Source organism: Sphingomonas sp. UYP23 (genome assembly GCF_054059235.1).
Window position 1 is genome coordinate 2,324,270 of sequence record NZ_JBSSBX010000001.1, and the last position, 111,450, is coordinate 2,435,719.

Genomic DNA, 111,450 nt, shown 5'->3' on the forward strand with positions numbered 1-111,450 from the left:
GTCTTGTCGCCGAAGGTGGCGACGATGCCGGGCGATGGTCCGTTGACCATGTTGTAGGTGCCCTTCACGGATTTGCCGCAAGCGGCGAGCGCAAAGGCTCCTGCGAGAACCAGCCATGCTCGTTTCATGCTCATCTCCCTAGCAGGCTCGCGTCGGCGAGCTGCGAGGCATCCTGCTACGCGGGGAGGGGATGCGGCAAGGCTGAACATGGGAAGAGGCCCGGAGCTGTAGCTCCGGGCCGTTCTTACCTCGGTCGTCAGAAGGGGACGTCGTCGTCATCCAGACCACCGTGATCCTGCGTGTTGCCCTGCTGCTGGCGACCCCGGCTGAGGAAGGTCACTTCGTCGGCGATGATCTCGACGCCGTAGCGCTCGATGTTCTCGTTGTCCGTGTAGCGGGTGTAGTGGATGCGGCCCCGGACCATGACCTTCTGGCCTTTCTCGACATACTGCGCGACGGTCTTGCCGACGCCGTTGAAGCAGGTGATGCGGTGCCATTCGGTGTCCTCGACCCGGCGACCATTGGCGTCCTTGAGGATCTTGCCTTCGCTGTCGCGCTTGGGGCGCGAGGTGGCGAGGCTGAACTGGGTAATCTTGGTGCCGCCCTGGGTGGTGCGGACTTCGGGGGTGGCGCCGACGTTACCGGCGAGGATGACGAGGTTCTGCATTTCGAGGTTCCTTTTTTGCTCGCCGGGGGTTCGTCCCCTCGACTGAACACCAAAAAAGACGGCCAGGACGCCCTCTCCACCGGAGCGCTCAGACGCGGAGGGGAACCCCGATCAGAGGGGTGGTGCGGGCAGCCGCGCAGCGGCAACTCGGCCCGAAGGATCGCGGGTTGGGGAGGGTGGACGGCCGGATTAGGTCGTTCAGGAAAGAGAGGGGATGCACCCCCACTGGCGGGCAAGGGACAGAGAACCGTGTGCAGAACCAGCTTATCACATCGATCTGCCGGCAATTTCGCTGCCTCGATCCGGTCACCACAGGTGGCACGACACCCTACCTGCCTTCGCCACGCGCCGATCGCTACGCGGGCAACCTCACCGGAATGACGGTCGCGGCGTGGACCTTGGCACTGCCCTCCTGCCCCAGGCGCGCGCGCTGTGCCCTCGTCGACATCGCCTGATCGTTGGTCCCGCGCGTTCCACCCTGCTGGACGGCTGAGACCCGAGCGTCGCTGTCGTGATGCCGATCAAGGCTTTCAACCGGGGTGCTGGCGGGGCCCGCGCGGACCATCGTAGCAGCGTGAGGATCATGCCCCTCAACCGAGGTAGACGGTCGTGGCAGGCTCCAGGCCTCGCCCCACGGAACCGGCGCGCGGGAAGAGGAATCGTATGCTAAGCCATTGGCGGACAGGAACGGCAATAAGTGGTGGTGAAGCGTCAGGCAGTTTAGGGGGGCGGCCATGGGCAAAGCGGACATTCCGCAACGGCCTTATGCATCAGCTAAGTCTCTGATATGGGAGAGCAGTTCGAGGACATCGAGCACAAGCAGTTCGGCGCGGACGGGTTCGACGCGGCGTTGCGGCGCATGGCGTCGATCGAGCAGGCGCTTGGATTGGGCGACCTTACCCACGTTACCGCGCCGCCACCCCCGGCGTGATCGCGATGCTCTGGCGCATAACCGAAAGTCGGGGGAACCCTTGAACTATTCTGGGCGGCGACCAGTTGGGCTACTTTCCGAACTGTTTAACGTGGTCGGCGATAACGCCCGGCAAGGCGCCGTCGCCGCCTCCGCCCCGATCACCCGATGCGTCCGCGACCACGTAGATGACGGCGACCCTCATGTTATTGTCGCGATGATGTGCGCCGCGCTTGAGTCGTGCTCCTCGACGCAGACCTCCTAAATCTGTCCACCAAGTGTCACGCGACGTCTCACAGTCCCACCGTCGCCACGTCGGCAACAATAGCTTGCCAGGATGGCTCTGCGCCAACCGGCACCGCAGCGATAATCGGCTCATTTGCGAGAGGCGCGCCGAGAGGTCGATTCCCTGACGATGCCAGTTTGGGCGCGCTTGCCTCCTCGGCTTGGTCAACGACCATCGCGGTGCATTTGCCGGAAGCGTAGGCATCGTGCATTTCGTCGGGTTCCTGAAAACCTAGGCGCTCAATTGGCACCGCGTCGCGCAAAGCCCATGCGTCAAGCGCATCTTCAGCCGCTGACCCGACCATAAAGCACACGAGGTGCCCAGCCAATTCTTTGGCGCGCTGGCGCGCCGAGATGGCCGGAACTAACAGGATTTGCTTAGCATAGGCCATGACCGGCCCTGCTAGCATAGCACCTTGCAACGGTGCGGCGGCGACTTCGGCGGCAGACAGGAACGCGATTGAATCGTCCTTGGCTTCGGCAAGCCCCGCGTCATATCCGTGAAACGCGATGTGTGCAGTCGGGCCGAACGCTGCTTTCGCCGCGGCCGCGCAGATATCGACCGCGCGGCCGCGCCACACCCCGTCCACGCCACGCAGCGCGACGGCAGGTCGCTCGACGGCGCCACAACGGACGGTGACTGGCGCGACATGGGCCAGAGCGACCGCGACAAGCAACGCGCTCACGGGGCGGGACTGTTATACTGCGGCAAGGTCGCAGGCAGCGTGTTGAAGCCGACCGGTATCGTGTTAATTATGCCTTGCCGCACGTCTTCCGGGACGACGCCGATGCGACGACAGCCCTGCCCACCATAATGGGGTAGCGCACCGAGCACCGCGTCCTCGATCATCGCATAGGAGCCGGGCAGAGCCGATGCGGTGCCGCGCAGCCGCGCCGGGTCGAATGCCGACGCGAGGCTGTCTGTAATTGCCGAATTGGTATCGCGCGGACCGAGAAAGCGTTGATGGAAATCGACCGGGGCAAAACGGTTGAACGCGGCGCTGTCGCCCGCTGCAAGCGCCGCTTTTTCGTCGGGCAGCCCCGACAAGGTCGGCAAGCCGAAAATCTGTTCGATAGTTTCGATGACGGCGTTGTGGTCCCCTTCTGCATGGGAGACGGTATGCACGCGGGCATAAGGAGAGATGACCAACAGCGGCACGCGGATACCACGCGAGAGTGGCAGACCATCGGGCCCGTAAGAAAGGATCCGTGGCGCGACGTGATCATAGAAGCCATCCGATTCATCATACGTGATGATAATCGCGCTCTGCGCCCACAGTTTTGGATTGGAGGCGATTGCGTTGATGACGCGCGCGTTCATCGCCTCGGTAATCTGATGGTCGGAATAGCTCGGATGATCGTCATCACCGTCCTTGGCATGGCGGATCGCGGCGATGTCTGCATCGCTCAGCGGCGCCGGGTAAGCCGCGTTCTGGATCGGTACGGTTAGGTGCTGGAGGTTGCCAAAACCGCCGCGAATATAGATGATCCCGCCCCCTTTCGGGAGTTTCCCGGCCGCAACATCGGCGAAGAAGTCGCCTTCGCCACGCAGTTTTGGTTGGGTGCGGTCATTGTCGGCAAGATAGCCAAAATATTGCGGCCCTTGATGGTGCGCGACGAAATTGACGTGGCTGGCGATCCCGTCAACATCGGTCGGCTCCAAATCGTAGCCGTTCTGATACCAGCGCCAGTCGACCGGCTTACCGCCCGCCGCGGCGATGGCGGGAATGTCGCCTTGAATATCGAACTGGTTAGTAACGGGATGATGGTCGCCAGACAGTGTCTCGCGGATGGCGCTACCCATCGCAATCAGCGGAACCGTAGCGAAGGTCAGATTGCTGGACACGTTATAGGGAGCGTCTTTGTCGCGTGCGCCGTAGCCTTCCTTAGGTGAGGTCGGCTGGCGTGCGTGTCCCGTATCGTCAAACTGCGACCCCCAATAAGGATTTGGGTCGGCCAGCAAAGGCATACCCTGTGTCGTCCCTATACCCGCATAGGCATTCCCGTTGACGGTCCCAGCCATCGCGCCCGTTGTGCCGTCGGTGCCGTGCTTGACCCACTGCGTCTCGCCGCCTTGCCCCGCGATCATCGCAATGGCGTTGGGGGTCGAGGGCGTGTCCTCGGTCGCGAAGATGTTGTCGAACAAGGTGAAGCGATTGGCGTAGCGCCAGAAAAACGGAATTGTGTCGCAATCGACATAGGACATAACAAGATTGGCGAACTGCCGACCGCGCGCGGCTTGCGCTGCTGTCTTCAACGGCCCGGACTTGCCGCTGAACTCGGTCTGCGCAAATCCGTCCATCTGCGGCACGCCGTCTACGACATGCAGCTTGCGGGCAAGCGCAGTGTGGCTGTGATCGACGCTATCCATCACCGTTGCGTTTTGCGCTGGGCCAAGGCGAAACGGGCTTACGGCGTGCGTTTGGCCGGTCGAGGCATCAAGATACCGCTGTATGAACCCCGGCGTCGCGCGCGGCGTGCGCGGTTTCGCACCAGTCGAATATAGCCCGTTCGCGCCCGGGAAGGTGCCGAATTCATGATCGAACGATTCGTTCTCGTTGAAAATGACGAAGACATATTTGATCCGCTTGCGGAGCAAAGCTGTCATTTCGGCATGGTTGAGCTGGGGACGTTTGGCCGGGTCGACGAAATACCGGTCTACGACCCGATCTTTTGATCTGGGTTGCGCGGTTACGCGCGCGACATGCTGCGCCTCGCTCCCCTGTGCGGGAACGAGTGCGACCACGAGGGACATGAGCGATCTGACAAACCCCAGCATAGCTTGGCTCCTTCATCCCATCCTGTGGCGGCCCTTCAAGTCGAAACCATGACATTCGCTGCGCGATTTTGATACGATAGCCTTGTAGCTTTCGGCGAAAACCTCGATATGAGATACCATCTCATGACGGCTCGCTCTCTCATTCCTGTAACGCTGCTCACCGGGTTTCTCGGCGCCGGCAAGACGACTCTTATCGCGCGACTGCTATGCGATCCGCGCTTTTCCGATACCGCCGTCGTCATCAATGAATTCGGTACCGTCGGGATCGACCATCTGTTAGTCCAACATTTGCGTGACGATGCAGTAATTGAAATGACCTCGGGCTGTCTGTGCTGCACGGTCCGTGGTGATATCCGCCAAGCGCTTCTCATGCTTTATCACCGCGCCGAGATCGGCGAGCTGCCGCTTTTTTCACGACTGGTGATCGAGACGACTGGGCTCGCCGATCCCGCGCCAGTCATGCACACTTTGCTCAGCGATGCGCGGCTCGAGACGCGCTACCGGCTGGCGCAAGTGGTGACGGTAGTCGATGCCGCGCACGGTTTTGAAACGCTCGACGCGCACCGCGAAGCGGTGAAGCAAATCGCTGTCGCCGATCGGTTGCTCGTTACCAAGACCGATACGCCAGACGGTAAGGCGGCCTTGCCGAGGTTACGCGAGCGACTCGAGAGCATCGCGCCAGGCGCGCCAATCGTCGAAAGCCAAGATGCGGATTTCGACCTGCGCGCAGTCCTGCAAGACAGCGGCGGTTACGACCCTGATGCCAAGCCGAGCGAAGTGTTGGAGTGGCTGAACGCAGTAGCGCATGAGCAAATTTATGTGGGTCAAGCGCACAATACCGCCGGTCACGGACATGACATCGATCGCCATTCTGAGGCGATCCGCTCCTTTTGTCTGACGCTGGATGAACCAATCAGCCAACTCGCGCTGTCCTATGCGCTGGAGCTTCTTGCGTCGAATCAGGGGCCGGACATTCTTCGCGTCAAGGGGCTAGTCGCAATCGAGGATTATCCGTTGCGGCCAGTGATAATCCACATGGTTCAGCACATGATTCATACGCCGAGCAGGCTTGAGGCCTGGCCGAGCGCAGACCGCCGCACCCGGATCGTCTTTATCACCCGCAACATCGATCCAGCGCAAGTTGCCCACTTCTTTGCGCGCTGGATCCACACCTATCCCGCCAAACCCGAACTCGTGGAGTAATCTATGCCTGTCACCGATCGCATTCCCGTCACCGTCCTCACCGGGTATTTGGGCGCCGGCAAGACCACCTTGCTCAACCGCATCCTCACCGAAAATCACGGCAAACGCTACGCCGTGATCGTCAATGAATTCGGCGAGATCGGCATCGACAACGATCTGATCGTTGATGCCGACGAGGAAGTGTTCGAGATGAACAACGGGTGCATTTGCTGCACTGTGCGTGGCGACCTTATTCGCATCATAGAGGGATTGATGAAGCGCAAAGGCGCGTTCGATGCGATCATCATCGAGACGACGGGTCTGGCCGATCCCGCGCCGGTCGCGCAGACATTTTTCGTCGATGACGATGTCAGCGCCCGTTCGCGGCTCGATGCGATCGTCACGCTGGTCGATGCCAAGCATATCCTCGCGCGGCTGGAGGACAGCCACGAAGCGGCGGAGCAGATCGCGTTTGCTGACGTGATTCTGCTCAACAAGGTCGATCTCGTAACGCCACAGGAACTGGAGCAGGTCTGCCAGCGCATTCGCTCGATCAATAATCAGGCAAAATTCTTTGAGACGACCAACGCCGACGTGCCGCTCGACGCGGTCCTTGGGCTCGGTGCGTTCGATCTCGATCGTATTCTCGAAATCGAACCAGGCTTCCTAGGAGAGGACGATCACGAGCATGACCAGTCGATCGTCAGTGTCTCGGTCAGCTCTGCGGCGGCGCTTGACCCAGAGGTTTTCATGGCTTGGCTGCGTAAGGTTACCGCAACGCAAGGCCAGGATATTCTTCGTCTGAAAGGCATCATCGCATTTCCCGATGAACCCAAGCGCTACGTCGTTCAGGGCGTCCATATGCTGCTCGAAGGCGATACACAGCGCGAATGGGCGGCCAAGGAGGCGCGAACCAGTCGCCTCGTCTTTATCGGTCGCAATCTCGATGAGGCTGCACTTGCACGCGATTTCGCCGCTTGCGCCGCATGATCGCGACAAAGGATATATTGATCGACCATCGCGGGCGGCGGTGGTCGCTCGATGCGCCGGTTACAGCGGTCAGCTGGATCGAAAATACGGCGATGTTCGCGCTGGGCGACGGATCGGTCCGTATCGTGTTTGCCGATGGCACGGCGAAAACCACGGACGCAGGGTGTGGATCGATCTTGTGTGCAGCGCTTCATCCTGACGGGCGATCGCTGCTTGTTGGTGGAGACACCGGAGCAATTTCAACCGTTTCGGCTAACGGAGATGTGGCTCTATTCGCGCAGCTCGGCACAAAATGGGTCGATCACCTTATTGCAAACCCAGCCTCGGGTATCGTCGCTGCGAGCGTTGGACGCGAGGCAATCGTGTGGTCGCGCGGTGTTTCCACGCCATCGCACCGCTACGAATTTGTTTCTACCGTCGGGGGGCTGGCACTCGATGCAAAGGGCAAGCGACTAGCGGTCGCGCATTATGGCGGTGCGTCGCTGTTTTATCCGGCCAGCACCGGTGGCAGCCGTGTGTTCTTGCCGTGGGACGGATCACATATCGCCTGCACGATTCACCCGGAGGCGCAGTATGTCGTTACGGGCACGCAAGAAACTGGGCTGCACGGCTGGAAACTACCTCTGGCCAGCGACATGCATATGAATGGCTATCGCGGGAAGACGCGTTCCTTTTCGTGGAGCAAGCGCGCAAAATGGCTGGCGACCAGCGGTGATGCGCAAGTCGTGATCTGGCCGTTTGAGGGCAAGACCGGCCCGATGGGCAAGACTCCGCTCCTGGTCGGCGACCGCGGTAAGATGGTTACGCAAGTTGCCTATCATCCCAACGACGACATGCTCGCGGTCGGTTATGCTGACGGCGCAGTTTTGCTGGTGCGAACAGCGGACGATAAACAGATGATGGTTGATGACGACGACGGGGAGGTAATCACGTCGCTCGCCTGGAATGCGTCTGCCACGCTGCTCGCATATGGCGGCGAGAGTGGGCGTGCTGGCATTCTGGATCTGACGGTGCGGGCATGACGATTATGACGGGCTCAGCGCTGGGCTTGATCTTCATCCTAGGGATGCGGCACGGCCTCGATCCCGATCATGTCGCGGTGATCGACAATATGACGTTTCGCGCAGTCGATGAACGGCCGACGCTGTCGCCATGGATCGGCGGTTTGTTTGCCATCGGGCATAGCCTGTCGGTGGCGGCGGTCGCGCTGACGGTGTCACTGGTATCGGGGCTTTTCGCTTGGCCGGACTGGCTCACTTTCGTGGTCGATTGGCTGGTCATCGCGCTGCTCGTGCTCGTCGGCACGCTCAATCTGCGTGCGCTGTTGGGGAGCGAAACGTACACGCCCGTCGGCTGGCGGCAGCGGCTGGTGCCGTTGCGTCTGCTTCACACATCGCACCCGCTGGCGACTGTCGCGGTCGGCGCGATCTTTGGGTTGGTCTTTGATACCGCGACGCAGGCCGCTGCTTGGGGTGCCGCTGCTGGCGCGGGGAGCGGGGGCGCGCTGATCGTCGCGCTTACCTTTGCCAGTGGCATGATCCTGACCGATACCGCAGATAGCCAGATCGTAGCATATCTGTTGCGGGCGGGCGGAGATGTCAGCCGTGTGCGGCGCTATCGCCGCGGTGTCGGCTGGGCGATCGTCGCTTTATCATTCGGCATGGCCCTCTATGCGCTCATCGCGATGTTCGCGCCGGATTACGCATTATCGGATGCAAGCTTCAGCGGTCTTGGCATCGCGATGGCAATCGTTGTTATCGGACTATTGCTGAGGGCCCGACGCCGAGTGTTCAAGCGATATGTAGCTCCGGTTTTCCGTGGGGGACCGTAATCGTCGCTGTCGTCCGAATTGGCGCATTGGGCGTCGTTACAGAGTCAAGCACGCGGACTCGGGTGGTCCAGGTCTCCGGAGAAATGTCGCAAGTCAAATAGCCTCGACGGTCGTTCGAATATTTCAGAAACGGATTTTCGTGTAAGATCTGTTCCGCGCCGCGCCGTGTGTCCGCACCATCGCCCCCCGATGAAATCGACGTGCCGACAAACTCGATCGCAACGGCTTCACCGGTGCCACCTTGCGTGCGAAGCTCGCCGGCAAAATTCTGATGCTCGTCACCGGTAAGTACAACCGCATTCCCAAGGCCGCGCATTTGGCCAAGGAAGCGTTCGCGCGGCAGATTATAGCCGCCCCAGCTATCCATGTTTCGGACAGGAGCCGGTTCATTACTGATGCGGCGATCTAGCGGCATTACCATCACTTGCTGCGCAATGCCGTTCCAGCGTGCGCGCCGCCCTTTCAGGCTTCCGCTAAGCCATGCCTCTTGTTCGGTGCCCAAAACTTGGGCCTTTGGATCGTCCCAGCCCTTGCAATAGGATTTAAATTCGTCGTTGCATGGCTGATCGCTACGAAACTGGCGGGTGTCTAGCAAATGCAGGTCGAGCAAGGTGCCGATTTGCGCGCGGCGATAGATCGGCATTCCGCCCGCTTGCGGGAATGACGAGCGCCGGAACGGCATATGTTCATAATAGGCTTGAAAAGCCGCTGCGCGACGCAACGCAAAGATTTCTGGCGGCGTACCATTCTGGTCGATCTCGCCAACCCAATTATTTTCAACCTCATGGTCGTCGAAGGTTGCAAACCACGCGGCGGCGGCGTGGGCGGCCTGTAGATCAGGATCGAGTTTGTATTGCGCATAGCGGCGCCGGTAATCGGTCAGATCGTAAAGCAATTGCCCTTCATGCGCGCGGACGAATTGGCGTGCGCGGCCAGTAGTACTCATCGGATCCGGGGTAGTGCGGCCTTCATAAATGTAGTCGCCATAGTGAAAGACGAAGGCGAGGTCTTCGTCAGCGAGATGACGATAAGCAGTGAACAACCCGTCCTCATAATTCTGGCAGCCTACGATGCCAAAGCGCAGGGCTGCGAGCGCCGCGCCGGCCAGCGGCAACGTGCGGGCGCGGCCCGCGGCCGAACGCTCGCGCCCGACGCTGAAGCGATACCAATAGGGTCGACCGGGCAGCAATCCCGCCACCTCGACATGGACTGAATGCGCAAGTTCGGGCCGCGCGAGCGTGCTACCTTTAGCGACGATCGTGCCAAAGCGGTCGTCCGACGATACCTGCCAATCGACCGACATTGGCTGCATCGGCATGCCACCATGTTCGGCCAGCGGATCAGGCGCGAGGCGCGTCCAGATCACGAACCCATCCGCTGTCGGCTCCCCCGCTGCAATGCCAAGTCGGAACGGATAAGCGGCGAACAATTGTTGTGCGCGCAGGATCGCGGGTGCGGCCAGCAGGGTCGCGCTGGCTGCGACACCGTGCAGCGCAGTGCGGCGAGTGATCATCACCAGATTTTCGCCCCGTCAATGCGGAAGAACAGGCCCTGTTCGCTACGCGAGACAAAGTGAAGTTTGCCTTCGACCGTAATCGGTGCCTGAGTCGTCTTTATAAACTTTTGACTGAACACTTCGATCGCTTCGGTGGGTTCGTTCGGCGGACAAAATGGGCAACCGGCGCTCCGCCGCGTCAGCACGAAATGCATCGAGGCGGAGGAGGCTTGGACAGGCAGAATGTAGCCGGTGATCGCAATGCGTTGTCCTTCCATCTTGAGCAGAATCGGACTGAAGGAGGCACTGTAAATGCCGGCCGCCCGGTCAGCGGTGATCCTGGCATCGTGAAAGATCAGCCATTGCAGGTCATCTTCATGTTTCAGCGTGCCGTTCCCGTTTGGCCCCCATTTCGGATTCGCAGCTGACCCGAACAATGTTTGCGCGGCGCTCTGTCCTGATGCCGGTTCCGCCATCGCTGTAAGGAGCAGCGCGAGGATCCCAAGGTGCTTCATCTCGATCGCTCCACCAACGACTTGCCATAAACCGCAAAGCGCTCGACCATCGGTTGCTACCAACGCCCGTCCATGCCAATGATATAGTGTATCCTGTGGAGTTTCGGAATGAAAGCTTTTGTCGCCTCACTGTCCGCATTAGCGATACTTGCGACGCCCGCCTGGTCACAGGACGCTGCCAAGCCGGAGCCGAGCGGAGCCAAACCCGGTTCGGCAGATGAAAAATATCAGGAGCGCGTGGCTAAGGACGTTGCCGAAGAATGGGCGACCACACCTGTCAAGGAAACCGAGACCACCACTGTGCATAGCATGAGCGCGAACGGACAAACGCTCCATTACCACGCAACAGCCGGCACCGTCACGATCCGCAGCGACGATGCCAAGCCCGTCGCAAGCGTATTCTATGTCGCTTATACGCTCGACGGTGTGAACGGGGGCACGCGACCCGTCACGTTCTTCTACAATGGCGGCCCTGGATCGTCGTCGGTGTGGCTGCACATGGGCTCGTTTGCTCCAATGCGCGTAAAGACCGCCAATCCCGAATATATCCGGCCTGCCCCATATGGCTTCGGGCCGAACCCAGACACCCTGCTCGACAAGACCGACATGGTCTTCATCGACATGGTCGGTGCCGGCTATTCGCGGCCGATCGGCGACGCCAAGGGCAAGGATTTTTGGGGTGTCGATCAGGATGCCGATGCCTTTGCCAAGGCAATCATGCGCTGGACAACCAAAAACAGTCGCTGGACCAGTCCTAAATTCCTGTTCGGCGAAAGCTATGGCACAACACGCTCAGCGGCCCTCGCCTATCAATTACAGGACCGCGGCATGGCGCTCAACGGTGTGATTTTGCTGTCGTCGATCCTCAATTACGGGATCGAGCAGGCCGGATACGACCAGAGCTATGTCAGCTATCTGCCCAGCTATGCCGCGACTGCCGCCTATCACCACCGTCTGGCGACGCAGCCGACCGACCTTGTCACATTCCTTGCCGAGGTGCGCGCGTTTGCGGCTGGACCGTACAGCCAAGCCTTGACCAAGGGGCAGAACATCACGCCAGAGGAGACCGACGCGATTGCCGCGAAGATGGCATCCTACACCGGCTTGTCGGCGGAGTTCATCAAGCGCGCGAACTTGCGGGTCGATCTCAACCGCTTCCAAAAAGAGTTATTGCGCGACCAGCGCAAGACGATTGGACGGTTCGACAGCCGTTATACCGGCGTCGATACCGATGCAGCGGGCGAAAGCCCTGAATCTGATGCGTCGGACACCGCGATCTCGGGTGCGTTCATCTCGACATTCAGTGACTATGTCACGCGTGACCTCAAATACACCACCGACATGCCGTACCGCATCGCGGCCTACGGCCTGAAAGACTTTGACTGGGACTGGAAGCATAAGTCACCTACCGGCAACTATCCGCAGAATAATCCCGATGTCGCAGTCGATCTCGCGGCGGCGGTGCGGACCAATCCCTATTTGAAGGTGCTGTCGCTAAACGGCTATTACGACATGGCGACGCCGTTTTTTGCGACAGAATACGACATTGCGCACATGATGCTTGACGCACCGCTGAAGGGGAATGTGCAGTTCCGGTATTACCCGTCTGGACACATGATCTACCTCAACCCCGAGGCACTGCATCAATTGCACACTGATCTGGCGAGCTTCTACGACACCACGGTCGCGGCGGCAGCGAACAATCAACCGACCGGGCGGCGCTGACCTAAACACGCTAGTGCCCAGCCGTCAGCGCGCATTTCGCTGGCGACGGCATAGACGCGGTTAGGCCCGTCGGCCCGTCCATACAGTGCTCGATACATTCGTAGCGCCCGCTACAAACGGGCTAACGCAACAGAGTCGATCTATCTGTCTTGGCGCTACCCAAGCGGATCAATCACCAAGAGTAGCCGGACTTGGTCAGTATCGGCGATCGGCGGCGAGCGATGCAAAATGGGGGCGTCGGGAGCCCAGTGGCGGCCTTTAAAGACACCGACATGACCGGTGACGATTTGATGGATCCGACCAAGCTGGTTGCCCTGTCGAATTGTCCATTCGGTTCCTGGTCCGACATAGGTTGTAATCAAACGAGCTGACACATCGTCGGCATGAAATTTCCAACACGCATTGCCGGGTATCGGCTCAAGCCGGATCGCGACCCCTTCGGCGCTCATCAATTTGGCGAAGCGTGACGCCAAATTGGCGATATCCTTCGTCAGCGGTGCATGCCAGTCACGCGACTCGGTTCCGTTCAATACCGATCCGACATCCGCGGCTACGTCGCCCACTGCGGTTTTTAAGCGGATCGACACAAAGTCGGACAAGTCCGCTTTGGGAATGATGACGGGCACGGGCCGCCACCATATCGTGAGCGCGAAGTTCCGCTTGAGAATCGCCGCAAGCTGCGTCGGATCGCAGCTGCTCAAAGCCACGCCGGTGGTATCATTCTTGCGTAATTCGAATGTGTCGCTCATCCGATCCGCCAAATGTCAAACAAGCTTCGGTCAGCAACACGCAGGAATCTGCGGCCATTTGCCGTAGTCATCTACTATCCCCTTGCGAATCGTGATATGTTGTATCATAGCACTAGATGAGAGGTGTTTGGCAAGATGTTTGACAAGATCCGTAACAAGGGAGGCTCGGCCTCAGTCGACTGGGTCGAGCGCGCAGCGGTCGGTGCCTCATTCGTCTGCTTGATTCATTGTCTCGCTTTGCCGTTTCTCTTGGCCGCTCTCCCAACACTCGCGAGCGCTTTTCCAGTCCCAGAAACATTTCATATCTGGGTAATTGCCTTTGCCGTGCCGACGTCGATGATCGCTTTGTGGTCCGGCAGATCGCGCCACGGTTCGACCAGTCCGCTTGTCGCTGGTATCCTCGGTCTGATCCTGATCGCATTTGGCGCGCTGGTGTGGGGCGGAACGGCGTGGGAAACCCCCATTACAGTATTAGGAAGTCTGGCGCTCGCCGGTGCCCATCTTGGGAATTGGCGATTGCGCCATGCACATGCGCATGCCGCGCACTAATATGGATCGCCGTCCGAATGGCTGGCTAAAATCGACAGTGGCGGCAATACTGAACTCGGCTGATAGACCGTTGGGCGGTAGCGACATTATGCTGCGGCTGGACCCAAAAAATGGTGTGATACACAGCAGTGCAGTCTTCCGTGCGTTAGATCACTTGCTCGCCGCAGGAACGATTCGGCGCATCGAAAGTGTAAATGGCTATGTTTGGCGGCGGCATGCAGCGACAATCGACTTGATTTGTGACCGCTGCGGCGGATTGCGTGAACTCCCCGGCGAAGAGATGAGCACTGCGCTGGAGCGGCTTGCCCGCTCGCAACGGTTTTTTCCGCGGCGTTTCATCGTGGAAGTACAAGGGAGATGTCAGACCTGCGTAGTATCTGCTCAGGTCTAATGCGTAACCGCCTAGTTTCGATCAACAGGCTGACGGGAGTGTTTCCAGTCTCTGCCACACTGCACGCGCTGCTGCGACTATAGGCGTGACGCGTGGCAGCGCTTAGTTCGGTTGGCCAAGCCTTTCCGGGCGCTCCTTGGGATTGGCGATCCGCGCCAAAGCGTAATTGCCGTTGGCATTAGCGTAACCATCACCCGACTGTGGCGCCAGTTATCTTGAAAAATAGTCCGTTGTCGCCGTTATTCTCCAGCGCGAACGTGCCGGTGACTTTGACCAGTTTCGCCGAGAACGCGATCGGCCGCGCGGTGTTCACCTCAACCACCTCATTCGGTTCGCCAGGCGGGCAAAATGCGCAGACTGGCGTGTATTTCGACAGCAGGAAATGCGTGCCGCGAGTAGCCGCGTCGAGGGGCATAATGAACCCCGGGATTGTTAGAGTCTTGCCGACAAGTGCCTTGACTGCTGGCGGGTGCGCTGCGGTAAAAATGCCGCGCACATCGTCGGCCCTGATTTTGGTAGTCCGCAAGGTCGCCCAGATCGGTGCTTTACCCTGCGGCAGTTTGGATTGCGCCGCGCGCTCGCCATCGCCTTGAATCTGTCCAGCCACGGGCACCGCCGTCGCCAGCGCAGCCCAACCTAGAATAATCAGCAACTTGCGCATTATCCCACCCTCGCTTTGTCCATGCGGAAGAAAAGCCCTTGCCCGCTGCGGGCGACCAGATGCAGCGTTCCCTCCACCGTCACCGGTGCCTGTGTGTACTGTACGGGGGTGGTCGAGAAGACTTCAATCGCCTCGGTCGGCTCGTTTGGCGGGCAGAACGGACACCCGGCGCTACGCCGCGTCAGCACAAAATGCGCGGCTTTGGTCGTGGACTCGATTGGCAGCATATATCCGGTAATCGACCATTGGACGCCGTCCTCCTTCTTCAACGACGCTGAAAATGTCGCGGTGTATTCTCCCTTGGCCTCGTTCGCTGCGATCTTGGCGTCGTGGAACATGACCCAACGAAGATCGTCCTCATGCTCCAGTGTACCATCCCCATTCGGCCCCCAATTGGGCGGTCCACCGGAAAAGAATTGTGCCTGGCTTGCCGTAACGGGAAGCGCCAGTAGCGCCAACACGAGCAGGATCTTCTTCATATCAACCTCGCAAGACCTGCGCCGGGCGCAGGTGATAGGCGGCGACTGCCGGTACGATAGCGGCGAATAGCGCAAGCAGGATCGCGGCGACTACGATCAACAGATCGGCCTCGCCAAGCGGCGGCAAGGCCAGCGCTGGACCGCCGCCGCGTGCGACGGCTTGCGCCGCGACGGTTGCAGCAATTCGGCCGAGCGCCAGACCTGTCACGCCGCCGACGAGCCCAAGCAGCATTGCCTCAAGCAGCACGAGCCGAAGCAGCAGGCCCGGCCCGCTACCCAAAGCCCGCAGCAGGGCAAGTTCACGCTGGCGCTCTTGGACCGCGCTCAGCAACGCGACGAAGAAGCCTAGTGCGGACAGCCCCAACAAGCCGATGCCAAACCCGCGCAGCACGTCGGTGCCCGTCCCAAGCAGCGTATTCAGGCGGTTGAGCTCGACTGCGGGGATTGCGGTCTGTGTGTTGGGATCGTGCTTCAACAGGCGTGGAATCATCAACGCGCCCATTACCGAGCGGTAGCGGATCAAGATTGCAGTGACTTCCTGGCCAACGGCGGGATAGCTGTCCGGTCCCTCATTGCCGCTCTGCTCGCTCGCTACGGCCGCTGCATGTTCGGCATTCTCATGCTCATGTACTTTCCAGACGCTCGCGGTATCGGTTAGCGCAACCCGGTCGATCACGGCACCGGTCGGCCTCAGAATGCCGACGACACGGTAAGGGTTGTCGACATGTTTTTCGCCGCCGCGGGCGAGGCCGTGTTCGCCAACGAACATATCGCCGACTTTAAGACGCTCTTCGGTCGCGACTTCGGAGCCCAAAACCGCCTGCAGGGGATGGGTCCACCATTTCCCTTGCGCCAGCGTCGCACCGTACAGCGTGCCATATTCAGGACTCGTTCCGACAATCCGATAGCCGCCGACATTGTCTCCGAGCGAAACTGGCACCGCATCCTTCACCAGCATGTTGCGCTTGAGCCGCGCTAGCGTGGCAATCGGGATGTTACCGGTCGGCTGATCGATCTGGAACACCGACGACAGAATAATCTGCAAGGGGCTACCTTTGCCGCTAACGACCAAGTCAATCCCGGCGAGGTCTCGATCGAAGCGGTCGGCGATCCCGCGGTCGATCGCGAGTAACGCGACCACGACCGCGACCCCCAACGCGAGCGAAAGGACATGAAACGCCCATCCGAGCGGCTTGCGCCGGATCGATGCCCAAATCAGCGGCATCAGCATCAGGCGGCCTCCGCCAGTGCCAGATGCGGGATACGAGCTCGAACGCGTGCATCATGCGTCGCGATGACCAACGCGGCACCGCTCGCGTGCGTCGCCTCGAACAACAGCGTAAGCACGGCATCGCACGCTTCATCATCGAGGCTTGCAGTCGGCTCGTCGGCAAGAATCAGTTGCGGTTCCATCAGCATTGCGCGCGCGATCGCCGCGCGTTGTGCTTCACCGCGGCTGAGCGTTTCAGCGCGGGCATCGATCCGCGCGCCCAATCCGAGCCGTTCGAGCAAGCCCCGCGCCTTGGCCCGGTCACGCCGCACTCCTGCGGCAAACGGTGCGAGCAGCAAATTGTCGAGCGCGCTTAACCCCGGTATGAGATGCAAATCTTGAAAGATCAGCCCGATGTGCTGGCCGCGATGCTTATCGCGCGCTCGATCTGACAACACGCCAACATCGGTGCCCTCGACCCGGATCGTTCCTGCCAGCCGGTCGGCGAGGCCCGCCATCGCCAGGAGCAAGGTCGTCTTGCCCGCTCCTGAAGCACCGCCGAGCACGGCGGCCGAGCCTTGCGCGACCGAAAGCTGTCCAAGCCGCGCAATCGCGGTGTCGCCATAGCCCGCTACGAGATCGCTTATTTGGAGCATCGCGCGGCCCACTGCTTGAGCTGATCGGTGCCCAGCAAGCCCAGCTTGCGCCCGCAGACGTTTCCATCGCGGTCGAGTGCGACGGCGACCGGAAGCGCGCTGCCGGGGCCGCCCCACTGGTCAAGCACGGCTCGCGGGGCACGATCGTCAGCAAAGGCGGCGGCCGCCGACATATGCCGCTCGGCCAAAATGCGCCGGGCGGTCGCGGGCGGATCGATCGCGAAGGTGACGATCGGTAGCGGCGCGGCGGACGCAGCAAGGCTCGGCAATCGCTCGATTTCCGCCCGGCACGAAACACACCAGCTTGCCCATAGAACGACAACGGCCGGGTGAGGTATTGTCGCGAGGGTTGAATCAAGCGACTGTGGTGCGGCTATTGGTACAGAGGCACCGATTGACGCTAACCCAGCTAACATTATTGTCTTAATCACATCCGCCGCCCTCGCTTCTACGTTATGTGATACCATCTCTTTGCAAAGATGAAATCGGAATCGTGGCAACTGACCGCGATTGCAGGGCTGCTCGCCCTGGATCGCGCCTCACCGCAGCAGCTAGCAGCCGATCACAGTGATACCGCATATCTTGGAGACAGAAATGAGCCGAATGATGTCGTTACTGGCAAGTAGTGCGCTGATGGCTACCTCGGCGAGCGGCCAGACTTATCAACCCCGCGAAACCTTCGCGCCGTTCGATATGGGCCAGCCAGTCAACGTTTATCGCGGCGCGAACGGTGCACCTGGCCCCGCTTATTGGCAGAATCAGGCCAACTATGTGCTTCATGCCAAGCTCGATATTGCAACAAAATCGATCACCGGCACCGCTACCATAACATATACCAACAATAGCCCGGACACATTGGAGGTGCTGTGGCTGCAACTCGATCAGAATCTTTACAAGCCGGCCTCGCGCGGTCGCGCGGCTGGTGGCGGTAGTCGCCCGGTGGGTACGACCGATGGCATGACGCTGGATGCGGTCAACGTGGGTGCGGTCGGCAAACAGGTGGCGGTCGCACCGCTGATTTCCGACACGCGCGCCCAAATCCGGCTTCCGACGCCTCTTGCTCCACACGCCAGAACTGTCATCACGATCAGCTACCACTACATGATCCCTGGTGCTTTTGGCGGGCGGACCTCCTGGGGCAAGTCGCGCGACGCAGAGGTCTATGACATTGCGCAATGGTATCCGCGTATGGCGGTCTATGACGATGTTCGTGGATGGGACACCGCGCCCTACCTCGCGCAGGAATTCTACCTCGAATACGGCAATTTCGATTACTGGCTCACGCTGCCGTCCGACATGATTGTTGCGGGATCGGGTGAGCTTATGAACCCTGCCGACGTGCTGACGAAGACGCAGATCTCGCGGCTAGCCAAAGCGCGCGCGAGCGATGCGACGGTGATGATCCGCGATCCATCTGAAGTCCTTAATCGGGCCACTCGCCCAAAAGCGGGCGGCAATTTGACGTGGCATTTCCGCATGGAAAATAGTCGTGACGTTGCCTTCACCGCTTCCAGTGGCTTTGCGTGGGACGCGGCGCGGATCAATTTGCCCGGCGGCAAGACCGCGCTCGCCCAGTCGGTCTATCCGGCCGAAAGCCAGGGCGCCGCAAAGTGGGGCCGTTCGACCGAGTATCTCAAGGATGCCGTCGAACGCTTTTCGGCGAAATGGTATCCCTATCCCTGGCCTAACGCGATCAACGTCGCCGGACCGACCAGCGGCATGGAATATCCCGGGATTGTGTTCGACGGCCCCGACGACGCAGGCAAGACCCTGTTCTGGATTACCGCGCACGAGATCGGCCATAGCTGGTTCCCGATGATCGTAGGAATGGACGAGCGACGCGACGCTTGGATGGATGAAGGCTTCAACACTTTTATCGACACTTATGAATCCGACGAATTCAACCGCGGCGAATACGGCCCTAAACGCGATGCCGAATATGCGGAGGGCGGCGGCAATCCGACCGACGAAATCCTATCTGTGCTCGCCGACAAGGCTGCGCCGCCGATTTTGTCGCGCGCCGATACGGTGATCGAGAAATACCGACACCCTGTTACCTACTTCAAATCTGCGCTTGGGCTGACTTTGCTGCGCGAGCAAATCCTCCGGCCAGAGCGTTTCGACCCTGCCTTTCGCCGCTTCATCGCAGCCTGGGCGTTTAAACACCCAAAACCCGCCGATTTTTTTCGCGCAATGGAAAGCGATGCGGGCGAAGATCTGTCATGGTGGTGGCGCGGCTGGTACGCTAACAATTGGCAGACGGACTTCGCCGTGACGGGCGTGAATTATGCGGAGGGCGATCCGGCCAATGGCGCGCAGGTCAAGCTCGAGGCGCGCGACAAGCTGATCATGCCGGTAACGCTGCGGGTAACCTATACCGACGGAAAGTCAGTCGATCTACGCCTACCCGCTGAAACTTGGATTCGCCAGGCGACGACGCTGGTATCCGTTCCCGGCACGCTGAAAATCAAAAAAATTGAACTCGATCCGGATCACAAAGTGCCGGATCGCGACCGCAGCAACAATGTGTGGTCGAGCGGCTATGTCGTACGCGCGGCCACGTCCGGGGTGCTTGGCACCCCGGACGCTCCTAAGCCCCCGCTCAGAACGTCTTCCTGATTCCGCCGAAGAAACCGCGCCGCGCGCCGTATTGCGGCGCACCAACGCCAACCCCGGAACCGTTGCGGATCTGGTAGATTTTGTCGCCGACATTTACGATGTCGAACCGGATCGACAGCCCCTTCATCACGCCCGGTCCGTCGAAATTCTGCGCAATGCCGAAATTCGCCGTGACATACGATGGTAGCTTGCCGCCATTGGGCACAATACCCGCAGGATCGTCTGCGCGTAGGCCATCACCGTAGATGAAGTCTGCGGTCGGGACGAGCTTTCCAATCCCATCATGAATGGTAATGCTACCGCCGCCCGATGCTGTCCAGAATTGCGAGTGATCGGTGTAGATATAGTGTCCGCTGATGTAATCAATTTCATCTTGACCGAAGAAATATTGAGCGGAATTAATATTGCGCCCTTTTTCCTGTCCACGCGATACGTTGCCATAGATCGCGAAAGGCCCCTTCGTGTAATTCGTGCGCAGCTCGACGCCCCAAGCATAGCCCTTGGCGTAGTTGAACGGCGATAGCACCAGTGAAGACCCAAACTGGCCTTCATCGAGCAAGTTCTTCTTGATCTTGTAATAAGCATCGACCCCGATCGTCAGCCCCGGCAGCACTACCTGTTGTACACCGCCGTCGAAATAATGCTCCCGCTCGGCCCGAACAGGATCGCCAAACTTAATCTCGGATTCCTTCGTCGTGCCATTGAACCGCACGACAGTAGCGGTCGCGACCAATTCTTGCGGCGGAGGTGTGAAATTGCGCGCATAGCCAAGGTGGAAGGTCGTGCCCGCGCCGGGTTTCCACACCAGATTGGCGCGGGGGCTGATCTGCTGCTCGCTGGTATAAGCGCGTACTGCATCAAACCGGGCGCCGGCGTTGAACGTGAGGGTCGGGGTAAGCGTCCACTCGTCCTGAAGATACACGCCGTAGAGCTGACCGGTCTTCTTGTTGCTATCCGTCAGGCTGCTTGTTTGATCAGTCGTCTGGCCGCCGTCGGCATCGGTCGGAAAGAACCGCGATGTGACGGAGGATTGCGTCCGCTCGTTTTGAAAAAACACGCCGAAACGCAGCGTGTGGGCGCTAGCAACTTTGTAGCTGCCATCTGCCTGTACGCCAAGCACAAGGCTCGACAGCAACGACCGGTCATTGAAACCGTTAAAAATGATGTCGCCGCCCTGCGGATCGGGTCGGTAACGCGTTTCGGAATAGCGGAAGAACGGCGCGATTTGAAAGTTTAGGTCGCCGCCGGCATATTGATAGGCTGCAACACCGTAATGCGTATTCTCGATCTGATTCTGGTCGAGCGTCGCCGAATCGAACGTCGACCGGCCGTTAAGGGTAAAATTCGTCGTGGGATCACCTTGCCCCGGATTGTTCGGAATCTGGAATTTGCCAAGCGCCGTACCGCCGAACACAGTAATGCGGCTGGTATCGGACAGAATGTCCGACACATAGCCGAACGCACGGTATTGCCGCGTGCGATCATGGATCGCGTTTAGCGAAGCGGTCGTATTCTCGACACCAAGATCGTTTTGTAGATAACTTCCTGAGAAGAAGTAGTTAATGTTACCAGTGTTGCCATGCACTGTCGCACTCGGCTGGAGCGTGTTGCGGCTGCCGCCGTAAAAGCCGACATCACCCCCATTGTCGAATGCGCCGGTCCGCGTCGTCAGGCTAACCACGCCCGACGTGCGATAACCATATTGCGCAGGAAGCGTACCTGTGATCAGCGAGATATTGTCTGCGACGCGGGGATCGAACGTCTGGCCGAAGCCAGAAATGCTTTCCGGCACGATTACGCCGTTTAGGCGATATTGCAGATTGGCGTGCTCATTTCGCACGTGAATTGCGCCGTAGCTGTCGAGCGTAACGCCCGGCGCTTGCAACAAAACCTGCGTCAGATTGCGATCTGCGCCGCCGGGCTGGTTATCGAGCGCGGTTCGTGTGAAGATATATTCCCCTGCGCCGAGCGACGGCAGGATCGCATCGCGCGCCTGGTCGAGCTTTTTGGCAGTAACCACGATGTCCTGTTGGTCAGGACCGGCGTCCGCCGGCGCGACATCTGTCACTGCCGCTGCATCGGCCACTGGCTTTGCATCTTTGGCAAGCGCCGGACCGGCGATTGCGACGGCGAGCAAACTCACACCAACAATTATCTTCTTCATTGCGCGCTCCTTGAACCGTCCGCGCCGCCTATCTTTAATGATGTATCATATCAACGCCAATCGCTCGCCCAAGCCCCCTTTCGACGTAAACATGACGCATTGGCAGAGCTAGTGTTGCACTTTTGTCGCGTAGCCAATGCGGTGATAAGGAGCGAATGTGGTGCGAAAATGGCCGATCTCTCCAAGGATCGCTGCTAAAGCTAGTTCGCTTGAATAGGGTGCCCCCCTATGCCAAAAGGGTGTCATGCATACGACGAAAGAGCGCGACAAACTTCTTGCCCGTGTACGAAGGTTGCGCGGCCAAATCGAGGCGATCGAACGATCGATTGAGAGCGAGGCATCTTGCGGTGTTGTCCTGCATCAGATCGCCGGCGCACGCGGGGCAATGGCGGGTTTGATGGCGGCAGTCGTCGAAGACCATATTACCGGGCATCTCGTCGACAGCGCAAAATTCCCTGACGCGCTTGACCGCGCAGCCGTCGACGATCTGCTGGACGTCGTGCGAGCCTATCTCAAGTGACGATAGCGCCACCCATCCCGTACGCCACATCAGCGCTGCGGCACGACCATGTCTATCTTGGCGCAGGGCATGCGCAAAACGAACACCGCACTTGGATCGTCATCGGCCTATGTGGCGTGATGATGCTGATCGAAATCGTAGGGGGGCTATTTTACGGATCGATCGCGCTCATCGCCGACGGGTTGCATATGTCGACTCACGCCGGTGCTTTGCTTCTGGCGGCTCTCGCCTATCGCTGGGGCCGACGCCACGCGGAAGATCCGCGCTTCAGTTTCGGGACAGGCAAATTTGGGGATCTGGCCGGGTTCACTAGCGCAATCGTTCTCGCCATGATTGCGCTACTGATCGGCTATGAGGCAGTAACGCGCTTCCTCGATCCGGTGCCAATCCGGTTTGGCGAGGCCATTCCGATCGCGCTACTCGGGCTTGGCGTCAATATCGCCAGCGTGTGGTTGTTGGGAGCCGAGCACGATCACCATCACGGGCACAGCCATCACGGGCACAGCCATCACGCCTCAGCGCATGCGCACGACGATATCCAGCACCTTGCGACATGGCGGGGCGCAATGACGCTAGAGATTTTTGAAGACGCAGTGCCGCCCCGATTTCGTCTGGCATCAGTCGGCGACGGTGTCTTGTCCGCCAACGACACGACAATCCTTACCGTTCGCCCTGACGGGTCACGACAGACCTTTGCAATGCGCGCTCGCGGAGGCTTTCTCGAAAGTGACCAAGAAGTCGCCGAACCTCACGCTTTTGCTGCCCAAGTCCGCATGGGCGGGGAGGTGCATCATCTCACTTTCGAGGAACATATCCACGAGGACAGCGGGCATCACCGCGACAACAACATGCGTGCCGCGGTGGTCCACGTTCTGGCAGATGCGGCCGTGTCTGTGCTGGTCATTGCCGGACTGCTAGCGGCGCGCTGGTTCGGCTGGCTGTGGATGGATCCCCTCGCGGGCATCGTCGGTGCTCTCGTCATCGCGAGTTGGTCTTACGGCTTAGTGCGCGACACGGGAGCGATCTTGCTTGATATGACGACTAACGTCACGCTCGCCGAACAGCTTCGGTCTGAGGTAGAAAAGGAAGGCGACAGCGTGGCGGATCTTCATCTCTGGCGGCTCGGGCCGGGGCATTTGGGCGCGATCGTTTCCATTGACGCGTACAGTGACCGCGATACCGCTTATTACCGCAAAAGGTTTGCCAGTCTGTCATCGATCTCGCACCTCACGGTCGAGGTGATTCCACATCAGGAGGCGGGGCACGTAAAGGCGGCCACGCTTTGAGCACGCCCAATCGGGCGTCCAGATAGCTCGTTACCAGTAGCGATGCCAAGGGCGGTGTCGTTTCGCGGGCAGCTGCCTTAGCTAGCTGCTGGCTTAGGTAAGCCGCGAACGTTTCTTTCTTTCTGCGTTCGGAAAAACTAACGGCACCAGATGAACCTATCCGGATCCATCCTCGAAAATGTTGCGAACGCGGTCTCAAGCGCCCGGCGTTTGCGTGGCCATCCTGTTTATAAGGAGACGCTAACCTATTGGACAGAACTGCTCCACGAGGCACGGCGTGTTCGTAAGGATTTAGAGGGCGCACAATTGCGAGCGCTTGAGGCAGAGATTATGAAATTGGAGGGTGAGTTGGCCAACCGGCCCGCGTAACAGATCTGATTTTTCACCGGATGAGTCACGGATAAGGCCACGGCAGGACCACCGTAAAGACCGAACTGTTTTGCTCGAACTGCCAGCAAATTTCGAGTCTGAACAGGCTGCTAAGTGGAGTTGATCAACCAGACCTCATGACCCATCGCCCGCAGCTCGTGCCCAAGGATGCGCACCGCCGCACGCCTCCAGCGCAACCAGGCAGCGCGGGTGAGCCGCAAAGAAGTCGAGTAGTTTGCCGCGCCTAAGCTTGCGGCTGAACACCGCCCGTCCGGTGCTGTCCGCACCGTGCGCGTGAAAAACTTGCTTGGCGATATCCAACCCAATCGTGGTAACCTGTAACACGGACGCCTCCTACAGTGGTGTTAAACACCTCCACTAATGCACATCGATGCAGTCGGGGGGCGTCCACCCCATCACCTCTGGAGAGGTGGTTCTAGGAATCTGAACAGCGGGGATAAGTGGATTGCCGATCTGAGAGCGGCCATGCTGGCCGCGAAGAGGAGGCAAGATGAGCAAGCGACCCCGCCGGAACCACAGCCCGGCATTCAAGGCCAAGGTGGCGCTGGCTGCCGTGGGAGGCGAGAAGACGCTGGCCGAACTGGCGCAGGAGTATGAGGTGCACCCGAACCTCATTAATCAGTGGCGGTCCAAGCTGCTGGAGGGGGCGTCAGACGTGTTCGGAGCGGTGCCGGCAGCGAGCGAACCAGCGGTCGATATAACGGTGCTGCACGCAAAGATTGGCGAGCTGACGCTGGCGAACGATTTTTTGGCCGGTGCGCTCGGGAAGGCCGGTCTGTTGCCGAGCGCAAAGCGATGATCGACCGTGACCATGAGCTGCCGCTGGCCCGTCAAGCGCAGCAGCTCAAGATCAGCCGCGGCAGCATCTACTATCTCCCGCGGCCTGTCTCGCCGGCCGACCTGTTGATCATGCGGCGGATCGATGAGCTTCATCTGCTCTATCCGTTCGCCGGCAGCCGGATGCTGCGCGATCTGCTCCGGCAGGAAGGCGTGGTCATCGGGCGACGGCATGTCGCGACGCTGATGAAGCGAATGGGGCTCGAGGCGATCTACCGCCGTCCGAACACGTCGAAACCGGCGACGGGGCACAAGATCTATCCGTACCTGCTGCGCAAGCTGGCAGTGATCCGGCCGAACCAGGTCTGGGCGACGGATATCACGTACATCCCAATGGCTCGCGGTTTCGTCTATCTGGTGGCTATCGTCGATTGGTTCACCCGACGGGTGCTGGCCTGGCGAGTGTCGATTTCGATGGATGTCGCGTTCTGCGTCGCTGCGTTGGAGGAAGCGCTCGCACGGTACGGCAAGCCTTCCATTTTCAATAGCGACCAAGGCTCGCAATTCACCAGTGTGGCCTTCACCGCCGTCCTGCACCGCGAAGAGATAGCAATAAGCATGGATGGCAAAGGGTGCTGGCGGGACAACGTGTTTGTTGAGCGCCTGTGGCGCTCGGTGAAATACGAAGAGGTGTACCTCAATGCCTACGCCTCGGTTCCCGAAGCCCGCGCCGGCATCGGTCGATATCTCGCATTTTATAACGGCGTCCGGCCACATTCAGCCCTTGGCGCCAGAACACCGGACCAGGTATACTTCGACCAGCCGCTTCTCGCAGCGGCATGATCAACCCGCGGTAGTCCACTTATCCAGACCGCGAGCCTGTTCAGACAAGCGGAGCCACCTCTCATGTGCTGCATCTCTCTGGCGGAAGGCTGTCGGGCGTCAGGTGTCGGGCGAAGACGTGACCACGCTTGCTGCTACGGTTGAAGTGGGGCTCAACCCAAATGTCGCGATGTCGTCGAGAATTGCCTGCCCCGTTGCACATAGGCGGACCATCGCCGCTGGGGTGATCCGTGGGCGCTCCATCGGCGCCGATCGCATCGACCATGATGCGGAGCTGGTCGACCAGATCCTCGCTCCGGCTCGCGGCATAGCCCGCGCACGCCGCCACTTGCACGAACGGGCCCGGGACGGGCAGGACGAAAGGCTCGCCGCCATCCGGGACAAAGCGCCAAGGATCGACGTCCGCACCTTCGGCGACAAGCGCTGACATACGTGGGATGCTCCGTGTCCAGGCTCTTCCACCCGTCGGTCGTGCGCAAAGCATCGATCGCGGAACAGCAGGCGAAGCCGCGCGCCATCGAGATGTAGGTATGTCGGTTGCTCAGACCTGGTTGGGTCGCGTCACCGCCATCTTCTCCATTCCACTTGGCAGGCACTTCCGATTTTTCGAGCCACCTCTTACGACCTGGTTCGCTCAGCGCGCTTCCAGCACCGCCCTAATTTTCGCCGCGAGCGCCTCAAGGCTGAATGGCTTTCCGATCAAATCGACGCCCTCGTCCAACTTACCGTTATGGACGACCGCATTCCGGGTATAGCCGGTGGTGAACAAGATCTTGAGGTCGGGCCGCAGCCCCCTCGCGGCTTCAGCGAGCTTGGCTCCGTTCATTCCGGGCATGACAACATCGGTGAACATCAGCACAATTTCGGGGTGTTCCCCAAGCAGTTGCAGAGCTTTCGCACCCCCATCCGATTCCAGGACGTGGTACCCGAGTTCGGTAAGGGCATCGACGCTGAACTGGCGCACGCTAGACTCGTCTTCCACCACAAGAATGACCTCGCGATCCTCGCCACGCGCTAACTCGACACTTTGCTCTTCTGCGGTGTCCCTGGGCGTTTCTCCGCGAAGGCGCGGCAGGTAGATCTTGATGGTGGTGCCGAGGCCCTCCTCAGTATAAATTTTCACATGGCCGCCAGACTGTTTTACGAACCCGTAAACCTGACTGAGCCCCAGCCCCGTGCCTTTGCCAACCGGCTTCGTCGTGAAGAACGGATCAAAGGCCTTTTCCACGACGGCCGCCGGCATTCCGGTTCCCGTATCTGTGACCGCGATCAGGACGTACTGACCGGCAGTCACCCCAAGATTAGCGGCGGCGTATCGCTCATCAAGATGCGCATTCTGCGTCTCAATTGTGAGATGACCCCCGTCCGGCATTGCGTCGCGGGCATTGACCGCCAGATTAAGTATGATGTTCTCGAGCTGGTTGGGATCGGCATGCGTTCTCCACAGGCCTCCGGCAAGGACGGTCTCGAGCTGGACCTCGGCACCAAGCGAATGGCGGAGTAGATCCGACATTCCGGACACAAGCGTGTTAGCTTCGATCGCCTCTGGCTGTAGAGGTTGCTGGCGCGAGAAGGCCAGAAGGCGCTGCGTAAGTAGCGCAGCGCGCCGTGATGCGTCCGTCGCCGCGTCAATATAACGTTGTGCCCGGGCATCCCCGCCTGACAAGCGTCGACCCAGCAGTTCGAGCGATCCCAGCACAACGGCGAGCATATTGTTGAAGTCATGCGCAATGCCGCCCGTCAATTGGCCAACGGCCTCCATCTTCTGGCTCTGACGAAGCGCTTCCTGGGCCTTAGCGAGTTCGGCAGCCGCTTCCTTTTCGACCGTGACGTCTCGTCCCGTTGCGTAGATTAACCCTTCGGCAGGGGTGGCAACCCAGGAAAACCATCGATAGCCACCATCCTTGTGACGATAGCGGTTCTCGAAACGCTGCAGCGGCTTCTGCGCAGCGCGGCGAAGGGCGTCACCTGTATCGGCTCCATCATCAGGGACGAGGAAGTCGAACAGCGGCCGACCGATCCATTCCTCTGGCAGCCACCCCAGCGTCGCCGTCACTGATGGACTGACGTCGCGGAAGCTGCCCAGCGGATCGACAATGACAATCAGATCTTGTGAGTTACGCCAAACCCTGTCGCGATCCGCGGTGCGTTGTGCGACTTCTTGCTCAAGCGTAGCATTCAGATTGGCAAGTGCGGCCGCTGCGCACTTCTGATCGTCAATGTCGGTATTCGTGCCGATCCACCGCGTGGTCGATCCGTCCTCCGCACGGATCGGGACTGCGCGCGCGAGGTGCCAACGATACGTACCGTCAGCACGGCGAAGGCGAAACTCGGTTTCGTAGCGCTCTCCCGATGCTAACGCCGCGCCCCAGCGTTCCGTCGCGAGCCGCGCGTCTTCGGGGTGTACCATCGCGGCCCAAGCATTCCCGACGAGTTCGCCTGCGACATAGCCCCCATAGTCGTACACGCGCTCATTAAACCAATCGAGCAATCCATCGGGTTGGGATGCCCACACTTGGTGGGGCATAGCCTGCGCAAACGTGCGAAACTCAGCCTCGCTGGCGATCAACTTTGCGCGGGCGCGAAGTCGCTCGGTGATGTCGATAAAGGTACAGATCGCGCCGCGATGTTCGCCTTCGAAGGTGATTGGCTTGGCCCAGTATTCCACTGGCACCGGCGTACCGTCGAGCCGATAGAAAAGCTCGTCAGTAACGTGTGCTGAGGTGCCGTCGCTTGCGCAGCGGTAGATCGGACAATCAGCGACGTCATAATGCGCGCCATCCGGGTGTGTGTGATGAATGACGTCATGGAGCTTGCGCCCGATCGCCTCATTGGCATCGGCAAAGCCCATCATTGTCACAAAAGCTGCATTGCATAATGTGGTGACGCCGTCGCGGTCGACTGCGTAGAAAGCCTCAGCACTCGTGTTGAGCAGAAGTCGAACGTACGATTCGCTTTCCTGTAACGCCGCCTCCGTCTCGCGCTGTTGCGTCACGTCAGTATTGTTGCCAAACCAGCGAAGTACGCGGCCTTCTGAACTTTTTAATGGTGTAACGCGGGTAAGGAATGGCCTGAATATGCCATCTGCGCCCTTCAGCGGAAACGTCATCTCAAATGCTTCGCCGGCGGCGATGGACGACGTCCATCGTTGCATCACCTCCGGAAGTATTGCGGTGTCGTGCACCGATTGCCAGCCCCAGCCCGACATCGCTTCAGGCGTGCTGCCACAATAATTGTGCCAGCGCTGATTATACCAGCTGATCGATCCATCACCGTCCGCAATCCAGCAAAGCGAGGGCAAATTATCAGCCAGCAACCGAAGCTCGGTTTCGTCAGGCGCAGATGTGACAGAATCTTTCAGCTTCAAATCGCTAGGGACTGCCTTACGCCAGTACGCTCTTGCGAAATCTACGCCGACCATCTGATCATCCGGCAACGTCGGGCTCCATCTCGAAGGGTCGCGGCGCGCGCGCCTTTAAGCAGGAGCCGCTGGAATATTTTACACGCACGTCAAGGCAACGCAATCCGCAAGGCATAACCGTTTAGCCTCCATAGACGCAACGTTATGCCAACCGATGCTGGCGGTACGCAGATCGCCCAGATCAGAGCGCCGATAAAGGAATTCGGCACGGGCGGGGACGCGCGCATGAAGAGCCAACCACTAACAATATTCCTGGGATCGGAGGATCAGGCGGCAGCAGCGCGGCGCGGAGCGCCTACGTCGCGGTAAGCCGGCGCTGGAACGTGGCTGTGTCCAGCAGCTCGGCGATCGGCGCGCGTTGAACGGGGCCGGCGTGTTCGCCGCCCCGACAGCGGTTGAAGGTTATCTCGCGGTCGGGGAGGAAGCTGTGGGGACGCACCCGGATCGAGAGATCGGCGTGGCGCAGCTCGGTCGTTCCATCGTCCGGAGGACCGCCCATGTCGGTGTCGATGCGGACGTCATGCGTCTCGAGGCCGATCGCCTCGGCGAGCGAAGCGAGTGCGAGGCGTGCCTGTCGATGGAAGGTCCGTTTCGCCGCGGCGTCACCGGCGACGCCGTTGCCAGCGATGTCGAGCAGCGCGGATCCGGCGATGACGGTGCCCCGGTCTTGCGCGCAGCGCAGACGCAGCGCGTTCGTGCTGGGCGCACCGCGTTCGGCGACGGACGCCAGGTTGCGGATCAGCAGCAGGATCGACGCATCGCGGTCGATCGGCTTGCCGGCTCGCCGGCAATCGTCGACGCCCGCGTTCAGGGCATGGAGCGCTGCGGGCAGGGTGCCCAGCGCATCGGGGAAAAGCGCCTCGTTGTGGCGGTAGTGCGTGTCGTAGAACATGGCGGAACCTCCTGAGCGCACACGCGCGCTCAAAAGGCCGAAGGCTTCCTCTCCTCTGTCAGAAAGCCGATCCCGGTCGTGAAGGAGCCGGCGATCACTCGCCGGCGTTAATGGTTCAGAGCTTGTCCTTCAGACCCTTGGCAGGCGTGAATGCCACTTTCTTCGAGGCCGCGATCGTAATCGCTTCACCGTTCGCTGGATTGCGGCCTTGACGCTCAGGACGATCCTTGACCGAGAACTTCCCAAAGCCGGGAACCGCGACCTCTTCGCCTTTCGCGGCCGCGCGCGCGATCTGATCGAAGACAGCCGTAATCGCCTTCTTTGCGTCAGCTTCAGTCGATCCAGTCGATTCTGCGACGCCCTTGGTCAGTTCACCGATATTCATGGTATTTGCGCTCCCTTTGAAAGTCGCCAAGTTTAGCCATAGCAACCAGTGTGGTGAAGCCTAAAAGCCCTTGGCGTGGCGGCGTTCATGGCGGGCCTGCATGGTCGCCAAAGGCGCCGGCAGGGAGCGTCCAGCGATCCGCCAGGATCGAGAGACGCCAGACCGGATCGTCGGCTTGCGCCAATTCGTCGGGATGCAACATCGCAGCCGGAAACGCAGTGCCGCGATCAGCGAGCTGCGTGACGGTGAGCGAGCGATGGATCGTCTTCCCGCTCGCGGCTTCGCGAGCCGCGACCCGTCGGAAAGCGGCAGGGAAGACGAGCCGGAGCGTCGCCCATTGGTCGGGCGATCCGAAGATACAGGCTCGGCACGACAGACGCCCCTATCCCAGGACGTAGGCCGGGTGGGGACGGATGCGCGCTTGCGAGATCGCGTCCCAGATCAGGCGCTCGGTCCAGTCATGGCCCGGACGCCAATGATCGACCGCACGCGCGAGGGTCGAGGTGCGATGCGGTTCCAGCGTCGCATAGCGCGCACGCGAGGGACTCTCCTCGGCGCGTTCGCCGGTGATGACGAGCGTGCGGCCGTCGAGGAAGCGCGGTTGATTCCGGATCGCCGCTGCGAGGACGTCTATCTTCAGCGCGGGGCTGCATCAGCGCACCCGAAGGTCGGGAGACGTCTGCGGAAAGAGCCCGCGCGTGCCGGCAGGGCCGTTGCCTCCGGCACGGCCGATGCCGGTCGGCGTCTCAAACGCAATGGGCGCGGTGGGCGCGTCGTCGCGCGCCAGCTCGCGCGCGAAGCCGCCCTCGCGCCACGAAACGTAGAGCGCGATTCCGAAGTGGTTGGCGATCGCGCGGACATAGGCGGGCGTGCACGGCCAATCCATGAAGGTCGGGCCGTGGCCGTCGACGTCATGGTGATGCAGCTCGATCGCGTGTGCTGGCACGCCGAGGCCGAGGAGGTGGAGCAGGGCGGCAAGGCTGTCCTTGCCGCCACTGAACGCCACGACGAAGCGCCGGTAGGTGCCGAGGTCGGGGAGGGCGGCCGGAGCGGTCATGCTGCTTCACGGATCTGTTCCTCGGGTTCGTCCGAGGTCGCGAGGCCGGTTGCGCGGAGCAGATAGCCGGCTGCTGCTTCCGCCTTGGCCGCAGCGGTCATGATCGCGCGGCTGTCCCTGCGCAGGACCTTCAACCAGGACCCAAGATACGCCGCGTGATCGTCGAGGTGCGACGTGGGGAGACCGAGATCTCGGTCTCTGCGCCGCTGGTCTGGTCGCGCCGGATGACGGTGCGATCGAGGATCGTGATGCGCTCGGCGTTGATGCTCTCGACGCCAAGATCGAGCGTACCGGCTTCCTTCGCCGCCTCGATCCGCGCCTCGATCAACCCGAGATACTCGTCGAAGATCGCGTTCTGCATCGCGATGCGCAACGCGAGGAGGCGATTGAGCCAGCGCTGGATCGGGGGCATCTCCTCCTTGAGGCCGCCACCTTCGCCCTCCAGTTCGAGGCCAGTGAGTTTCTGGAACTCGTCCAGCGTGGTCGAGCGCAGCTTGCCATTGGCGAGCAGGCGAAACCACTGTTCGAGGGATTCCTTGGCATAGTCGCTTTCGAGATTGTCGCGGGGGTCGAACAGTCCCTGACCTCCGGTCTGGCGCTGGCCGCGGGTGAGCGCGCCCAGGCTGTCGAGCCGGCGTGCGATCGTCGAGATGAAGCGACGTTCGCCCCGGCAGTCGGTCGACACCGGCCGGAACAGCGGTGCTACCGCCTGGTGGGTGCGGTGCGTGCGACCGAGCCCCTGGATGGCGGCGTCAGCACGCCAGCCCGGCTCGAGGAGGTAATGATTGCGGCGCGACTGGTTTTCGCACGTCAGGCTCGCATGATAGCTGCGGCCGGTGCCGCCAGCATCGGAGAAGATCAGGATTTTCTTGGCACCGCGCATGAAGGCGTCGGTCTCGGCGAGATTGGTGCGCGGGCTGCGGCTTTCGACGCGCTGGCGACCGTGCGCGTCCATGATGACGCGACGGCTAGGCGATCGGGGCGGGGGTCGAGAACTGCTGAAGCTCGATCTGTTCTTCGCTGCGAACCGTGTGGGTCGGCAGGCCAGCGACCAGCTCGGTGAGCGCGGCAAGGCAATCGCTCGGAGCCGAGGGCAGGTCGGCCTTGGCCAGGTGCATGACCTCGGCGAGTTCAAGCATGTCGTAAGCGTCGCGAAGCGACCAGCGACCGTCGGCAGACGAACCGCCATAGGCCTGTTCCATGATCCACAGCAGCGTGTCGCGCTGGAGCGATCCGTTTCTGGCGATGGTGTCGGCGACCGCCTTGGCGGCCGTGATCGAGGGTTCGGTGAAATCGAGTTCGAGAGCTGCGGCTGAAGTGCGCATCGAGGGCCTCCGGTTTTATCGCCCGGGGCTCATCACCGGATTAACAAGCCGAAGGCTCCCTCTCCTCTATTCGGCAGATGACCCGCGGGCGGCCGTCATCAATCACCCCAATCGCAAGGCACGATCATGATCCTGGCCAGGTCCGACGATCCGATGGACAAACACCCGGTCCGGCTGAACCGAGTAGAGGATTCCGTACCCCTTCCACGACCGCCGGCGAATTCCGTGTTGCTCATACCGTGGCACCAACGGAAAACCGTGTGGCAATTCCGCGAGGCGTTCAGCCGTTTCGCGTAACTCGGCAACGAACGATATAGCACGAGGCGGATTGTCGAAGGCGATGAAACGGGCGATCCGCTTGAGATCTGAAACGGCGCGAGACGACAGGACGACTTTCATTGGACGTCCTGACGATCCATCGTTTTGAGGTCGGCCAACACCGCATCGCATGCTGCATCAAGAGCGACACCGCCGCCTGCGTTCATCTCTGCAAGGCTTTCGCCGATGGACACATCGAGATCGTGAAGCCAACGCTCCTCGTCTTCGATACCGCTTTGGTCACGGCGGATAAGGTCACGAACATAATCGCTGACGCTGGCATACCGACCTCGATCGATACGCTCCTGAACATAATCACGCATGGGATCAGGCAGCGAGATGTTCATGGATGCCATAACTGTTCTCCTCTTGCCCGTATGGCAAAAACTGCCATTTGGCGCAAGCGCGACGTAACTCCGTTGATTTACTGCGCACCAACTGCTGGGGCGGCTGCGAGATGCGCTCTCCAGGCGTCGTTCCAATCGTCGTGCTGTTCGGGCACGCGGTTGACCAACTCTCGACCGTTCGCGGTGAGATGGTCGCGCGCCTTGGCGAGCAACCGCTCGGCCGCGATCGCCATAGACGATGATGCGACGTACTTTTTCGGGGATGGCTACGAACGCCAGGCGCTCGACGCCGCCCAAGGCCCATGTCGGCGTGCCGAACCACTCCATCGCCGACAGGGCGTCCTCGATGCCTTCGGCGAAGCCCAGCTCGTCCGTCGCCGGCGCAAGCCGGATGGCTGCTGTGCCGAGGAGGCCAAGCGAGACCTTTGGTTTGGGCATCGGCTTGTGCAGCACGTTGTCCGGATCGAGGAATGTGCGTTGCACCGCGACCACACCAAGGTCGTTTTCCACGGCCGCGATCATGGCGGGCATTGTCAGTTTGGACGGCCCGGATCCGTAAATCGTCTCTGGGTTGAAGCGCAGCGACTTTGGGAAGGGCGCGGAGAGCCCGCGTTCGAGGAGGTACTCCTCGGCAAGCGTGCCGGCGATCGGCTGACTGGATTTCCAGAGCCGGAGCGCGAGCGCGCCCATGTCGCGCTTGGGGCGCGCTTCGGGCATCGAGACGGCTGTGCGATCGTGGAGCTTGCGGCGCTGCAGGGCCTTGAGGACTTCGATCGTTGTGCAGCCGGCGAAGCAGTGGAACAGGATCGCCCTGTCCCCCCAAGCGGACGGACAGGCTCGGAGAGCCGTCGTCATGCGCCGGACAGCGGCATTCGCCGCGGGTGCCGCGCCAGATTCCGCCGAGCTTCTCGACGATATCCTTGGCGCGAATTTCAGCGTCGATCGGGAAACGTGCCATGGCGATCGTCCTGTGGGTTTGAAGGATTTCGATCATGGGTGTCTCCGGCAAAATTAAACCGAAGAGCAGCCCGCATCCTCCCCTCTGTGGCGGCAACCGCCGCCCGCTTCCGCGTACCCGCGGGCGGGTCTAGCTGTAGCGACCCGAGAAGAGGTCGCCGATCGCACGCTGGCGAAAGGCGTTCCACCAGCGGCGCCGACGATGTTCGGGCCCGTCGTGGATCATGTGGCAGCGCTGGCAGAGCGCTGCGAGGTTGCGCCAGCGCGGTCCGCTGAAGGTCGGGTCGTGGTTGAGATGGGCGGTCGCAAGATAGACGGGTTTGCGCGTCATCCCGATCGCCTCGAGCGGGACGTAGCCGGGTTGGCGGCGAAGCTGGCGGCCGCGGCCGTCGCGCCAGGCGTGGATCTCGGTATCCCACCAGATGCCATCGGTGCCCAGCAGCAGCGTTGCGCGGCGTCCGTGGGGGCGCTGGCAATGCTCGCAGCGCCCGCCCGCGCGTGTGAAGCGCACGATCCGGCTGATCTCGGGCCAGTCGATCGGATAGAGCCAGCGATGTTCCGGACGGATCGGCATGGTACCGATTCTGAATCATCCGGCGAGAGAACGAAAGGAGAAAATCGGCGTCCAGCGCCGAATTCGTCCTGTTCCTGTGATCGATCATGCGCCGCCCCGCGTCGCACTGGTGGACGTGCCGGCGTGCAAGCGGACGGTACGGTAGCCGGCCGAAGCGGTCATCGCGTCACGCTGACGATCACGGGCGGCGTCGTGGCTGCGATCGTCCAGTTCGACCAGCGCGAGGATCGCGCCGGATGCGCGGTCCTCGATCACGAAGTCGACGATCTTCGAGGAAAACTTGTAGCGCGTGCGTAGGTAGTGTCCCGGGGCGTGGTGTAGGAAGCTGCCACGAATGAGGTGGCCATCGCCGATCTTCGGTAGGGTTCGGATGCGAACTCGAACCTGGAGAAGACGACGATGACCGATGCCAAGATGGCCCTGCTCGAGCTGGTCGAGCAAGAGGCGGATGCAGATCTGGTGCGCGAGATGTTGGCGTTTGCCGCAGAGCGCATGATGGACATGGAGATTGAGGCGAAGACGGGCGCGCCTGCAGGCACCCGCTCAGCCGATCGCCTGAACCACCGCAATGGCTACCGTGAGCGCGACTGGGACACGCGTGCCGGGCGGATCGAGCTGGCGATCCCCCGCTTACGGAAGGGCAGTTATTTCCCGAGCTTCCTGGAGCCGCGTCGTACTGCGGAGAAGGCTTTGGTGGCGGTGATCCAGGAGGCGTATATCCAAGGGATCTCGACGCGCTCGGTCGACAATTTGGTGAAGGCGATGGGCGGGACCGGCGTCTCAAAGAGCCAGGTCAGCCGGCTGATCATCGAGATCGACGAGCGGGTAAACGCCTTCCTCAACCGCCCGATTGAAGGCGAATGGCCGTATCTGTGGATCGACGCCACGTACCTGAAGGAGCGCGAGGGCGGCCGGATCGTCTCGACCGCGGTGATAGTGGCGGTCGGCGTCAACACGCTGGGCAAGCGCGAAGTCCTCGGCGTCGCGAGCGGTCCGTCCGAGGCCGAACCCTTCTGGAAGAGCTTCCTGCGCTCGCTCGCCGATCGCGGACTGCGCGGGGTGAAGCTCGTCATTTCCGACGATCACAAAGGGCTGCGCAGCGCCGCAGGCAAGGTATTTCATGCGACGCAGCAACGCTGTCGGTTGCATTGGATGCGAGGGCGCGCTGGCCCATGTCGGCCCCAAGCAGCGTCCCGCCGTCGTTGCCATGCTCAAGACTATCTTCGCCCAGGAGAGCGCCGAAGCCGCCCACGAGCAGTGGCACCATGTCGCCGATGCCCTGCGTGAACGATACGAAAAGCTCGCCATCATGATGGACGGCTCACGCGAAGAGGTGCTCGCCTACATGGCGTTCCCCAAGGAGCACTGGGCGCAGATTTCGTCCACCAACCCGCTCGAGCGCGTCAACAAGGAGATCAAGCGCAGGGCCGATGTCATCGGCATCTTCCCCAACACCGCCGCGGTCATCCGCCTCGTCGGCGCGCTCATGCTCGAGCAAAACGATGAGTGGTCGGTATCGCGCCGTTACATGACGCTGGAAACGATCGGCGCGTTGAGCGATAACCCACGCATCAGCCTGCCAGCACTGGCAGCCTGATCATCCTTGGCCTGACCGAGGATCGGTGTTCCTACACCACCCCAAGGGGCACTACCGGTGCGTATCGCCTCGTTGCGACCGAAGCCGCCCTTGGGCTGCAAGAGCGCGCCCATCGAGACCTGCACATGCACGCGGGTATGGGGGAGGACGCGCTCGATGATGCCGCGCGCAGCGCGCTCGCGTTCGGTGAGGAGCGCCTTGGCGCGAACGCGCGGCGTGCGCGGGTTTGCCTTGGCGATCGCGGCCAGGACTATGACGACGACAAGCGCCGCGAGGAGCAATTCGGGGTACGTGTAGTGCGTCATGGAGCGGTTGGACTTGGTGCGAGGTCCGGAAGGGCGCGCCCCGTGCGCGCCCTTCCGGACAGGTGAGGATCGTCACCCGGCAGGGCCGAGACCGCGTGCGGGCTCGGCCGGGGCGTAGCGCCGATAGAGCCGTGCCGAAGGCCGCCCCCGCATCCCATCAGCTATCCGAGTCCTCGGTGTCGGCTTTGGTCAGAACTGAAAACGTGTCGGTGATCAGCTCGGTTCGGTAAGATGTATCATTCGCTTCGCCATGCTGGCTCTCACGCACGCGGCCAGTGATATGAACAAGGTCGCCTTTGGCGGCATTATCGACCTGCGAAGCGACGTTCGAAAAACAGACCACGCTGTTCCAATGCGTATCCGTCTTCCATTCGTCACCGTCCCGTCGGTTGTAATTCGCCGCGACGCTGACGTACTTCACCTTCTCGCGCGAGGTGATCTTGCCGATCCGACCGATGATCCGGAACTCTGCGATATTCTGAGGCATCATACTCTCCTTGGCTGAAGCGAAATGCTGAAACCGCGCCGTTAGGAAGCGCTAGTCGCGCTCCCGTTCGGGGTGCCGGAAGTGATATTTCGCAATGTTTTCGGGCGTCGCGTAGAGCTGGTACGCTCGCGTCCAGTCGTGGCTGATCTCGTGTTGGGCGGTTTGGAGTGGCACCTGATGGGTGCAAACCAACCGCCACAAGACATAAGCCAGGACGTTCTTGTCGCCGGCGTTAGCTTGTCCCTCGCGTGGCTGAAGCCAGAGGTCGCGCATGTCGAGCGGCGCCCCTCCGATCGAGATCGGAATGAGATGGTCCAGCTCGTAGTCCGCCATGCGCTGCCCGGGATGCTGCGCATCCATCATGCGGCGCTTTAGCGGCCCGGTGATCGAATAGGCGGGTCGCGCTGACCGGGCGTAGCCCAGACGGCAGATCGTGTCGTCGATGTTTTCCTGGGTGATGGCGGGGTCGACCGCGCCCGGTGTTTCGGGCGGCGGAAGGAATGCGGCTCGGTTAGCGGCGAGCAACGGAGAGTGCATCGCCTGGGAGAGGCCGACAACGGCATCACACACGGAACCGTCGTTTGTTGTGGCGCAACCGAGCGGATTGGAACCGGCGGCTCCGTGGTCCAGTGCGGGGCGATACCACAGGACGATCGCTCCAAGGATCGCAGCGCCCCCCAGGATCGCGCGCGCCCTCATGCCACGGCTTCTAGCCGGGCAGTCGGTGCGTAATCTCTTTTGGCGTCGTGGCGATCCCGCATCTCCGTCATTATTACGACATAGGATAAAGATGGACAGCACTGATTTGATATGACGTCAGATCACGCGTTGAAAGACTGCCGTTTGATCGAGCAGAGCTCCGAAAAGCGCGTGCAGCGGGAACGAGGATGGTCATCTGAGCGCAACAGAAAACGCATGCGCCCTCCGGGTGCACCGCGAAGCGAAGCGTAGCGTCCGACGGCGGGTTTGAGTGTTCTCGGTTGTTTGGTGTGTATCGGTGGTTTTGCGATGGTTAGGCGTTAGCGCGTTGGCCGACTATGCCCTACGCGCTCAAGGGCGGACAATCTGCCGCTGTCCTCTAACCGGTTGATCTTGAAATGCCCTCGGCGAGAACACGTGACATGCCTTTCGGCTTACGACCGAGCAAAAGCTCAAGTGCCGGATCGACGGTTGCAAACTCGCCTTGTCGGCTCGCATGATAAAGCCCGAGGGCTATCGCCGTGGCGGATGGTGGAGCGCCCCGAGAAGCCATCCGTTCAGCAATTTCGCTGTCGGGTATCACCACTCGATGAACGGTGCGACCGGTGAGATTACTTATCATACCCGCAAGATCTGCAAGGTCTAAAGCCGCCGAGCCTGTGAGGGCGGCGGTTGGGCCATCATGCTCTTGCTCACTGCAAAGTAGGCGCGCATCTGCCTCTGCCAGGTCCTCATGGGCCGTCCACGCTACCTTGCCATCGGCCGGAGCGCTCACCGTACCGGTCTTTTGCCAATCGCCCATGAACATCAGGGCGCTTTCGGCATAAAAGCCGTGCCGAAGCGAAGTCCATGGGACTCCTACCTGTGAAAGCATAGTCTCCGTTGCGGCGTGATCGCGCGCGGGAGGAAAGGCGGAGGATTCATCGGCAGCAGCGTGGCTGGTGTAAAATATTCGCTTCGCCCCTGAACGGCGAGCGGCCTCGATCGCAGTCCGATGCTGGGCCAGTGGGTCGCCTCCAGTCGCAGCGGCGTTCGATGACACGAGCAGGACGCGGCTAGCCCCCTCGAAGGCGTGATTGAGGCTCTCACCGTCATCGAAGTTTCCAACGCGCACACGAACGCCCAACGCCACCAGATCTCTAGCCTTGCTTGGATCACGCACGCTAACCCCCACGCGTTCAGCCGGGACAAATTGGACGAGGGAGTTGACGATCGCCCGGCCAAGCTGACCATTTGCGCCCGTTACGATCAGCATAGCGCGACTCCAAATCGTTGATACTGTTATTTGTATTTCGTTGATAACTCGATGCCACAACCAATGGTAGCCAGTTTCGGTTTCCAACGTTATCATGACAAATGCTCGACGCTGACAGCCCTGTCTCTCAGGATACCAGGGAACGGATATTGATCGCTGCGGCTGATATCGTCGCGGGCGATGGCATAGACGCTCTTACGACCCGCGCTGTTTCTGCAGCTGCCCGCTGTCAGCCACCAACAATCTATCGAATTTTCGGCGACAAAAAGGGTCTGCTCGACGCTGTCGCAGAACATGTCTTCATGAACTATGCTGCTGACACCCTCGGCAAGCCGGCGCTCATGGATCCGGTAGAAGACCTACGTTCCGCTTGGGATGGCCACATAGCTTTCGGTTTGCATCACCCTGCGGTGTATCGGTTGATGGTTGCCGGGAGCAGCGCTGGCGCAGCGTCGCCGGCTGCTTCCAAGGGGATGGCCGCATTGCGGGGGCGTGTCAGGCGAGTTGCGCAAGCTGGGCTTTTACGCGTTTCCGAGGAGCGGGCCGTGGCGCTCATTCACGCTGCTGGAACCGGGGCGATCACCGTCTTATTGGAAGCCGGGCATGATCATGACGACCTTGACCTATCGCATATGGCTCGCGAGGCCGTCATGAATGCGATCCTGTCATCGACGCCGCCTTCGCAATCGTCCGACCGATCGCAACTCGCTGCAGCCTTACGGACGCGGGTCGAAGACGCTCCGATGCTGACGCCCGGCGAACGGTTGATGATGGATGAGCTTCTCGCCCGCATGTCGGACGACATATGAAGCGCTGCCGCTGACTGCCACGACGCCTTTCATCGATGCCCTTTTCAACGAGACACATGACCCTAGAGCTTTCTTCCTCCGAAGCGCGCCGCATGGCGCTCACCGCTCAGGGCTTCAATGCGCGCGAGCGCGAGAATGCCGTCGATACGAAGCGGTTGCTCGAGACGATATCGCAGTTGGGGCTTCTCCAGATCGATAGCGTCAACGTGCTGGTCCGCGCCCATTATCTGCCCTTGTTTTCACGTCTCGGCACCTTCGATCGCGGGCTTCTCGACGGGTTGATGGCCGAACGTCCCAAGCGGCTTTTTGAATATTGGGGCCACGAGGCATCGCTCATTCCAGTGGACTACTACCCGCTGCTGCGCTGGCGCATGGAGCGGGCGCTGCAGAGCGAAGGGATTTGGCAACAGCTCCGGCCATTTGCTGGCGCGCGTCGGTCAGAAGCTGACGTCTTGCTGGCCCGCATTGCCACAGAAGGCCCGCTTGCGGCGTCGGACCTGGCTCCCGCGATCGCGCGCAAAGGCATGTGGATATGGAGCGATGCCAAGCATGCGCTCGAATGGTTGTTTTGGTCAGGACTGATCGCCGCGACGCATCGCCGCGGGAGCTTCGAACGTGTCTATGATCTTACCGCGAACGTGTTGCCGCGTCGGGTGATCGACTTGCCTACGCCCACGGGAAACGACGCTCGACGGGCCTTGCTTGCGCGCGCCGCGAAGCAACTCGGCATCGCTACCCAAGGCGATCTGCGCGATTATTACCGCATTCCAGCGGCCGATGTCGCCATCCCAGTCACGGAGTTGGTCGAGGAGGGAGTCCTCACTCCGGTTAGGGTCCGGGGTTGGCGGCAACAGGCTTATCTGCACTGCGATGCCCGAAGCGGACGCAAGATTACGGGCGGTGCCCTTCTGTCGCCGTTCGATCCGCTCGTGTGGCGTCGCGAGCGAACCGAGCGATTGTTCGACTTTCGCTATCGACTAGAAATCTACACGCCGGCGCATCTGCGCGAGCACGGGTATTACGTCCTCCCCTTCCTCCTTGATGGAGCGCTCGTTGCTCGGGTCGACCTAAAAGCGGATCGGACAGCCGGTGCGCTGGTCGTCAAGCAGGCCACATTCGAGCCGAAAGCGCCGACGAATATCGTCGAGGCTCTATCGGCTGAGCTCGATCGGATGGCAGCCTGGCTTGATCTTGCAGGGTTAAGCAGCGGATCGATGGATATCCTCGTTGCAGCGCGTTCGGCATCGTCGAGCTGACAATCGACCAGAATTTATCATACTTTTTTTGCTCGCGTAGCGTCAAAACACCCAGCGCCAAATGCCTGCCGACCAGCCGGCCAGCGGTATATGCGCCCAGGTCGCCAGCTACCACAGAACGAGTCCGCCGGCCAGCGCGTGCGCCCCGAAGCCCCCCAATTTCGCACGGCCAGTAAGGATCGCTCCGAATGGAAGGTAGCTGGTGCGTTCTTCCCAGACCGGCCAGGCCTGCGGGTCGAGCTTCGCCTTCTTCCGATCCTGCATTGCGGCGCCAACCAATGCCAGGATGATAATCGCGCCGGACAGAATGACATTCTTGGTGACCGGGTAAATCAGGATATGCGTGGCACCCCAGAGCGCGAATGCCCACATCATCGGATGCCTCGTAACAGCATAAACGCCGCTGGCGGATGCTGTGGCTGCGTCTACGCCGGTCCCGGCCAGCGCTGGGTTTCGTACCAGGGATCCCATGAGCAGCACGGAGGCGACGAGCATGAGCGCGGTTGCGCCCACCCAGAGTCCGTCACCGACCGGCCAGATCGGGGTCGTCAACGCTGTTTCCCGATAGGCCCAGATCATCAAACCGAACGTGAGAAAGGCAACCAGCGAATAGACACCGAGAAACGCTTTCTCCCCTAGAGTACGAACCAGGGATCCGCGAAGCGGATGCGACAAAGCGAAATGCGTGCCCAAGAAGGTGGCAGCGGCGGCGAGAAGTGCGGCTGGTCCATTCATTGCCAATATCCCCATAAGGCCGACACAATATTGACGCTCTACAAGTATCCGCGCTGCCTACCGATTCCACTGTTCTGTTAAAGATGCGATCGATGGGCACTTTTATGCCTGTAATCAGACTGTGTCCATTGAAGCGCTCAATTCATCGAGAAAGATACGGACTTTCGTACTGGACAGCCTTCGCGTGTTTTGGAGGGCCCATATTTCGACCTTGGGTCCGTCCTGTACGCCCCATTGCACCAGTCGCCCATCGGCAATGTCCTGCTCGACCAAGAGCTTTGGGACGATCGCAAAGCCGCCCCCGCTGAGTACGGCGTCCCGGATCATCAGGTAGGATGACAGCCGTAGACGAAACCTCGGCAGAACCGCACGGATACCACTATCGGTAACGACACGCCATTCGGTCCCCGTTCGCGCAGTGCTGCTGCCTACCGCCATGATGGGTTGAGGATCGTCTCCCGCTTCTGTCCCCCAGGGGGTCTCCGACAGGGTCGAGCCGACGAGGAGACGTTCGTCCTCGAGTATGCGTCGACCGACCATTCGTTCGCTGGGAGTGGGGTCGACCCGGATCACAACATCGTAATCCTCCTCGATCGCGTTTACCGTGCGGTCTTCGGCGACGATCTCGACCTCCACTTCGGGATAGCGGCGCACGAACTCTGCTGCCACACGGGCGAGGAGGACATGGGCTAATACGATGGGCGCGCTGATCCGAAGCCTGCCCCTTGGAACCACCGCGCCGGCGATCAACCACTGTTCGGCGTCGGTGATCTCCGCCAACGGCCCGGCAGTCCGCTCATGGAGCGCGCGCCCGTCATCGGTAAGCCGCAACGCCCTTGAACCACGGTCGATTAAACGGACGCCGAGGCTGGCTTCGAGCTCCGTGACCTTTCGCGACAGCGTCGCTTTCGAACGTCCACTCGCCCTGCTGGCGCGGCCAAAGCCGCCATGCGTCGCGACATAGTTGAAATCGACAAGAGCGGAGAGGTTCATGATCGTTCCACTTTTGAGACATTGTGTCCCGTTACTGCCGTCTTATTACGCACTTTGAAACAGCTATCTTATGACAAGCAGCGACGGTTCTCCCGTCGCGATCACGGAGATACGACATGGCGATACTGGTAACAGGCAGCACAGGCACGATCGGCACCAAGGTGCTCAAGTCGCTCGAAGGACATGATGCCGAAGTACGCGCAATGACGCGCGCACCCGAAAAGGCGAACTTCGGGGCCCACGTGGCGGCAGTCAAAGGCGACTTGTCGGACATCGACAGTGTCAGGGCCGCGCTTGATGGCGTGACGACGTTATTCCTGCTGGCCCCCAATGCTCCCGATGAGCTTACCCAGGCAATGCAGACGGTGGCCGCGGCGCGCGAAGCCGGGGTGCGTGGCATCGTCTATCTGTCCGTTTTCAACGGTGAAATTTATGCCGACGTCCCGCATTTCGCGAGCAAGGTAACCGTCGAGCGGATGATCCATGCCGAGAAACTGTCGGCGACGATCCTGCGGCCTGCCTACTTCATCCAGAACGATTTGCGGCAAAAGGACGCCCTGCTCGGTGCCGGCGTTTACGGCATGCCGATTGGTCAACGTGGGATTTCGATGGTCGATGTCCGCGATATCGGTGAAGCGGCAGCCCACGAGCTGCTGCGACGCGAACGATCGACGACACCGTTGACCGGTGTAACGTATGATCTGGTCGGGCCCGATGTCCTGACCGGAGCGTCGCTTGCGACAATGTGGAGTGAAATACTCGACCGGCCCGTAACCTATGCGGGAGACGATCTGGAAATGATGGAGCAGCGGCTCAAGGCGGTCGGACCGGCATGGGCCGCCTATGACCTCAAGCTGATGATGAGGCGCTACCAGATGGACGGTGCGGTGGCGACGGCAGACGCTATCGAGCGCTTGACGACCTTGCTCGGCCACCCACCACGCTCATACCGCGACTTCGCCACGGCAGCGGCCAAAACCTGGGGAAACGGCTGAGCACGACGCCCCGCCGACGCCAACGGCGGGCCTCGCTGGCAGCGATCGATAACCGGAGGGTCTAATGACTGAAAATTACCATCAGGAGCATTTGCGCGATCGAGCCGCGATGCTGGCGATGCGCACGATGATCGCGCTTCAACCCGCGCCGGCGTTTGCCCCGAGCGGGCGTCAAGCCTTCGATGATCTGATGAGCAAAACTCCCTCCGCAGATGACGTCGCCTACGTATCGGCTCACGTCGGCGGTATAGCGGGATATTGGTGCCGTCCTGTCGATGCTCAACCCGGCGCCGCTCTCCTGTACCTTCACGGCGGCGCCTACGTGCTCGGTTCCGCTAAGGCATATTGCAACTTTGCAGGCCAGATTGCCAAGCGCGCAGGGATGGCGACTTTTGTTCCGGACTATGGCCTCGCGCCCGAACAACCATTCCCTTCGGCGATCAACGATGCCGAAGCAGCCTATCGCGGGCTCGTAAGCGACGGCTTTTCCCAGATCGCTATTGCGGGAGATTCTGCTGGTGGAGGGCTGGCGCTCGCAACTGCTGCGCGCATGACGAGAGCGGCGGTTGATGAGGGGGTGCTCAAACCGTGCGCTATTGCGGTCATGTCGCCCTGGACCGACCTGACGGTAACCGGGAATAGCGTAATGTCGCGAGGAGATCACGATCCGTTGCTGAACCGTACGGTCCTGATCCAGGCTGCGACACTCTATCTGAGATCAGCCGAAGCGACGATGCCCGCTGCTTCGCCTTTATACGGCGAACTGATGGACATGCCGCCCGTTCAGCTTCATGTCGGTGAAGACGAAATCCTGCTCGATGACGCCCGCCGCTATGCGAACAAGCTTTCTGAAGCCGGCGGGTTGGCAGATCTGCATGTCTGGGAGGGCATGCTACACGTGTTCCCCGCCAACGTTGCGTTGCTCAAAGCGGCGCGTGAAGCGCTCGACTTGGTCGGCGCTTTTCTCAACCGGTATTCTGTCCGCGCCGCGCATCATCCTTTGGAGCAATCACATGACTAGAATATTGTTCGTTGGCCAAAAGCCAGACACCGTCGATTTCTCAGACCCCGCTTTGCCACCCGGCTTCGATGCTGCAAAGATTGAGGCGGGAATTGCAATCGCGGTTGCAAAGATCGAAGAGCGCGGATGGATCGGCGATTTGTGCATGATCACGCCCGACCCGGCCGGCATCGCGATGATCGAAGACCAGCTGGTTTCCCAACGATACGATTGTGTCGTGATCGGCGGGGGCTTGCGGATCCCTCCCAATGGCTTGACGCTATTCGAACAAGTAGTGAACGCCGTTCACAGGAAAGCCCCTACCGCAGCGATCGCCTTCAATACGCAGCCTCAGGACACCGCCGAAGCTGCCGCCCGCCAGCTGGAATGATCGGTGAAATGCATTGGATCGAGGCAGGGCCGCTTCGCATAGCGCACCGCAATTCAGCGTCCGCACCGATGGGATCGATCATATACGTAAGATACCGTTCTTCACCGTCGATGTGTTCACGAAGCGACTTTTCGGCGGAAACCCGCTTGCCGTCGTTATTGGGGCCGACGCGCTGGACGTTCCGACCATGCAAGCCGTTGCGACCGAGTTCAACCTCAGCGAGACGACCTTCGTCCTGGCGGCGGCGGATCCGGTCAATACGGCACGCATCCGTATCTTCAATCGCACGGCTGAAATGGCTTTCGCCGGACACCCGATGGTCGGCACGGCCTTTGTCTTGGCTAACCTTTATCCGACTCTCAGCGTAGCCACGTTCAAGATCCCCGCCGGGATCGTGCGTGCCCGGATCGACCGCAATGCAGACGGCGTCTCGATCGGCGCGGGGATCGCGGCGCCGCAGCCTCTCAGTATCGGAGAAACAGTGCTTCCCGAGGTCGTGGCTCGGACGCTCCAGCTGGAATGGGCGGACATCGTCACGAAAAACCATCTGCCGACGCTCGCTTCGAACGGCACACCCTTCGTCATTGTCGAGGTCACCAGCGAAGCACTGGCCCGGTGCGATCCGTCCCTGATCGGTTTCAGGGAAGCATTGGATGCTTACCCGCAGTTCGGCAGCCGGTTCTCGGTTCATGCCTACACCAGGGAGGGGAGAACAATCCGCGCCAGGATGTTCGCGCCGCTTTCGGGAACGTGGGAAGATCCCGCCACCGGCAGCGCGAATGCGCCCCTCGCATGCTTGTTGCTATCGCTCGAGCCCGATGCCGATGCCGATGCCGATGAAGCGAGCTTCAGATCCACCAAGGCGTCGAGATGGGAAGGCCAAGCCTCCTACAGGTTGACGCGCTCCGTACGCCGGAGGGTATTGTCGCGACACTGCGCGGTTCGTGCGTATCTGTCATGAGCGGGGACATCTCGCTGTGACCGGCGGAGGCTTCGCGGCAGCGTTGCCTCTTGGCGCGCTTCGCCATTCGTTTGGCATCGTCCGGCATTGTGAGCCTTGGTGATGTAAGCCTAATTGGAGAGCGTTTCGACGCCATTGAAGACGCTGCGTTTTCCCAACGGCGTCATAATGGGAACGATGCCAGCAGACCGTCGGGTCGTCAGCGCGGAGCACGGTCCGGATGATTGAGGCTTATTGCACATGATCGATACACCTGCTGACAGATGCAAGATGCCACCGGCGTTCTGGCGCGGGTTTGCCGAGCTTGGCCTGCGGCCGGCTGTGATTCTGAGGCAAGCCCGCCTTCCCGCTACGCTCCATCTACAACCGCATGCATTCTATACGACTGCGCAGTTCTTCTCTGTCTGGGAAGCGGTAGAGAAGCTCTCGCTTGACCCGACCTTTTCCTTGAAGCTGGTCAAGGCGATGGACACTTCCGGGCATCAACCGGCATTCCTCGCGGCGTGTTACGCCGCGGACTATCGCGACGGCATTGCCCGGATCGACCGCTTCAAGAGGAACAGCCCTTCGGAGCGCTTTCATTTTGAGGAACGAAACGGCGAATTCTCGATCTCGAAAAAATGGGCTTATGCGACAGCGCCGGAGCCGCCAGCGTTAGTCGACTCGACCTTCGCCTATCTGCTGGAATTGGGTCGCAGAGGCATCGGTCACCATGTCGTGCCGATCGGCATCGAACTGACTAGGTCAGGCCCGGAGAGTGAGGCATATCTCGCGCATTTCGGCTGTCCGATCCGCTACGGGGCGTCGCATGATACGATGGTACTGAAATCTTCGGACCTCGATCGACCCTTCGCGGGGCATAATCTCGAGTTCCTCGATCTTCTAACGCCAGCGCTCGCAGCGGCCCGCAACGATCTTGATGCCGAAAGCAGTCTTTCCGATCAGGTCAAGATCGTCCTGAAACGAGGGCTTGCCAGCGGTCGGCCGGAAGTCGCCAACATCGCCGGTAAGCTCGGTACGAGCGAGCGCACTTTACAACGACGGATCACCGAGGAGGGGACTACCTTTCGCTCGCTTGTCGTCGAGGCGCGGCAGGAGCTTGCCGACCAGTTGCTGATCGATCCCTCGATCGGCATCGACGAGGTGGCCTGCCTCCTTGGATACCAGGACACGAGTTCTTTCTATCGCGCGTTCAAAGAATGGCAGGGAACCACACCAAATCGCTGGCGAACGCTCAGCGACAGGCCAGCGCACTCAGCACTACACTGAACGGTTCAGACCGCTGATGTCTTGGACCAACGCATGATCGCTGGGTCCAGCAGGGCAAGCGGCACTCCACCCGTCCGAACGATAGCATCGTTGAAGTTTGCAAGATCGAAATGCTCACCGAGCAAGGCAACGGCACGCTTCCGCAGTCGCCTGATCTCGACCAAGCCGACCATGTAGCCACAGGCCTGACCTGGAGCGACACAATAATGGTCAGCCTCGCTGGTGACTGCCTCTACGCCCTTTCCAGTCTGTTCGATGAGATAACTGACCGCCTTAGCGCGGGACCACCCCATCGCATGCAAGCCAGTGTCGACCACCAGCCGGCACGCTCGCAACTGTTGCGCCTGCAAATAGCCAATCCGGCCGAACGGGTCATCGGCATAGAAGCCGACCTCGTCGACCAGCTGCTCGGCATACAGCGCCCAACCCTCGTTGAACGCGTTGAAATTCAGCAGCATGGTCACTGGGGACACGCCCGTCGTCTCGGCCAGATACGCGCCTTGCCACGTATGCCCCGGAATGCCTTCATGCGCTGTCAGTGTTGGAAGCTGATACCGCGGCCATAGCTTTGTCCGGCGCAAATTGACGTAGTAAACAGCCGGACGCGCGCCGTCACGGGGCGCCGAGTTCATCGATCCGAGCGGTGCGCCGTCCTGAATGTCGATCGGAACGCGCTCTACGTCGATGTCGGCCTTGAGGTTGAGATGAGATATTTTCGGCATCACCACGCGAAGCGCGGCTATCCTCCCCCGGAGGTACGCGATCAGCTTGATGCGACCATCGTCGTTATCGGCGAACAGAAAGCGGGGATCGCCGTTCAGTGCGGCGAGCCGCGCCGCCACGCTTCCCGTCGTCAACCCTTGGCTCTTGAGCGCGCTGTCGACCTTTCCACGCAGTTGTCCGCTAAGCGATAACCCGAGTTCATGAATCTCACTCGGCGTCTTGACCGTCGTCGTACCGAGGCGGACCGCCCAGCGGTAATAGGCTTCTCCGTCGGGCAATCCTGCCACCCCAGCGCCCGATCCTGCAGTCGCAGTCCCCTTCGAGTACGCGTCGATTTGGCGGTCCAACGCTGGATAGATTTGGCCATTAACAATTGCCGAGCACCTTGCAGCCCAATCTCCAGGGATGGAGCCCTTGGCTGCCCTGCTTTGCAGCGATGTCGTCATTCCCTGCTGGAGCGCTGGGGTCGACCGGAACGAGCGCATCATGTCCAGCGCCTGCGTCGCCACGAAAAAAGGCGGGAATACACCGCGTGCGGCATCGCGCCGGATGCGTGCCGTCTCTCCGTCGAGCATCGCTGGAATGGCAGCGACCCGCGCGAGATAGGCTTCGGCGTCACTCACGTTGGCAATCTGGTGCTGAGAGTTGAGGAACTCCGGATAGTTACTGATCACGCCTTGCTGGTGCGTAACGACATAGGGCGTCGCGGCACCTTCGAAGCCGTCTTGAGCCCCTCCACCGTAGCCGAACGCTTCGCCTTCAAGCGCGCGCTCGCAGGCGTATTCGATAGAGGCCGAACACAGATAGCCCGGCGCGGACGTGGCGGATGCTGTGTGAGCAAGGCTTTGCCGTGTCGTCTGGGCTAGGTCGGCAAGGCGGTCGAGACCGATCATAGAAACATCAGGCATCCGGGATTTTAGTCCTCGGTGCCTACCGATATCCGCTCCGATCAGCGTCGCCAGATCCGGCCGCAGAACGAGCATGTTTTCGACAAATGCCGCAGCAAACGCGGCGTTATCCAGCGGCTGTTTCGCCGCCTCTGCAGGGCCCAAGCCTGATAGCAGTGCGGTCCCGGCAGCGCCCACCAGAACCGTTCGTCGATTCATCTCATTGCCGGTCACGCAATCTAGCCCTTCTTCGCGTCCGCGAGCCACCGGAATGTCTGGAATGCACCAAGGCTGCCATGGGGCGCCTTAGCCGTCCTTCTCGTGGTCTTCACAAGAAGGAGCAACGCGGCCAGCATGGCGATGTACGCAAAGATGCTGCTCTCAGGACCGACCGCGCCGCCCGTGATCCAAACGGGTCCGGTTGGCGTGAAATCGAACATATGACCTTGGTCGAGATAGCCGCTGCCGGCTGCTCCAAAAAGCGGGGCGCTCGCCCAGTTCCAACCCGTATGATAGCCTGTCGACCACCAGAAAGAGCCCGTTCGAAACACGGCATAGGCCAGTAACAGTCCTTGCACGAACAGCCGCAGCAGCCAGAACCAGGTGGCACCGGGGTTGCCCATATGTATGCCGGCGAACAGGATCCCGGAGGCGAGTATCGCGCCACGGCGACCGACCAGAGGCAGCGCGACCAGTAACACGGCGACCCGGCCCGCCAGCTCTTCGCCAGTGGCGCCGAGAAAATCGAAGCCGAGCCAAGCGCTCCCATGAAGGATCGCAGATCCCACCGACTGGCCCGATGGCCGCACGGTCGCACTGTCGAGCCCAAGGATCGCGAGGATCGCGCCGACCATCACCAAAAGCCCGATCGCAAGGCCACCGAGCGTCATTCTACCCATCGCCGGACCGACAAGCGGGAAATCGGCGAGGCGGCGACCCTGAATTGCGATGATCGCCGCCACGACGCCAAGATCGAGAAGCAGCCGCACGATCATCAAGACCGCGAAGGGCACTGGGGCCATCGCCCCGTCCTGGATCATCTGCAGGCCGAATGCGTGCGCGATCGGCCGATGGATCGCCGCCTCGACAGGATCGAAGGCGAGATACGACACAACGAAGAAGGCCAGCGCCAGCCAGGACCGGGCGGTAATCGACAGGTTCGGTGTGGAATCGCTGGGGCGATCCAGGATCACGCTTGCAGCGCCTCGGCGAAATCCTGCGGACTTGGTGTCTCGGCAAAGGTCGGCGTTCCGTCGGGTATGTCGAGCCACGGCTGTTTGCGTTTCGTCCAGATATGGACTGCGGGAGCGATCTCGTCGCTACGATCCAATGTTCCGGCGCGTAGGATCACCATTCCTGGAGCCGCGCTGTTAGAGTTTGCGATGCGCGTAAAACAGGTTGCACAGCCAATATGCTCGGACGCCATCGTTTCCATGCCATCGACCTGAAACGGGGCGGCGTCGCCGGAGATCTCCAGAAGCGCATCGGGCAGCATTGCGTGAAGGGCGAAGGCGCTGCCGCTCCACGTCTGGCAATCACGGCAATGGCAGGCATAGCTCAACGGCACTGACTCGAGCGCGATCGTGTATCGTATCGCGCCGCATCGGCAACCTCCGGTGATTGTCATCATTTCTCTCCCGCTTGTGGTGTGGCCGAGGGTAAATATTGGTATCGTGCAGTTCGCGCGGGATCGACGACGCCACCGTATCGCCCGAACCAGTCCAGCGTGATGTCGACGTCGGCGATCAGCTGGGAAGGCTTGCTGCCAATGGTCGAGTGGCTGGCGCCAGGCACGACGACGAGCGCCGTCGGTATGCCGCGAAGCGTCAGGGCGTTGTAGAATTGCTGCGATTCCGAGACCGGCGTGCGGCGATCTTCTTCACCGACAACCAGCATGGTCGGCGTCTTCACCTTCGCGACGCGCGACAACGGGGATGAGGCCCAGTACCGTTCTGGCGCTTCCCACGCTTCGGCGCCAAAAGTCGCTGCCGATCCGACATATTGATCCGTCGTCAACGCCTTGCTGACAGCATTGATGACCGGCTTTTCAGCCATTGCCGCGCGAAAGCGATCGGTGCTGCCGACGGTCCACGCCGTGAGGAGTCCTCCGGCCGATCCGCCCGTGATGAACAGCCGCGAAGGATCGGCAACGCCAGCGGTGACCGCGGCATCGATCGCGCTCATGAGATCGATGTAGGCGGGACCTGGGAAGTCTCGTGCAATGCGGTCTGCAAAGGCGAACCCATAGGACGTCGATCCACGATAATTGGCGTGAAGAACGACATAACCGGCTGCGGCGTAGAGCTGATCGGTCGTGCTCCAGATGGGACCGTCGTAGCCGTACGGACCGCCATGGATCACCATGATCGTTGGATAGCGCCGCGCCGCCCGATATCCGGGTGGCAGTGTCAGCCACGTTTCTACCGCCTGTCCGTCGAGGGACGAGCGCACCGCAAGCGGCCGGATCGTACCTAGCGACTTGCCTCCAAAAAGCGCCGCGTTACGGTCGGTCAGGCGCCGCTGCTTACCCTGCCGCGTCGCCAGCACGACGTCGGCCGGGCTATCGGGCCTGCCGCCCGCAAACGCCACGACGCCGGCTCGACTGACCGTATAATCACCGACGATCCCACTGGCGACTTCGGTTCGGTGGCCAGCGAGATCGAAGCGCGCGACTTTGCCGTTCCCGTGGTCGCCGTAGCCGACATAGATCGCCCGCCCGTCCGCCGACCAAGTGGGCCTATCCAGTTCACGATCGAACGTGCCGTCGAGGCGGCGCAGGCCAGTGCCGTCGACATTCATGACGTACAAGCCGCTCGGCGTGTAATCCCGGCCGTCCTGCGCGACGCCGATGAATGCGATCCGACTTCCGTCGGGAGCGACCGCCGGCGCCCGCGCGCCGAGGGCCGCTGGAGATAAAGCCGTCTGCGCCGTCCCGGCAGCAAGCACCAGATAAAGCCTTGCCGTCTGATAGCTGCGCGCAAGCTCGGCACCATTACGCGCTCCAACGATCAGTCCGGCGCCGTCCGCGGTCCACACGGGATCGCCTTCGATATCTGCGTCGCCGCTCGTGCGTTGGGCTGGCGTTCCGCCCGATACCCCGACCGTGAATATTTGCATCCGGCCAGGTTCGACTTTCGTCTGGCCGTCCCGCTGATAGTGCACGCTGGTAATGATCCGCGGCGCTCCTGCCCATTTTGCGCCAGCAGGCTGTTCGACCGGACTCGAGGGTACTGGCGCCGGCGTTGCAACGAACATCACGAAAGCCATCGTCTGCCCGTCGGGCGACCAGACGATGCCAGAGGCGCCCGAGGGAAGATTCGCCACGACGCGCTTGGCATCGCCGGTCGCGTCAGCGATGATCAGCTGAGTGGATCCGGATTCTCCGCGCCCTGCATAAGCAATCGATCGTCCGTCCGGCGACCAGCGTGGCATCGACGCATCCGCCGCTAACAGTCTCTCGCGGCCAATTGCGATATCGATGATCCGGATCGTAGTTCGCCGACCATCGATCATGATGTCTGTGTCGGTCGCGAGATAAGCGATCGATCGACCATCAGGGCTAATCTGCACGTCCGTCACACCCTTAAGGCCAAAGACGTCTGCCGACGTAAACAGTGCGGACGGCGTTGTGGTCTCCGGGGCCGCATCGACAGTGGCAGGACACAGCAGCAAGCTGAGGATGCCGATGGCGCACGCGTGCCTGAACGTAAGCCGGTCAGTCTTTGTTATGAGCATCATAAGCATTTCCATTCCATGCGTCCGTTGCTGACTCTCAGCGTCCTGCAAGTTTACCGATGCGGTGGGAGGGCGTTGAGCAGCTCTTCGAGGTGCCGTTCGCCGTCGCGTGTCTGCGCGCCGGCCTCGAGCGCCGCGCGCGTAAGATCACCTGCGGCCGGCTTGCCAAAGGTCGCTCCGAGCTGTTGGTTCTGCACCTTCAGGGCTTCCAGCATGGGCTGGCTCGTCGCATCGACTGCAATCTTCGCCGCAGCAATCACGCCCGGTGCCAATCGGGCGATACGCGTTGCGAGGTCGCTCACGAACGTATCGAGTTCGGCATCCGGTATCGCGCGGTTGATCCAGCCATAGCGTTCGGCCAGAGGCGCATCGAACAGCCCGGCGCCAAGGATGGCTTCGAGTGTCCGAGCACGCCCCATCAACGGCGGCAGATAGACTGTCGCCCCCGCGCCGGGGATAATGCCGGTCAACGCTTCCATCTGTGCGAGTTTGCCACGCTCGCGACCGGCAAACCGCATATCGAGGGCCGCCAGAAATTCGGCACCTCCCCCTCGCGCATACCCGGCGAGCTTGCCGATCGTCGCCTGGGGGAGTTTCCGGACACGTTCGAACACGCGCTGCATAGGGTTCAGGGCGGAGTCTTCGTCCATCGCGACCTGAAGCGACGAGAAGCTTGCTGGATCGTCAACGAACTTCATGTCGCCATGGGGCATGAAAAAGTCCCGATCGGCGCTCTCGAAGACGATCACGCGAACCGCGCCATCGCCGCGCACGATGCCCGCGAAACGGTCGAGTTCCTGCAGCAGGCGCCCATCGAGGATGTTGAGTGGCGGGTTGTCGATCACGACCGTCGCGACGCCATCTGCGAGAACGATTTGGAGGACGCGGAAATCCTGATAGGCCATTGGCGCTCCTTTATTTTGGAAAGTCGGGCTGGAGCGCCCAACGGCAGCAGGCGCACGAGTGTCGCCAGCGATCGCGCGTTCACTCATGGCCGTGATAGCCGTCCCCGCGCCGATCGCGCCGACGACCTGTCGCCGCGTCATGCCGCCGCCTCGATCCTCGAGTTCGTTCATTTTCTCGTTCCTGGTTGTTTATTTAGACCAGCAGGTAGCTATCGTGTACCAGGGATCAATCAGGCAATCGCAAGTGACTAGGTCCTCCGGAGTGAACCACATGTCCCGTTCTGCCGCGTCGGCTCCGTTCACGAGCCGCATCCTGCTCGATCAGATCGCCGACAAGTGGACGGCGCTCATCCTGGGCGCGCTGTGTCCCGCGCCGATGCGTTTCAATGCGCTGAAACGGGCGTTGAACGGCATAACGCAGACCGCGCTGACAAAGACGTTGCGGCGGCTCGAGCGCAACGGCATCGTCGAGCGCCGGGTCGTCCAGACGACGCCGATAGCCGTAGAATATACGATCACGCGTCTGAGGCGAACGCTCGAGCCGCTGTTCGAAGCGCTCGATGGATGGACCAGAGCCCATCTCGGGGATGTCGAGGCCGCGCGCGCGACGTTCGATGACCGGGACTGAGAACATCACGATCAACGCAGCTTTCGCAGCTGCGCTTCGATCGCAGCCTTGTCGATCACGGACCAGACGCGGCGGATTTTGCCGCCTTCATATTCGTAGATCACGTTTTCGTGGAACGAGATCCGTTTGCCACCGATGTCCAGGTCGAGAAATCGGCCGACGGGCGTACAGTCAAAGTGCAGGCGGCTGGCGATGGACGACGCGTCTGCAACCAGCAGCTGGATATTGAACTGGAGGTCGGGGATGTCGCGATAATTGCCCTCCAGCATGCCCCGGTAGCCCGCCAGACCCATCGGGTCGCCATTATAGTCGACGTCGTCGTCGACAAACTTGCCGAGGCTTCCAAGGTCGCGATCGTTCAGGCAGGCGATATAGTTTCGGAAGGTCGTGACGAGTTCCGTATCTGGCATGCGAGAATGTCCTTGAATACAGGATCCGGGCCGAGGCTGGGCCGGGCCTCGGCAGCGCAATGATAATTAGGCCTGAGCGGCACCCTGAGCGTCGTTCGATACGGCTTCCCATGCTGCCCAAGTGGCGAGACGCTCGGCATAGATGTCACGCGCCATCGGCAAGACGGTGGAGCCGAGGATGAAGCGCAGCGGCGGTTCTTGCGCATCGACGATCGCGAACACGGCATCGGGCGTTGCCGTGGGATCGCCGCGACCTTCGTTTGCGAGGCCGCCCATCACCTTTTGACGAAGGTCATCATAGACCTCCATACGCGGCGACATCTTCAGCGAGGCATCGCTGGCAAAATCGGTTGCGTAAGCCCCTGGCTCGATCATGGTCACCTTGATGCCGAACGCTGCGACTTCCTGCGCCAGTGCCTCGTGCAGGCCCTCGACCGCCCATTTCGTTGTGGCATAGATGCCGATCAGCGGCCGCGCGGCGATCCCGAGGCTGCTGGTGACGCCGATGATGTGCCCGCTCTTCTGGGCACGCAAGATCGGCAGCACTGCCTTGATGACGTTGAGCGTACCGAAGACGTTGGTGTCGAACAGCGCGCGTACGTCAGCGTCCTGAACCTCCTCGATCGTCCCGACCAGCGTATAGCCAGCGTTGTTCAGGACAATGTCGATACGGCCAAAATAATCATGCGCCTGAGCGATCGCACTCGCGACCTGAGCCGGATCGTTGACGTCCAGCGACAGGGGCAGTGCGGCATCGCCGAACCGTTCCCGGAAGTCGGCCACGCTGTCCGCATTGCGTGCCGTCACGGCGACCTTGTCGCCCCGCGACAGCGCAGCTTCCGCCCAGATACGACCGAACCCGCGCGATGCGCCGGTAATGAACCAGATTTTCTCCGCCATGATAGTACTCCTCGAAGTGCGCCCGGTGCGGGCATCGACTGCGAGCAAACATAGCGGTCACCGCAAGGGAGACATTGGCATAGGACGCCAACGGACTGGCCGAGCACGCCAATCATGCTCGGCCGTCAGGTTCAGGATTCACCCCACCCTGCGACTTGGTGACCGCCGAACACCATGCGCCGAATCATCGGTGCGGCAAGCGATGCGCTGAACCCCGGCACCGGCGCGCTGGCATCGTTCAGACGCTTTATATGATCCTCGCTTAGGGCGATCGAGCTTGCCGCGATGTTGCTTTCGAGCTGTGAGACCTTGCTGGCTCCTATCAGGGTCGAACTGACCCCCGGGCGCGCCATGACCCAGGCGAGCGCCACCTGCGCGGCAGGCCGGTCCGTCTCGGCGGCGACGCTGTTGAGGGCGTCGAGTATGTCCCAGTTGCGAGACGTGAACTTGCTGTCGCCGAAAGGGTTCGCGCCACTCAGCCGACCCGTGTCCTTGGTATCGTCGCGCTTGTACTTGCCCGTCAGAAAGCCCCCGGCGAGTGGGCTCCACGGCATGACGCCCATCCCGGCCTCTTGCGCTGCAGGGAAATGCTCCCCCTCCACGTCGCGAGCGACCAGCGAGTATTCGAGCTGCATCGCGATTGGCCCCGGGATGCGCCGCTCGGCAGCGATCGTCGCTGCCTTCATCGCCAGCCATGCGGGCATATCGGAGAACGCGTAGTAGCGGATCTTGCCCGCCCGCACGAGATCGCCGAGCGTCTGGACGATTTCCTCGGCCGGGGTGACGCCGTCCCAGATGTGCATCCAGTAGAGATCGATGTAATCCGTCCCCAACCGCTTGAGCGATGCCTCCAGCGCGCGGTGGATGTTCTTGGCGCCCGCGCCCCCAGCATGTGGGTTGCCGCCACCAGCCTGACTGGCGGTCAGCGGGCTGGCCGAACCATTGAAGCCGAACTTGGTCGCCAAGACGATGTCGTCGCGTGCACCGCTATCTTTGATGAATTGGCCAACCAGCCGCTCACTTTCTCCGCCCGAATAGATATCGGCGGTATCGACGAAATTGCCGCCGGCATCGCGATAGGCATCGAATATCGCCCGCGATGTCGGTTCGTCGGCATTCCAGCCGCCTGGGCCGAATGTCATCGTCCCCAACGCTAACGGGCTGACGACCAGGCCGGATCGACCAAGCGTGCGGAATTGCATGAGCGACATGATTGAGACTTTCCTAGCGTTCGTTATGTAACTCATGCTATCAATCTGATCGCCCGTCAACACTTTCGGAATGATCACTATGGAAGTTGCAGCCAAAGTGCCCACGCCATCTCGTCGCAGGACCGGGCGGCCGCTATCGTTCGACCGCGACGCCGCGCTGGAACAGGCGATGCTGGCCTTCTGGCGATCGGGCTATGAGACCACGTCGATTGTGGATCTGACGACCGCCATGGGTGTAACGGCGCCGAGCCTGTATTCTGCGTTCGGCGACAAGAAGCGCCTCTTCATCGAAGCGGTGCGGCGATATGCGGGCGACCCCGATGCAATGGCAAAGCGGATCGAAGACGCGCCCACGGCCTATGACGCGGCGCGTGAGATGCTATCCGCGTCGGTTGCGGCGTTTACCGCGGACGCGACGCCGAAAGGCTGCCTGCTTGCCAGTTCCACCGCGAGCGGCTCGGCAGACTCGCACGATGTCCAGCGCATCGTTGCCGACATCCGAAGCGCTATCGCGGCCAACCTTCAGGCACGGATCGTCCGAGACATCGAACTGCAGATGCTGCCGATCGACGCCGACGCTTCGGCGCTTTCCGGGCTCGTGATCGCTGTCATCCAGGGAATGTCGGTCCTCGCGCGAGACGGTTCTTCAAATGAGAAACTATCCGCCATTGCCAAGTGCGCACTCGCAGCATGGCCTCGCTTATGAGACAAGCAACAGCGACCGGATAACGTCGAAGCGTTTCGCAAACTATATGTGGACAGCCTAGGCCGTCGGGCATGACCCTGGGCTATCGCGTCACGAAGCGTCCTAGCCACGTCGCCGGAACTTCAGACAATGGATCGCTCGTCACCGACATTGCGGGCCTGCCATTGGTTCGGTGTCTCACCCTCCCAACCGCGAAAAGCGCGGTAGAACGAAGTCGTATCTTGATATCCCAGGCGAAACGCGACGTCGCCGATCTCCATCGATGGATCTGACAAGAGATGGCGGCCGAGCTCTTGACGCGCTTCTTTCGTTATAGCGCTGAAGGTTGTTCCTTCCGCAGTGATGCGACGCTGCAAGGTTCGTTCGCTTGTGCCCATCTCCCGCGCAATTTTTGCGAGATCCGGGCGTCCGGTTGAAAGGCTCCGCTTCAGGACCGCCTTCACCGAGTCTGCAACACAACTGAAGGGTTGGGGGTCCTGGAACTCCGACGTCAAGGCAGGTCTCAGAATATCCAGCATTTGCGGATTTTGCTCTACGAACGGCAGATCGCAGTCCGATGACCGCAGTACGAGTGCATTCCGAGCGGCATCGTAGCGAACCGGGCACCCGAAATGCGCGCGGTGCAGATCGGAGCCTGGGCTACGACGAACGAGATCGATGCGTAACGGTGATAGCGATCGGCCAGTGCCTTGGCGCAGGATAGCCAAAAGGAATGCGAAGCTTGAGTCTACCAGGCTCGCTGCTTCGCTAGGGGCGTAAAACCACTCCTTGAAGATCGATAACTCGCCATGCTTCTCCTCAGCATACATACGTTCGGGCATAACGTGACGCTTGAACTGGATGACGTGCGCAAGTGCTAGCCGGAAATTGGGTGCGAAGGTAGCGGCAGCAGCCCAAGGCGGGGTTCCCACCTTCTTCGTAGCTTCGAAGAACCTGAACCCGATAGCAGGATCGTCGGCCAGATGTTCCAGCGCATCGAAGATCGCGAAAAGCTGCGTCGTCGTGAAGAAGCAGTATGAGCGGGGAAGCGCGATGGGGATACGAGCGTGCTGCAAAACCGCCGCTGGCGACACTCCAAGGCCTTCGAGCGCCTGCCAGAACCAAATATCGAGGCGGCACTTGTCAGGAGGGGTGTCACCGTGAATCACGTGCGCCGTTGGAATACGTATGTCGCGCTGCATGGCATCAGACCCTTCCATTCAGCGCGAACGTATTGAGGATGCGACACGTCCGCGGGCGGTGTTTACGCCCGATGCTTGAGGCTCGAACAAAATCTAACACACATCAAGCCCTTGCCGTGGTTTTCTGGCCCAAAGAATCGCCCGTTTCATCGCAAACGGCCGCCACCTTTCCCGATTAGTAGTCGATGATACGATGGCGTAGACGATTGGCGCAGTCTGCCATTGAGCTGGCGTCTCTCGACACTGCCAAGGAACGTCGCACGCGCTATCCAGCGGGCCGTAGCCGGCAGCGCTGCCGCCATCAGGAGACCGATCATGCGTTACCGCCCGCTGGGTAAGACCGGAATCAAGGTAAGTCCCTATTGCCTCGGTGCGATGATGTTCGGAGCGGCTGGGAATCCCGACCACGACGATTCCATACGCGTCATCCACAAGGCGCTGGATTTCGGGATCAACTTTGTCGACACCGCCGATGCGTATAGCCGCGGCGAGTCCGAGGAGATCGTCGGGAAGGCGCTCAAGGGCCGTCGCGACACCGTGGTGCTGGCGACGAAAGCCCACCTACCTATGGGCGACGATCCGAACCAGCAGGGCAACTCCCGCCGCTGGATAACCAGCGAGCTCGAAGCGTCGCTTCGTCGCCTCCAGACAGATCATGTCGATCTTTATCAGATCCACCGTCCTTCGCCCGATACCGACATCGAGGAAACCCTGTCGGCGCTCACCGATCTCATGCGGGCCGGCAAAATCCGTGCGATCGGCTCGTCGACCTTCCCCGTTTCGGAGATCGTCGAGGCGCAATGGGTAGCGGAAAGGCGGGCGCTCGCCCGGTTCCGTACTGAACAGCCACCTTATTCGATCATGAACCGCGGCATCGAGCGTGAGGTGCTTCCGACTGTTCAGCGCTACGGAATGGGCGCGATGGTATGGAGTCCGCTCGCAATGGGCATGCTCACCGGGCGTTACCGAAAGGGTCAGGAACAGCCCGACAGCGCGCGCGCCAGGCGCTTTCCGCGCCAGATGTCTGACGAACGCCGACTGGACGTCGTCGAGAAACTCATCCCCGTCGCAGAAGCGGCCGGGCTATCGATGACGCACATGGCGATCGCTTTCGTCATGGCGCATCCGGGGGTAACATCGGCGATCATCGGCCCACGTACCATGCAGCATCTCGATGATTTGCTCGGCGGAGCCGAGGCCAAACTTAGCGATGAGATCTTGGACCGGATCGATGCCATCGTGCCGCCTGGGACCGATGTCGGGCCGATCGATGCCGCTTACGATCCACCGGCGATCACCCAAGCGGCACTTCGCCGTCGCCCAGAGAGTGAGCGGGCGGCAGCGTAAGTGAAGCACGTGTCGGTCGAGCGTCCAGGCTGCGGTCTGCTGGTTCGCAAACGCCGTTGGTTTGGCACTAGGATCGGAAAATGACAATTCTGCCGTTCGAAATCCGAATATCCGATGATAAGATCGACGATCTCCATCGGAGACTGAATGGAATTCGTTGGCCCGAGGGGTTTGGGGGTGACGGCTGGGGAGACGGAGCAAGCCTCACGTTCATGAAGCGTCTGGTGGATCACTGGCTTCACCGCTTCGACTGGCGATCTCAAGAGACGCGGCTCAACCGATTGCCGAACATGATGACGACGGTCGATGGCCAGGGCATCCATTTCGTTCATCAGCGTGGCTTGGGTCCGTCCCCGATGCCGATCGTCGTTACGCACGGATGGCCTGGCTCCTTCGTCGAGATGGAGCAACTCATACCGCTCCTTGCTGATCCCGCAGCCAATGGCGGTGATCCTGCTGACGCGTTCCACGTCGTGGTGCCATCGCTGCCGGGTTACGGCTTCTCGCCGGCACCTTCGGAGCCCGGCATCGGGTCACGCGAAATCGCCGGCTTGTGGACGCGTCTCATGGCGGAGCTTGGTTATGACCGCTTCGGTGCGCAGGGTGGGGACATCGGAGCGGGCGTGTCGGCCTGGTTGGCCCGTCTCGTTCCCGGAGCGACGATCGGTATCCATCTGAACTACATCCCAGGCAGCTATCGGCCGCCGATTGGTGGGACCATGCCCGCGATATCGACCGAGGAGCAGGCATTCCTCGATCACACAGCCTCGTGGTCGGCAGCAGAGGGTGCGTATGCAGCGCTGCAGGGAACCAAGCCGCAGACGCTCGCATTTTCGTTGACCGACTCTCCTCTCGGACTCGCAGCCTGGATAACGGAGAAGGTACGATCGTGGAGCGACTGCGGCGGCGATGTGGAGAGCGTGATTTCGCTCGACACTCTCCTGACCGACATCTCGCTTTACTGGTTTGGTAACGCCCTTCCGGCGAGCCTTCGCCTTTACAAGGAGAACAGGCAGCAACCCTTGGTATTCCGGATGGGCGAGCGCGTCTCACCGCCTGTAGGTGTGGCGCTGTTTCCACGCGAGTTGCCGATGCCGCCCCGTTCCTGGGTCGAACGCGTTTTCGATGTCACGCGCTGGACGACGATGCCGGTCGGAGGCCATTTCGCCGCGCTCGAGCAGCCCCATCTCCTGGCAGAGGAAATTAGAGCTTTTTTCAGACCGTTGAGAACGTTGCGCTAGCGCTTAAATGCTAAGAATTGGCGGCTTCGGTGACATAATTGGCGCACAGCGCCAGTACTCCACGTCTCGCTATGCGCTAGTGTCGTAATAGCGAGGTGAATTCGATGATGACGCGAAAAGATTTTGCCAAATAATTGCAAACGCTCGATATTAGACGTAAAGGATAGCTGAGGCTTAATGATCTGGGATCATCGCCAACTTCATTCAGTCATTGATACAAGATCGGAACGGCATTCAGCCAGCAGCGATATTGAAAGAGACAATGGCCATGTCAGAATTGGTACTCGCGGTCGGAGCTAATGGAAAGTTTGCCGGACACGTCGTCCCCGCATTGGTAGCGCGTGGCGCGAAAGTGCGTGGGATGATTAGAAATCCCGAGCACGTAGGGGCGGTCAAACGAGCGGGAGCGTCCGACGTATCGATCGGCGACCTAACCAATCATGCCGATATAACGCGGGCGCTTAAAGGCGTGTCCTCTGTTTTTTACATCGCACCCGCGTTCATTCCCGACGAAGTCAAAGTCGGTCAAGCCATGGTACGCGCTGCGGCAAAAGCGGGAGTCCGACGCTTTGTATTTTCTTCGGTCATCCATCCGGTTCTGAGCAAACTGTCGAACCACGCCGCAAAGGCATTTGTGGAAGAAGCTCTGCTAGACTCCGGCATGGAATTCACATTCCTTCATCCCACACTATTCTTTCAGAACTATGCGGCGATCTGGGCCAGGACCGTCGAGACAGGCGTTCTTGCGGAACCATGGTCGACCGAAACCAGGTTCAGTAGGGTCGATTACCGCGATGTCGCCGAGGTCGCCGCAATCGCGCTTACCGAAGACCGGCTACTGAATGGCACTTTCGAACTCTGCGCCAAGGGCGAGCTGGACCGGCACGATGTCGCCGCGTTGGTCGGCGACGTTGCTGGACGGGTGATCAGAGCCGAGAAGATCGATCCAGCCACGCTGGGCGAAGAGGCCGCGCCGTTACTGCCGATGTTCCAGCACTACGACGCCAGGGGCCTGGTTGGCAACCCGTTGATATTACGAGCAATACTCGGGCGCGCGCCGCGCACCTTGCGGGACTATTTCGTTGAGCTGTCGGGCGAATCTGCGGGCAAGGAAATGGTATCATGAGGAATGACCGTGTTGTGCTGATCACCGGCGCTGCAGGCGGCATGGGGGCATTGTTCGTCGCGCGGTTCCTAGCCAATGGGGATACCGTGATCGCGACCGATACAGGGCGCGAAGGGCTCGAGGCTATGTCGTCGGCATTGGCAGATAAGCGGCTTCACACGCTGGTGGCCGACATCACTAGCGAGGAGGAAATCGACGCTCTGGCGGCCTTTGCAAAGAAAATCGCCGGTCGCATCGACGTGCTCGTCAACGTTGCGGGCTTTTTCCCGGTACAGCCTTTTCTTGAAATGACGGCCGCGGACTGGCGTCGGATCATCGACATCAATCTCACCGGCACCGCACTTATGTGCAAGTCGGTTCTGCCGATGATGATGGGTCGCGGCTGGGGCCGGATCATCAACATCGGGTCGGCCTCGATCTATTCGGGCGTGAAGGGGCAGGCCCACTACGTCGCCGCCAAGGCCGGTACGATCGGCCTTTCACGCAGTCTCGCGCGGGAATTCGGCCACGAAGGCATCACCGTAAATGTCGTAGCCCCGGGCGTCACCATAACCCCGTCCGCGAAGAAGGCATTGCCACAGGAAGTCCAGGATACCGCGATCGCGGTTCGCTGTCTCAACCGCGAGGAAAATGCCGACGACCTGACCGGGACGGTGTTCTTCCTCGCTTCGCCCGATGCCAATTTTATCACTGGCCAGACAATCATCGTCGATGGTGGCAACGAAATGCTCTGATCGAAGGACTTTTAATGACTGACCTTTTTTCTCCGCTCCGCATCGGCTCGATGGATCTGCCGAACCGTATCCTGATGTCGGCGATGACCCGCACGCGCGCGACCGCCGACAACGTGCCCACGGCAGTGATGGCCGACTATTTCGAGCAACGCGCGAACGCCGGCCTGATCGTGACCGACTGCACCGCCGTCTCCGAACAGGCGGTGGGCGTGATCCGTGGCCCCGGCCTCTGGCGCGACGATCAGATTGCTGGCTGGCGCGCCGTTACCGACCGGGTCCATGCCGCAGGTGGACGCATTTTCTGCCAGATCTGGCACTGCGGCCGCGTTGCGCATCCGGACATGCGTGGCGGTATGATGCCAGTCGCGCCGTCGCCGATCGCGGCGACCGGCGATTTCTTCCTGCCCTCGGGCCGGGTCGATTTTCCCGTGCCGCGTGAACTAGGCATCGATGAGATTCCCGGGATCATCGCAGATTTCGCGCAGGCCACTCGCAATGCCAAGGTCGCAGGGTTCGACGGCGTCGAGTTGCACGGCGCCAATGGCTACCTCCACGACCAGTTTTTACAGGACGGATCGAACAAGCGAACCGACGCCTATGGCGGCTCTGTCGAAAATCGGGCGCGCTTGATGGTCGAGACGACGCAGGCGATGATCGATGCCTGGGATGCGGCGCATGTCGGCGTACGGCTATCGCCGGCGAGCTTCCTTTACGGGGTCGACGACAGCAACAAGCGCGAGACTTTCGGAACGGTGATCGATCGCCTGAATGCACTGGGTCTTGCTTACCTCACGCTGCTCGAACCCAACGCCAAGGATGCCGAACGCGGCGTTCAGATCGAGCAAGTCGCGGAGACGTTCCGCGCGCAGGTTTCGGTGCCGCTGATCGTCAATAGCGGGTTCGACAAGGCGAAGGCCGAACGCTTCATCGGCGACAGCAAGGCAGATGCGGTGGCATTCGGCGTTTCCTATATCGCCAATCCCGACCTAGTCGCTCGGTTTCGATCGGACGCGCCCTTCAACAAGCCTGATCCGACGACTTTCTACGGCGAGGGTGCAAAGGGTTATACCGACTATCCGGCGCTCGATGCGGTCGGACCGTCGGTACAGCAGGGCCACTGAAATGACGGTGAAGGTAGTCGCGCCCGGGCCCGCGCCAATCCAAGGCTTCGAAAGCGCTTGGGAGACGGTCGCGGGCATTCGGCTGCATTATTGGATGGGCGGCGATCCCGATGGCCAGCCAGTCATCCTGTGGCATGGCTTCCTTTCGACCGCTTACGCATGGCGCGATGTCGCTCCCGCGCTGGCCGAAGCCGGCCTGTCGGTGCTCATCCCCGACATGCGCGGGTTCGGCGACAGCGACAAACCCGCCGGCGACCAGGGGTATGACGGACGCGCGCTCGCCGATGAATGCCGGGCGCTTGTCGCCGCCATAGGGTTCGGTGGTGGCAGGCCCGTCATTCATGCCGCACACGACATGGGGGCCTTGCCCGCATTGATCTGGTCTGCCGATCACCCAAGCGGCGTCGCAGGACTGCTCTACATCGAAGCGCCGGTGATGCTCGGTCAGGTGTTGGGGCAAGTGTTTTCATACACTCCGCAAGCGATGGCACGGGGATCTATGTGGTGGTGGATCCTGCCGCTGGCACCGGGCGTCCCCGAGGCGCTGATCGTCGGAAACGAGCGTGCGTTTCTCAGCTGGTTCTATACCGGCGACCATGTCGTCAACCACGCGGCGCTTGCCCCGGCACTCGACGAATATCTGCGCACATTTGCGGGGACCGAAGGCGTCTTGGGCAGCATGGGCATCTACCGCGCCGCTTTTACCACGATCGAACAGACCGAGCCGTTGATGACCAGCAAGGTATCTGTGCCCGTCATTGCCTTGGGCGGCGAGAAGGGGCTTGGCGACAAGGTCGGCGAAATGGTCGCGATGGTCGCGAATCATGTCACGGCGCGCACACTGGCCGGTTGCGGGCATTTCATGACCGAAGAAAGACCCGATTTTGTCATCGGCCATATCCTCGATCTCAAGGCGCGGGTTGCCTGCGGTACTCAATGACTTTGTAGGATTGACCTGGCGTGGGCGCATCTCCCGCCGGCTAACGAATAGGTTTTGCGCTTGTGCAGTGCTGATCTCGATACAACCAATCTATCCCTTGGCTGATATCGCACCGAGTTCCTCGAGATCCAGATCGCGTTCAAGGCTATGCAGCGTCTCATCGTCGATCCGATGCGCGCGGTGCAGACGCAGCAGTTCTTCGCGTCCCGCAGCGACCGCCGCGAGGATGACGTCGAAATGGGCCGCGACCGCGTCGTCTCTCTGCGTCGGCGTGCCCACAAACGTCGCGCCGACCGACACGCGCCTTGCGTATTGATCGAGCAGCCGCGGATGGACGATAGTGCCGTCATCGTTGCGCGAACGTTGCTCGACGGCGGCAAGCTGGGCCTCGGCGATCGATTGCTCGGTTGCGGCCATGTCCATCGATGGCGCATCGGCGCTGGTTCGCTTTAATCCGGTCCAGCGGATCACCGCTGCCAACGTTGAACCCTGCACGATCACTGTGACGAGAATGACCCCGAAAGCCGCAACGAGCATAAAATCCCGTCCCGGCATGGTCTCGGGAAGCGACAGCGCTACTGCAAGCGTGACGACGCCGCGCATCCCTGCCCAGCTCATGACGATGCCCGAAGACCTTCCAAGCGGCGCGTGGGTGCCCCACCCGAGCGTCTTCAGGGATTTAAGGAGGATGTCGGCTCCTAGGATCCACACAAAACGCGCGATCGTCAGCGCCGCGACGATGGTAAGCACGGGCCATGCCATCTGGTCGACAACGACCGAGATGCCCCCGCCCCGTTGCAGCACGTCACGAAGGGAAAAACCGATCAACATGAACACCGAAGCTTCGAGCGGGAAGGTCAGAACCAGCCAGAACGACGAGCCTTTAATCCGTACTCCTGCCGTGAAGACGACATGTTGGTGCCAGCTCAGCACAAGCGCAGCGGTGACCGTCGCGATCACGCCAGAGACGTGAAGCGCCTCACCGGTCAGGTAGGCGATCCAACTCAGCAGCACGGTCGTTACGATCAGGAGCATCTCCTCGTGCAGGCGGCGTGCAATCGCGACCCAGAGCAATCCAAGCGCGAACCCCAGAGCTACACCACCCGATACCAAGACCGCGAATTGCGCGACCGCTCCGCCGATGCTGAACCCTTCTCCGAGCGCAGCGGCGACAGCGAACCGGAAGATGACGAGCCCGGTCGCGTCGTTGAGAAGGCTTTCGCCTTCCAGCAATGTCGACAGACGCCGTGGGAGTTTGACACGTTGCAATATGGCACGAGCCGAAACCGCGTCAGGCGGCGAGACGATCGCCCCAAGCGCCGCGCAGGCCGCCCAAGGCAATGACGGCATCAGCCAGTGCGTCACGACGGCCACGACCCCAGCTGTGAAGACGACCGCCCCAACCGCCAGCGCGATGATCCCGATGAAATGCCGCTGGAATCCTACCAGAGCCGTCGTCCAGGCACCGTCCATGAGCAGCGGAGGCAGAAACAGCACAAGGACGAGTTCGGAATTGAGATGGATGACTGGAACGCCGGGGAGAAAGGCGAGAACGCCCCCTCCAATCAGCAAGGCGATCGCCGGTGGCCAGCGCAGCCGCTCCGCGATCCAATGCAGCGCGAGGATCGCGATCAGTGATCCGATAACGAATTCGAAGACTTCGACAGCGTGCATACAGTCTCCGGCCGGATGGTGTGACGCCCGGTTGCGCGCCGCCAACGGCGCCGATGCACCGATCGTTCGGGATTGGGGTCAGGTCTCGATCGGAGGGGCCAACGCCTCTTCGATCCCCGATGTCGCCTGGCGTTGCAGCACCTCGGCTACTGCCTGACTGTCTTCGTTCGCGTCGATCGAGGTGACCTTGAACCAGCGCATGCCGACGATGTGGACGCCATGATTGACGTAATTACCACCATCGAGCGGTTGCGCTGTTGCTGTCCATCGGAGGATGACTGTCGTGTCCCACGGCCAGCCTTTGACCCAGACATCCTGAACGTCGAGCTTGAGCGTCGGCATGACGCGGCCGAGCCGTTCGAACCATAGGCGCAGGCCCGCAAGCGTATGGCGCACTCCTCCCAAAGCGTGATCGCCGCCGAAGCGATGTAGGACATCGGGGCGGCACAGGACATTGAAGGCATCATAGTCGTGCTGGTTCACCGCCTCGAATGCCGCTCGCGATTTTCGTTCGACGATCATTGCGTACATGTTTCTTCCCTTCGGACTGTTTTACGATTCCGGCGGCCTCGTTGTGCGATCATCATGTTGCGGCGACGGCGTCGAACTCGCCCGTCGGGACATGATCATGCAACCAGCAGGCCCAGGCACGGTCGGACTCGTGCATAATCGTGGTGTCGGCGGTCAGCGCCTCGCCGGGGCTGAGATAGACGGGATCTCCCATTTGCATCGCCTGACGCTGGATCTGGCAATTGTGCGCGGTGTAGATCGCCCGATACACCGCGTCGGGCACGCTTGCCCCGGCGGTGGTGTAGCCGTGCCCCCGCATGAGGACCACGGGACCAGTACCGAGATGGGCGGCGAGCGCCTTGCCCATCTCTGCGTCGCGGATGAGCAAATCGGTCTCAGGACCGAAATGGTCGGCCAGGTCGAACGGCGCTGGCGTGTCGCGCAAGAAGCCACACATGTGCGATATCACACGCACCGGCACGGACGGCACCGTCGCAAACGGCAGGACTTCCATGGCGTGGCTGTGGACGACAGCCTGCACGTCGGGGCGATGGCGGTAGATTTCGGCATGAATGAAACGCTCGAGGAACAACCGTGCCGCCGTGTCCCCTATTTCGACACCGTCCAGATCGAGTTCGACGATATCCATCGGCGTCACGAGTGCGGGTGCCAGATTGCGCGAAATAAGGAAGGCGTCCGCACGATCGGGATGGCGTCGGCTAACATGGCCGTAGGCATCCAGTATCTTCTCGCCGGCCAGTATCCTGCTCGCCTGAGCGATCTCGAGCCGGGCGTCCGCGGTGGACGTCATACCGATGACCCAAGCGCATCCGCGAACAGCGCAGACGTCGCTGCGTCGGCACGGTCAGTAGCTGCCGCGTCAAAAGCCGTCCCGCCCCGCCGCGCAAAGGCGTGGTCAACTCTGGGATGAGTCAGGATGATAACACCTGGCAGGCTACCGAGCGCCGATTTGATCGCGGTCTGGGCCTCGGGCGGACAGAGATGATCGCCCTCCGCGATGTGCAGCAGGAGCGGCCCCCGCACCTCTGGAGCCTTGTCCAGCGCATCGTAGATCGCGATACCGTAATAAGACACCGAGGCATCGATGGCGGGACGCGTCGACAGCAAATAGGCGATCTTGCCACCAATGCAGTATCCAACCGCACCGACCTTTCCATTGGCCCATTCGACGTCTCGCAGGTACGCGGCGCAGAAAAGCGCATCGTCGACCGCTAGTGGCTGATCCATCCCCTTCATCAGTTCCATCGCGCGCCGTGTTTCGTCGGCGTTGGCCGGATCGAGCTGTAGACCTGCCTCCTGCCGCCAGAAGAGGTCGGGCGCGACCGCATTGAACCCGCGAGCGGCGTAGTCGTCGACGATTGCCCGGATGTTCGCATTCACTCCGAAGATCTCTTGCAGAACGACTATCCCGGGAGCGGACATCGGCTCCGCCGATCCTGCAAAATATGCAGGCAGCCGCTCGCCAGACGGCAACTCGATCTCAATGTCGCCTGAATTCATGGTCGAGCTCCTAGCGCGTCGTTCTTCGTCATATCTCGATAATCCGGGCGGGCTGGGTGCCGAGGCGACGGGCGCCAGTGGCTGTGGTGACGATCATGTCACCCCAATAGGCTCGCTTGCTGTCGTCGGGGGTGGATACGATCGGTTTGACGATGAACGTCGCGTTCTCTTCGATCGGCCAGTCGCGCATGAGGTCGTCACGCGGGGTGTGGATACAGATCGGCGAGTCATCGCCGAGACCGCGGCAGTGCATGATGAGATCGCACTTACACTTGTCGGTGGCGAGCGCCGCGGCAGCTGCCGCCACATCCCCGACGGTCTTGCCGGGACGCAACATTTCGTAGCAAGCCGCAACCGCGTCCTGCTGCACTGCGAACAGATCCAGGTAGTCCGCTGGCACCTTGCCGAGGAAGAACTGTTGGGTGTTCTGCGCGATGTACGCACCCCACCGCGCCTCGCATTCGATCGTGATGATGTCGCCCGCGTTGAATGGACGGCGCGACGGCATGTATTGCGACCCTTGAGGCTGCGGCCAACCAGCGGCCCAAAGGATCATTGTCGGCAGCTCGCCACCGCCTTCGACCATGCTCGCGATCATGCGCGCATAGACGACGTTCTCCGGAACACCCGGGCGGGCCTCTCTGACCAGTACCTGGATCGCCTCCTGCACCAGATCGTTCGCCTTGCCGATAAAGGCGAGTTCCTCCTCGCTCTTGACGAAGCGGGCGCGTTCCATGAGCAGATTGGCGTTTACGATGTCCGCGTCTGGGAAGGCCTCCCGGACGGCGTTGTACATGCCAAGCGAGGTGATGCCTTCGGGGTAGCGTGTGTTTCCGGACAGGCCGGTAATGCCGATCCGACCCTTTTGAACGCCCAGTTCCCGCATACGGTCGATGCTTTTGTCGGCATAACCCCAGCCGGACCCGGTTGGTCGGATGTCCGTCACCCAGTCCTGCGACTGCAGCCACACGTCGGTGACGACATCGGGGCTGGTGATCGCGGTCACCTCGCCTTCCAGCGGAAAGATAGCCGCGGCCTGGACACAATTGCCGCCGATGCCGGTCAGGTAGCGCACATTTGCCTGATACTGGTCCCAAAGGCCGGTGTTAGGCGGGACAAAAATCGCGTCGATGCCCTCGCGCCGCATCGCGTCGCGCACCCGCGCCCACCGTCGCTCCCGTTCGGCTAGCGAGAAGTGCGGAACATCGACTACTAGGGTCTGGGCCATTCGATCATCCTTTGAAGGGAGGCATGGTTCGGCTCCAGAGCGCCGCCAGCATTTGCCAGGGCCGAACGCGGCGGGCGGCGTCGGGCGTGCTGGGCGGACCATTCGCACCACCCGGGGATCGTGCGGGGGATCCTACATGAGTTTATCAAGCGTGATCGGCAGGTCCCGGATGCGCTTGCCGGTCGCATTGTAGATCGCATTGGCGACCGCGGCGCTCGTCCCGGTGATCCCCAGTTCGCCGATACCGTGGACGCCGAGGGGAGCGTGGGGATCCGGGATGTCGGTCCACATCACGTCGATCTCGGGCACGTCCATGTGCACAGGAACGTGATATTCGGCGAGGCTTGGATTCACGATCCTGCCGCTACGCCCATCGAACTGAGTTTCTTCCATCAGGGCCATGCCAAGGCCCATGATAATCCCGCCCCGTAGCTGACTGGCCGCGGTCTTGGGGTTGAGCACGCGCCCGCAATCGAACGAGCCGAGGAACCGGGTTATGCGGACTTCTCCCGTTATCGCGTTCACGCGAACCTCGCAGAACATGCCGCCTTGCGAATGCATCGACCATTGCTGCATCTCGGTCGGAGGGGGACTTTCCGCCTCCACACTGATCTCAGCGCGACCGGCGCGCCCGAGAATGGCTTTGTAACTCTCGCGCCGCGTCGGTTCGTCGAGCTTCATCAAACCAGCGTCCTGGACACTCACCTGGTCAGCTGCGAGGCCGGCAAGCGGCGAGGTGCTGTCGACGAGCTTCAGCAGGGCGGTCACAAGCGCGGTTTGGACCGCCAACACAGTAGCGGCCATCGAGGCGGTCTGTTGCGACCCTGCGGCCAGGACAAGACCTGGGAAAGCTGAATCGCCGTACGCGAACGTGACATTGTCGATCGGTAAGCCAAGGCGTTCCGCGATGACCTGCGTCTGCACCGTTGCGGTGCCCATCCCCATTTCATGGGCAGCCACCTCTAGCCTGGCTTTGCCGTCGCGCGTGAGCGTTAGGCGCGCCGCGCCACCCGGCATTCTCACATACGGGTGGGAGGAGGCCGCACAGCCCATCCCCACCATCCACTCTCCATCGCGTGTCGAACCCGGCACCGAGTTGCGCTTGGACCATCCGAAGCGCTTCGCGCCTGCTCGCCAGGCAACATCGCCGTTGTGAGACGAGAACGCCGTGCCCGAAATCGGGTTTTTTTCCGGCATGTTGCGCAGCCGGAGCTCGATCGGGTCAAGACGGAGCGCGTCAGCCAATTCATCCACTGCGCATTCAAGAGCGTAGGTCCCGACCGCTCCGCCTGGTGCCCGCATCTGGGTATTTGCGATCACGTCCATGAAAGCGAGCTGATTATCGAGGCTGAAGCTGGTCGCGGTGTAGCTGCTCATCGCAGCCATCATGAACGCCTCGGCCAGTTTTGTGCGCTTGGTTGTCGTCGACGTTCCGGTGTGGATGATCGCGCTGAACTGACCGTCCTTGCCCGCACCGATCGCGACGCGTTGCTCCGTCATCGAACGACCGCCGATTACGCGGTAGACACCCTCTCGAGACAGGGCGATCCGCACCGGACGATCGGTAAGCTTGGCAGCGGCTGCTGCCAGCACCTGGTGCTGCCAGAGCATTTTACCCCCGAACCCCCCGCCGACGAAGGGGGACGTGACATGCACCTTCGTCTCTTCGATCCCGAACATCACCGCGAGCGTGGCCGCAGTATGCGTGACAGCCTGGGACGCATCGTGGACGATCAGTTCATCGCCTTTCCACGCCACGGTTGCTGCATGCGGCTCGATGGCATTATGGCTCTGGTTCGGCGTGCGATAGGTCTCATCGACGGATACAGCCGCTGCCTTGAGCGCGCTCTCGGCGTCGCCGACTTTGACGAGAAGCTTTTGCCCCATAGCCTCGCCGGTCTCGGTAGGCTTTGCCTTGGCGGCTGCGAAAGTGGTGACTGCTGGCTCGGCAACATAGCGCGCGCCGACAAGCGATGCGGCATAGTCCGCCTGTTCCTGCGACGTAGCGAGCACGACTGCGATCGGCTGCCCATTCCAGTGGATCCGGTCGTCCTGCAGGACCGCGAGACTGTCTCCACCGCCCGCTTTCGGGTTGGTTTCGCCTGGCCCCATCATCATCAACATTGGTTTCATGCGCGGTGCATTGTGATGGGTCATCACGGCGATAACCCCAGCGGCTTTCGTCGCCTGCGCCGTATCGAGCGTCTCGATCCGCCCCTTGGAGATCGTGCTGAATACCAGGCTTGCATACAGCATGCGGTCCATCGCGAACTCTGCGGCGAACGTTGCCTTGCCCCGCACTTTCAATGGCCCATCGATGCGGGAAACTGGCTTTCCGATCGGGCCGATCTTGGCATCTTGGGAAGCGGACTTCACTTTCTTGACCGTCGCGGTTCGCGTGATGGCACGCGCAGGTCCCACCAGCGCAATCGTGGTCAGAGTAGCGGCCACCACCGTCCGTCGATCCACTTTTGTCATCACCCGCGCCCCCTCGTACTGTCGGCGGCAAGTTCGGCGAGCACCGCCACGATCGCGCGCCGCGCAAGCTCGACTTTGAAGCCGTTACCGCTGAGCGGTCGCGCGGCAGCCAATTCGACATCCGCCGCAGCTCGGAAGCTTGCCTCCGTGGCCGGTTTTCCAATTAGAGCGGCTTCTGCCGCGTGCGCGCGCCACGGCCGATGGGCGACGCCGCCAAGCGCCAACCGTGCGACTCTAATGGTCCCCGATTCAACGTCGAGCACGCCGGCTACCGATACCAATGCAAAGGCATAGCTCGCCCGGTCACGAACCTTGCGGTACGTCGAGCGCATACGCGCACCGCTGGCAGGTAGCTCGATCGCCGTTATCAACTCGCCGGGTTTCAGAGCGGTCTCTATTTCGGGATGGTCGCCGGGCAGTCGATGGAGATTGATCAGCGGTAGAGTGCGCGCGCCGGTTGGCCCTTGGAGATGAACCTGCGCATCGAGCGCTGCTAGCGCGACGCACATGTCCGATGGATGGGTCGCGACGCAAGCAGGCGATGCGCCGAGGATCGCGTGGCCACGATTGTAACCGTCGATCGCATCGCAACCCCGCCCAGGCGACCGTTTGTTGCAACGCGCACCCTCGACGTCGTAAAAGTACGTGCACCGCGTTCGCTGAAGAATATTGCCACCGACCGTCGCCATGTTCCGGATCTGCGCAGACGCACCGGCAAGGATCGCACGGCTGAGGACAGGATAGCGGCTGCGGACAGCACGATGTTCGGCAAGCGCGGTATTGCGAACCGCCGCCCCGATCAGCAGCCCACCATCCTCATGCTCCTCGATGATCGACGCAAGACGCGACACGTCGATCAATGAGGTTGGCCGTTCGACCGTCTCCCTGATCAGATCGACCAGATTGGTGCCACCCCCTAGATATTTCGATCTAGCTGCGCGGCCGAGATCGATCGCCTCGGCAGGATCGGCCGCGCTGGCATAGCTGAAGGGAGTCATTTGACGGCTCCCGCATATGTTTCGCTGATCGCGGCAACGATTCCGTTATGCGCGCCGCACCGACACAGATTACCGCTCATCCGCTCGCGTACTTCGTCGTGCGTGAGGACAAAAAAGTCGGCCGTCAGATCTCGGGAAACGTGGCTAGGCGACCCGCGTGCGATCTCGGCCGCCATTCCGACCGCTGAGCAAATCTGACCAGGCGTGCAATACCCGCACTGAAAACCGTCATGCTCGATGAAGGCGGCTTGAAGCGGGTGTAATTCCGATTCTGCAGCGAGACCCTCGATCGTAGTCACTTGGCGACCCGTATATTGAACAGCTAGAGCCAGACAGGATACGATGCGTTCGCCATCGACCAGGACCGTGCAAGCTCCGCAAGCACCCTGATTACAGCCTTTCTTCGTCCCCGAGAGACCAAGGGTCTCTCGCAGCATGTCGAGGAGCGACATGCGCGCGTCGCCCGGTGGTTCGACCGGCTTGCCGTTGATCTGCATCGTCCTGCTTATGCTGGTCACGAGACCTCCTAGCGGTCCGCCGCATCGTTGATGAGGGCTGAGCGGATGCTAGCACCGTACAACGGCTTTCCTTTGGCAAATCACGCCAAAGGCGTTGCAAGACGCGCCAATTGCGGTCGCGATAGCGGTCACAAAGGAACAGATCCGCGTTCAAAAGAGTATCATGATCGAGCGTGCAGCTTGCACAGGCCAGCACAGGTGCGTCAAGATGGATTGTTGGGGACCAATCGATGCAGCAATATCTTCCGATAGTGTTGAACGCTTTGATGGCGCTGGGATCTCTTATCGGTGCAACTATTGCTTTGATGAATCCCGCCGCATTGATTACTTCTCCTTCTATCAGCGCGGGGGAGATCTTCTACTCTAGAATGTTTGCGGCGCGGGCTATTCCGTTCGCTTTGATTACTGCGTTCGTACCGCTCCATTTTGGCGGGCCCGTATCGGTCGTAATCATCTTCACTGCCGCAGCCATCCAAGCGGCCGATGCCGCCATTGGAGTGCAAAACCGGAATCGGACAATGGCGGTCGGGGGTTCGATCGCAGCGATTGTGCACGGCCTGTGCGGACTGGCGGTTATGTCTGATACCTGAATTACAGCTGTGCCATCCGGGGTCGATCCGATGATGGCGATCAGCGGGAGGGCGGTTAGAGGTGGTTCTAGGAATCTGAACAGCGGGGATAAGTGGATTGCCGATCTGAGAGCGGCCATGCTGGCCGCGAAGAGGAGGCAAGATGAGCAAGCGACCCCGCCGGAACCACAGCCCGGCATTCAAGGCCAAGGTGGCGCTGGCTGCCGTGGGAGGCGAGAAGACGCTGGCCGAACTGGCGCAGGAGTATGAGGTGCACCCGAACCTCATTAATCAGTGGCGGTCCAAGCTGCTGGAGGGGGCGTCAGACGTGTTCGGAGCGGTGCCGGCAGCGAGCGAACCAGCGGTCGATATAACGGTGCTGCACGCAAAGATTGGCGAGCTGACGCTGGCGAACGATTTTTTGGCCGGTGCGCTCGGGAAGGCCGGTCTGTTGCCGAGCGCAAAGCGATGATCGACCGTGACCATGAGCTGCCGCTGGCCCGTCAAGCGCAGCAGCTCAAGATCAGCCGCGGCAGCATCTACTATCTCCCGCGGCCTGTCTCGCCGGCCGACCTGTTGATCATGCGGCGGATCGATGAGCTTCATCTGCTCTATCCGTTCGCCGGCAGCCGGATGCTGCGCGATCTGCTCCGGCAGGAAGGCGTGGTCATCGGGCGACGGCATGTCGCGACGCTGATGAAGCGAATGGGGCTCGAGGCGATCTACCGCCGTCCGAACACGTCGAAACCGGCGACGGGGCACAAGATCTATCCGTACCTGCTGCGCAAGCTGGCAGTGATCCGGCCGAACCAGGTCTGGGCGACGGATATCACGTACATCCCAATGGCTCGCGGTTTCGTCTATCTGGTGGCTATCGTCGATTGGTTCACCCGACGGGTGCTGGCCTGGCGAGTGTCGATTTCGATGGATGTCGCGTTCTGCGTCGCTGCGTTGGAGGAAGCGCTCGCACGGTACGGCAAGCCTTCCATTTTCAATAGCGACCAAGGCTCGCAATTCACCAGTGTGGCCTTCACCGCCGTCCTGCACCGCGAAGAGATAGCAATAAGCATGGATGGCAAAGGGTGCTGGCGGGACAACGTGTTTGTTGAGCGCCTGTGGCGCTCGGTGAAATACGAAGAGGTGTACCTCAATGCCTACGCCTCGGTTCCCGAAGCCCGCGCCGGCATCGGTCGATATCTCGCATTTTATAACGGCGTCCGGCCACATTCAGCCCTTGGCGCCAGAACACCGGACCAGGTATACTTCGACCAGCCGCTTCTCGCAGCGGCATGATCAACCCGCGGTAGTCCACTTATCCAGACCGCGAGCCTGTTCAGACAAGCGGAGCCACCTCTGGTTGGACGAACCCGGCCCCCTCGGCATGTCTCTAGTACGGTATTCGCTAGCGGCACGAACAGGGCATCATTGTACCCTCAACCGGAACGGACCCCTCTAGGGGAAATCGAGGAAGTGCGTGTGGCGGTAGGGGTGGAATTGCGGTGCCGTTTTGCAGATCGCGTTAATGCGTTGCTTCGCGACAAAGGTCTTTCGAGGAACACCCTTGCCGAGCTCAGCGCGCTTCCGGCGGGTCGCGTCGATCGGATCTTAGACGGTCGCCTCGCCGGGATCACTTTCCGCGACATCACTGTGATCGCTGCTATCCTCGAGACGCCGGTTTACTCCCTTCTTGTCACGAGCAACCCGGCGGTCGAGGTCGTATCGTTCGAGATAGTTGAAGAGCGTGGACCGGGCGACGCCTAGTTCTTGTGCGACATCCGTGGCGGTCGCGCCGGGCGCGCTTAGCTTTTCACGAATCTCCGGGAGCTTGTCAGGTCCGAGTAGGCGCTTCCGGCCTGGCGGCGACATCTCGGCGGGGTGTGTCTTGATGCCGTGAATGTGTCGATAGTGGCTATCTAAGGCATCGAGCATGGTATGCAGCTTGTCGTCGGCACAAGGCTCGATGACAATCTTTGGCGTGCAGATTTCAACGCTGACGCCATTTCTGAGCAGCTTGGTGAGCGTGCGAATAAGCATCGGGGTCGCGAGTGCCAGGCAGGAAAGATCATATACTTTGACGCGGTCGCCAGCGGCGAGGCCGATCCCTTTACGGTCGAGCAGATCGGCAAGCTGATTGAAGGTCTTACGCCCTGCAAGCATCTCCAGGTCGCCAGGATTCAGACACAAACGTTGGTCTTCAATCGTCGCCGAGCCAGGGGTTTGCGCGAGGAAAGCGACGGTCTTGCCCAATCTTTTGCCCTTTGCGCAACGCGCTTCACCAAGAAACTGCGAAAAAGCGCAGTCCCGCCAACCCCCAGGAGAGGGTTTTTATGTCAGGTCGCCCGGCTCGGCAACCGGGTGAACATGTCGGGCAGGAGCAAATCGCCGTTTTCGTTAACTAGTGGTCCGAATCTAACACTTGGTGCCCGCGTCTGACGGCGGCGATGATTTTATCGGGGTCGGCGGTCCAGACGAAGGGCTTTGAGCTTTCGTTGTGCTCGACCAGGAAGCGGTTGATGGCGGCCTGAAGGTCGACGAGCGAATGAAACACGCCGCGTTTGAGTCGACGGTTGGTCAGCCTGGCGAAGAAGCCCTCGACGGCATTGAGCCAGGAACAGGACGTAGGCGTAAAGTGGAAGGTGAAGCGCGGGTGGCGCTCGAGCCACTCGCGAACCTTGGGGTGCTTGTGAGCGGCGTAATTGTCGAGGATCACATGGATCGCCTTGCCGGCGGGCACGCGCGCTTCGATCAGATTGAGAAAGCGGATGAATTCCTGGTGGCGGTGCCGTTGCATGTTGCGGCCGATCACGGTCCCGTCGAGGATGTTGAGCGCGGCAAAGAGCGTAGTGGTGCCGTTGCGCTTGTAATCATGGGTCATGGTGCCGGCCCGCCCCTTTTTCAGCGGCAGGCCGGGCTGGGATCGGTTGAGGGCCTGGATCTGGCTCTTCTCGTCGAACGACAGGACGATCGCGTGGGCGGGCGGCGCGACATAAAGGCCCACGACATCGCGAAGCTTGTCGATAAACTCGGGATCATTGGACAGCTTGAACTGCCGAACGCGGTGAGGCTGGAGGCCGTGGGCGCGCCAGATCCGGTGAACCGAACTGGCGCTGATGTCGGCTTCGCGGGCCATCAGCGAGGCTGTCCAATGGGTCGTCTCACCCGGCGGCGCCTCATGCGTCCGGCTCGCTACCCATGCGACAACCTCCGCGGTTAGGGGAGGGATGCGCGACGGACGGGTCTTGTCGCGCAGCAGCCCCTCCACCCCTTCCTGCATGAACCGCTCCTGCCAGCGCCACACGCATGTCTTCGATGTGGCCGTCCGCCGCATGATCTCGCTGGTGCCGATCCCCTCGGCGCTCAAAAGCACGATCTTGGCGCGCCAGACGTGCTTTTGGGGCGCGTTACGATCCTTGCAGATCCGCTCGAGACGCTCTCGGTCCGCCGACGCAAGGTCGATGATTATACCACTTCGCATCCCCGATGACTCGCACGGCAAAACGGCGACGGGAATCCCTAATCGGACTCAACTGTCAGGCGATAACCACTAGCTGGAGTTAGCCGCTCGCGATTGAGTGTTGCCACCCCCGTCAATTATGGCTTAGAGACAAATCTGTACTAAGCTGACGGAAGGCGGTCATGCTTCCAGTGGGTCTCACGGCAAAGGCGATTCAGCTCTGCGCAGCAGGGCTTGGAGGGGCTTTGTTGCATAACTGCGCGAGAGCATGACCGACGTTTTACTTGAAGATGTTATTGGATGCGGACGGTCAGCGGCGTTCCTATTTCGGAGAACCGATTGAGAATTGCAGCGCGGACTTTGAGCTCGGTAATCTGACGATCGAAGGTGCGGGCGACAACGCGTTGACCCAGGAGTTTGAAGCAGTGCATTTTGGTCTCGACCAGACTGCGGCGATGATAGCCGCTCCACTTTTTCCAGATTGCGCGACCAAGCCGCTTTGTCGCGCGTAGCGCTCCATTGCGTGCATCGACGCCGGGACCGCCTTCTGCCCATGGTTGCCCGTTGCGGCGGACCGGGATGACCGCATCGGCACCGCGCCCGGCAATAGCGGCATGGCAGTCCCTGGTATCATAAGCGCCATCTCCGCCGACGCTGAGTATCCGCTCGTCTCCGGCAATTTGCGCCAGGAGAACGGGCAGCGTCGGTGCATCGCCAATGGCATTCGTCGTGACCTCAATGGCACGGATATCCAGCGTCCCAGCATTAATCCCGAGATGCACCTTGCGCCACTGCCTGCGGTAAGACGGTCCGTGTTTGCGCGTCTTCCACTCGCCTTCTCCCGTCATTTTGATCCCGGTGCTGTCGACCAGCAGGTGCAGTCCGCCCGAGTTGGCCCGCCCGCCAAGGTTGACCTTCAACGTCTTCTGCCGTCGGCACAGCGTGGTATAATCCGGCACCGACCAATCCAGCCCCGCCATTTTGACCAGGCTCGAAACCAACCCCGTCACTTGCCGCAAAGGTAGGTTGAACAGCGTCTTCAGCGTCAGGCACAGCTCTATCGCGCCGTCTGAAAACCGCATCGGGCGACCAGGGCGACCACACGGCTTCGAAAGCCAGTGCATCTCCGGATCAAACCATATTTCCAGCGACCCACGCCGCTTCAGCGCCGCATTATACTCAGGCCAGTTCGTCGTACGATACACAGGTGCGGCAGGTTTGGGCATTACGCCCATCTATCTTGCCCGATTCCCTGCGGGAATCCCCAACGTCAGTTTTGCAACAACGCCGTGTCGAGCCGATGAAGGAGGGCGAGGAGCTGGACCCGGCCATACTTTCACGGTTCGGTGTGCACGACGCTTTCCAACACGATTAGAGACGATATTGTCGGTCGATAGAAATGCCAACTCGGACCCCGCAACATGGCCGTCTATCATTTTCACGCGCGTATTATCCGTCGATCCGTCGGGCAAAGCGTGGTTGCGACTGCGGCCTGGCAGAACGCCTGCCGCCTTCGCGACGAGCGCCTTGGGCGCTTCTCGGATTTCACCGACAAACGCACGGTTAAGCGGTCCGAAATTCTGCTGCCCGAGGGCGCGCCGCCGCACTTGGGCGATCGCGAGGCACTGTGGAATGTCCTCGAAGCCAGTGAAATCCGAAAGGACACCCAACTCGCCCGTCAGTACGATCTCTCGATTCCCGACGAATTTGATCTAACCAACGCCGGCGATGTCCTTCGCCGCTTCGCCATTGCAAATATCACAACGGCTGGCTTCCCGGTCGATATGACGCTGATCGAGGTAGCCGGCGATGGCCCATCGCCGCACCGGCACGGCTACCTGAGAACACCGGTAATAAAAGGGGCCATTCATCGGGCGGTAGCACCGGATTAAAAAGGGGCCACTCCTGCTAGACCTTCGCTTTTGTGCGGAGGCGGAGGGTGAAGAGAGTGGAGCTTTATCAGAAGGTTCGCCATGCCGTGATTATTGACGGCATGAGCCGCCGTGCCGCAGCTGCGTATTATGGGATTAATCGCAAGACGGTCGACAAGATGCTGGTTTTTCCGGAGCCGCCGGAGCACGGGCGATGCGGGGTTACGTACAGCCGGAAGCTGTCGGGGTTCACCGAGATCATCGATCAGATATTGACCGATGACCGCACGGTGCATGCCAAGCAGCGGCATACGGGAGGACGGATATTCGAGCGGTTGCGCGATGAGCATGGTTTCACCGGCGGCATTACGATTGTGCGCGATTATGTCGCGGGCGCGAAGTTACGCAGCCGCGAGGTATTCATTCCGCTGAGCCACAGACCGGGCCATGCACAGGTGGACTTTGGTGAGGCGGACGGGATCGTCGGCGGCAAGCTGATACGGTTCCACTATTTCTGCATGGATCTGCCACACAGCGACGCGCCGTTCTTCAAGGCCTATCCGGCCGAGGTGGCCGAGGCGTTTTGTGAGAGCCATGTCGCGGCCTTTGCTTTCTTCGGCGGCATCCCGCGCTCGATCCTATATGATAACACCAAGCTGGCGGTGGCGCAGATACTGGGTGACGGGAAGCGTGAGCGCAGCCGGATGTTCTCGACCCTGCAGAGCCATTACCTGTTCGAAGACAAGTTTGGCCGCCCTGGCAAGGGTAACGACAAGGGCAAGGTCGAAGGGCTGGTCGGTTATGTGCGGCGGCACTTCATGGTGCCGATGCCGGTGGCGGACAGCTTTGATGCCATGAATGCCCGCTTTCTCGAACAATGCGTGGAGCGCAGGCAGTCGGTGCTGCGCGGGCACAGTCAGAGCATCGGTAACAGGCTGACCACCGACCTGGCGGCGTTTATGCCGCTGCCAGCGGTGCCGTTCGATCCTTGCCATATCGTGACAGGGCGCGCCTCGTCGATGTCGCTGGTCCGTTATCGCACCAATGATTACTCGGTGCCAACGGCCTATGCCCACCAGGAGGTGGTGATCAAAGGCTATGTCGATCGGGTCGCGGTAATCTGCCGGGGGGAACAGATCGCGGTGCATCCGCGCAGCTATGAACGCGAAGACTTCATCGCCAACCCGCTGCACTATCTGGCGCTGCTGGAGCAAAAACCGCGCGCGCTTGATCAGGCCGCGCCGCTCGATGGCTGGGTACTGGCCGAGCCGATGCACCGTATTCGCCGGTTGATGGAGGCGCGCAGCGGCAAGGAAGGGCGCCGCGAGTTTATCCAGGTGCTACGGCTATGCGAGCGCTTCGAGCAGTCCCAGGTTGAATGGGCGGTGGCGCGGGCATTGGATTTGGGGGCGATCAGCTTTGATGCGGTAAAGATGATTGCGCTGGCGCGGCTTGAACGGCGGCCACCGCGGCTTGACCTGCAGTTTTATCCGCATCTGCCGCGCGCCGATGTCGGACGCACCGACCCAGGTGCCTATATGGGCTTGCTGTCTCAGGCCAATGCTTCAGCGACAGGAGTACCGGCATGAGCGAACCCCTGATGCCGCTGCCTGCTATGGCGCAGATCCCTACCAGTGTGCCGCCTGCGGTGCTGCTGGCCAACCACCTCAAGGCGCTCAAGCTGCCGACCTTCGTGCGCGAGTATGAGAAGGTTGCCCTTGAAGCCGCGCAGGACCGCGCTGATTATCCGCGCTATCTGCTGCGGCTGTGCGAGCTTGAGCGGATCGACCGTGAACGCCGCATGGTGGAACGCCGCATCCGCATGGCAAAGTTCCCGCACACCAAGAGCTTCGACACCTTCGATTTTGCTGCCCAGCCTTCGCTGAACAAGTCGCTGGTGCTGGAACTGACGCGCGGTGAATGGATCGAACAGCGCCGCAATGTCATCGCGCTGGGGCCCAGCGGCACGGGCAAGACCCATGCCGCCCTCGCGCTTGGCCTTGCTGCCTGTCAGAAGGGCCAAAGCGTGGCGTTCACCACGGCCGCCGCGCTGGTGCATGACCTGATGGAGGCCCGGGATGAGCGGCGATTACGCATTCTTCAGAAGCATCTGGCCTCGGTCAAGCTGCTGATCCTCGACGAGCTGGGCTATGTGCCGTTCACCGCCGTTGGCGGGGAGCTGTTGTTCGAGGTGCTCAGCCAGCGATACGAACGGGGCAGCACGCTGATCACCAGCAATCTGCCGTTCGATGAATGGACGTCGGTGTTCGGCTCCGAACGCCTCACCGGCGCGCTGCTCGACCGGTTGACCCACCACGTCCACATCCTCGAGATGAATGGTGACAGCTTCCGCCTTGCCAGCAGCCGTAAGCGCCAAAAGGACAAGGAGGGTAGCAGGATGACCTGATCCCAAACGGCAATCGGCGTCGGGAAATCGGCTTCCGCTACGCTACAGCCGCTTCCCCGACGCCGATCAAACCCAGCCTCAACCAGAGGCTTTTTGTTTAAACTGACTGGCCCACTTTTAAACCGGTGGCTGGCCCCATTTTATACCGGCGTTGACAGGAACGCGACGTCGGCAGGGCAGTATCACGAAAGCGGGGAACGGGGCAGCGCGGCGGATGCTGATCGAGGCCGCCTGGAGCTATCGTTTCCCGGCACGGATCAGTCGGGAACAGCTTTTGCGGCAGGAGCAACTCGCTCCGCCGGCACGCGCGATCGCCTGGAAGGCACAGGAACGGCTCTGCCTTCAATATCGTAAGCTTAGCCGTGCCGGCAAACCTCTCACAACGGTGACCACAGCCATTGCGCGCCAACTCGCCGGCTTTGTCTGGGCGATCGCGCACGAGGTCAGCACGCCCACGGCGTAGTTGCCGCCAAAACCTAGGAGAAGGAGATTACGCTGACGCAGCCCTACCTGGATTTGGGCAAAGTTGGGGGCACGACCACGGTAGGAGAACCCTCGCTTCTACACGTGTTCGAATGCTGCGGCCGAGCGAAGCCGAGCTATCGTCGAGCGGCTGACGCTGCGCCAGACGATGACGTGCCAACCGATGGGCAAGAGCTATTCCCGCGTCGTCGCTCGCTGCACGTTGCCCGATGGTCGGTCGCTGTTCTGCGCGATCCTCGCCGCCGGCGCCGCGGTCCGATGGGAAGCCTATTGGCGCCGCTATCACATGGGGGAATGTCGGTGACCTCAGACGAGGAACGCTGGGCCGAAGCGCTGGCGGTGCACCGGGTGCACGGTTTACATGCCCCTGCCCATGTTGCGGAGCGGATCAGCGCCCTCGCGGCGGACGGCGATCAAGTTGGCATAGACCGATGGAAGGAGATCGCCTTTCGGCTTGACCAGTTGACCGCCGGCTCGCTGCAATAGCGCATATCGCAGCCCGCGGCTTCGAGCCCGTCCACTCCAACATCATCTGCTCCGGCGGAGCGCCTCGATTTCTTACCGACCCGTCCGCACTACAACGCTTTAGACACGGTTGGTTGCTATCCATCGGTGAAATGGGGGATGTGCTATGCTTTCAACGATCGACAGGTCCGTGATCGGATGCTGGGGATAATCAGCCACTCTGCGCCGCATATCGCTGTCCAAAGCACCGAAGGCATCGTGGAATTGGAACGTTGCCGGGGTGAAATGTCGAGAGTGCTGTCGATCTATAGTCTTTTCGTCCATCGCGAGATTTTCGAGCCACTTCTCCTAAACGGCACGGCCAGCGAAGTGACAGCTGCCAAAGAAATCAAGCTCGAATGTATTTGCCTCGTCGAAGAGTTCTGCGCGTTTAATTCAAGATGGCAATTTGCCGACCTGGCCTTTGAGTGGAAAAACTATCAGCCGGCGGCCCAAGAATTTCGCTTATGTATTCAACGCTAGCTCTATCGTGTCATGGCCGTTGCAGATCCGGCATTGTCATACCGTCAGGTGGCCTAAGCCACTCGCCTCCCTGATCCGACGACCGTGGATAGGCTATGCCAATTGCTCGTAGCCGTCGAGATGGGTATGCGGGCCGCCTTGTGCTCGCGCCGATCAAACCCGCGCTCCACTTCGTCGGCTTTCGCGGAGACGAGTATAATTCGGCTGTGCAGATCTGGGGCAAGCCTGACTTTATCCATCCCGCCTGGGATCGATGGGCGCAGCAGGACATGCACCCGGATGACACGGTGATCTTCGCCAAGGGGACGGAAGCGGACCCGGTGGCGCGGTACAACTACCCGCATCGGGATTGACGCGAAGACACGCGCGGTTTGAAAATCGAGTCAGATCAACGCCTTAGCAAGGCGTTGATTTGGCTACCGAAATATGAGATTCTGCTGGCGGCGGGATACGCTGGAACAACCTTGGTCGTGAGCCCATGTGCGAAGCGACAACCGATCAGACGGCCGTCCCAGTCGTGGCGACCTACCAGCTAGATCGGCGCAGACAAGGCCGGGGCCCGCCAATCAGAAGCTGTAGCCGTATCTCCGAAAAATTGCGCGAGCATCGTCCGGAACCGCGGCCTGATCCGGCAGCGGCCAGACCGTGACACCGGTGTTGGCTGCCTTGCCCGCTGGTGCTCCTGCCATGATCGGGGCCAATGCCGTCGCTGGTTCCATATCCCATGTCGACGCCACAGTGTTGGCGGCCTGGTAAAACGAGCTCGCGATGGTATCCGCTATCTGCAGCCCGGCCCAAGATTCAGCCGGCCGTACCGACCAAGCCGTTCGATCGAGCATTCTCGGGTTGAGACCGGGCCCCTTCAGGAAGAGAGTCCCGTTGTCCGCCTGCATCCTCAATTTGTCGATGTACGCGAAGAAGTGCTCGTAATCATGGGCGCCCGATTGCGCGAAAACTATTTCAACCGGACGGATCGTGCCGTCCAGCCGGAGTCTTTGCCACCGCTCGCACCAAGCAGTCACACGTTCCAATAAGAGCCGCAGGCACCAATTATAGAACGTGCCGCCAGCGATCATCTGCCGGATGCGCGGGTTCACATATTCGCGCAAATTGGATTTATGGCTGACCATCACGAAGCCGCGTACGGGTTTCTCGGCGAGCACGGCGCACACCGCCCGCCGTCTTCCCGGTGTGATGCGGTGGTAGTGGAGGGAGCCGCGCTGATGGGAATGGGCGGCGACCCGCATTTCTTTCACCCATTGAACGAGATGTTCGTCCGACCCGGACGGAACGACCGCGGCAGCTAGACACAGCCATTCGTGTCGCTCGCCGAGATACCGCAGACCATCGCGCACGCCAGGATCGCCAGCCTCGTCGATAAAGATCGTTAGCGGCGGCTCCATCCACACGATGCTAGATCAACATCACGTATCGAGTCGAATCCGGGTATTTGAGAAGCCACGATGTGTAACCGCGCCCGCAACAGCTACGAACCCGAGACACTTCACACGCACTTCGGCACGGTATTCGGCGTCGACCGTCCGATGGATAATCGATTCAATCCGATCGAACTGATGCCCCGGGGGCGGGCGTATGTCGTGCGTGAGACCGATCGCGGTCGGTGCCTCGACATTATGTCGTGGGACGTGCTCGGCGGTGGCGCCGCCTGGCCGATGACGAATGTCCGCAACCTCGGCCTCTCGCAGTGGCGTGCGCTTGCCGCCAAGCCTGAGAATCGCTGCCTGATCCCGCTGAGCGAGTTCTGCGAATAAACACCTGAGGCGCATGATCTCGGCGACGGCAAGAAGCCGCTCAAAGGTGAGATGTGGTTTAAGGTGACCGACCAGCCGCTGTTCGCGGTCGCGGGGCTTCTGGCAGCGCACCGCCAAGGGCAGCGGCTTCACGATGGTGACGTGCGATCCGAACGAACTGGTCGCGCCGATCCACCCGAAGGCGATGATCACCGTGCTTAAGCGCGCCGACCACGAGCGCTGGCTGCGCGGCAGCTACGACGACGTGGTGGCGCTGCAGCAGCCTTATCCGGCGGAGCGCATGGTTGTGCGCGGGCCGGTGTTCCCGACGCGGCGAGACGAAAAATAAGTCGGCTCTGACTGGCTCATGGCACGCTCAACGTGCGGCATCCCCGCTTGCCGGAAGATTGCGGTCGCGCGCCCGGCCTGTCGGCGCTACGTCATGGCTGGGCACGCCGGCATCGGCGTAAGGATGCAGGGTGTCGATTCTCAAACGGAATAACATCAGCGCTTTGGGCGGCGGAAGTCGATCGATGGTCTTCGCTCACGGCTTCGGCTGCGACAAAAACATGTGGCGCCTGGTTGCACCGGCATTCGAAAGGGATTTCAAGACGGTTCTGTTCGACCACGTTGGCGCAGGGGGGTCTGACCTTTCCGCCTATGACGCCGTCAAATATGACAGCCTGCAAGGCTATGCGGATGATCTGGTCGATATAGGTCGTGAGCTAAGCCTAAGGAACGCGGTCTTCGTTGGCCATTCGGTCAGTTCCATGATCGGCATCCTGGCGGCGCAATCGGATCCCGGCCAGGCCGCGTGAGACCGTGATCTCGGTGGAGGTGTGGTGGCGGCTGACGCGGTCGCGGACGCGTCGTCGGATTGGTCTGTGCTGATGCTCATGCGCTTCCATTCCGTCTCGGACCTGCTTCATTGCGGAAGACCGGACGTTCGGAGCGTCGATCGGAATTCGGTCTTCACGCCCCTGACGCCGCCGAAGCCGGGCCGCCTTTACCGCCCGTGCTGGGGTGGTGGGATGTGGATCGCAATCCATGTGAGACCGGCCGGATTTCGTCTTCCGCGCGAAACCCGCGACCGATTCATGGATCGATCACCATCCGAGACGAATGCGCGCAGCACCAGAATCAGCCGTTCGTCGTGCCGGCCGTTCGCCCCATCGCACAGCGAAAGAGGGGGAAGGAGCGCCGAAGTGCTTGCTGGGTGCTTGCCACGCTCGGCGAGCCCGAAGGCTCGCCGACGCTAAGTCATTGAAAAATGGTGCTGCCGGTGAGGATTGAACTCACGACCTCAGCCTTACCAAGGATGCGCTCTACCACTGAGCTACGGCAGCATGTCCGCAAAGCACCTTACGGCGTCTGCGGAAGCGGCCTAAGACCCGTTGGCGCGGGGATTGTCAAGGAGCGTGTTACAGATGGGCAGCAAAGACGACAAAAAAGCTGCGCGGCTCGCCGCGGCGCTGCGCGAGAACCTCAAGCGCCGCAAGGGGCGCGAGCGGGCGCTCGACACGGCACCGCGCGACGACGACGTCACACGATAGGCGCGCATTTCGCGTCGAGCCAAGCGCGCTCATCGGCATCGAGATGCGCGCCGATCACCGCGACGACGCGTTCATGGTACGAATCGAGCCAGGTGCGTTCGGCCGGGCTGAGCATGTCCGCCACGATCAGCGAGCGCTCGATCGGGCAGAAGGTCAGCGTTTCGAACCCCAGCATCGGCGCGCCGCCCTCGAAGCTGCGGTCCTCGACCAGGATCAAATTTTCGATCCGGATCCCGTATTCGCCTGCCTTGTAATAGCCAGGCTCGTTCGAAAGGATCATGCCAGCGCGCAGCGGCTCGGCCGGGCCGCCGCCGGGATAGCTCGGCGGGGCGATGCGCTGCGGGCCTTCATGGACCGAGAGATAGGCGCCGACGCCGTGGCCCGTGCCGTGCGCATAATCGAGCCCGACCGCCCATAACGGCCGCCGCGCGAACGGATCGAGCTGCGCGCCGGTCGTCCCGAGCGGGAAGACCGCGGTCGCCAGCGCGATATGGCCCTGCAGCACGCGCGTGAAGCGGTCGCGCATTTCGGGCGTAGGCTCGCCGATCGGCAGGACGCGCGTCAGGTCGGTCGTGCCGTCGGCATATTGCCCGCCCGAATCGACGAGATAGAGCTGGCCCGGTTCGAGCGGCGCGTTCGACTCCGGCGTGGAATGGTAATGCGGGCTCGCGCCGTGGGGCCCCGTCGCCGAGATCGTGTCGAACGATGTGTCGAGCAACACGCCGGTCGCCTCGCGGAAATCCTGCAGCCTGGCGACGCACGCGAGTTCGTCGAGCCCGCCCTTGGGCGCCTCGGCCTCGACCCAGCGCAGGAATTTGGCGAGCGCGGCGCCGTCGCGCGCCGAGGCGGTCCGGTGGCCGGCGATCTCGACCGGGTTCTTCACCGCCTTGGCGAGCACGACCGGATCGCGCAGCGCGAGCACGCTCGCGCCACCCCGATCTAGCCGGTCGAAGATCGCGGCGACCGCGCGCTCGGGATCGGCGGCGATGCGCTTGCCGGCATAGCGGCCGAGCGCTTCGGCAAAGGCGGCGCGCGGGTGGAGCCGGATCGCATTGCCGAGGTGCTGGCGCACTGCGTCGCTCACCTTCTCGGGCGCGACGAACAGATCGGCGGTGCCGTCGGCATCGACGATCGCATAGGCCAGCGCGACCGGGGTGTGCGCGACGTCGCCGCCGCGCACGTTGAGCGCCCAGGCGATCGAATCGAGCGCGGTCAGCACCACCGCATCGGCGCCGGTCTCGGCCAGCCAGTCGGCGATCTGTGCGCGCTTGGCCGCCGAGCCGACGCCGGCGCGCGCCTCGTCCTGCACGACGAGCGGCGCGTCAGAGGCGATCGGGCGGTCGCTCCAGACGGCGTCGATCGGGTTGGCCTCGACCGCGACGAGCTCGGCGCCGCGCGTCGCCAGCGCGTCGCGCGCCTCCTCGACCCAGGCGCGGGTGTGGAGCCACGGATCATAGCCGATCCGCCCGCCGGCGGGCGCGTGCGTGCCGAGCCAGGCGGCGATGCTCGTCGCGGGGACGGCGACATAGTCCCAATCGGCGGCGGACACCTGTTCGCGCACCTGCAGCGTGTAGCGCCCGTCGGTGAAGATCGCGGCGCTATCGGCAAGCACGACTGCGCTCCCGGCCGAGCCCTGGAAGCCCGTCAGCCAGGCGAGGCGCTGCGCATAGGCGCCGACATATTCGCTCATATGTTCGTCGGTCAGCGGAACGACGAACCCGTCGAGACGCGATTGCTGGAGGTGCGCGCGAAGCGCGGCGAGGCGGGTGGAGCGGATCGACATGCACTTTTCTCGTGGCTGCTGGAAACAAGAGCGGCGGTTGCGGGGCGGCCCATCCCAGCGGGATCGGTCGCGACGTCGCCCGACCTTGGCAGATTGCGCGCGTGGGCGCGACAGGCCCGACCATATTGATGCGTCGGCGCACCCGGCCGGTCCGCGGATCGGCTATAATGAGCGTGTCGGTTTCTCCGGAAGAAATGTCTCGCCATGTCGATCGCCAAGCGCCTCCAACTCGGCAGCGTGTTGATCATCACGATCGTCCTGCTGGCGATCGCGGTTGCCGCCTACAGGGCTTTGTTGCAAAACTGATGGCGGGGATTCACGCAGGGAATCGAGCGGTATAGATAGGCGTAATGCCCAAACCTGCCGCACCTGTGTATCGTACGACGAACTGGCCTGAGTATAATGCGGCGCTGAAGCGGCGTGGGTCGCTGGAAATATGGTTTGATCCGGAGATGCACTGGCTTTCGAAGCCGTGTGGTCGCCCTGGTCGCCCGATGCGGTTTTCAGACAGCGCGATAGAGCTGTGCCTGACGCTGAAGACGCTGTTCAACCTGCCTTTGCGGCAAGTGACGGGGTTGGTTTCGAGCCTGATCAAAATGGCGGGACTGGATTGGCCGGTGCCGGATTATACGACGCTGTGCCGACGGCAGAAGACGTTGAAGGTCAACCTCGGCGGGCGGATCAGCTCGGGCGGACTGCACCTGCTGGTCGACAGCACCGGGATCAAAATGACGGGAGAAGGCGAGTGGAAGACGCGCAAACACGGACCGTCCTACCGTCGCCAGTGGCGCAAGGTGCATCTCGGGATTGATGCTGGGACGCTGGATATCCGGGCCATTGAGGTCACGACGAATGCCATTGGTGACGCACCGACGCTGCCCGTTCTCCTGGCGCAAATTCCCGGAGACGAGCGGATACTCAGCGTCGGCGGAGATGGCGCTTATGATACCAGGGACTGCCATGCCGCTATTGCCGGGCGCGGTGCCGATGCGGTCATCCCGGTCCGCCGCAACGGGCAACCATGGGCAGAAGGCGGTCCCGGCGTCGATGCACGCAATGGAGCGCTACGCGCGACAAAGCGGCTTGGTCGCGCAATCTGGAAAAAGTGGAGCGGCTATCATCGCCGCAGTCTGGTCGAGACCAAAATGCACTGCTTCAAACTCCTGGGCCAGCGCGTTGTCGCCCGCACCTTCGATCGTCAGATTACCGAGCTCAAAGTCCGTGCTGCAATTCTCAATCGGTTCTCCGAAATAGGAACGCCGGTGACCGTCCGCATCCAATAACATCTTCAAGTAAAACGTCGGTCATGCTCTCGCGTAATTATGCAACAAAGCCCGCCTACAGTATCAATCTGGTCCGGATCGGTGGCCCGGTCTCGAGCGAAATCCAGTCCGCTTCGGACTATGTCGCCGATATCCTGCCGCCCCCCGAATATGTGGTCGAGCCGTTTCTCGAGGCGACCCTCCTCGCCAACCATCCCGAACAGATCGAAATGCGCGCGACACGGCTCGCGGCGCTGCGGCGTGCCTATGACGACCGGCATGCCTATTGGACCGCGGCCAAGCTCGATCCGGCGCTGGTGCGCGCGCTCACCGTCGATCCCGGCGCTTCTGGGACGGCGTCGAGCAACTGACGGCCGCGGTGCGGGCGGGCGATACCGCGGCGGTCCACGCCAGTTACGATCGCCTGTCGGCCGAGTATGCGGCGCACCGCGGGCTGATCGATCGCGCGGTGACGCTCGCCGGGCAGCATCAGACGATGCTGAAGGCGCGCTCCGACCGGATCGTGGCGACCGCGTCGATCGCCTTGCTCGCGCTTGCGACGACCATTCTTGCAATGGCGATCGGCGCGGGAGTTTATTTGCGGCGCAAGATCATGGCCCCGCTCGGCAGCGTGATCGACGTGACGATCGCGCTGGCACAGGGCGCCGATCGCGCCGTCCCGTATGACGACCGCACCGACGAAATCGGCGACATGGCGCGTGCGGTCGATGTCTTCCGCCGCGCCGCGAACGACCGCGCCGCCGAGGATGCCCGCTCGCATGCCGAGCAGACCTTCATCGCCGACGCTCTCGGGCAGGTGCTGCCCGCAATGGCCTCGGGCGACTTGCGGCCCAGCCTTTCGGCTGATTTCCCGCCAGGCTATGCCGGCGTCCAGGCCGACCTCAACGGCGCAGTCGATACGCTGCGCACGATGGTGCGTACCGTGGTCGAGACGACGAACGCCATCACCGTCACGTCCGAATCGATCGCGCGGGCGGCGGGTGATCTCGCGCAGCGCACCGAAAGCAGCGCCGCCGCGATCGAACAGACCTCCGCCTCGATCGAGCGGATGGACGCGCGGTTGCGCAGCACCGCGCAGGCCGCCGCACAATCGTCGCAAGGGTCGCAACAGACGCTCGCCGCTGCTGGCGACGTGCGCAAGCGCACCGATAACGCGATCGAAGCGATGCGCCGCGTGTCGACGAGCACGGCGGGGATCGACGACGTGATCGAGGGACTCGACAAGATCGCTTTCCAGACGCGCGTGCTGGCGATGAACGCCGCGGTCGAGGCGGGGCGCGCGGGCGATGCCGGGCGGGGATTCGCGGTGGTCGCCGATCTGGTCTCGACGCTGGCGATGCGCGCCGAGGATGAGGCGAAGCGCGCGCGGGTCCAGCTCAGTACGACGCAGGACGAAGTCGGGATCGCGGTCGGTGCGGTCGGCCAGGTCGATGGCGCGCTCGAAACGATCCTCGCGCGCTGCGCCGAAGCTGCCGATCTGACGCGGGACATCGCCGACGACAATGCCGCGCTCGCGACCGCAATCGGCGAGATCAAGGGCGCGGTGCACCAACTCGATGGGATCGCGCAGCAGAATGCGGCGATGGTCGAGCAAACCCTGGCCGCAGCGGCGTCGCTCGCGCAGGGCATCGCGGCGCTGGCGGAGCATGCCGGCGCCTTCCGCCACGATCGTCGCGAGCGCGATGTGCGCGTGGCGTTCGACCGGCGGGCGAACGGCGCGCGCCGCGTGCACGGCGCGCCCGCACTTGCGGCGCCGGGGGCGTTCGCGCGGCTGACCCATCACAGGTCGGGGCCGTTGGTCTCCGCCTGATCGGCGTTGCGCGCATCTCGACTTGTTCGGGCAGGAGCGGGTAGGGATCGGGGATGACAGACCTTACCCCGCCCGTCGCGCAGACCCGCGCCCACAGCTTCACCGCGCACGGCGTGACCATCGAAGACCCCTATGCGTGGCTGAAGGACCCCAACTATCCCGAGGTCGACGATGCCGATGTGCTCGCCTATCTTGCCGCCGAGAACAGCTATTTCGAAGGCGTGATGGCGCCGCACAAGGGGCTGATCGACCGGCTCTATGCCGAGATGAAGGCGCGCATCAAGGAAGACGATTCGTCGGTTCCGCAGAAGGATGGCGAGTGGCTCTACTGGACCTCGTTCGAGACCGGCGGCGAATATCGCAAATGGTGGCGCAAGCCCGTCGGCGGGGGTGATCCCGACCTGATCCTCGACGAGGTCGCGCTCGCCGAGGGCAAGGCATATTTCCGACTCGGCGCCTTCTCGGTGTCGAACGACGGGCGGCTGCTGGCCTATGCGATCGACGACAATGGCTCGGAACGCTTCGAGGTGCGCGTCAAGGATCTGACGAGCGGCGCGCATCTGCCCGACGTCATCCCCGGCATGCTCTCCGAGATCGTCTGGACCGCCGACGACAAGGGCTTCCTCTACGGCCTCGCCAACGAGCAGTGGCGCACAGACAATGCGCGGCTGCACTGGCTCGGCACGCCCGTCGCCGACGATGTCGAATTGTTCAAGGAAGCCGATGAAGGCTTCCGCGTCGGCGTCAGCGAGACGAGCGACCGCCAGTGGATCGTGCTGTCGAGCGGCGACCATGTGACGAGCGAGATCTATCTGCTGCCGGCGACCGACCCGCTCGCCACGCCGCTGTGCGTCGCGCCGCGCAAGGTGGGGCGCGAATACGATGTCGACATGCACGGCGACACGCTGTTCATCCACACCAACGACGTCGATCCCAATTTCCGGCTGTGCACCGCGCATATCTCGGCACCGGGCGAATGGGTCGAGAAGATCGGTCCGTCGAAGCATTTCTACATGACCGGAATCGATTGCTTCCGCGATTTCTTCATCGTCGACGGGCGCGAGGACGGGTTGGATCAGATCGAGATCCACCGCTACGACGACGGAATCGCGCCGCAGCGGATCGTCTTTCCCGAGGCGAGCTATGACGCCGGTCTCGGCAACAATCCCGAATATGCGATGGACGTGCTGCGCGTCGGCTATGAATCGATGGTCACGCCGGGCACCGAATATGATTACGATGTCGCGACGGGCACGCTGACGACGCTCAAGGTGCAGGAAATTCCGTCGGGCTATGACGGCGACAAATATCGCACCGAGCGGCTCAAGATTGCAGCGCGCGATGGCACCGAGGTGCCGGTGTCGATCGTCTATCCCAAGGACTTCCCGCGCGACGGCAGCCGCCCGATCTATCTCTATGCCTATGGCGCATACGGCTATGCGATCCCGCCGGGCTTCTCGACCGGGCGGCTGTCGCTGCTCGATCGCGGCTTTGCCTATGCGATCGCGCATATCCGCGGCGGCGACGATCTCGGCCAGCAATGGTATCTCGACGGCAAGCTCGAGAAGCGCGCCAATACCTTCAACGATTTCGTCGATGTGGCGAAGGGGCTGATCGCGGGCGGCTGGACCTCGGCCGGCAAGATCGCGATCGCGGGGCGCTCGGCTGGTGGCGAACTGATGGGTGCGGTGGTCAATTCGGATCCGGACCTGTGGGGCGCGGTGATTGCCGACGTGCCGTTCGTCGACGTGCTCAACACGATGATGGATGCCGAGCTGCCGCTGACGCCGGGCGAATGGCCCGAATGGGGCAATCCGATCGAGGATGCCGCCGCGTTCGAGCTGATCCGGGGCTATTCGCCCTATGACCAGGTAAAGGCGCAGGCCTATCCGCCGATGTTCATCTCGGGCGGGCTCAACGATCCGCGCGTGACCTATTGGGAGCCCGCCAAATGGGCGGCCAAGCTGCGCAGCGTGAAGACCGACAGCAACGTGCTGCTGCTCAAGACCAATATGGGCGCGGGGCATGGCGGCAAGTCGGGGCGCTTCGAAAGCCTGCGCGAGGCGGCCGAGGAGCATGCCTTCGTGCTGTGGCAACTCGGCGTCGCGGGGTGATTCACGCCGACTCGTCACCCCGGCCGTGTGCCGGGGCCCAGCGGGGTTCGCGTCCGGCCGCCGCAAATTTGTGGCACAGTGAACCCTGGGACGAGCCCGAGGTGACGGGTTGAGGGTTATGCGCCGATGACCATCGAAACGATCATCGCGAAATACGGCCTGGCGGCGCTGTTCCTCGGCGCCGGGCTCGAAGGCGAGACGGTGGTGATTGCAGGCGGCTTGCTCTCGCACAAGGGGCTGCTGCCGCTGCCCGGCGCGATGGCGGCGGCGGCGGCGGGGTCGTTCGTCGCCGACCAGATCTTCTTCAGCGCCGGGCGCTATTTCCGCGACAAGGCCTGGGTGCGGCGGATGCACCAGCGGCCGATCTTCGCACGCGCGCTCGGACTGCTCGAACGCTATCCGATCGGCTTCATCTTCGCGTTCCGCTTCATCTACGGTTTCCGCACGATCAGCCCGGTGGCGATCGGCACGACCAAGGTCGAGACCCGGCTGTTCGTTCTGATCAACGCGGTCGCGGCGGTGGTGTGGGGGATCGCCTTCACCGGTATCGGCTATCTGTTCGGACACAGTTTCGAAAAGCTGCTCGGTCGTTTCATGCCGCACGGGCACACCGTGCTGTACCTCGCGGGCGGGATTGTCGCGATCGCGGCGATCGTCGGCGGCGTGCAGTGGTGGCGGTCGCGTGGTCAAAGCGACGCATGACGCGCTTTGCCCAGACCATCACCGCGACCCCGGCCGACATTGACGAGCTCGGGCACGTCAACAATGCGGTGTGGGTGCGCTGGATCCAGGAAATCGCGGTCGCGCACTGGGGTGCGGTGGCGCCGGCCGAGCATCAGGCGGCCTATGTCTGGGTCGTGACGCGGCACGAGATCGATTATCGCGGCAACGTCAGCGCGGGCGAGACGGTAACGGGCGAGACCTGGATCGCCGCGCCGCCCAAGGGCGCGCGGTTCGACCGCCACGTGCGTTTCACCGGTGGCGACGACAAGGTGAAGGTCGAGGCGGTGACGACCTGGGCGATGCTCGACCGCGCGACCGGGCGGCTCGCGCGCGTCCGCGAGGAGATCTCCGCGCCGTTTTTGTAACGCAGGCGGAACCTGTACGCCTGCCAGGGGCTTGATTGTCTCAAGCTTTTGAAAGGCCGCAGCAATGCTCGAACATGTCCCCGAATGGCTTGGCGCCAGTTTGCGCAATATCCGCGCCGGTGCCGAGCATCTCGCGATCGTCCATCCCTCGCTCGGCGTCGGCGCGGTCGAGATCGCGCTGAGCAGCCCGGCGTTCGGCGATTTCGCCGAGATGCCGGCGCGCTTCACCGCCGATGGCGAGGGCGTCTCGCCGCCGCTCCACTGGGCCGATGCGCCGGCGGGGACGCAGAGCCTCGCGCTGATCGTCGAGGATGCGGATTCGCCGACGCCGGCGCCGCTGGTGCATGCGATCCTGTGGGGCATGAACGTCGCGACGACGGGCCTCGCCGAGGGCGCGATCGCTGCCGATGGCGCGGCGGGTGCGATCGGGATCAACTCGTTCCTGTCGCAGGGCTGGCTCGCGCCCGATCCGCCCAGCGGGCATGGCGAGCATCGCTACGTCTTCCAGCTGTTCGCGCTCGATTGCCCGCCCGAGGATCTCGGCGACGGACCGGGGCGTGGGGCGGTGCTCAATGCGATGGCGGGGCATGTGATCGGCGCGGGAATTCTGACCGGGCTGTATTCGCGCGGCGAAGTCGTCGATGCGCCGGTGGGTGACGCGGCCGCTATTGGCGGACCAGCGGTAGCGTAGGTGTTGCGCCCCTCCCCTGAAGGGGAGGGGCTTTTAGGTCAGCCGCTGTTCCGCAGCGCCGTCGCGATCGCGTTGATCGACAGCAGGATGCCCTCGCCGATCCGCTCATCCTCGTCGCCCGCGCGGCGGCGCTTGATCAGTTCGATCTGGAGCAGGTTGAGCGGCTCGATATAGGGCAGCCGCAGCCGGATCGACGCGTCGAGCGCGGGGTGCGCCTGCAGCAGCCGCGTCTGTCCGGTGATCTCGAGCAAGCCGTCATGCGCCTGCTGCCAGCCAGTGACGATCCGCGGGAAGATCGCATCGGCGAGCGCGTGGTCCTCGACCAGCGTCGCGTAGCGCGCGGCGATATCCATGTCGGACTTGGCGATCACCTGCTCCATATTGGCAAGGCTCGCGGCGAAGAACGGCCAGCCCTGCGCCATCTCGGCGAGCAGCCCCTTGTCCTCGAAGCTGCTCAGCGCCTGGCCGACGCCGTACCAGCCCGGCAGCATCACGCGCGCCTGCGCCCAGCTGAACACCCACGGGATCGCGCGCAGATCCTCGATCTTGTCGGACTTGGTGCGGCTCGCCGGGCGGCTGCCGATCTTGAGACCGGCGATCTCGACGATCGGCGTCATCTGGCGGAAGAAGGTGCGGAAGCCTTCGGTCCCGTAGACCAAGTCGCGATACGCCGCGAACGCCGAGGCCGAGAGCGTGTCCATCGCCGCCGAAAAACGCTGCGTGTCGGCCGCCGACAGCGCATCGGGCTCGAGGCTGGCGAGCAATGTCGCCGAGGCCATCGCCTCGAGATTGGTGATCGCACTGTCGCGCGTCCCGTATTTGCCCGCGATTACCTCGCCCTGCTCGGTGATGCGGATGCGGCCCTGCACCGTGCCCGACGGCTGCGCACGGATCGCCGCGAACGCCGAGCCGCCGCCACGTCCGACCGCGCCGCCGCGGCCGTGGAACAGCTGCATGCCGACGCCGGCCCCCGCGAACACGCCCTTCAGCGCGGTCGAGGCCTTCGACAGGCTCCAGGTCGAGGTGAGATAGCCGCCATCCTTGTTGCTGTCGGAATAGCCGATCATCACTTCCTGGAAGCTGCGCGCCGCGGTGATGCCGCGCACTTCGGGGAGCGAGAACCATTCGGTCATGATGCCGGGCGCCGCCTCGAGATCGCCGATCGTCTCGAACAGCGGCACCGCCATGATCGCCGCAGTCGGCGTATCTCCCCCGCGATAGAGGCCGACTTCCTTCAGCAGCACGTTGAGCTCGAGCAGATCGGACACCGATTGCGCCATCGAGACGATGTGCTGGACGATGCACGCAGGGCCGTACGTGGCATGTGCCTCGGCCGCGGCGCGGACGATCGCGAGTTCGGACTTCGTCTCGTCCGAATAATCGGCGAACGGGCTGGCCAAGGGCCGCGCGTTCGACAGTTCGTGGCGCAGCAGCGACACGCGCTGCGATTCGTTGAGCGAGAGATAATCGCCCTCGACGCCCGCCACTTTAAGCAGTTCTGCGACGACGCGTTCGTGCACCGCGCTGTTCTGGCGCAGGTCGAGCGTGGCCAGATGGAAGCCGAAGGTCTCGCACGCGCGGATCAGCCGGCCGAGCGCACCGCCCGACGACAGCGCGCCGCCATCGTGGCGCAGCGCGCGTGCGATCGTCACGAGATCGGCGCGGAACGCCTGCGGATCGGCATAGCGCTCGCCCTTGAGCGCGGCGGCACGCGGCGCGGGCTTGCCCGTCAGCGCAAGATGCGTCGCGGCGAGGCGGGCGTAGATTCCTGACAGAGCGCGCCGATAGGGTTCGTCGCTGCGGCTCTCGGCAGTGTCGCCGCTGGCATCGGCGAGCGCGATCACCGCATCGTCGGCGGGCGCAAGCTGGGTCGAGATCGACAGTTCGGCGCCGAGCGCATGGACCGCATCCATATAGTAACCGAGCACCGCCTCGCTCGCCTTGGCGAGCGCGGTCTTGAGGCTGTCGGCGGTGACGAACGGATTGCCGTCGCGATCGCCGCCGATCCAGCTGCCGGGCTTGAGGAAGCTCGGCACGCGCTCGCCGAGTGCGCGGTCCCAGCGCTGGTAGAGCGCGGGGAGCGCGGGCAGGAAGACGTCACGGAGATAGGAGAGGGCGATCTCGACTTCGTCGGTGACGTAGAGCCGCTCGCGGCGCAGCACGCGCGTCTGCCACAGCAAGGCGATCTGGCGCAGGATCGCTTCCTCGACATCGTCGCCATCGGGGGTTTCGGTCACGTCGGCATCGCGCAGCCGCATCAAGGCGGCGATCCGGTTACGATGGTCGATCATCGACTTGCGGCGCACCTCGGTCGGGTGCGCGGTGAGTACCGGGGCGATCAGCGTGTGGCCGAGCAGGTCCATCACCTGCGCCTTGTCGATCCCCTCGCCAGCGAGGCGTTCAAGCGCGGCGGCAACATCGGCGCCCTGCTCGGCGGTGACACCCTGACGATCCTCGGCCAGATTGGCGAGCATCGAGAAGAGCATGAAGCCGCGCACGAAATCGAGCGTCTCGTCGAGGCTCAGCGCGTCGAGCCCGAGATCGGCTTCGGGACCGCCGTCGCCATTTTTCGAGCGATGGCGATCGACCGAGGCGGTGCGGATCGATTCGGTCCGCGCGTACAACGCTTCGCCGCCATAATTGCGGATCACGTCGCCGAGCAATTTGCCCAGAAAACGGATGTCGGGATTGTTTGCGATTCCGGGGAGGTCAGCCATGCCGCGATGCTGCACTGCGGCAGCATCGCGGTCAATCGCCTGTCGGTTATTTCGCGGTGGTCGGCGCGGATGCGGCGTCGGCGGCGTCCTCGGCTGTCCGCGCGGCGCTGCTCTCGACATTGGTCAACAGGCCGTCGTGATTGCTATCCTCGCGGTCGAAGCGCGCGAGGCTGCCGCCGATGAATTCGCGGTGCGAGATCTTGCCGTCGTGATCGGCGTCGAGCGCATTCAGGCGTTTGGCATACTTTACCGGGACCTCGGACTGTTCGATCGCGCCATCGAGATTGCGGTCCAGCCGCGTCCAGCGCGCTTCGAGCGCGGTTTCATATTCGGCGCGCTTGAGCAGCGTCGGCGGCACGAAATTGGCGGCAAATTCGTCGTTGCTCGGCTTGGATTCGCATCCTGCCACCAGTAACAGACAGGTCGTGATCATCAGCCGGCGCATCGGTTTCTCCCTTTGCAGGGGTGAACGGCGCGCCGGGTCGATCGTTCCGGCCCTATCGATTGACCTAGGCTTCGAGTTCGACGTCCCAATAGAGCCAATCGTGCCAGGTATCGTGGAGGAAATTGGGCGGGTAGCGTCTGCCGTGTTCCTGCAACTGCCAGCTCGTCGGGCGAATCGCGTCGATGTGGAGCGGCATTCCCGCCTGTTTCGGGGTGCGCCCGCCCTTCTTGAGGTTGCACGGCGAGCAGGCGGTGGCGACATTTTCCCACGTCGTGCGGCCGCCTTGCGCGCGCGGCACGATATGGTCGAAGGTCAGGTCGTTGCCCGCGCCGCAATATTGGCAGACGAACTTGTCGCGCAGGAACAGGTTGAAGCGCGTGAAGGCGGGAAAGGCGCTGGGGCGGACATAGGATTTGAGCGCGATCACCGAGGGCAGCTTGATGCGTTGCGTCGGGCTGCGCACCTCGCGCTCATACTCGGCGACGATGTCGACGCGGTCGAGGAACACCGCCTTGATCGCGGTCTGCCACGGCCATACCGACAGCGGATAATAGCTCAACGGCGTGTAGTCCGCGTTGAGCACGAGCGCGGGACAGCCATCGGGGTGGCGGATCAGATCGGGATGGCACACTTCGGCCCCTCCTTTACCACTGAGTGGCGCTTCCTGCGGGGCTTCAAGCCCATTAGGATGACGCTGTCATGACAGCGCTACCCGTCTTTTGCGATTTCAGCACGACGACCGACTCGCGGTCAAGTGCGCGCATGCCATCCGTCGTCACGCGATTTGCGCCGAGCCCCACCGGTCGGCTGCATCTCGGCCATGCGTTTTCGGCAATCCTGGCGCACGATCGCGCGCGTGCTGCGGACGGGCGGTTTCTGCTGCGAATTGAGGATATCGACGGCACCCGCAGCCGCGCCGAGCATGTTGCGGCGATCGAGGCGGACCTGCGCTGGCTCGGGTTGGGATGGGACGGGCCGATCCTGTTCCAGTCGACGCGGCTCGATGTCTATGCCGCTGCGCTCGAGCGGTTGCGGGGGATGGGGTTGCTCTATCCCTGTTTTTGCACGCGCGCCGAGATCGCGGCGAGTCTGAGCGCGCCGCACGGGCCCGAGGCGGTCTATCCGGGGACGTGCCGAGGGCTGCGCCATGATGCGCGCGCGGCGCGGATCGCGCGTGGGGACCGCTTTGCGTGGCGGATCGATATGGCGAAGGCGGTGGCCCTCGCGCCTCCCCTCCCTGAAAGAGAGGGGATCGAGGGGAGGGTCGGCCCGTTGTCGAATGCCACGCCCGCCGCGGGCCGACCCACCCCCAGCCCCTCCCTTCCAGGGAGGGCAGGCCGCGCGTCGCTGACCTGGACCGACGAAATCGCCGGCACGATCGTCGCCGATCCGCTCTCGCACGGCGACGTCATCCTCGCGCGCAAGGACGCGCCGGCGAGCTATCACCTCGCGGTGACGGTCGACGATGCGGCGCAAGGCGTCGGCCACGTCGTGCGGGGGATCGACCTGTTTGGCGCGACGCATGTTCACCGCCTGCTACAGGCTCTGCTCGGTCTTCCGACGCCGGTCTATCACCACCACGCGCTGATCGCAGACGCCGATGGCACGCGACTGGCCAAGCGCACCGACGCGCCCACGCTCGAACGCCTGCGGCTGGCGGGCGAGGACGGCCCTGCGGTGGCGCAACGATTGCGCGCGGGCATTGGCTTTATCGTAGTGAACGCCTAGATTGACGCAATGAGCACATTCCTCACCATCCTGCTGGTCGCCGCGATGATCGCGGTGGTTGTCGTCCTCGTGCGCGGGCTGGTCGTTTTCCTGCTCGGCGCTAGCCAGGATCTGCGTGACGGGACGTCGAACGATCGCGTATCCGCCTCGTCGATCCAGTCGAACAAGATGATGCAATATCGCGTGATGTTTCAGGCGATTGCGATCTTCCTCGTCGTCCTGCTGATGTGGCTTGCCGGCAAGAGCTGAGTCGCTCGCTCTCGGGGGTTTTCATCATGGTCAAGCTCAATCGAATTTACACGCGTACGGGCGACGATGGCACGACCGGCCTCGTCGATGGATCGCGCACGCCCAAGGACGCCGCGCGGATGGCGGCGATCGGCGATGTCGATGAGGCGAACAGCACGATCGGCGTCGCGGTGGTCGCTCTGCGCAGCGCCGGGATCGAACTCGCCTGGCTGGCGGCGCTGCTCGAGCGGATTCAGAACGATCTGTTCGACCTCGGCGCCGACATCGCGACGCCCGGCGGCGGGGACGGCGGCGATGATTTCGCGCCCAACGACATGGCGCTGCGGATCATCGCGTCGCAGGTCGCGCGGCTCGAAGACGAGATCGACCGGATGAACGCCGAATTGAGCGCGCTGACGAGCTTCATCCTGCCCGGCGGCACGCCCGCCGCGGCAGCGCTGCACGTCGCGCGTGCGACGGTGCGGCGCGCCGAGCGCGCCGGCGTGGCGGCGGCGCGCGACGTGACGATCAACCCGCTTGCCCTCGCCTATCTCAACCGATTGTCAGATTATCTCTTCGTTGCGGCCCGCGCAGTGAACCAAAACGCGGGTGGCGACGTTCTTTGGCGACCCGGCGCGACGCGATGAGCGCCACGGCACCGCCGGGCCCGTTTTCCATCGAGGGATGCGGGGTATTCGGGGGACTGGGGACATGACGATGCACGTGCAGACTGCCCCCAGACCTGACCCAGCCGATCTGGCGACCCGTTTCGAAGCGGTCCGCGCGCTGACCGTCGCCTTGGTCGCGCCGCTGTCGGATGCCGACGCAACGGCGCAATCGATGGACGACGCCTCGCCCGCCAAATGGCATCTCGCGCATACGACGTGGTTTCTCGAAACCTTCGTGCTGCGCGATTTCGTTGCGGGCTATACGCTGTACGATCATCGCTTTCCGTTCCTGTTCAACAGCTATTACGAAGCCGAGGGGCAACGGCATGCGCGGAACCGGCGCGGGATGGTGACGCGCCCCGCGCTCGACGAGATTCTCGCCTATCGCGCGCATGTCGATGATGCCGTGCTCGCCGCCTTGCCCGCTCTGCCCGATGGCGCGCGCGCGCTGATCACGCTCGGCTGTCATCATGAGGAACAGCATCAGGAATTGCTCGTCACCGATATCCTGCACCTGATGGCGCAGAATCCGGTCGAACCAGCGGTCTGGCCGGCCGCGCGGAAGGTGCCGGTGGCAATGCCCGGGCCCATCGGCTGGATCGAAGGGGGGCTGGAGATCGCCGAGATCGGGCATTCGGGCGACGCCTTCGCTTTCGATGCCGAGGCACCGCGGCATCGCGTGTTGCTCAGCCCGCATGCGCTTGCCGACCGCACCGTCACCAATGGCGAATGGGCCGCGTTCATCGCAGACGGCGGCTATGCCGAGCCGCGCCACTGGCTGTCCGACGGATGGGCTTGGGTCCGGCGCGAGGGTATCGTCGCGCCGCTCTACTGGGAACAGGGCGAGACCGGCTGGACCCGTTTCGGGTTCGACGGCCGCCGCGCGATCGATCCCGCCGCGCCGGTGACGCATGTCAGCTTCTACGAGGCCGATGCCTATGCCAGCTGGGCGGGCGCGCGGCTGCCGACCGAGGCCGAGTGGGAAGCCGCGGCAAGCGGACATGATCCGCTCGGCGGCAACCAGATGGACACGGCTGGCCCGGTCGAGCCGCGGCCTTCCGCGGGCGGCCCGGCCTTTTTCGGCGATGTGTGGGAATGGACCGGCAGCGCGTTCCGCCCCTATCCCGGCTTTCGCGCGGTCGAAGGCGCTGTCGGCGAATATAATGGCAAGTTCATGAGCGGCCAGTGCGTGTTGCGCGGCGGCTCGTGCGCTACGCCGCGTGGGCACCTGCGCGCGAGCTATCGCAATTTCTTCTATCCGCATCAGCGCTGGCAATTCACCGGCGTGCGCCTCGCGAAAGATCTCTGACATGTTGAAGCAGGAAATCGAGGACGGCCAGGCGTCGCTGGCCGATCCGGCGTTTCGCCAGGACGTGTTGCGCGGTTTCGACGCGCATCCGCGCGCGATCCCGGCGCGCTGGTTCTATGACCGGGCGGGGTCGGAGCTGTTCGAGCAGATTACCGATCTGCCAGAATATTATCCGACGCGAACCGAAACCGCGATCCTGCGGGCGTACGCGACCGATATCGCGACGCGTGCAGGCACCGGCCGTGCAGTGGTCGAGTTTGGTTCGGGCTCGTCGACCAAGACGCCGATCCTCCTCGAAGCGCTCGATCCTGCGGCCTATGTCCCGATCGATATTTCGGGCGATTTCCTGCGCGAATCCTCGGCCGGGCTGGCCTCCGCCTTTCCCGGACTGACCGTGCTGCCGGTCGAGGCCGATTTCATGCATCCGATCGCGCTGCCGATGCAGGTCGCGCAGACGCCCAAGCTCGGCTTTTTCCCCGGCTCGACGATCGGCAACATGATCCCGCACTCTTCGGTCGATCTGCTCCGCGCGATGAAGGAGTCGCTTGGCGAGGGTGCCATGCTCGTGATCGGAATGGACCGGATCAAGGATCCGGCGACGCTCGAGGCGGCGTATGACGACGCGCAAGGCGTGACCGCGGCGTTCAATCTCAACCTGCTGACGCGGATCAATCGCGAACTTGCGGGCACGATCCCGGTCGAGCAGTTCCGCCACCGCGCGATCTGGAACGACGATCGTGCGCGGATCGAAATGCATCTCGAGGCGACGCAGGACGTGTCGTTCACCATCGAAGGCCGCCCCTTCACGATGGCGGCGGGCGAGACGATCCACACCGAGAACAGCCACAAATACGGCGCGCGCGACGCGCGAATCCTGCTGCGCGCGGGCGGCTGGACGCCGATCGCCGAATGGACTGATCCCGAGGGCAAGTTCGCGGTGATCCTAGCCGAAGCGCAGGCGGCGCGGCTCGCACCGTAGGACCTTCCCCGCCGCGCCAAATCCGCTATCGACGCGTCAAACGGATAGGAGCGGACATATGGATACGGTCGGAGTCATCGGGGTAGGGCAGATGGGCGCGGGGATCGCGCAGGTGTCGGCGCAGGCGGGCTATCGCGTCCTGCTGTCGGACATGAACCTAGAGCGCGCCGCGGCCGGCAAGGCGGGGATCGCCAAGCAACTCGACCGGGCGGTGACCAAGGAGAAGATCACCGCCGAGGCGCGCGATGCCGCGCTCGCCCTGATCGAGCCGGTCGAGAGCGTCGCAGCGATGGGGCCGGCGTTCCTCGTCATCGAGGCGGCGACCGAGCGCGAGGAGATCAAGCGCGCGATCTTCGCCGAGGTCGGCAAGGTGCTGTCGCCCGACGCGGTGCTCGCTTCGAACACGTCGTCGATCCCGATCACCCGGCTCGCGCAGGCGGCACCCGATGCTGGGCGCTTCGTCGGCGTGCATTTCTTCAATCCGGTTCCAGTGATGGGGCTGATCGAACTGATCCGCGGGCTGGCCACCTCCGACGCGACGGTGGCGACGGTCGAGGCCTATGCAGAACGGCTCGGAAAGCAGGTCGTGCGCGCCAATGACGCGCCGGGTTTCATCGTCAATCGCGTGCTGATGCCGATGCTCAACGAGGCGTGCTTCGCACTCGGCGAAGGCGTGGCGACGATCCGCGACATCGATCTCGCCTGCCAATTGGGGCTCAACCATCCGATGGGGCCGCTGACGCTCGCCGATTTCATCGGTCTCGATACGTGCCTCGAGATCACCCGCGTGCTGTTCGAAGGGACGGGCGACCCCAAGTTCCGGCCTGCGCCGGTGCTGGTCAAATATGTCGAAGCCGGCTGGTTCGGGCGCAAGACCGGACGGGGCTTCTATGATTACTCGGGGCCGGAGCCCGTACCGACCCGGTGATGCGCGCAAAGCCCCTCCCCGGAAGGGGAGGGGCTATCCTGGCGTCACGCCGGCCGGCGCATCTCGAAGCGGGCATCCTCGCCGATTTCGAAATACTCCGCCGGGCCGCCGCCGCGCAGGATCGGGTGGGCCGCGGCGGTGCGATAGGCGCCATCTGCGATCAGATGCGGCGCGATGTGGATGCCCACGACCTCGCTGAGAATCAGCCAGGTATCGATCTCGGCGCCATCGGCGGCCTGCAGGCGCAGCGTTTGCGTGTGGCGGCACTCGAATGCGACAGGGCTCGCCGCGACGCGGGCCGGACCGACGATCCGTGCGGGGGCCGCCTCGAGCCCAGCGAGATCGAACTCGTCGACCCCGGCCGCGACCATCGCCGCGCTCGCATTCATCGCTTCGGCGAGGTTGCGCGTCGCCAGGTTCCAGACAAATTCGCCGGTCGCGGTGATATTGGCGACGCTGTCCTTCCAGCCGATCGAGGCGAAGCCGACGATCGGCGGGCGATAGTTGAGCAGCGTGAAAAAGCTGTACGGTGCGAGATTGCGCGTGCCGTCGGCTGCGAGCGAGCTGATCCAGCCGATCGGGCGCGGCGCGACGATTGAATTGAGCGGATCGTGCGCCAGGCCCGGCACGTCGCCATGCCCGTTGCGCGGTTCGTAGAAATGCAGGTCGGACATGATCGGACGGCCCTTGCCTTGGATTGGTGTGTTTGCGGTTTCGCAGGCACGTGCGAGCGACTAGGCTGTAACCGAGCCGCATCGCGGCGCGAATAGGGATCTGCATGACCGACGCACCCCACCCAACTCCGGCTCAACCCGCCGGCACCCAGGCTGTTCCGCCAGCCACTGAAGGCTATCGGCCCCAAGTCGATCGGCCCCAAGTCTATCGGCATCGCCTTGCGACGCGGATCTGGCATTGGGTCAATGCGGTGACGATCGTCATCATGATCGGCAGCGGGCTGACGATCCTCAACGCGCATCCGCACCTCTATTGGGGCGAATTTGGTGCGAACTCGGATCATCCGTGGTTCAACCCCCCGCATGCGCCGTCCTATCTGACGATCCCAGCAGGCTATAATCTGGCAATCGCGCGGCGCTGGCACTTGCTGTTCGCGCTCGTCTTCGGTTTCGGCCTGCTCGCATTCATGGTGACCAGCCTGATCAACCGGCATTTCCAGAAGGACCTGCGCATTCGGCTGAAGGAGCTCGCCCCGGCGCATCTGTGGTTCGATTTCAAAGAGCATCTCGCGCTGCGCTTCCACGATCCGAAGCATCCGGGCGCGTTCAACATCTTCCAGAAGCTGTCCTACGCGCTGACGATCTTCGGGCTGATCCCGGCCATGATCGTCTCAGGGCTCGCACTCTCGCCGGCGATGACCGCGGCGTGGCCGTGGTTGCTCGCGGTCGTGGGGGGGCGCGCGTCGGCGCGATCGGTGCACTTCCTCGCCGCGTCCGGGCTGGTGGTGTTCATCATCGTCCACCTCGTGCTGGTGATCCTGGCCGGCGCCTGGCCCGAGGTGAAGTCAATGCTGACCGGCTGGTGGCGCGTGCCCGACGATCGTGCGGAGGAAGCGGCATGAGCGGCATCATCACGCGGCGGGCATTGCTGACGACGGGTGCGCTCGGGGCGGGCGCGCTATTGAGCGGGTGCGATCAGGTCGCCAACACGCCTGCTCTGCGCAAAATCCTGTTCTCGGGCGAGAAGATCAATGAGGGGCTGCAGCGCGCGCTGTCGAACCGCGGCAGTCTGGCCAAGGAATATCGCCCCGACCAGATGTCGCCCTTTTTCCGCACCAACGGCACCGCCAACCCCAACACGCCCGATTACAACGCGATGGTCGCCGACCAATTCGCGCAGTGGCGGCTGCAGGTCGGTGGTCTCGTCAACCGCCCGCTCGCGCTGTCGCTCGCGCAGTTGCAGGCGATGCCGGCCCGCAGCCAGATCACGCGCCACGATTGCGTCGAGGGGTGGAGCGCGATCGGCCAGTGGCACGGGCCGCTGCTCGGGACGGTGCTCAAGGCAGCCGACGTGCGTACGAGCGCGCGCTACGTCGTGTTCACCTGCGCCGACCTGTTCTCTGGGCACCATTATTACGAGTCGATCGACCTGATCGATGCTTTCCATCCGCAGACGATCCTTGCCTGGGCGATGAACGGGCACCGGCTCAATGTCGGCCACGGCGCGCCGGTGCGGTTGCGCGTCGAGCGGCAGCTTGGCTACAAACAGGCAAAGTACGTCATGCGGATCGATGCGGTCGCCTCGCTCGCCGGCATCGGGCAGGGCAAGGGCGGGTATTGGGAAGATGCGATCGATTACGATTGGTATGCCGGGATCTAATTGGTAAACGCGCCCGGCTATGGCTCTCATCGATTTGTTTCTCGCCAAGCGCGTCAAGCGCGGCACGCTTACGCTTCACCATGCCGACGGCAAGACCCGCCGCTTCGGCACCGCTACGCCGGGCTTTCCCGATGTCGTCCTGCGCTTTACCGATGCGGGCGCGGCCGCTGCGATCGTGCGCGATCCCGGCATTGGTGCGGGCGAGGCCTATATGAATGGGCGGATGGTGATCGAGCAGGGCGATGCGCGCGACCTCGTCAAATTGCTGATGAAGAACGACCCGTGGGAAGCGGGCAACAACGCGCTCGCCGCTTCCCCGCTCAAACGCGCGGTGCAGGCGGTGACGCTGCGCTTCGGACGGGTCAACATGGCGCGTCAGTCGAAGCGCAACGTCGCGCATCATTACGATCTGTCGGACCGGCTGTACGATCTCTTCCTCGATGCCGACCGGCAATATAGCTGCGCCTATTTCACCAATCCGGCCAACGGCCTCGAACAGGCGCAGGACGACAAGAAAGCGCACATCGCCGCCAAGCTCGCGCTCGCGCCTGGCATGAGCGTGCTCGACATCGGCTGCGGATGGGGCGGGATGGCGTTGTATCTCCACCAGCAGACCGGCGCGCATGTTCTCGGCGTGACGCTGTCGGAGGAGCAGCTCAAGGTCGCGCGCGCGCGCGCCGAAGCGGCGGGTGTCGCCGACAAGGTGAAATTCGAGCTGATCGATTACCGGCATGTGACGGGGACGTTCGACCGGATTGTCTCGGTCGGGATGTTCGAACATGTCGGTCCGGCGAATTACACGACCTTCTTCCGCCAATGCCGCGATCTGCTCAGCGCCGACGGCGTTATGCTGCTCCACACGATCGGCCGCGCCGGCGGGCCGGGCGTGACCGATTCGTGGACCGCGAAATACATCTTCCCCGGCGGCTACAATCCCGCGCTGTCGGAGATCGTGTCAGCGAACGAAGGCCTGCGCTTCATGATCACCGATATCGAGGTGCTGCGGCTGCATTACGGCTACACGCTCGACCAATGGTACGACCGTGTCGTCGCGGCGCGTGACGAGATCATCGCGCTGTACGACGAGCGATTCTATCGCATGTGGCAATTCTACCTCGCCGGCGCGGGGCAGTCGTTCCATTATGGCAGCATGGTCAATTACCAGGTGCAATTCGCCAAGAACCGCCATGTCCTGCCGATCACGCGCGACTATATGATCGAGGGCGAGCGTGCGATGCGCTCCCCGACGGTTGCACGCGCCGCGCGGGTCGCATAGGGCGCACCCGCGCCAAAACCGAAGGATTCGCTCGCATGACTGACCAGATCAACCGCGTCGTCCTCGCCTATTCGGGCGGGCTCGATACCAGCGTGATCCTGAAGTGGTTGCAGCAGACCTATAAATGCGAGGTCGTCACCTTCACTGCCGATCTCGGCCAGGGCGAAGAGCTCGAGCCCGCGCGCAAGAAGGCGGAGATGGCCGGCGTCAAGCCCGAACACATCTTCATCGACGATCTGCGCGAAGAGTTCGTGAAGGACTATGTCTTCCCGATGATGCGCGCCAATGCGCTCTACGAGGGACTCTACCTGCTCGGTACCTCGATCGCGCGGCCGCTGATCGCCAAGCGCCAGATCGAGATCGCAAAGATGCTGGGCGCCGACGCGGTCAGCCACGGTGCGACCGGCAAGGGCAACGATCAGGTGCGCTTCGAGCTCGGTTATTATGCGCTGGCGCCCGACATCAAGGTGATCGCGCCGTGGCGTGAGTGGGATCTGACCAGCCGCACCAAGCTGATCGAATTCGCCGAACAGCATCAGATTCCGGTGAGCAAGGACAAGCGTGGGGAAGCGCCCTTCTCGACCGACGCCAACATGCTGCACACGTCCTCGGAAGGCAAAGTGCTCGAGGATCCGTGGGACGAGGTTCCCGATTACGTCTATTCGCGCACGGTCAATCCCGAGGACGCGCCGAACGAGCCCGAGACGATCACGATCGACTTCGAGGGCGGCGACGGCGTCGCGATCAACGGCGTCGGCATGTCGCCCGCGACCCTGCTAGAGACGCTCAACGAAATGGGCCGCCGCCACGGCATCGGCCGGCTCGATCTGGTCGAGAACCGCTTTGTCGGCATGAAGTCGCGCGGCATGTACGAGACGCCGGGCGGTACGATCTATCATCTCGCGCATCGCGGGATCGAGCAGCTGACGCTCGACCGGGGCGCGGCGCATCTCAAGGACGAACTCGCCCCGCGCTACGCCGAACTGATCTACAACGGCTTCTGGTTCAGCCCCGAGCGCGAGATGCTGCAGGCGGCGATCGACCATAGCCAGACCAAGGTGACGGGCACCGTCCGCCTGAAGCTCTACAAGGGCAATGTCTCGGTCACCGGGCGCAAATCGCCATTCTCGCTCTATTCGGAGAAGGTCGTGACCTTCGAGGACGATCAGGGCGCGTATGACCAGCGCGATGCGGCAGGGTTCATCAAGCTGCAGGCGCTGCGGCTGCGCTTGCTTGGGCGGCGCGACCAAGGCTGAGCCAAGCGGCCGGTAAGGGGCTGAGAAACCACCATACCGGTTGGGCGGGGCGCAAAATTCGCGCGATCTAACCTCGCCTTAACTCCGTCCGTCTACAGCGCTCGCAATGGACGCTCGCGACTCCCGATTGACCCGCCGCGGCGACGCCTTGGCTGCGTTCGCGCTGGCGCTGCTGTTGGGGGCGGTGTGGGCGTGGCGCGATTGGGGCGCGCTGTCGGCGCTGCATTTGCCTGATGCCGATGCCATGCTGCGGCTGCAGCAGGTTCGCGACTGGCTGGCAGGGCAGGGGTTCGCCGACTTGCGCCAGCATCGCCTCGGCGCCGCGCCCGGCCTTGCGCTGCAATGGTCGCGTCTGCCCGATCTGGTGCCGGGCGCGATCATCGCCGGGCTGACGCCGCTGGTCGGTGCGCCGCTTGCCGAACTGGTCGCGGTGATCACCTGGCCGATCGCATTGTTCGCTACAGCGTTGCTCCTGATCACCCGGATCGCGCGCGTGCTCGGCGGCAGCGCGATTGCCCGCACTGCGACCGTCGTCGCGGCGATTGCCTTTCCCGCCACGACGATCTTTCTGCCCGGGCGAATCGACCCGCATGGGCTGCAGATCGTCCTGCTGTTGATCGTGATCCGCGCGCTCGTCGCGCGTCCAGCCATCGAACCGGGGCTGGTCGCAGGGTTCGCGGCGGCGGCGGGCGTGGTTGTCGGCACCGAGACGGTGCCGCTGCTCGCGGCGGCGGGCGCTGCGATGGCGATCGAGTGGCTGCGCGCGCGTGCCGGTGCGGATGATCGGATGATGGGCTTCGGCATCGGGCTCGGCGCGGGTCTGCTGGCCGCATCGATCGTGTTCCGCTCGGCACTGTGGAACGACGCAGTGTGCGACGGCTTCACCGTCACTGCATGGCGCGCCGCGGTGATCGCGGCGTTCGCGCCGATGGGCATGGCGCTCGCGGCGCGCGATATCGCCAGCCCGGCGACGCGCGCGGTGCTCGGCGCGATCATCGTCGCGCTGATCGGAACGGGAATCGTACTGGTCGCACCCGAATGTCTCGCGCCCGGTGGCGGCATCGACCCGCTGCTCGTCCGGCTGTGGCGCGTTCAGGTCGGGGATGCCCAATCGATCTTCACGGCCCCGCTGCCGACCACGATCGGCTATGCCGGGGTGATGGTTGCGGGCGTGCTGGCGAGCGGCTGGCGGCTGCAGGCGACGCGCGACCGGCGCTGGGCCGCGCTGCTGCTCGTCCAACTCGCTGCGGTGTTGCTGAGCGGCGTGGAACTGCGCGCGGCCTATGCCGGCGCGATCCTCGCGGCACCGGGGCTG

General features: G+C 62.2%; 112 protein-coding genes, 1 tRNA gene and 6 pseudogenes (2 of these 119 only partly in view). 61 read left to right on the forward strand and 58 right to left on the reverse strand.

Features of this window, described 5'->3' with window-relative positions:
- Both ACVWYO_RS11395 and ACVWYO_RS11400 read right to left on the reverse strand, forming a co-directional pair.
- Positions 1–128: the beginning of a hypothetical protein gene (locus ACVWYO_RS11395; protein ID WP_457350839.1), read on the reverse strand. Its footprint begins 238 nt before the window's first position; the window shows 128 of its 366 coding nt (coding positions 1–128); it begins with the start codon at positions 126–128; its stop codon lies beyond the left edge, outside the window.
- Between the two features lie 128 nt (positions 129–256).
- The gene (locus tag ACVWYO_RS11400) at positions 257–667 is read right to left on the reverse strand and encodes a single-stranded DNA-binding protein (protein ID WP_457350841.1); all 411 of its coding nucleotides are present in this window, start codon (positions 665–667) and stop codon (positions 257–259) included.
- A 251-nt stretch (positions 668–918) separates the two neighbouring features.
- Between ACVWYO_RS11400 and ACVWYO_RS11405 the strand changes: the two genes are divergently transcribed.
- Both ACVWYO_RS11405 and ACVWYO_RS11410 read left to right on the forward strand, forming a co-directional pair.
- On the forward strand, positions 919–1,122 hold the full coding sequence (locus ACVWYO_RS11405; protein ID WP_457350843.1) for a hypothetical protein: 204 nt from the start codon (positions 919–921) through the stop codon (positions 1,120–1,122).
- Positions 1,123–1,454: 332 nt separating this feature from the next.
- Positions 1,455–1,598, forward strand: coding sequence for a hypothetical protein (locus ACVWYO_RS11410; RefSeq protein WP_457350845.1), 144 nt, complete (start codon positions 1,455–1,457; stop codon positions 1,596–1,598).
- A 272-nt stretch (positions 1,599–1,870) separates the two neighbouring features.
- On the opposite strand, the gene ACVWYO_RS11415 is transcribed toward ACVWYO_RS11410, so the two are convergent.
- Both ACVWYO_RS11415 and ACVWYO_RS11420 read right to left on the reverse strand, forming a co-directional pair.
- Positions 1,871–2,548, reverse strand: coding sequence for a hypothetical protein (locus tag ACVWYO_RS11415; RefSeq protein ID WP_457350847.1), 678 nt, complete (start codon positions 2,546–2,548; stop codon positions 1,871–1,873).
- Entirely contained in the window at positions 2,545–4,461 is a 1,917-nt protein-coding gene (locus tag ACVWYO_RS11420; RefSeq protein WP_457354965.1) for a phospholipase C, read from the reverse strand. The genes ACVWYO_RS11415 and ACVWYO_RS11420 overlap by 4 nt, the downstream gene beginning before the upstream one ends.
- Between ACVWYO_RS11420 and ACVWYO_RS11425 the strand changes: the two genes are divergently transcribed.
- The 5 genes from ACVWYO_RS11425 to ACVWYO_RS11445 all read left to right on the forward strand — a co-directional run bounded on the left by ACVWYO_RS11425 (position 4,399) and on the right by ACVWYO_RS11445 (position 8,644).
- Positions 4,399–4,539, forward strand: coding sequence for a hypothetical protein (locus ACVWYO_RS11425; protein WP_457355141.1), 141 nt, complete (start codon positions 4,399–4,401; stop codon positions 4,537–4,539). The genes ACVWYO_RS11420 and ACVWYO_RS11425 overlap by 63 nt on opposite strands.
- 225 nt (positions 4,540–4,764) lie before the next feature.
- Complete coding sequence (locus ACVWYO_RS11430) at positions 4,765–5,844, forward strand: CobW family GTP-binding protein (protein ID WP_457350849.1); 1,080 nt, start codon at positions 4,765–4,767, stop codon at positions 5,842–5,844.
- A gap of 3 nt (positions 5,845–5,847) precedes the next feature.
- Positions 5,848–6,813, forward strand: coding sequence for a CobW family GTP-binding protein (locus ACVWYO_RS11435; RefSeq protein WP_457350851.1), 966 nt, complete (start codon positions 5,848–5,850; stop codon positions 6,811–6,813).
- On the forward strand, positions 6,810–7,835 hold the full coding sequence (locus ACVWYO_RS11440) for a WD40 repeat domain-containing protein (RefSeq protein ID WP_457354968.1): 1,026 nt from the start codon (positions 6,810–6,812) through the stop codon (positions 7,833–7,835). Before ACVWYO_RS11435 ends, ACVWYO_RS11440 begins: the two co-directional genes overlap by 4 nt.
- Positions 7,832–8,644, forward strand: coding sequence for a HoxN/HupN/NixA family nickel/cobalt transporter (locus ACVWYO_RS11445; protein ID WP_457350852.1), 813 nt, complete (start codon positions 7,832–7,834; stop codon positions 8,642–8,644). The genes ACVWYO_RS11440 and ACVWYO_RS11445 overlap by 4 nt, the downstream gene beginning before the upstream one ends.
- Here ACVWYO_RS11445 and ACVWYO_RS11450 read toward each other — a convergent pair.
- Both ACVWYO_RS11450 and ACVWYO_RS11455 read right to left on the reverse strand, forming a co-directional pair.
- Positions 8,604–10,157, reverse strand: a complete 1,554-nt coding sequence (locus tag ACVWYO_RS11450) for an alkaline phosphatase D family protein (RefSeq protein WP_457350853.1) — start codon at positions 10,155–10,157, stop codon at positions 8,604–8,606. The genes ACVWYO_RS11445 and ACVWYO_RS11450 overlap by 41 nt on opposite strands.
- Entirely contained in the window at positions 10,157–10,717 is a 561-nt protein-coding gene (locus ACVWYO_RS11455) for a DUF3299 domain-containing protein (protein WP_457350854.1), read from the reverse strand. Before ACVWYO_RS11455 ends, ACVWYO_RS11450 begins: the two co-directional genes overlap by 1 nt.
- Before the next feature lie 45 nt (positions 10,718–10,762).
- Here ACVWYO_RS11455 and ACVWYO_RS11460 point away from each other — a divergent pair, with 45 nt between their 5' ends.
- Entirely contained in the window at positions 10,763–12,379 is a 1,617-nt protein-coding gene (locus tag ACVWYO_RS11460; RefSeq protein ID WP_457350856.1) for a S10 family peptidase, read from the forward strand.
- A gap of 155 nt (positions 12,380–12,534) precedes the next feature.
- On the opposite strand, the gene ACVWYO_RS11465 is transcribed toward ACVWYO_RS11460, so the two are convergent.
- Positions 12,535–13,128 carry a DUF1826 domain-containing protein gene (locus tag ACVWYO_RS11465; RefSeq protein WP_457350858.1) on the reverse strand — a complete coding sequence of 198 codons (594 nt, stop codon included), beginning with the start codon at positions 13,126–13,128 and terminating at the stop codon, positions 12,535–12,537.
- A gap of 135 nt (positions 13,129–13,263) precedes the next feature.
- On the opposite strand from ACVWYO_RS11465, the gene ACVWYO_RS11470 reads away from it, so the two are divergent.
- Complete coding sequence (locus ACVWYO_RS11470) at positions 13,264–13,677, forward strand: MerC domain-containing protein (RefSeq protein WP_457350860.1); 414 nt, start codon at positions 13,264–13,266, stop codon at positions 13,675–13,677.
- On the forward strand, positions 13,658–14,068 hold the full coding sequence (locus tag ACVWYO_RS11475) for a Fur family transcriptional regulator (RefSeq protein ID WP_457350862.1): 411 nt from the start codon (positions 13,658–13,660) through the stop codon (positions 14,066–14,068). The genes ACVWYO_RS11470 and ACVWYO_RS11475 overlap by 20 nt, the downstream gene beginning before the upstream one ends.
- A gap of 190 nt (positions 14,069–14,258) precedes the next feature.
- Here ACVWYO_RS11475 and ACVWYO_RS11480 read toward each other — a convergent pair whose 3' ends face one another.
- Genes ACVWYO_RS11480 through ACVWYO_RS11500 form a run of 5 tightly spaced genes read right to left on the reverse strand, consistent with a single transcriptional unit; the run spans position 14,259 to position 17,343 of the window.
- A complete protein-coding gene (locus tag ACVWYO_RS11480; RefSeq protein ID WP_457350864.1) occupies positions 14,259–14,729 on the reverse strand; it encodes a DUF3299 domain-containing protein in 471 nt (156 codons plus the stop codon).
- Positions 14,729–15,208 carry a DUF3299 domain-containing protein gene (locus tag ACVWYO_RS11485; RefSeq protein ID WP_457350866.1) on the reverse strand — a complete coding sequence of 160 codons (480 nt, stop codon included), beginning with the start codon at positions 15,206–15,208 and terminating at the stop codon, positions 14,729–14,731. The genes ACVWYO_RS11480 and ACVWYO_RS11485 overlap by 1 nt, the downstream gene beginning before the upstream one ends.
- 1 nt (position 15,209) lies before the next feature.
- Positions 15,210–16,439: an ABC transporter permease gene (locus ACVWYO_RS11490; RefSeq protein ID WP_457350868.1), complete on the reverse strand. Its 1,230-nt coding sequence runs from the start codon at positions 16,437–16,439 to the stop codon at positions 15,210–15,212.
- Positions 16,439–17,074 (reverse strand): ABC transporter ATP-binding protein, encoded by a 636-nt coding sequence (locus ACVWYO_RS11495; RefSeq protein ID WP_457350870.1) that lies wholly within the window; start codon positions 17,072–17,074, stop codon positions 16,439–16,441. The genes ACVWYO_RS11490 and ACVWYO_RS11495 overlap by 1 nt, the downstream gene beginning before the upstream one ends.
- On the reverse strand, positions 17,062–17,343 hold the full coding sequence (locus ACVWYO_RS11500) for a hypothetical protein (protein ID WP_457350872.1): 282 nt from the start codon (positions 17,341–17,343) through the stop codon (positions 17,062–17,064). Before ACVWYO_RS11500 ends, ACVWYO_RS11495 begins: the two co-directional genes overlap by 13 nt.
- Positions 17,344–17,668: 325 nt before the next feature.
- Between ACVWYO_RS11500 and ACVWYO_RS11505 the strand changes: the two genes are divergently transcribed.
- Positions 17,669–19,693 carry a M1 family metallopeptidase gene (locus tag ACVWYO_RS11505; protein ID WP_457350874.1) on the forward strand — a complete coding sequence of 675 codons (2,025 nt, stop codon included), beginning with the start codon at positions 17,669–17,671 and terminating at the stop codon, positions 19,691–19,693.
- Here the strand turns inward: ACVWYO_RS11505 and ACVWYO_RS11510 are convergent.
- Positions 19,677–21,857, reverse strand: a complete 2,181-nt coding sequence (locus ACVWYO_RS11510; protein WP_457350876.1) for a TonB-dependent receptor — start codon at positions 21,855–21,857, stop codon at positions 19,677–19,679. The two genes, ACVWYO_RS11505 and ACVWYO_RS11510, sit on opposite strands and share 17 nt — an antisense overlap.
- 244 nt (positions 21,858–22,101) lie before the next feature.
- Between ACVWYO_RS11510 and ACVWYO_RS11515 the strand changes: the two genes are divergently transcribed.
- Positions 22,102–22,377, forward strand: a complete 276-nt coding sequence (locus ACVWYO_RS11515) for a metal/formaldehyde-sensitive transcriptional repressor (RefSeq protein WP_457350878.1) — start codon at positions 22,102–22,104, stop codon at positions 22,375–22,377.
- Positions 22,374–23,663, forward strand: coding sequence for a CDF family Co(II)/Ni(II) efflux transporter DmeF (dmeF, locus tag ACVWYO_RS11520; protein WP_457350880.1), 1,290 nt, complete (start codon positions 22,374–22,376; stop codon positions 23,661–23,663). The genes ACVWYO_RS11515 and dmeF overlap by 4 nt, the downstream gene beginning before the upstream one ends.
- A 491-nt stretch (positions 23,664–24,154) precedes the next feature.
- Here dmeF and ACVWYO_RS11525 read toward each other — a convergent pair.
- A pseudogene (locus ACVWYO_RS11525) lies at positions 24,155–24,377 on the reverse strand (IS110 family transposase); the annotation flags it as partial.
- 166 nt (positions 24,378–24,543) lie between these two features.
- On the opposite strand from ACVWYO_RS11525, the gene ACVWYO_RS11530 reads away from it, so the two are divergent.
- Positions 24,544–25,673, forward strand: a protein-coding gene (locus ACVWYO_RS11530; RefSeq protein WP_457349017.1) for an IS3 family transposase whose coding sequence is annotated in 2 segments (ribosomal slippage) — positions 24,544–24,805 and positions 24,805–25,673 — 1,131 coding nt in all. Because the reading frame shifts where the segments join, the coding sequence is not laid out codon by codon here.
- A 118-nt stretch (positions 25,674–25,791) separates the two neighbouring features.
- On the forward strand, positions 25,792–26,100 hold the full coding sequence (locus ACVWYO_RS11535; RefSeq protein WP_457350882.1) for a hypothetical protein: 309 nt from the start codon (positions 25,792–25,794) through the stop codon (positions 26,098–26,100).
- A gap of 207 nt (positions 26,101–26,307) precedes the next feature.
- Here the strand turns inward: ACVWYO_RS11535 and ACVWYO_RS11540 are convergent, their stop codons facing one another.
- The 11 genes and pseudogenes from ACVWYO_RS11540 to ACVWYO_RS11590 form a co-directional block, all read right to left on the reverse strand.
- On the reverse strand, positions 26,308–29,109 hold the full coding sequence (locus ACVWYO_RS11540; RefSeq protein ID WP_457350884.1) for a PAS domain S-box protein: 2,802 nt from the start codon (positions 29,107–29,109) through the stop codon (positions 26,308–26,310).
- 280 nt (positions 29,110–29,389) lie between these two features.
- Entirely contained in the window at positions 29,390–29,986 is a 597-nt protein-coding gene (locus ACVWYO_RS11545; protein WP_457350886.1) for a hypothetical protein, read from the reverse strand.
- A gap of 115 nt (positions 29,987–30,101) precedes the next feature.
- Positions 30,102–30,371, reverse strand: a complete 270-nt coding sequence (locus ACVWYO_RS11550) for an HU family DNA-binding protein (protein WP_457354970.1) — start codon at positions 30,369–30,371, stop codon at positions 30,102–30,104.
- Positions 30,372–31,023: 652 nt separating this feature from the next.
- Positions 31,024–31,428, reverse strand: coding sequence for a hypothetical protein (locus ACVWYO_RS11555; RefSeq protein WP_457350888.1), 405 nt, complete (start codon positions 31,426–31,428; stop codon positions 31,024–31,026).
- Positions 31,425–31,571, reverse strand: a pseudogene (locus ACVWYO_RS11560) (ArdC family protein); the annotation flags it as partial. The gene ACVWYO_RS11555 and the pseudogene ACVWYO_RS11560, both read right to left, overlap by 4 nt.
- 44 nt (positions 31,572–31,615) lie before the next feature.
- Positions 31,616–32,398, reverse strand: a pseudogene (locus tag ACVWYO_RS11565) (strawberry notch C-terminal domain-containing protein); the annotation flags it as partial.
- A complete protein-coding gene (locus tag ACVWYO_RS11570; protein ID WP_457350890.1) occupies positions 32,397–32,753 on the reverse strand; it encodes a hypothetical protein in 357 nt (118 codons plus the stop codon). The gene ACVWYO_RS11570 and the pseudogene ACVWYO_RS11565, both read right to left, overlap by 2 nt.
- Positions 32,754–32,855: 102 nt before the next feature.
- Positions 32,856–33,152, reverse strand: a complete 297-nt coding sequence (locus tag ACVWYO_RS11575; protein ID WP_457350892.1) for a type II toxin-antitoxin system RelE/ParE family toxin — start codon at positions 33,150–33,152, stop codon at positions 32,856–32,858.
- On the reverse strand, positions 33,149–34,273 hold the full coding sequence (locus ACVWYO_RS11580; RefSeq protein ID WP_457350893.1) for a DUF7146 domain-containing protein: 1,125 nt from the start codon (positions 34,271–34,273) through the stop codon (positions 33,149–33,151). Before ACVWYO_RS11580 ends, ACVWYO_RS11575 begins: the two co-directional genes overlap by 4 nt.
- A gap of 232 nt (positions 34,274–34,505) precedes the next feature.
- Entirely contained in the window at positions 34,506–34,949 is a 444-nt protein-coding gene (locus ACVWYO_RS11585) for a hypothetical protein (protein WP_457350895.1), read from the reverse strand.
- A gap of 84 nt (positions 34,950–35,033) precedes the next feature.
- On the reverse strand, positions 35,034–35,390 hold the full coding sequence (locus ACVWYO_RS11590; RefSeq protein WP_457350897.1) for a DUF2726 domain-containing protein: 357 nt from the start codon (positions 35,388–35,390) through the stop codon (positions 35,034–35,036).
- Between ACVWYO_RS11590 and ACVWYO_RS11595 the strand changes: the two are divergent.
- Positions 35,349–36,546 (forward strand): annotated as a pseudogene (locus ACVWYO_RS11595) (IS256 family transposase). The gene ACVWYO_RS11590 and the pseudogene ACVWYO_RS11595 sit on opposite strands and share 42 nt — an antisense overlap.
- Here ACVWYO_RS11595 and ACVWYO_RS11600 read toward each other — a convergent pair.
- The 4 genes from ACVWYO_RS11600 to ACVWYO_RS11615 all read right to left on the reverse strand — a co-directional run bounded on the left by ACVWYO_RS11600 (position 36,474) and on the right by ACVWYO_RS11615 (position 39,388).
- Entirely contained in the window at positions 36,474–36,851 is a 378-nt protein-coding gene (locus ACVWYO_RS11600) for a hypothetical protein (RefSeq protein ID WP_457350899.1), read from the reverse strand. The pseudogene ACVWYO_RS11595 and the gene ACVWYO_RS11600 overlap by 73 nt on opposite strands.
- Before the next feature lie 157 nt (positions 36,852–37,008).
- On the reverse strand, positions 37,009–37,338 hold the full coding sequence (locus ACVWYO_RS11605) for a single-stranded DNA-binding protein (protein ID WP_457350901.1): 330 nt from the start codon (positions 37,336–37,338) through the stop codon (positions 37,009–37,011).
- A 51-nt stretch (positions 37,339–37,389) separates the two neighbouring features.
- Positions 37,390–38,037, reverse strand: a complete 648-nt coding sequence (locus ACVWYO_RS11610; RefSeq protein ID WP_457350903.1) for a hypothetical protein — start codon at positions 38,035–38,037, stop codon at positions 37,390–37,392.
- 379 nt (positions 38,038–38,416) lie between these two features.
- Complete coding sequence (locus tag ACVWYO_RS11615) at positions 38,417–39,388, reverse strand: SDR family oxidoreductase (RefSeq protein WP_457350905.1); 972 nt, start codon at positions 39,386–39,388, stop codon at positions 38,417–38,419.
- A 5-nt stretch (positions 39,389–39,393) separates the two neighbouring features.
- Between ACVWYO_RS11615 and ACVWYO_RS11620 the strand changes: the two genes are divergently transcribed.
- Together ACVWYO_RS11620 and ACVWYO_RS11625 are read left to right on the forward strand one after the other, a co-directional pair.
- Positions 39,394–40,101: a TetR/AcrR family transcriptional regulator gene (locus ACVWYO_RS11620; protein WP_457350907.1), complete on the forward strand. Its 708-nt coding sequence runs from the start codon at positions 39,394–39,396 to the stop codon at positions 40,099–40,101.
- A gap of 56 nt (positions 40,102–40,157) precedes the next feature.
- Positions 40,158–41,357 carry a winged helix-turn-helix domain-containing protein gene (locus tag ACVWYO_RS11625; RefSeq protein ID WP_457350909.1) on the forward strand — a complete coding sequence of 400 codons (1,200 nt, stop codon included), beginning with the start codon at positions 40,158–40,160 and terminating at the stop codon, positions 41,355–41,357.
- Between the two features lie 108 nt (positions 41,358–41,465).
- On the opposite strand, the gene ACVWYO_RS11630 is transcribed toward ACVWYO_RS11625, so the two are convergent.
- A complete protein-coding gene (locus tag ACVWYO_RS11630) occupies positions 41,466–42,092 on the reverse strand; it encodes an NnrU family protein (RefSeq protein WP_457350911.1) in 627 nt (208 codons plus the stop codon).
- A gap of 114 nt (positions 42,093–42,206) precedes the next feature.
- Positions 42,207–43,085 carry a LysR family transcriptional regulator gene (locus ACVWYO_RS11635; protein WP_457350913.1) on the reverse strand — a complete coding sequence of 293 codons (879 nt, stop codon included), beginning with the start codon at positions 43,083–43,085 and terminating at the stop codon, positions 42,207–42,209.
- 116 nt (positions 43,086–43,201) lie between these two features.
- On the opposite strand from ACVWYO_RS11635, the gene ACVWYO_RS11640 reads away from it, so the two are divergent.
- The 5 genes from ACVWYO_RS11640 (at position 43,202) to ACVWYO_RS11660 (ending at position 47,701) form a co-directional block, all read left to right on the forward strand.
- Positions 43,202–44,080: an NmrA/HSCARG family protein gene (locus ACVWYO_RS11640; protein WP_457350914.1), complete on the forward strand. Its 879-nt coding sequence runs from the start codon at positions 43,202–43,204 to the stop codon at positions 44,078–44,080.
- Positions 44,081–44,144: 64 nt separating this feature from the next.
- On the forward strand, positions 44,145–45,101 hold the full coding sequence (locus ACVWYO_RS11645) for an alpha/beta hydrolase (RefSeq protein ID WP_457350917.1): 957 nt from the start codon (positions 44,145–44,147) through the stop codon (positions 45,099–45,101).
- Positions 45,094–45,471 (forward strand): hypothetical protein, encoded by a 378-nt coding sequence (locus ACVWYO_RS11650; RefSeq protein ID WP_457350919.1) that lies wholly within the window; start codon positions 45,094–45,096, stop codon positions 45,469–45,471. Before ACVWYO_RS11645 ends, ACVWYO_RS11650 begins: the two co-directional genes overlap by 8 nt.
- Positions 45,472–45,484: 13 nt before the next feature.
- The gene (locus ACVWYO_RS11655) at positions 45,485–46,432 is read left to right on the forward strand and encodes a PhzF family phenazine biosynthesis protein (protein WP_457350921.1); all 948 of its coding nucleotides are present in this window, start codon (positions 45,485–45,487) and stop codon (positions 46,430–46,432) included.
- Between the two features lie 240 nt (positions 46,433–46,672).
- Entirely contained in the window at positions 46,673–47,701 is a 1,029-nt protein-coding gene (locus ACVWYO_RS11660; RefSeq protein ID WP_457350923.1) for an AraC family transcriptional regulator ligand-binding domain-containing protein, read from the forward strand.
- 5 nt (positions 47,702–47,706) lie between these two features.
- On the opposite strand, the gene ACVWYO_RS11665 is transcribed toward ACVWYO_RS11660, so the two are convergent.
- The 5 genes from ACVWYO_RS11665 to ACVWYO_RS11685 are packed head-to-tail and all read right to left on the reverse strand — an operon-like array spanning position 47,707 to position 54,122.
- On the reverse strand, positions 47,707–49,545 hold the full coding sequence (locus ACVWYO_RS11665) for a DUF885 domain-containing protein (RefSeq protein ID WP_457350925.1): 1,839 nt from the start codon (positions 49,543–49,545) through the stop codon (positions 47,707–47,709).
- Positions 49,546–49,550: 5 nt separating this feature from the next.
- A complete protein-coding gene (locus ACVWYO_RS11670; RefSeq protein ID WP_457350927.1) occupies positions 49,551–50,504 on the reverse strand; it encodes a CPBP family intramembrane glutamic endopeptidase in 954 nt (317 codons plus the stop codon).
- Positions 50,501–50,941: a GFA family protein gene (locus ACVWYO_RS11675; protein WP_457350929.1), complete on the reverse strand. Its 441-nt coding sequence runs from the start codon at positions 50,939–50,941 to the stop codon at positions 50,501–50,503. The genes ACVWYO_RS11670 and ACVWYO_RS11675 overlap by 4 nt, the downstream gene beginning before the upstream one ends.
- On the reverse strand, positions 50,938–53,097 hold the full coding sequence (locus ACVWYO_RS11680; RefSeq protein WP_457350931.1) for a prolyl oligopeptidase family serine peptidase: 2,160 nt from the start codon (positions 53,095–53,097) through the stop codon (positions 50,938–50,940). The genes ACVWYO_RS11675 and ACVWYO_RS11680 overlap by 4 nt, the downstream gene beginning before the upstream one ends.
- Positions 53,098–53,099: 2 nt before the next feature.
- Positions 53,100–54,122, reverse strand: coding sequence for an enoyl-CoA hydratase/isomerase family protein (locus tag ACVWYO_RS11685; RefSeq protein ID WP_457350933.1), 1,023 nt, complete (start codon positions 54,120–54,122; stop codon positions 53,100–53,102).
- 100 nt (positions 54,123–54,222) lie between these two features.
- On the opposite strand from ACVWYO_RS11685, the gene ACVWYO_RS11690 reads away from it, so the two are divergent.
- A complete protein-coding gene (locus tag ACVWYO_RS11690; protein ID WP_457350935.1) occupies positions 54,223–54,579 on the forward strand; it encodes a winged helix-turn-helix transcriptional regulator in 357 nt (118 codons plus the stop codon).
- Between the two features lie 11 nt (positions 54,580–54,590).
- Here the strand turns inward: ACVWYO_RS11690 and ACVWYO_RS11695 are convergent, their stop codons facing one another.
- The 3 genes from ACVWYO_RS11695 to ACVWYO_RS11705 all read right to left on the reverse strand — a co-directional run bounded on the left by ACVWYO_RS11695 (position 54,591) and on the right by ACVWYO_RS11705 (position 57,196).
- Positions 54,591–54,989 carry an ester cyclase gene (locus ACVWYO_RS11695; protein ID WP_457350937.1) on the reverse strand — a complete coding sequence of 133 codons (399 nt, stop codon included), beginning with the start codon at positions 54,987–54,989 and terminating at the stop codon, positions 54,591–54,593.
- A gap of 66 nt (positions 54,990–55,055) precedes the next feature.
- Entirely contained in the window at positions 55,056–55,889 is an 834-nt protein-coding gene (locus ACVWYO_RS11700) for an SDR family NAD(P)-dependent oxidoreductase (RefSeq protein ID WP_457350939.1), read from the reverse strand.
- A 131-nt stretch (positions 55,890–56,020) separates the two neighbouring features.
- Positions 56,021–57,196, reverse strand: coding sequence for an aldo/keto reductase (locus ACVWYO_RS11705; protein ID WP_457350941.1), 1,176 nt, complete (start codon positions 57,194–57,196; stop codon positions 56,021–56,023).
- Here ACVWYO_RS11705 and ACVWYO_RS11710 point away from each other — a divergent pair.
- Positions 57,180–57,806 carry a TetR/AcrR family transcriptional regulator gene (locus ACVWYO_RS11710; RefSeq protein WP_457350943.1) on the forward strand — a complete coding sequence of 209 codons (627 nt, stop codon included), beginning with the start codon at positions 57,180–57,182 and terminating at the stop codon, positions 57,804–57,806. The two genes, ACVWYO_RS11705 and ACVWYO_RS11710, sit on opposite strands and share 17 nt — an antisense overlap.
- 122 nt (positions 57,807–57,928) lie before the next feature.
- Here ACVWYO_RS11710 and ACVWYO_RS11715 read toward each other — a convergent pair whose 3' ends face one another.
- Positions 57,929–58,987, reverse strand: a complete 1,059-nt coding sequence (locus tag ACVWYO_RS11715) for an AraC family transcriptional regulator ligand-binding domain-containing protein (protein WP_457350945.1) — start codon at positions 58,985–58,987, stop codon at positions 57,929–57,931.
- A 315-nt stretch (positions 58,988–59,302) separates the two neighbouring features.
- Between ACVWYO_RS11715 and ACVWYO_RS11720 the strand changes: the two genes are divergently transcribed.
- The 6 genes from ACVWYO_RS11720 (at position 59,303) to ACVWYO_RS11745 (ending at position 65,496) form a co-directional block, all read left to right on the forward strand.
- A complete protein-coding gene (locus tag ACVWYO_RS11720) occupies positions 59,303–60,334 on the forward strand; it encodes an aldo/keto reductase (protein WP_457350947.1) in 1,032 nt (343 codons plus the stop codon).
- An 80-nt stretch (positions 60,335–60,414) separates the two neighbouring features.
- Positions 60,415–61,575 carry an epoxide hydrolase family protein gene (locus ACVWYO_RS11725; RefSeq protein ID WP_457350949.1) on the forward strand — a complete coding sequence of 387 codons (1,161 nt, stop codon included), beginning with the start codon at positions 60,415–60,417 and terminating at the stop codon, positions 61,573–61,575.
- A gap of 262 nt (positions 61,576–61,837) precedes the next feature.
- Positions 61,838–62,701: an NmrA family NAD(P)-binding protein gene (locus tag ACVWYO_RS11730; RefSeq protein WP_457350951.1), complete on the forward strand. Its 864-nt coding sequence runs from the start codon at positions 61,838–61,840 to the stop codon at positions 62,699–62,701.
- Positions 62,698–63,435, forward strand: a complete 738-nt coding sequence (locus ACVWYO_RS11735) for an SDR family NAD(P)-dependent oxidoreductase (protein WP_457350953.1) — start codon at positions 62,698–62,700, stop codon at positions 63,433–63,435. The genes ACVWYO_RS11730 and ACVWYO_RS11735 overlap by 4 nt, the downstream gene beginning before the upstream one ends.
- A 14-nt stretch (positions 63,436–63,449) precedes the next feature.
- Complete coding sequence (locus ACVWYO_RS11740) at positions 63,450–64,556, forward strand: alkene reductase (RefSeq protein ID WP_457350955.1); 1,107 nt, start codon at positions 63,450–63,452, stop codon at positions 64,554–64,556.
- 94 nt (positions 64,557–64,650) lie between these two features.
- Entirely contained in the window at positions 64,651–65,496 is an 846-nt protein-coding gene (locus ACVWYO_RS11745) for an alpha/beta fold hydrolase (RefSeq protein ID WP_457350957.1), read from the forward strand.
- A gap of 90 nt (positions 65,497–65,586) precedes the next feature.
- Here ACVWYO_RS11745 and ACVWYO_RS11750 read toward each other — a convergent pair whose 3' ends face one another.
- From ACVWYO_RS11750 to ACVWYO_RS11785, 8 genes are all read right to left on the reverse strand, one after another.
- Entirely contained in the window at positions 65,587–67,215 is a 1,629-nt protein-coding gene (locus ACVWYO_RS11750; protein WP_457350959.1) for a Na+/H+ antiporter, read from the reverse strand.
- A 33-nt stretch (positions 67,216–67,248) separates the two neighbouring features.
- Positions 67,249–67,701: a nuclear transport factor 2 family protein gene (locus ACVWYO_RS11755; RefSeq protein ID WP_457350961.1), complete on the reverse strand. Its 453-nt coding sequence runs from the start codon at positions 67,699–67,701 to the stop codon at positions 67,249–67,251.
- 52 nt (positions 67,702–67,753) lie between these two features.
- Positions 67,754–68,491 carry a class II aldolase/adducin family protein gene (locus tag ACVWYO_RS11760; RefSeq protein WP_457350963.1) on the reverse strand — a complete coding sequence of 246 codons (738 nt, stop codon included), beginning with the start codon at positions 68,489–68,491 and terminating at the stop codon, positions 67,754–67,756.
- The gene (locus ACVWYO_RS11765) at positions 68,488–69,201 is read right to left on the reverse strand and encodes a dienelactone hydrolase family protein (protein ID WP_457350965.1); all 714 of its coding nucleotides are present in this window, start codon (positions 69,199–69,201) and stop codon (positions 68,488–68,490) included. Before ACVWYO_RS11765 ends, ACVWYO_RS11760 begins: the two co-directional genes overlap by 4 nt.
- Positions 69,202–69,229: 28 nt before the next feature.
- On the reverse strand, positions 69,230–70,429 hold the full coding sequence (locus tag ACVWYO_RS11770; protein ID WP_457350967.1) for a M24 family metallopeptidase: 1,200 nt from the start codon (positions 70,427–70,429) through the stop codon (positions 69,230–69,232).
- A gap of 132 nt (positions 70,430–70,561) precedes the next feature.
- Positions 70,562–72,907 (reverse strand): xanthine dehydrogenase family protein molybdopterin-binding subunit, encoded by a 2,346-nt coding sequence (locus ACVWYO_RS11775; RefSeq protein WP_457350969.1) that lies wholly within the window; start codon positions 72,905–72,907, stop codon positions 70,562–70,564.
- Positions 72,907–73,905 carry an FAD binding domain-containing protein gene (locus ACVWYO_RS11780; protein ID WP_457350971.1) on the reverse strand — a complete coding sequence of 333 codons (999 nt, stop codon included), beginning with the start codon at positions 73,903–73,905 and terminating at the stop codon, positions 72,907–72,909. The genes ACVWYO_RS11775 and ACVWYO_RS11780 overlap by 1 nt, the downstream gene beginning before the upstream one ends.
- A complete protein-coding gene (locus ACVWYO_RS11785; RefSeq protein ID WP_457350973.1) occupies positions 73,902–74,402 on the reverse strand; it encodes a 2Fe-2S iron-sulfur cluster-binding protein in 501 nt (166 codons plus the stop codon). Before ACVWYO_RS11785 ends, ACVWYO_RS11780 begins: the two co-directional genes overlap by 4 nt.
- A gap of 251 nt (positions 74,403–74,653) precedes the next feature.
- Here ACVWYO_RS11785 and ACVWYO_RS11790 point away from each other — a divergent pair, with 251 nt between their 5' ends.
- Both ACVWYO_RS11790 and ACVWYO_RS11795 read left to right on the forward strand, forming a co-directional pair.
- Entirely contained in the window at positions 74,654–75,013 is a 360-nt protein-coding gene (locus ACVWYO_RS11790; RefSeq protein WP_457350975.1) for a hypothetical protein, read from the forward strand.
- Between the two features lie 142 nt (positions 75,014–75,155).
- Positions 75,156–76,285, forward strand: a protein-coding gene (locus ACVWYO_RS11795; protein ID WP_457349017.1) for an IS3 family transposase whose coding sequence is annotated in 2 segments (ribosomal slippage) — positions 75,156–75,417 and positions 75,417–76,285 — 1,131 coding nt in all. Because the reading frame shifts where the segments join, the coding sequence is not laid out codon by codon here.
- Positions 76,286–76,597: 312 nt separating this feature from the next.
- On the opposite strand, the gene ACVWYO_RS11800 is transcribed toward ACVWYO_RS11795, so the two are convergent.
- The 3 genes from ACVWYO_RS11800 to ACVWYO_RS11810 form a co-directional block, all read right to left on the reverse strand.
- Positions 76,598–77,239 carry a recombinase family protein gene (locus tag ACVWYO_RS11800; RefSeq protein ID WP_457350977.1) on the reverse strand — a complete coding sequence of 214 codons (642 nt, stop codon included), beginning with the start codon at positions 77,237–77,239 and terminating at the stop codon, positions 76,598–76,600.
- Positions 77,240–77,387: 148 nt separating this feature from the next.
- A complete protein-coding gene (locus tag ACVWYO_RS11805; RefSeq protein WP_457348493.1) occupies positions 77,388–78,467 on the reverse strand; it encodes an IS630 family transposase in 1,080 nt (359 codons plus the stop codon).
- A 272-nt stretch (positions 78,468–78,739) separates the two neighbouring features.
- Complete coding sequence (locus tag ACVWYO_RS11810) at positions 78,740–79,672, reverse strand: IS5 family transposase (protein ID WP_457350979.1); 933 nt, start codon at positions 79,670–79,672, stop codon at positions 78,740–78,742.
- Positions 79,673–79,867: 195 nt separating this feature from the next.
- Between ACVWYO_RS11810 and ACVWYO_RS11815 the strand changes: the two genes are divergently transcribed.
- From ACVWYO_RS11815 to ACVWYO_RS11845, 7 genes and pseudogenes are all read left to right on the forward strand, one after another.
- A complete protein-coding gene (locus tag ACVWYO_RS11815; RefSeq protein ID WP_457350981.1) occupies positions 79,868–80,338 on the forward strand; it encodes a MobA/MobL family protein in 471 nt (156 codons plus the stop codon).
- A 47-nt stretch (positions 80,339–80,385) separates the two neighbouring features.
- Entirely contained in the window at positions 80,386–81,906 is a 1,521-nt protein-coding gene (istA, locus tag ACVWYO_RS11820; RefSeq protein WP_457349514.1) for an IS21 family transposase, read from the forward strand.
- A gap of 11 nt (positions 81,907–81,917) precedes the next feature.
- Positions 81,918–82,724 carry an IS21-like element helper ATPase IstB gene (gene istB, locus ACVWYO_RS11825; protein WP_457354905.1) on the forward strand — a complete coding sequence of 269 codons (807 nt, stop codon included), beginning with the start codon at positions 81,918–81,920 and terminating at the stop codon, positions 82,722–82,724.
- Between the two features lie 154 nt (positions 82,725–82,878).
- A pseudogene (locus ACVWYO_RS11830) lies at positions 82,879–83,187 on the forward strand (IS110 family transposase); the annotation flags it as partial.
- Between the two features lie 314 nt (positions 83,188–83,501).
- On the forward strand, positions 83,502–83,693 hold the full coding sequence (locus ACVWYO_RS11835; RefSeq protein WP_457350983.1) for a DUF6961 family protein: 192 nt from the start codon (positions 83,502–83,504) through the stop codon (positions 83,691–83,693).
- Between the two features lie 126 nt (positions 83,694–83,819).
- Positions 83,820–84,194 carry a hypothetical protein gene (locus ACVWYO_RS11840; RefSeq protein ID WP_457350985.1) on the forward strand — a complete coding sequence of 125 codons (375 nt, stop codon included), beginning with the start codon at positions 83,820–83,822 and terminating at the stop codon, positions 84,192–84,194.
- Positions 84,195–84,289: 95 nt separating this feature from the next.
- Positions 84,290–84,547, forward strand: a complete 258-nt coding sequence (locus ACVWYO_RS11845; protein ID WP_457350987.1) for a hypothetical protein — start codon at positions 84,290–84,292, stop codon at positions 84,545–84,547.
- 213 nt (positions 84,548–84,760) lie between these two features.
- Here the strand turns inward: ACVWYO_RS11845 and ACVWYO_RS11850 are convergent, their stop codons facing one another.
- Entirely contained in the window at positions 84,761–85,597 is an 837-nt protein-coding gene (locus ACVWYO_RS11850; RefSeq protein WP_457350989.1) for a DUF3800 domain-containing protein, read from the reverse strand.
- Positions 85,598–85,657: 60 nt separating this feature from the next.
- Here ACVWYO_RS11850 and ACVWYO_RS11855 point away from each other — a divergent pair.
- Positions 85,658–86,294, forward strand: a pseudogene (locus ACVWYO_RS11855) (SOS response-associated peptidase family protein).
- A 130-nt stretch (positions 86,295–86,424) separates the two neighbouring features.
- A complete protein-coding gene (locus tag ACVWYO_RS11860; protein WP_457350991.1) occupies positions 86,425–86,763 on the forward strand; it encodes an alpha/beta fold hydrolase in 339 nt (112 codons plus the stop codon).
- A 453-nt stretch (positions 86,764–87,216) separates the two neighbouring features.
- Here ACVWYO_RS11860 and ACVWYO_RS11865 read toward each other — a convergent pair.
- Positions 87,217–87,291, reverse strand: a tRNA-Thr gene (locus ACVWYO_RS11865).
- An 81-nt stretch (positions 87,292–87,372) separates the two neighbouring features.
- Here ACVWYO_RS11865 and ACVWYO_RS11870 point away from each other — a divergent pair.
- Positions 87,373–87,498: a hypothetical protein gene (locus tag ACVWYO_RS11870; RefSeq protein WP_457350993.1), complete on the forward strand. Its 126-nt coding sequence runs from the start codon at positions 87,373–87,375 to the stop codon at positions 87,496–87,498.
- Here the strand turns inward: ACVWYO_RS11870 and ACVWYO_RS11875 are convergent.
- The gene (locus ACVWYO_RS11875) at positions 87,488–89,281 is read right to left on the reverse strand and encodes an aminopeptidase P family protein (RefSeq protein WP_457350995.1); all 1,794 of its coding nucleotides are present in this window, start codon (positions 89,279–89,281) and stop codon (positions 87,488–87,490) included. The two genes, ACVWYO_RS11870 and ACVWYO_RS11875, sit on opposite strands and share 11 nt — an antisense overlap.
- A gap of 350 nt (positions 89,282–89,631) precedes the next feature.
- On the opposite strand from ACVWYO_RS11875, the gene ACVWYO_RS11880 reads away from it, so the two are divergent.
- The 7 genes from ACVWYO_RS11880 (at position 89,632) to ACVWYO_RS11910 (ending at position 96,267) form a co-directional block, all read left to right on the forward strand.
- A complete protein-coding gene (locus ACVWYO_RS11880) occupies positions 89,632–90,564 on the forward strand; it encodes an IS5 family transposase (RefSeq protein ID WP_457350997.1) in 933 nt (310 codons plus the stop codon).
- Between the two features lie 23 nt (positions 90,565–90,587).
- Entirely contained in the window at positions 90,588–90,914 is a 327-nt protein-coding gene (locus tag ACVWYO_RS11885) for a hypothetical protein (RefSeq protein WP_457350999.1), read from the forward strand.
- Positions 90,915–90,922: 8 nt separating this feature from the next.
- Positions 90,923–92,374: a methyl-accepting chemotaxis protein gene (locus ACVWYO_RS11890; RefSeq protein ID WP_457351001.1), complete on the forward strand. Its 1,452-nt coding sequence runs from the start codon at positions 90,923–90,925 to the stop codon at positions 92,372–92,374.
- A 53-nt stretch (positions 92,375–92,427) separates the two neighbouring features.
- Complete coding sequence (locus tag ACVWYO_RS11895; RefSeq protein ID WP_457351003.1) at positions 92,428–94,488, forward strand: S9 family peptidase; 2,061 nt, start codon at positions 92,428–92,430, stop codon at positions 94,486–94,488.
- A gap of 126 nt (positions 94,489–94,614) precedes the next feature.
- The gene (locus ACVWYO_RS11900; protein WP_457351005.1) at positions 94,615–95,190 is read left to right on the forward strand and encodes a DedA family protein; all 576 of its coding nucleotides are present in this window, start codon (positions 94,615–94,617) and stop codon (positions 95,188–95,190) included.
- Positions 95,187–95,576: an acyl-CoA thioesterase gene (locus ACVWYO_RS11905; protein WP_457351007.1), complete on the forward strand. Its 390-nt coding sequence runs from the start codon at positions 95,187–95,189 to the stop codon at positions 95,574–95,576. The genes ACVWYO_RS11900 and ACVWYO_RS11905 overlap by 4 nt, the downstream gene beginning before the upstream one ends.
- Before the next feature lie 64 nt (positions 95,577–95,640).
- Positions 95,641–96,267 carry a YbhB/YbcL family Raf kinase inhibitor-like protein gene (locus ACVWYO_RS11910; RefSeq protein WP_457351009.1) on the forward strand — a complete coding sequence of 209 codons (627 nt, stop codon included), beginning with the start codon at positions 95,641–95,643 and terminating at the stop codon, positions 96,265–96,267.
- Between the two features lie 38 nt (positions 96,268–96,305).
- On the opposite strand, the gene ppc is transcribed toward ACVWYO_RS11910, so the two are convergent.
- The 3 genes from ppc to ACVWYO_RS11925 all read right to left on the reverse strand — a co-directional run bounded on the left by ppc (position 96,306) and on the right by ACVWYO_RS11925 (position 100,060).
- Complete coding sequence (gene ppc, locus ACVWYO_RS11915) at positions 96,306–98,984, reverse strand: phosphoenolpyruvate carboxylase (protein WP_457351011.1); 2,679 nt, start codon at positions 98,982–98,984, stop codon at positions 96,306–96,308.
- A gap of 46 nt (positions 98,985–99,030) precedes the next feature.
- Positions 99,031–99,429, reverse strand: coding sequence for a calcium-binding protein (locus tag ACVWYO_RS11920; protein WP_457351013.1), 399 nt, complete (start codon positions 99,427–99,429; stop codon positions 99,031–99,033).
- Between the two features lie 64 nt (positions 99,430–99,493).
- Entirely contained in the window at positions 99,494–100,060 is a 567-nt protein-coding gene (locus tag ACVWYO_RS11925) for an HNH endonuclease (RefSeq protein ID WP_457351015.1), read from the reverse strand.
- Positions 100,061–100,191: 131 nt separating this feature from the next.
- On the opposite strand from ACVWYO_RS11925, the gene ACVWYO_RS11930 reads away from it, so the two are divergent.
- The 6 genes from ACVWYO_RS11930 to ACVWYO_RS11955 all read left to right on the forward strand — a co-directional run bounded on the left by ACVWYO_RS11930 (position 100,192) and on the right by ACVWYO_RS11955 (position 105,269).
- Complete coding sequence (locus tag ACVWYO_RS11930) at positions 100,192–101,157, forward strand: glutamyl-Q tRNA(Asp) synthetase (RefSeq protein WP_457354972.1); 966 nt, start codon at positions 100,192–100,194, stop codon at positions 101,155–101,157.
- A 9-nt stretch (positions 101,158–101,166) separates the two neighbouring features.
- Positions 101,167–101,406: a twin transmembrane helix small protein gene (locus tag ACVWYO_RS11935; protein WP_457351017.1), complete on the forward strand. Its 240-nt coding sequence runs from the start codon at positions 101,167–101,169 to the stop codon at positions 101,404–101,406.
- A gap of 26 nt (positions 101,407–101,432) precedes the next feature.
- A complete protein-coding gene (locus ACVWYO_RS11940; protein WP_457351019.1) occupies positions 101,433–102,032 on the forward strand; it encodes a cob(I)yrinic acid a,c-diamide adenosyltransferase in 600 nt (199 codons plus the stop codon).
- 70 nt (positions 102,033–102,102) lie between these two features.
- Entirely contained in the window at positions 102,103–103,362 is a 1,260-nt protein-coding gene (gene egtB, locus ACVWYO_RS11945) for an ergothioneine biosynthesis protein EgtB (protein ID WP_457354974.1), read from the forward strand.
- A 1-nt stretch (position 103,363) separates the two neighbouring features.
- A complete protein-coding gene (egtD, locus tag ACVWYO_RS11950) occupies positions 103,364–104,341 on the forward strand; it encodes an L-histidine N(alpha)-methyltransferase (RefSeq protein ID WP_457351021.1) in 978 nt (325 codons plus the stop codon).
- 58 nt (positions 104,342–104,399) lie between these two features.
- Positions 104,400–105,269, forward strand: a complete 870-nt coding sequence (locus tag ACVWYO_RS11955) for a 3-hydroxybutyryl-CoA dehydrogenase (RefSeq protein WP_457351023.1) — start codon at positions 104,400–104,402, stop codon at positions 105,267–105,269.
- 44 nt (positions 105,270–105,313) lie between these two features.
- Here ACVWYO_RS11955 and ACVWYO_RS11960 read toward each other — a convergent pair whose 3' ends face one another.
- Positions 105,314–105,943: a flavin reductase family protein gene (locus ACVWYO_RS11960; protein WP_457351025.1), complete on the reverse strand. Its 630-nt coding sequence runs from the start codon at positions 105,941–105,943 to the stop codon at positions 105,314–105,316.
- 104 nt (positions 105,944–106,047) lie between these two features.
- Here ACVWYO_RS11960 and ACVWYO_RS11965 point away from each other — a divergent pair, with 104 nt between their 5' ends.
- The 5 genes from ACVWYO_RS11965 to ACVWYO_RS11985 all read left to right on the forward strand — a co-directional run.
- Positions 106,048–106,845: a cytochrome b/b6 domain-containing protein gene (locus ACVWYO_RS11965; RefSeq protein WP_457351027.1), complete on the forward strand. Its 798-nt coding sequence runs from the start codon at positions 106,048–106,050 to the stop codon at positions 106,843–106,845.
- Entirely contained in the window at positions 106,842–107,603 is a 762-nt protein-coding gene (locus tag ACVWYO_RS11970) for a molybdopterin-dependent oxidoreductase (protein ID WP_457351029.1), read from the forward strand. The genes ACVWYO_RS11965 and ACVWYO_RS11970 overlap by 4 nt, the downstream gene beginning before the upstream one ends.
- 19 nt (positions 107,604–107,622) lie before the next feature.
- Positions 107,623–108,879 (forward strand): class I SAM-dependent methyltransferase, encoded by a 1,257-nt coding sequence (locus ACVWYO_RS11975; RefSeq protein ID WP_457351031.1) that lies wholly within the window; start codon positions 107,623–107,625, stop codon positions 108,877–108,879.
- 35 nt (positions 108,880–108,914) lie between these two features.
- Positions 108,915–110,135 (forward strand): argininosuccinate synthase, encoded by a 1,221-nt coding sequence (locus tag ACVWYO_RS11980; RefSeq protein WP_457351033.1) that lies wholly within the window; start codon positions 108,915–108,917, stop codon positions 110,133–110,135.
- A 127-nt stretch (positions 110,136–110,262) separates the two neighbouring features.
- Positions 110,263–111,450, forward strand: the 5' portion of a protein-coding gene (locus ACVWYO_RS11985; protein WP_457351035.1) for a hypothetical protein. The gene runs 534 nt beyond the window's last position; 1,188 of the gene's 1,722 nt are visible here — the first part of the coding sequence; its start codon is at positions 110,263–110,265; the stop codon falls past the right edge of the window.

Bases quoted from the DNA above. Each gene is read 5' to 3' on its own strand.
- ACVWYO_RS11960 (WP_457351025.1), bottom strand. From the start codon at position 105,943: ATGTCCGACCTGCATTTCTACGAACCGCGCAACGGGCATGGCGACGTG.
- ACVWYO_RS11460 (WP_457350856.1), top strand. From the start codon at position 10,763: ATGAAAGCTTTTGTCGCCTCACTGTCCGCATTAGCGATACTTGCGACG.
- ACVWYO_RS11685 (WP_457350933.1), bottom strand. From the start codon at position 54,122: ATGAACGAACTCGAGGATCGAGGCGGCGGCATGACGCGGCGACAGGTC.
- ACVWYO_RS11485 (WP_457350866.1), bottom strand. From the start codon at position 15,208: ATGAAGAAGATCCTGCTCGTGTTGGCGCTACTGGCGCTTCCCGTTACG.
- ACVWYO_RS11880 (WP_457350997.1), top strand. From the start codon at position 89,632: ATGCCCAAACCTGCCGCACCTGTGTATCGTACGACGAACTGGCCTGAG.
- ACVWYO_RS11920 (WP_457351013.1), bottom strand. From the start codon at position 99,429: ATGCGCCGGCTGATGATCACGACCTGTCTGTTACTGGTGGCAGGATGC.
- ACVWYO_RS11935 (WP_457351017.1), top strand. From the start codon at position 101,167: ATGAGCACATTCCTCACCATCCTGCTGGTCGCCGCGATGATCGCGGTG.
- ppc (WP_457351011.1), bottom strand. From the start codon at position 98,984: ATGGCTGACCTCCCCGGAATCGCAAACAATCCCGACATCCGTTTTCTG.
- ACVWYO_RS11730 (WP_457350951.1), top strand. From the start codon at position 61,838: ATGGCCATGTCAGAATTGGTACTCGCGGTCGGAGCTAATGGAAAGTTT.
- ACVWYO_RS11885 (WP_457350999.1), top strand. From the start codon at position 90,588: ATGCTCTCGCGTAATTATGCAACAAAGCCCGCCTACAGTATCAATCTG.
- ACVWYO_RS11780 (WP_457350971.1), bottom strand. From the start codon at position 73,905: ATGACTCCCTTCAGCTATGCCAGCGCGGCCGATCCTGCCGAGGCGATC.
- ACVWYO_RS11745 (WP_457350957.1), top strand. From the start codon at position 64,651: ATGGGCGGCGATCCCGATGGCCAGCCAGTCATCCTGTGGCATGGCTTC.
- ACVWYO_RS11760 (WP_457350963.1), bottom strand. From the start codon at position 68,491: ATGACGTCCACCGCGGACGCCCGGCTCGAGATCGCTCAGGCGAGCAGG.
- ACVWYO_RS11975 (WP_457351031.1), top strand. From the start codon at position 107,623: ATGGCTCTCATCGATTTGTTTCTCGCCAAGCGCGTCAAGCGCGGCACG.
- ACVWYO_RS11425 (WP_457355141.1), top strand. From the start codon at position 4,399: ATGATCGAACGATTCGTTCTCGTTGAAAATGACGAAGACATATTTGAT.
- ACVWYO_RS11845 (WP_457350987.1), top strand. From the start codon at position 84,290: ATGCCAATTGCTCGTAGCCGTCGAGATGGGTATGCGGGCCGCCTTGTG.
- ACVWYO_RS11940 (WP_457351019.1), top strand. From the start codon at position 101,433: ATGGTCAAGCTCAATCGAATTTACACGCGTACGGGCGACGATGGCACG.
- ACVWYO_RS11490 (WP_457350868.1), bottom strand. From the start codon at position 16,439: ATGCTGATGCCGCTGATTTGGGCATCGATCCGGCGCAAGCCGCTCGGA.
- ACVWYO_RS11510 (WP_457350876.1), bottom strand. From the start codon at position 21,857: ATGAAGAAGATAATTGTTGGTGTGAGTTTGCTCGCCGTCGCAATCGCC.
- ACVWYO_RS11970 (WP_457351029.1), top strand. From the start codon at position 106,842: ATGAGCGGCATCATCACGCGGCGGGCATTGCTGACGACGGGTGCGCTC.
- egtD (WP_457351021.1), top strand. From the start codon at position 103,364: ATGTTGAAGCAGGAAATCGAGGACGGCCAGGCGTCGCTGGCCGATCCG.
- ACVWYO_RS11965 (WP_457351027.1), top strand. From the start codon at position 106,048: ATGACCGACGCACCCCACCCAACTCCGGCTCAACCCGCCGGCACCCAG.
- ACVWYO_RS11710 (WP_457350943.1), top strand. From the start codon at position 57,180: ATGGAAGTTGCAGCCAAAGTGCCCACGCCATCTCGTCGCAGGACCGGG.
- ACVWYO_RS11505 (WP_457350874.1), top strand. From the start codon at position 17,669: ATGAGCCGAATGATGTCGTTACTGGCAAGTAGTGCGCTGATGGCTACC.
- ACVWYO_RS11790 (WP_457350975.1), top strand. From the start codon at position 74,654: ATGCAGCAATATCTTCCGATAGTGTTGAACGCTTTGATGGCGCTGGGA.
- ACVWYO_RS11725 (WP_457350949.1), top strand. From the start codon at position 60,415: ATGACAATTCTGCCGTTCGAAATCCGAATATCCGATGATAAGATCGAC.
- ACVWYO_RS11810 (WP_457350979.1), bottom strand. From the start codon at position 79,672: ATGCCCAAACCTGCCGCACCTGTGTATCGTACGACGAACTGGCCTGAG.
- ACVWYO_RS11475 (WP_457350862.1), top strand. From the start codon at position 13,658: ATGCGCATGCCGCGCACTAATATGGATCGCCGTCCGAATGGCTGGCTA.
- ACVWYO_RS11440 (WP_457354968.1), top strand. From the start codon at position 6,810: ATGATCGCGACAAAGGATATATTGATCGACCATCGCGGGCGGCGGTGG.
- egtB (WP_457354974.1), top strand. From the start codon at position 102,103: ATGCACGTGCAGACTGCCCCCAGACCTGACCCAGCCGATCTGGCGACC.
- ACVWYO_RS11435 (WP_457350851.1), top strand. From the start codon at position 5,848: ATGCCTGTCACCGATCGCATTCCCGTCACCGTCCTCACCGGGTATTTG.
- ACVWYO_RS11775 (WP_457350969.1), bottom strand. From the start codon at position 72,907: ATGACAAAAGTGGATCGACGGACGGTGGTGGCCGCTACTCTGACCACG.
- ACVWYO_RS11770 (WP_457350967.1), bottom strand. From the start codon at position 70,429: ATGGCCCAGACCCTAGTAGTCGATGTTCCGCACTTCTCGCTAGCCGAA.
- ACVWYO_RS11580 (WP_457350893.1), bottom strand. From the start codon at position 34,273: ATGACGACGGCTCTCCGAGCCTGTCCGTCCGCTTGGGGGGACAGGGCG.
- ACVWYO_RS11470 (WP_457350860.1), top strand. From the start codon at position 13,264: ATGTTTGACAAGATCCGTAACAAGGGAGGCTCGGCCTCAGTCGACTGG.
- ACVWYO_RS11675 (WP_457350929.1), bottom strand. From the start codon at position 50,941: ATGATGACAATCACCGGAGGTTGCCGATGCGGCGCGATACGATACACG.
- ACVWYO_RS11695 (WP_457350937.1), bottom strand. From the start codon at position 54,989: ATGCCAGATACGGAACTCGTCACGACCTTCCGAAACTATATCGCCTGC.
- ACVWYO_RS11550 (WP_457354970.1), bottom strand. From the start codon at position 30,371: ATGAATATCGGTGAACTGACCAAGGGCGTCGCAGAATCGACTGGATCG.
- ACVWYO_RS11650 (WP_457350919.1), top strand. From the start codon at position 45,094: ATGACTAGAATATTGTTCGTTGGCCAAAAGCCAGACACCGTCGATTTC.
- ACVWYO_RS11980 (WP_457351033.1), top strand. From the start codon at position 108,915: ATGACTGACCAGATCAACCGCGTCGTCCTCGCCTATTCGGGCGGGCTC.
- ACVWYO_RS11585 (WP_457350895.1), bottom strand. From the start codon at position 34,949: ATGCCGATCCGTCCGGAACATCGCTGGCTCTATCCGATCGACTGGCCC.
- ACVWYO_RS11900 (WP_457351005.1), top strand. From the start codon at position 94,615: ATGACCATCGAAACGATCATCGCGAAATACGGCCTGGCGGCGCTGTTC.
- ACVWYO_RS11410 (WP_457350845.1), top strand. From the start codon at position 1,455: ATGGGAGAGCAGTTCGAGGACATCGAGCACAAGCAGTTCGGCGCGGAC.
- ACVWYO_RS11660 (WP_457350923.1), top strand. From the start codon at position 46,673: ATGATCGATACACCTGCTGACAGATGCAAGATGCCACCGGCGTTCTGG.
- ACVWYO_RS11645 (WP_457350917.1), top strand. From the start codon at position 44,145: ATGACTGAAAATTACCATCAGGAGCATTTGCGCGATCGAGCCGCGATG.
- ACVWYO_RS11690 (WP_457350935.1), top strand. From the start codon at position 54,223: ATGTCCCGTTCTGCCGCGTCGGCTCCGTTCACGAGCCGCATCCTGCTC.
- ACVWYO_RS11495 (WP_457350870.1), bottom strand. From the start codon at position 17,074: ATGCTCCAAATAAGCGATCTCGTAGCGGGCTATGGCGACACCGCGATT.
- ACVWYO_RS11850 (WP_457350989.1), bottom strand. From the start codon at position 85,597: ATGGAGCCGCCGCTAACGATCTTTATCGACGAGGCTGGCGATCCTGGC.
- ACVWYO_RS11910 (WP_457351009.1), top strand. From the start codon at position 95,641: ATGCTCGAACATGTCCCCGAATGGCTTGGCGCCAGTTTGCGCAATATC.
- ACVWYO_RS11600 (WP_457350899.1), bottom strand. From the start codon at position 36,851: ATGACGCACTACACGTACCCCGAATTGCTCCTCGCGGCGCTTGTCGTC.
- ACVWYO_RS11785 (WP_457350973.1), bottom strand. From the start codon at position 74,402: ATGCAGATCAACGGCAAGCCGGTCGAACCACCGGGCGACGCGCGCATG.
- ACVWYO_RS11465 (WP_457350858.1), bottom strand. From the start codon at position 13,128: ATGAGCGACACATTCGAATTACGCAAGAATGATACCACCGGCGTGGCT.
- ACVWYO_RS11400 (WP_457350841.1), bottom strand. From the start codon at position 667: ATGCAGAACCTCGTCATCCTCGCCGGTAACGTCGGCGCCACCCCCGAA.
- ACVWYO_RS11815 (WP_457350981.1), top strand. From the start codon at position 79,868: ATGGCCGTCTATCATTTTCACGCGCGTATTATCCGTCGATCCGTCGGG.
- ACVWYO_RS11805 (WP_457348493.1), bottom strand. From the start codon at position 78,467: ATGCGAAGTGGTATAATCATCGACCTTGCGTCGGCGGACCGAGAGCGT.
- ACVWYO_RS11640 (WP_457350914.1), top strand. From the start codon at position 43,202: ATGGCGATACTGGTAACAGGCAGCACAGGCACGATCGGCACCAAGGTG.
- ACVWYO_RS11615 (WP_457350905.1), bottom strand. From the start codon at position 39,388: ATGATAACGTTGGAAACCGAAACTGGCTACCATTGGTTGTGGCATCGA.
- ACVWYO_RS11575 (WP_457350892.1), bottom strand. From the start codon at position 33,152: ATGAAAGTCGTCCTGTCGTCTCGCGCCGTTTCAGATCTCAAGCGGATC.
- ACVWYO_RS11735 (WP_457350953.1), top strand. From the start codon at position 62,698: ATGAGGAATGACCGTGTTGTGCTGATCACCGGCGCTGCAGGCGGCATG.
- ACVWYO_RS11635 (WP_457350913.1), bottom strand. From the start codon at position 43,085: ATGAACCTCTCCGCTCTTGTCGATTTCAACTATGTCGCGACGCATGGC.
- ACVWYO_RS11905 (WP_457351007.1), top strand. From the start codon at position 95,187: ATGACGCGCTTTGCCCAGACCATCACCGCGACCCCGGCCGACATTGAC.
- ACVWYO_RS11605 (WP_457350901.1), bottom strand. From the start codon at position 37,338: ATGCCTCAGAATATCGCAGAGTTCCGGATCATCGGTCGGATCGGCAAG.
- ACVWYO_RS11445 (WP_457350852.1), top strand. From the start codon at position 7,832: ATGACGATTATGACGGGCTCAGCGCTGGGCTTGATCTTCATCCTAGGG.
- ACVWYO_RS11480 (WP_457350864.1), bottom strand. From the start codon at position 14,729: ATGCGCAAGTTGCTGATTATTCTAGGTTGGGCTGCGCTGGCGACGGCG.
- ACVWYO_RS11610 (WP_457350903.1), bottom strand. From the start codon at position 38,037: ATGAGGGCGCGCGCGATCCTGGGGGGCGCTGCGATCCTTGGAGCGATC.
- ACVWYO_RS11555 (WP_457350888.1), bottom strand. From the start codon at position 31,428: ATGACCGCTCCGGCCGCCCTCCCCGACCTCGGCACCTACCGGCGCTTC.
- ACVWYO_RS11740 (WP_457350955.1), top strand. From the start codon at position 63,450: ATGACTGACCTTTTTTCTCCGCTCCGCATCGGCTCGATGGATCTGCCG.
- ACVWYO_RS11875 (WP_457350995.1), bottom strand. From the start codon at position 89,281: ATGTCGATCCGCTCCACCCGCCTCGCCGCGCTTCGCGCGCACCTCCAG.
- ACVWYO_RS11515 (WP_457350878.1), top strand. From the start codon at position 22,102: ATGCATACGACGAAAGAGCGCGACAAACTTCTTGCCCGTGTACGAAGG.
- ACVWYO_RS11450 (WP_457350853.1), bottom strand. From the start codon at position 10,157: ATGATCACTCGCCGCACTGCGCTGCACGGTGTCGCAGCCAGCGCGACC.
- ACVWYO_RS11895 (WP_457351003.1), top strand. From the start codon at position 92,428: ATGACAGACCTTACCCCGCCCGTCGCGCAGACCCGCGCCCACAGCTTC.
- ACVWYO_RS11430 (WP_457350849.1), top strand. From the start codon at position 4,765: ATGACGGCTCGCTCTCTCATTCCTGTAACGCTGCTCACCGGGTTTCTC.
- ACVWYO_RS11630 (WP_457350911.1), bottom strand. From the start codon at position 42,092: ATGAATGGACCAGCCGCACTTCTCGCCGCCGCTGCCACCTTCTTGGGC.
- ACVWYO_RS11955 (WP_457351023.1), top strand. From the start codon at position 104,400: ATGGATACGGTCGGAGTCATCGGGGTAGGGCAGATGGGCGCGGGGATC.
- ACVWYO_RS11755 (WP_457350961.1), bottom strand. From the start codon at position 67,701: ATGTACGCAATGATCGTCGAACGAAAATCGCGAGCGGCATTCGAGGCG.
- ACVWYO_RS11545 (WP_457350886.1), bottom strand. From the start codon at position 29,986: ATGTTCTACGACACGCACTACCGCCACAACGAGGCGCTTTTCCCCGAT.
- ACVWYO_RS11870 (WP_457350993.1), top strand. From the start codon at position 87,373: ATGGGCAGCAAAGACGACAAAAAAGCTGCGCGGCTCGCCGCGGCGCTG.
- ACVWYO_RS11570 (WP_457350890.1), bottom strand. From the start codon at position 32,753: ATGCGCACTTCAGCCGCAGCTCTCGAACTCGATTTCACCGAACCCTCG.
- ACVWYO_RS11765 (WP_457350965.1), bottom strand. From the start codon at position 69,201: ATGAATTCAGGCGACATTGAGATCGAGTTGCCGTCTGGCGAGCGGCTG.
- istB (WP_457354905.1), top strand. From the start codon at position 81,918: ATGCCGCTGCCTGCTATGGCGCAGATCCCTACCAGTGTGCCGCCTGCG.
- ACVWYO_RS11930 (WP_457354972.1), top strand. From the start codon at position 100,192: ATGCCATCCGTCGTCACGCGATTTGCGCCGAGCCCCACCGGTCGGCTG.
- ACVWYO_RS11700 (WP_457350939.1), bottom strand. From the start codon at position 55,889: ATGGCGGAGAAAATCTGGTTCATTACCGGCGCATCGCGCGGGTTCGGT.
- ACVWYO_RS11835 (WP_457350983.1), top strand. From the start codon at position 83,502: ATGTCGGTGACCTCAGACGAGGAACGCTGGGCCGAAGCGCTGGCGGTG.
- ACVWYO_RS11625 (WP_457350909.1), top strand. From the start codon at position 40,158: ATGACCCTAGAGCTTTCTTCCTCCGAAGCGCGCCGCATGGCGCTCACC.
- ACVWYO_RS11720 (WP_457350947.1), top strand. From the start codon at position 59,303: ATGCGTTACCGCCCGCTGGGTAAGACCGGAATCAAGGTAAGTCCCTAT.
- ACVWYO_RS11620 (WP_457350907.1), top strand. From the start codon at position 39,394: ATGCTCGACGCTGACAGCCCTGTCTCTCAGGATACCAGGGAACGGATA.
- ACVWYO_RS11715 (WP_457350945.1), bottom strand. From the start codon at position 58,987: ATGCAGCGCGACATACGTATTCCAACGGCGCACGTGATTCACGGTGAC.